Source organism: Enterobacter soli (assembly GCF_964208575.1).
GTDB classification, from domain to species: Bacteria; Pseudomonadota; Gammaproteobacteria; order Enterobacterales; family Enterobacteriaceae; genus Enterobacter; species Enterobacter soli_A.
The window spans coordinates 1-115,343 of record NZ_CAXOFU010000004.1 but is presented as its reverse complement, the minus strand read 5'-3'; the positions used below and the strand labels follow the sequence as shown (position 1 = coordinate 115,343).

Annotated in this window: 96 protein-coding genes, 6 tRNA genes and 1 pseudogene; 43 read left to right on the top strand and 60 right to left on the bottom strand. The window is 57.4% G+C overall.

Features of this window, described 5'->3' with window-relative positions:
- Nucleotides 1-52: 52 nt before the first annotated feature.
- Nucleotides 53-124 (top strand): membrane protein YpdK, encoded by a 72-nt coding sequence (ypdK, locus tag AB6V08_RS05395; protein WP_099458937.1) that lies wholly within the window; start codon nucleotides 53-55, stop codon nucleotides 122-124.
- A 62-nt stretch (nucleotides 125-186) separates the two neighbouring features.
- On the opposite strand, the gene alaC is transcribed toward ypdK, so the two are convergent.
- Complete coding sequence (alaC, locus tag AB6V08_RS05390; protein ID WP_368541716.1) at nucleotides 187-1,410, bottom strand: alanine transaminase; 1,224 nt, start codon at nucleotides 1,408-1,410, stop codon at nucleotides 187-189.
- A gap of 385 nt (nucleotides 1,411-1,795) precedes the next feature.
- Here alaC and AB6V08_RS05385 point away from each other — a divergent pair, with 385 nt between their 5' ends.
- Both AB6V08_RS05385 and AB6V08_RS05380 read left to right on the top strand, forming a co-directional pair.
- A complete protein-coding gene (locus tag AB6V08_RS05385) occupies nucleotides 1,796-3,532 on the top strand; it encodes a LytS/YhcK type 5TM receptor domain-containing protein (RefSeq protein WP_368541715.1) in 1,737 nt (578 codons plus the stop codon).
- Entirely contained in the window at nucleotides 3,507-4,238 is a 732-nt protein-coding gene (locus AB6V08_RS05380) for a LytR/AlgR family response regulator transcription factor (protein ID WP_368541713.1), read from the top strand. Before AB6V08_RS05385 ends, AB6V08_RS05380 begins: the two co-directional genes overlap by 26 nt.
- 37 nt (nucleotides 4,239-4,275) lie before the next feature.
- Here the strand turns inward: AB6V08_RS05380 and glk are convergent, their stop codons facing one another.
- The gene (gene glk, locus AB6V08_RS05375) at nucleotides 4,276-5,241 is read right to left on the bottom strand and encodes a glucokinase (protein ID WP_368541712.1); all 966 of its coding nucleotides are present in this window, start codon (nucleotides 5,239-5,241) and stop codon (nucleotides 4,276-4,278) included.
- Between the two features lie 204 nt (nucleotides 5,242-5,445).
- Here glk and AB6V08_RS05370 point away from each other — a divergent pair, with 204 nt between their 5' ends.
- A complete protein-coding gene (locus AB6V08_RS05370; protein WP_368541711.1) occupies nucleotides 5,446-6,681 on the top strand; it encodes an ion channel protein in 1,236 nt (411 codons plus the stop codon).
- On the opposite strand, the gene ipdC is transcribed toward AB6V08_RS05370, so the two are convergent.
- A complete protein-coding gene (ipdC, locus tag AB6V08_RS05365) occupies nucleotides 6,682-8,340 on the bottom strand; it encodes an indolepyruvate decarboxylase (protein ID WP_368541710.1) in 1,659 nt (552 codons plus the stop codon).
- Nucleotides 8,341-8,524: 184 nt separating this feature from the next.
- Between ipdC and mgrA the strand changes: the two genes are divergently transcribed.
- Both mgrA and AB6V08_RS05355 read left to right on the top strand, forming a co-directional pair.
- On the top strand, nucleotides 8,525-9,523 hold the full coding sequence (mgrA, locus tag AB6V08_RS05360) for an L-glyceraldehyde 3-phosphate reductase (protein ID WP_368541709.1): 999 nt from the start codon (nucleotides 8,525-8,527) through the stop codon (nucleotides 9,521-9,523).
- 126 nt (nucleotides 9,524-9,649) lie between these two features.
- Nucleotides 9,650-10,003, top strand: a complete 354-nt coding sequence (locus AB6V08_RS05355) for a DUF2502 domain-containing protein (RefSeq protein WP_368541708.1) — start codon at nucleotides 9,650-9,652, stop codon at nucleotides 10,001-10,003.
- Nucleotides 10,004-10,036: 33 nt separating this feature from the next.
- On the opposite strand, the gene AB6V08_RS05350 is transcribed toward AB6V08_RS05355, so the two are convergent.
- Nucleotides 10,037-11,275, bottom strand: a complete 1,239-nt coding sequence (locus tag AB6V08_RS05350) for an Nramp family divalent metal transporter (protein ID WP_368541707.1) — start codon at nucleotides 11,273-11,275, stop codon at nucleotides 10,037-10,039.
- Nucleotides 11,276-11,623: 348 nt separating this feature from the next.
- Between AB6V08_RS05350 and AB6V08_RS05345 the strand changes: the two genes are divergently transcribed.
- Complete coding sequence (locus AB6V08_RS05345) at nucleotides 11,624-12,811, top strand: NupC/NupG family nucleoside CNT transporter (protein ID WP_368541706.1); 1,188 nt, start codon at nucleotides 11,624-11,626, stop codon at nucleotides 12,809-12,811.
- 45 nt (nucleotides 12,812-12,856) lie between these two features.
- Here the strand turns inward: AB6V08_RS05345 and AB6V08_RS05340 are convergent, their stop codons facing one another.
- From AB6V08_RS05340 to AB6V08_RS05330, 3 genes are all read right to left on the bottom strand, one after another.
- On the bottom strand, nucleotides 12,857-15,046 hold the full coding sequence (locus tag AB6V08_RS05340; RefSeq protein WP_368541705.1) for a sensor domain-containing phosphodiesterase: 2,190 nt from the start codon (nucleotides 15,044-15,046) through the stop codon (nucleotides 12,857-12,859).
- A gap of 212 nt (nucleotides 15,047-15,258) precedes the next feature.
- Nucleotides 15,259-15,334 (bottom strand) — tRNA-Ala (locus tag AB6V08_RS05335).
- 41 nt (nucleotides 15,335-15,375) lie between these two features.
- Nucleotides 15,376-15,451: transfer RNA gene (locus AB6V08_RS05330), tRNA-Ala, on the bottom strand.
- 217 nt (nucleotides 15,452-15,668) lie between these two features.
- On the opposite strand from AB6V08_RS05330, the gene AB6V08_RS05325 reads away from it, so the two are divergent.
- Together AB6V08_RS05325 and AB6V08_RS05320 are read left to right on the top strand one after the other, a co-directional pair.
- The gene (locus AB6V08_RS05325) at nucleotides 15,669-16,031 is read left to right on the top strand and encodes a YfeC-like transcriptional regulator (protein WP_368541704.1); all 363 of its coding nucleotides are present in this window, start codon (nucleotides 15,669-15,671) and stop codon (nucleotides 16,029-16,031) included.
- A gap of 1 nt (nucleotide 16,032) precedes the next feature.
- Nucleotides 16,033-16,428 (top strand): YfeC-like transcriptional regulator, encoded by a 396-nt coding sequence (locus AB6V08_RS05320; RefSeq protein WP_368541703.1) that lies wholly within the window; start codon nucleotides 16,033-16,035, stop codon nucleotides 16,426-16,428.
- A gap of 45 nt (nucleotides 16,429-16,473) precedes the next feature.
- On the opposite strand, the gene gltX is transcribed toward AB6V08_RS05320, so the two are convergent.
- Entirely contained in the window at nucleotides 16,474-17,889 is a 1,416-nt protein-coding gene (gene gltX, locus AB6V08_RS05315) for a glutamate--tRNA ligase (protein ID WP_368541702.1), read from the bottom strand.
- Nucleotides 17,890-18,147: 258 nt separating this feature from the next.
- On the opposite strand from gltX, the gene AB6V08_RS05310 reads away from it, so the two are divergent.
- The 4 genes from AB6V08_RS05310 to AB6V08_RS05295 all read left to right on the top strand — a co-directional run bounded on the left by AB6V08_RS05310 (nucleotide 18,148) and on the right by AB6V08_RS05295 (nucleotide 18,528).
- A tRNA-Val gene (locus AB6V08_RS05310) sits at nucleotides 18,148-18,223 on the top strand.
- A 43-nt stretch (nucleotides 18,224-18,266) separates the two neighbouring features.
- Nucleotides 18,267-18,342, top strand: a tRNA-Val gene (locus tag AB6V08_RS05305).
- A 30-nt stretch (nucleotides 18,343-18,372) separates the two neighbouring features.
- Nucleotides 18,373-18,448, top strand: a tRNA-Val gene (locus tag AB6V08_RS05300).
- A gap of 4 nt (nucleotides 18,449-18,452) precedes the next feature.
- Nucleotides 18,453-18,528 (top strand) — tRNA-Lys (locus AB6V08_RS05295).
- A 156-nt stretch (nucleotides 18,529-18,684) separates the two neighbouring features.
- Here the strand turns inward: AB6V08_RS05295 and AB6V08_RS05290 are convergent.
- The 3 genes from AB6V08_RS05290 to xapA all read right to left on the bottom strand — a co-directional run bounded on the left by AB6V08_RS05290 (nucleotide 18,685) and on the right by xapA (nucleotide 21,768).
- Nucleotides 18,685-19,572: a LysR family transcriptional regulator gene (locus AB6V08_RS05290; protein ID WP_368541701.1), complete on the bottom strand. Its 888-nt coding sequence runs from the start codon at nucleotides 19,570-19,572 to the stop codon at nucleotides 18,685-18,687.
- A 67-nt stretch (nucleotides 19,573-19,639) separates the two neighbouring features.
- Nucleotides 19,640-20,896, bottom strand: coding sequence for a nucleoside permease (locus AB6V08_RS05285; RefSeq protein ID WP_368541700.1), 1,257 nt, complete (start codon nucleotides 20,894-20,896; stop codon nucleotides 19,640-19,642).
- 47 nt (nucleotides 20,897-20,943) lie between these two features.
- A complete protein-coding gene (xapA, locus tag AB6V08_RS05280) occupies nucleotides 20,944-21,768 on the bottom strand; it encodes a xanthosine phosphorylase (protein WP_368541699.1) in 825 nt (274 codons plus the stop codon).
- A 190-nt stretch (nucleotides 21,769-21,958) separates the two neighbouring features.
- Here xapA and AB6V08_RS05275 point away from each other — a divergent pair, with 190 nt between their 5' ends.
- Complete coding sequence (locus tag AB6V08_RS05275; RefSeq protein WP_368541698.1) at nucleotides 21,959-22,303, top strand: FlxA-like family protein; 345 nt, start codon at nucleotides 21,959-21,961, stop codon at nucleotides 22,301-22,303.
- Here AB6V08_RS05275 and AB6V08_RS05270 read toward each other — a convergent pair.
- A complete protein-coding gene (locus tag AB6V08_RS05270) occupies nucleotides 22,294-23,235 on the bottom strand; it encodes a LysR family transcriptional regulator (protein ID WP_368541697.1) in 942 nt (313 codons plus the stop codon). The genes AB6V08_RS05275 and AB6V08_RS05270 overlap by 10 nt on opposite strands.
- 89 nt (nucleotides 23,236-23,324) lie before the next feature.
- Between AB6V08_RS05270 and AB6V08_RS05265 the strand changes: the two genes are divergently transcribed.
- Entirely contained in the window at nucleotides 23,325-24,320 is a 996-nt protein-coding gene (locus tag AB6V08_RS05265) for a bile acid:sodium symporter family protein (RefSeq protein ID WP_368541696.1), read from the top strand.
- Here the strand turns inward: AB6V08_RS05265 and AB6V08_RS05260 are convergent.
- From AB6V08_RS05260 to zipA, 3 genes are all read right to left on the bottom strand, one after another.
- Nucleotides 24,317-24,532: a DUF3820 family protein gene (locus AB6V08_RS05260; protein WP_003861328.1), complete on the bottom strand. Its 216-nt coding sequence runs from the start codon at nucleotides 24,530-24,532 to the stop codon at nucleotides 24,317-24,319. The genes AB6V08_RS05265 and AB6V08_RS05260 overlap by 4 nt on opposite strands.
- 1 nt (nucleotide 24,533) lies before the next feature.
- Nucleotides 24,534-26,549, bottom strand: coding sequence for an NAD-dependent DNA ligase LigA (gene ligA / locus AB6V08_RS05255; protein ID WP_368541695.1), 2,016 nt, complete (start codon nucleotides 26,547-26,549; stop codon nucleotides 24,534-24,536).
- Between the two features lie 69 nt (nucleotides 26,550-26,618).
- Nucleotides 26,619-27,614: a cell division protein ZipA gene (gene zipA / locus AB6V08_RS05250; RefSeq protein WP_368541694.1), complete on the bottom strand. Its 996-nt coding sequence runs from the start codon at nucleotides 27,612-27,614 to the stop codon at nucleotides 26,619-26,621.
- Nucleotides 27,615-27,844: 230 nt separating this feature from the next.
- Between zipA and cysZ the strand changes: the two genes are divergently transcribed.
- The 5 genes from cysZ (at nucleotide 27,845) to crr (ending at nucleotide 32,639) form a co-directional block, all read left to right on the top strand.
- Complete coding sequence (cysZ, locus tag AB6V08_RS05245; protein ID WP_368541693.1) at nucleotides 27,845-28,606, top strand: sulfate transporter CysZ; 762 nt, start codon at nucleotides 27,845-27,847, stop codon at nucleotides 28,604-28,606.
- 163 nt (nucleotides 28,607-28,769) lie between these two features.
- Nucleotides 28,770-29,741, top strand: a complete 972-nt coding sequence (gene cysK, locus AB6V08_RS05240; RefSeq protein WP_119937378.1) for a cysteine synthase A — start codon at nucleotides 28,770-28,772, stop codon at nucleotides 29,739-29,741.
- Between the two features lie 318 nt (nucleotides 29,742-30,059).
- Entirely contained in the window at nucleotides 30,060-30,317 is a 258-nt protein-coding gene (gene ptsH, locus AB6V08_RS05235; RefSeq protein WP_000487600.1) for a phosphocarrier protein Hpr, read from the top strand.
- 44 nt (nucleotides 30,318-30,361) lie between these two features.
- Nucleotides 30,362-32,089, top strand: coding sequence for a phosphoenolpyruvate-protein phosphotransferase PtsI (gene ptsI, locus AB6V08_RS05230; protein ID WP_368541692.1), 1,728 nt, complete (start codon nucleotides 30,362-30,364; stop codon nucleotides 32,087-32,089).
- A 40-nt stretch (nucleotides 32,090-32,129) separates the two neighbouring features.
- A complete protein-coding gene (gene crr / locus AB6V08_RS05225; protein ID WP_003861316.1) occupies nucleotides 32,130-32,639 on the top strand; it encodes a PTS glucose transporter subunit IIA in 510 nt (169 codons plus the stop codon).
- 44 nt (nucleotides 32,640-32,683) lie between these two features.
- Here the strand turns inward: crr and pdxK are convergent, their stop codons facing one another.
- The 10 genes from pdxK to AB6V08_RS05175 form a co-directional block, all read right to left on the bottom strand.
- Entirely contained in the window at nucleotides 32,684-33,520 is an 837-nt protein-coding gene (gene pdxK / locus AB6V08_RS05220) for a pyridoxine/pyridoxal/pyridoxamine kinase (protein ID WP_368541691.1), read from the bottom strand.
- A 5-nt stretch (nucleotides 33,521-33,525) separates the two neighbouring features.
- On the bottom strand, nucleotides 33,526-34,437 hold the full coding sequence (cysM, locus tag AB6V08_RS05215; RefSeq protein WP_368541689.1) for a cysteine synthase CysM: 912 nt from the start codon (nucleotides 34,435-34,437) through the stop codon (nucleotides 33,526-33,528).
- A gap of 118 nt (nucleotides 34,438-34,555) precedes the next feature.
- The gene (gene cysA / locus AB6V08_RS05210; RefSeq protein ID WP_368541688.1) at nucleotides 34,556-35,650 is read right to left on the bottom strand and encodes a sulfate/thiosulfate ABC transporter ATP-binding protein CysA; all 1,095 of its coding nucleotides are present in this window, start codon (nucleotides 35,648-35,650) and stop codon (nucleotides 34,556-34,558) included.
- Entirely contained in the window at nucleotides 35,640-36,515 is an 876-nt protein-coding gene (gene cysW / locus AB6V08_RS05205; RefSeq protein WP_368541687.1) for a sulfate/thiosulfate ABC transporter permease CysW, read from the bottom strand. Before cysW ends, cysA begins: the two co-directional genes overlap by 11 nt.
- On the bottom strand, nucleotides 36,515-37,348 hold the full coding sequence (gene cysT, locus AB6V08_RS05200; RefSeq protein ID WP_368541686.1) for a sulfate/thiosulfate ABC transporter permease CysT: 834 nt from the start codon (nucleotides 37,346-37,348) through the stop codon (nucleotides 36,515-36,517). The genes cysW and cysT overlap by 1 nt, the downstream gene beginning before the upstream one ends.
- Nucleotides 37,348-38,361, bottom strand: a complete 1,014-nt coding sequence (gene cysP / locus AB6V08_RS05195) for a thiosulfate/sulfate ABC transporter substrate-binding protein CysP (protein WP_368541685.1) — start codon at nucleotides 38,359-38,361, stop codon at nucleotides 37,348-37,350. The genes cysT and cysP overlap by 1 nt, the downstream gene beginning before the upstream one ends.
- 176 nt (nucleotides 38,362-38,537) lie before the next feature.
- A complete protein-coding gene (locus AB6V08_RS05190; protein ID WP_368541684.1) occupies nucleotides 38,538-39,437 on the bottom strand; it encodes a Dyp-type peroxidase in 900 nt (299 codons plus the stop codon).
- A 92-nt stretch (nucleotides 39,438-39,529) separates the two neighbouring features.
- On the bottom strand, nucleotides 39,530-40,105 hold the full coding sequence (locus AB6V08_RS05185) for an RpoE-regulated lipoprotein (protein ID WP_368541683.1): 576 nt from the start codon (nucleotides 40,103-40,105) through the stop codon (nucleotides 39,530-39,532).
- A gap of 63 nt (nucleotides 40,106-40,168) precedes the next feature.
- A complete protein-coding gene (locus AB6V08_RS05180) occupies nucleotides 40,169-40,618 on the bottom strand; it encodes a DUF2919 domain-containing protein (RefSeq protein WP_368541682.1) in 450 nt (149 codons plus the stop codon).
- Nucleotides 40,605-41,030: a GNAT family acetyltransferase gene (locus AB6V08_RS05175; RefSeq protein ID WP_368541680.1), complete on the bottom strand. Its 426-nt coding sequence runs from the start codon at nucleotides 41,028-41,030 to the stop codon at nucleotides 40,605-40,607. The genes AB6V08_RS05180 and AB6V08_RS05175 overlap by 14 nt, the downstream gene beginning before the upstream one ends.
- Before the next feature lie 213 nt (nucleotides 41,031-41,243).
- On the opposite strand from AB6V08_RS05175, the gene amiA reads away from it, so the two are divergent.
- Together amiA and hemF are read left to right on the top strand one after the other, a co-directional pair.
- Nucleotides 41,244-42,119, top strand: coding sequence for an N-acetylmuramoyl-L-alanine amidase AmiA (gene amiA, locus AB6V08_RS05170; RefSeq protein WP_368541679.1), 876 nt, complete (start codon nucleotides 41,244-41,246; stop codon nucleotides 42,117-42,119).
- Entirely contained in the window at nucleotides 42,119-43,018 is a 900-nt protein-coding gene (gene hemF / locus AB6V08_RS05165) for an oxygen-dependent coproporphyrinogen oxidase (protein WP_368541678.1), read from the top strand. Before amiA ends, hemF begins: the two co-directional genes overlap by 1 nt.
- Nucleotides 43,019-43,097: 79 nt before the next feature.
- Here the strand turns inward: hemF and maeB are convergent, their stop codons facing one another.
- Nucleotides 43,098-45,377 (bottom strand): NADP-dependent oxaloacetate-decarboxylating malate dehydrogenase, encoded by a 2,280-nt coding sequence (gene maeB / locus AB6V08_RS05160; protein WP_368541677.1) that lies wholly within the window; start codon nucleotides 45,375-45,377, stop codon nucleotides 43,098-43,100.
- A gap of 294 nt (nucleotides 45,378-45,671) precedes the next feature.
- Here maeB and tal point away from each other — a divergent pair, with 294 nt between their 5' ends.
- Nucleotides 45,672-46,622, top strand: coding sequence for a transaldolase (tal, locus tag AB6V08_RS05155; protein ID WP_368541676.1), 951 nt, complete (start codon nucleotides 45,672-45,674; stop codon nucleotides 46,620-46,622).
- A 19-nt stretch (nucleotides 46,623-46,641) separates the two neighbouring features.
- Nucleotides 46,642-48,630, top strand: coding sequence for a transketolase (tkt, locus tag AB6V08_RS05150; protein WP_368541675.1), 1,989 nt, complete (start codon nucleotides 46,642-46,644; stop codon nucleotides 48,628-48,630).
- A 51-nt stretch (nucleotides 48,631-48,681) separates the two neighbouring features.
- Here tkt and AB6V08_RS05145 read toward each other — a convergent pair whose 3' ends face one another.
- From AB6V08_RS05145 to aegA, 3 genes are all read right to left on the bottom strand, one after another.
- Nucleotides 48,682-49,725, bottom strand: coding sequence for a DUF1176 domain-containing protein (locus AB6V08_RS05145; protein WP_368541674.1), 1,044 nt, complete (start codon nucleotides 49,723-49,725; stop codon nucleotides 48,682-48,684).
- Between the two features lie 109 nt (nucleotides 49,726-49,834).
- Nucleotides 49,835-50,425, bottom strand: a complete 591-nt coding sequence (gene nudK, locus AB6V08_RS05140) for a GDP-mannose pyrophosphatase NudK (protein ID WP_368541673.1) — start codon at nucleotides 50,423-50,425, stop codon at nucleotides 49,835-49,837.
- Nucleotides 50,426-50,492: 67 nt separating this feature from the next.
- The gene (aegA, locus tag AB6V08_RS05135) at nucleotides 50,493-52,469 is read right to left on the bottom strand and encodes a formate-dependent uric acid utilization protein AegA (protein WP_368541672.1); all 1,977 of its coding nucleotides are present in this window, start codon (nucleotides 52,467-52,469) and stop codon (nucleotides 50,493-50,495) included.
- A 194-nt stretch (nucleotides 52,470-52,663) separates the two neighbouring features.
- On the opposite strand from aegA, the gene narQ reads away from it, so the two are divergent.
- Both narQ and acrD read left to right on the top strand, forming a co-directional pair.
- Complete coding sequence (gene narQ, locus AB6V08_RS05130; protein WP_368541670.1) at nucleotides 52,664-54,358, top strand: nitrate/nitrite two-component system sensor histidine kinase NarQ; 1,695 nt, start codon at nucleotides 52,664-52,666, stop codon at nucleotides 54,356-54,358.
- Between the two features lie 201 nt (nucleotides 54,359-54,559).
- Nucleotides 54,560-57,673: a multidrug efflux RND transporter permease AcrD gene (gene acrD, locus AB6V08_RS05125; RefSeq protein WP_368541669.1), complete on the top strand. Its 3,114-nt coding sequence runs from the start codon at nucleotides 54,560-54,562 to the stop codon at nucleotides 57,671-57,673.
- A gap of 108 nt (nucleotides 57,674-57,781) precedes the next feature.
- On the opposite strand, the gene ypfM is transcribed toward acrD, so the two are convergent.
- On the bottom strand, nucleotides 57,782-57,841 hold the full coding sequence (ypfM, locus tag AB6V08_RS05120) for a protein YpfM (RefSeq protein ID WP_100780840.1): 60 nt from the start codon (nucleotides 57,839-57,841) through the stop codon (nucleotides 57,782-57,784).
- A 387-nt stretch (nucleotides 57,842-58,228) separates the two neighbouring features.
- On the opposite strand from ypfM, the gene AB6V08_RS05115 reads away from it, so the two are divergent.
- Genes AB6V08_RS05115 through AB6V08_RS05105 form a run of 3 tightly spaced genes read left to right on the top strand, consistent with a single transcriptional unit; the run spans nucleotide 58,229 to nucleotide 59,939 of the window.
- Nucleotides 58,229-58,585, top strand: a complete 357-nt coding sequence (locus AB6V08_RS05115; RefSeq protein ID WP_368541668.1) for an ArsC family reductase — start codon at nucleotides 58,229-58,231, stop codon at nucleotides 58,583-58,585.
- 3 nt (nucleotides 58,586-58,588) lie between these two features.
- A complete protein-coding gene (dapE, locus tag AB6V08_RS05110; protein ID WP_368541666.1) occupies nucleotides 58,589-59,716 on the top strand; it encodes a succinyl-diaminopimelate desuccinylase in 1,128 nt (375 codons plus the stop codon).
- 25 nt (nucleotides 59,717-59,741) lie between these two features.
- A complete protein-coding gene (locus AB6V08_RS05105) occupies nucleotides 59,742-59,939 on the top strand; it encodes a hypothetical protein (RefSeq protein WP_368541665.1) in 198 nt (65 codons plus the stop codon).
- Nucleotides 59,940-60,043: 104 nt separating this feature from the next.
- Here AB6V08_RS05105 and ypfH read toward each other — a convergent pair whose 3' ends face one another.
- From ypfH to dapA, 6 genes are all read right to left on the bottom strand, one after another.
- Nucleotides 60,044-60,739 (bottom strand): esterase, encoded by a 696-nt coding sequence (gene ypfH / locus AB6V08_RS05100; RefSeq protein WP_368541664.1) that lies wholly within the window; start codon nucleotides 60,737-60,739, stop codon nucleotides 60,044-60,046.
- Between the two features lie 73 nt (nucleotides 60,740-60,812).
- Complete coding sequence (locus tag AB6V08_RS05095; RefSeq protein WP_368541663.1) at nucleotides 60,813-62,798, bottom strand: tRNA(Met) cytidine acetyltransferase TmcA; 1,986 nt, start codon at nucleotides 62,796-62,798, stop codon at nucleotides 60,813-60,815.
- A gap of 3 nt (nucleotides 62,799-62,801) precedes the next feature.
- Nucleotides 62,802-63,671 (bottom strand): KPN_02809 family neutral zinc metallopeptidase, encoded by an 870-nt coding sequence (ypfJ, locus tag AB6V08_RS05090; RefSeq protein ID WP_368541662.1) that lies wholly within the window; start codon nucleotides 63,669-63,671, stop codon nucleotides 62,802-62,804.
- A gap of 120 nt (nucleotides 63,672-63,791) precedes the next feature.
- Nucleotides 63,792-64,505 carry a phosphoribosylaminoimidazolesuccinocarboxamide synthase gene (gene purC / locus AB6V08_RS05085; RefSeq protein WP_042320387.1) on the bottom strand — a complete coding sequence of 238 codons (714 nt, stop codon included), beginning with the start codon at nucleotides 64,503-64,505 and terminating at the stop codon, nucleotides 63,792-63,794.
- A gap of 110 nt (nucleotides 64,506-64,615) precedes the next feature.
- Complete coding sequence (gene bamC, locus AB6V08_RS05080) at nucleotides 64,616-65,650, bottom strand: outer membrane protein assembly factor BamC (RefSeq protein ID WP_368541660.1); 1,035 nt, start codon at nucleotides 65,648-65,650, stop codon at nucleotides 64,616-64,618.
- Nucleotides 65,651-65,666: 16 nt separating this feature from the next.
- The gene (dapA, locus tag AB6V08_RS05075; protein ID WP_368541658.1) at nucleotides 65,667-66,545 is read right to left on the bottom strand and encodes a 4-hydroxy-tetrahydrodipicolinate synthase; all 879 of its coding nucleotides are present in this window, start codon (nucleotides 66,543-66,545) and stop codon (nucleotides 65,667-65,669) included.
- A gap of 145 nt (nucleotides 66,546-66,690) precedes the next feature.
- On the opposite strand from dapA, the gene AB6V08_RS05070 reads away from it, so the two are divergent.
- Complete coding sequence (locus tag AB6V08_RS05070; RefSeq protein WP_368541657.1) at nucleotides 66,691-67,260, top strand: glycine cleavage system transcriptional repressor; 570 nt, start codon at nucleotides 66,691-66,693, stop codon at nucleotides 67,258-67,260.
- The gene (bcp, locus tag AB6V08_RS05065; protein WP_368541655.1) at nucleotides 67,260-67,730 is read left to right on the top strand and encodes a thioredoxin-dependent thiol peroxidase; all 471 of its coding nucleotides are present in this window, start codon (nucleotides 67,260-67,262) and stop codon (nucleotides 67,728-67,730) included. Before AB6V08_RS05070 ends, bcp begins: the two co-directional genes overlap by 1 nt.
- Nucleotides 67,731-67,815: 85 nt before the next feature.
- Here the strand turns inward: bcp and AB6V08_RS05060 are convergent, their stop codons facing one another.
- A complete protein-coding gene (locus AB6V08_RS05060; protein ID WP_368541654.1) occupies nucleotides 67,816-68,880 on the bottom strand; it encodes an AI-2E family transporter in 1,065 nt (354 codons plus the stop codon).
- Between the two features lie 220 nt (nucleotides 68,881-69,100).
- Here AB6V08_RS05060 and bepA point away from each other — a divergent pair, with 220 nt between their 5' ends.
- Together bepA and arsC are read left to right on the top strand one after the other, a co-directional pair.
- Nucleotides 69,101-70,564, top strand: coding sequence for a beta-barrel assembly-enhancing protease (gene bepA / locus AB6V08_RS05055; protein WP_368541653.1), 1,464 nt, complete (start codon nucleotides 69,101-69,103; stop codon nucleotides 70,562-70,564).
- A gap of 15 nt (nucleotides 70,565-70,579) precedes the next feature.
- A complete protein-coding gene (gene arsC / locus AB6V08_RS05050) occupies nucleotides 70,580-70,936 on the top strand; it encodes an arsenate reductase (glutaredoxin) (protein ID WP_368541652.1) in 357 nt (118 codons plus the stop codon).
- A gap of 40 nt (nucleotides 70,937-70,976) precedes the next feature.
- On the opposite strand, the gene AB6V08_RS05045 is transcribed toward arsC, so the two are convergent.
- From AB6V08_RS05045 to AB6V08_RS05030, 4 genes are all read right to left on the bottom strand, one after another.
- A complete protein-coding gene (locus tag AB6V08_RS05045) occupies nucleotides 70,977-71,678 on the bottom strand; it encodes a DnaA inactivator Hda (protein WP_368541857.1) in 702 nt (233 codons plus the stop codon).
- Nucleotides 71,679-71,773: 95 nt separating this feature from the next.
- The gene (gene uraA / locus AB6V08_RS05040; RefSeq protein WP_368541651.1) at nucleotides 71,774-73,063 is read right to left on the bottom strand and encodes a uracil permease; all 1,290 of its coding nucleotides are present in this window, start codon (nucleotides 73,061-73,063) and stop codon (nucleotides 71,774-71,776) included.
- 83 nt (nucleotides 73,064-73,146) lie between these two features.
- Nucleotides 73,147-73,773 (bottom strand): uracil phosphoribosyltransferase, encoded by a 627-nt coding sequence (gene upp / locus AB6V08_RS05035; protein WP_008501641.1) that lies wholly within the window; start codon nucleotides 73,771-73,773, stop codon nucleotides 73,147-73,149.
- Between the two features lie 226 nt (nucleotides 73,774-73,999).
- Nucleotides 74,000-75,430 (bottom strand): 6-phospho-beta-glucosidase, encoded by a 1,431-nt coding sequence (locus AB6V08_RS05030; RefSeq protein WP_368541649.1) that lies wholly within the window; start codon nucleotides 75,428-75,430, stop codon nucleotides 74,000-74,002.
- A gap of 266 nt (nucleotides 75,431-75,696) precedes the next feature.
- Between AB6V08_RS05030 and purM the strand changes: the two genes are divergently transcribed.
- The 4 genes from purM (at nucleotide 75,697) to ppx (ending at nucleotide 81,187) form a co-directional block, all read left to right on the top strand.
- Nucleotides 75,697-76,734 carry a phosphoribosylformylglycinamidine cyclo-ligase gene (gene purM / locus AB6V08_RS05025; protein WP_368541648.1) on the top strand — a complete coding sequence of 346 codons (1,038 nt, stop codon included), beginning with the start codon at nucleotides 75,697-75,699 and terminating at the stop codon, nucleotides 76,732-76,734.
- Entirely contained in the window at nucleotides 76,731-77,372 is a 642-nt protein-coding gene (gene purN, locus AB6V08_RS05020; protein WP_368541647.1) for a phosphoribosylglycinamide formyltransferase, read from the top strand. Before purM ends, purN begins: the two co-directional genes overlap by 4 nt.
- Before the next feature lie 203 nt (nucleotides 77,373-77,575).
- Entirely contained in the window at nucleotides 77,576-79,636 is a 2,061-nt protein-coding gene (gene ppk1, locus AB6V08_RS05015; RefSeq protein WP_368541646.1) for a polyphosphate kinase 1, read from the top strand.
- A 3-nt stretch (nucleotides 79,637-79,639) separates the two neighbouring features.
- Entirely contained in the window at nucleotides 79,640-81,187 is a 1,548-nt protein-coding gene (ppx, locus tag AB6V08_RS05010) for an exopolyphosphatase (protein ID WP_368541644.1), read from the top strand.
- 3 nt (nucleotides 81,188-81,190) lie between these two features.
- Here ppx and AB6V08_RS05005 read toward each other — a convergent pair whose 3' ends face one another.
- The gene (locus tag AB6V08_RS05005) at nucleotides 81,191-83,431 is read right to left on the bottom strand and encodes an EAL domain-containing protein (RefSeq protein ID WP_368541643.1); all 2,241 of its coding nucleotides are present in this window, start codon (nucleotides 83,429-83,431) and stop codon (nucleotides 81,191-81,193) included.
- 353 nt (nucleotides 83,432-83,784) lie between these two features.
- Here AB6V08_RS05005 and AB6V08_RS05000 point away from each other — a divergent pair, with 353 nt between their 5' ends.
- The gene (locus tag AB6V08_RS05000) at nucleotides 83,785-83,973 is read left to right on the top strand and encodes a YfgG family protein (RefSeq protein WP_368541642.1); all 189 of its coding nucleotides are present in this window, start codon (nucleotides 83,785-83,787) and stop codon (nucleotides 83,971-83,973) included.
- 673 nt (nucleotides 83,974-84,646) lie between these two features.
- Here AB6V08_RS05000 and AB6V08_RS04995 read toward each other — a convergent pair.
- Both AB6V08_RS04995 and AB6V08_RS04990 read right to left on the bottom strand, forming a co-directional pair.
- Nucleotides 84,647-84,781 (bottom strand): annotated as a pseudogene (locus AB6V08_RS04995) (IS3 family transposase); the annotation flags it as partial.
- A 116-nt stretch (nucleotides 84,782-84,897) separates the two neighbouring features.
- Complete coding sequence (locus tag AB6V08_RS04990) at nucleotides 84,898-86,052, bottom strand: hypothetical protein (protein WP_368541641.1); 1,155 nt, start codon at nucleotides 86,050-86,052, stop codon at nucleotides 84,898-84,900.
- 345 nt (nucleotides 86,053-86,397) lie between these two features.
- Here AB6V08_RS04990 and AB6V08_RS04985 point away from each other — a divergent pair, with 345 nt between their 5' ends.
- Nucleotides 86,398-87,570: a hypothetical protein gene (locus tag AB6V08_RS04985; protein ID WP_368541640.1), complete on the top strand. Its 1,173-nt coding sequence runs from the start codon at nucleotides 86,398-86,400 to the stop codon at nucleotides 87,568-87,570.
- A gap of 196 nt (nucleotides 87,571-87,766) precedes the next feature.
- On the opposite strand, the gene guaA is transcribed toward AB6V08_RS04985, so the two are convergent.
- Complete coding sequence (gene guaA / locus AB6V08_RS04980) at nucleotides 87,767-89,344, bottom strand: glutamine-hydrolyzing GMP synthase (RefSeq protein WP_368541639.1); 1,578 nt, start codon at nucleotides 89,342-89,344, stop codon at nucleotides 87,767-87,769.
- A gap of 67 nt (nucleotides 89,345-89,411) precedes the next feature.
- The gene (gene guaB, locus AB6V08_RS04975) at nucleotides 89,412-90,878 is read right to left on the bottom strand and encodes an IMP dehydrogenase (protein ID WP_368541638.1); all 1,467 of its coding nucleotides are present in this window, start codon (nucleotides 90,876-90,878) and stop codon (nucleotides 89,412-89,414) included.
- A gap of 159 nt (nucleotides 90,879-91,037) precedes the next feature.
- On the opposite strand from guaB, the gene xseA reads away from it, so the two are divergent.
- The 3 genes from xseA (at nucleotide 91,038) to AB6V08_RS04960 (ending at nucleotide 93,854) form a co-directional block, all read left to right on the top strand.
- Nucleotides 91,038-92,411 carry an exodeoxyribonuclease VII large subunit gene (gene xseA / locus AB6V08_RS04970; protein WP_368541637.1) on the top strand — a complete coding sequence of 458 codons (1,374 nt, stop codon included), beginning with the start codon at nucleotides 91,038-91,040 and terminating at the stop codon, nucleotides 92,409-92,411.
- Nucleotides 92,412-92,483: 72 nt separating this feature from the next.
- Nucleotides 92,484-93,503, top strand: coding sequence for a M4 family metallopeptidase (locus tag AB6V08_RS04965; protein ID WP_368541636.1), 1,020 nt, complete (start codon nucleotides 92,484-92,486; stop codon nucleotides 93,501-93,503).
- Nucleotides 93,504-93,854, top strand: a complete 351-nt coding sequence (locus AB6V08_RS04960; protein WP_368541635.1) for a protealysin inhibitor emfourin — start codon at nucleotides 93,504-93,506, stop codon at nucleotides 93,852-93,854.
- Here the strand turns inward: AB6V08_RS04960 and AB6V08_RS04955 are convergent.
- The 13 genes from AB6V08_RS04955 to AB6V08_RS04895 form a co-directional block, all read right to left on the bottom strand.
- The gene (locus tag AB6V08_RS04955; protein ID WP_368541634.1) at nucleotides 93,851-94,072 is read right to left on the bottom strand and encodes a zinc ribbon domain-containing protein; all 222 of its coding nucleotides are present in this window, start codon (nucleotides 94,070-94,072) and stop codon (nucleotides 93,851-93,853) included. The two genes, AB6V08_RS04960 and AB6V08_RS04955, sit on opposite strands and share 4 nt — an antisense overlap.
- Nucleotides 94,073-94,117: 45 nt before the next feature.
- On the bottom strand, nucleotides 94,118-95,158 hold the full coding sequence (locus tag AB6V08_RS04950; protein ID WP_368541632.1) for a Gfo/Idh/MocA family oxidoreductase: 1,041 nt from the start codon (nucleotides 95,156-95,158) through the stop codon (nucleotides 94,118-94,120).
- A 63-nt stretch (nucleotides 95,159-95,221) separates the two neighbouring features.
- Entirely contained in the window at nucleotides 95,222-96,763 is a 1,542-nt protein-coding gene (locus tag AB6V08_RS04945; RefSeq protein ID WP_368541631.1) for a peptide MFS transporter, read from the bottom strand.
- 290 nt (nucleotides 96,764-97,053) lie between these two features.
- On the bottom strand, nucleotides 97,054-98,529 hold the full coding sequence (gene der / locus AB6V08_RS04940; protein WP_368541630.1) for a ribosome biogenesis GTPase Der: 1,476 nt from the start codon (nucleotides 98,527-98,529) through the stop codon (nucleotides 97,054-97,056).
- 112 nt (nucleotides 98,530-98,641) lie between these two features.
- The gene (gene bamB / locus AB6V08_RS04935; protein ID WP_368541629.1) at nucleotides 98,642-99,820 is read right to left on the bottom strand and encodes an outer membrane protein assembly factor BamB; all 1,179 of its coding nucleotides are present in this window, start codon (nucleotides 99,818-99,820) and stop codon (nucleotides 98,642-98,644) included.
- 10 nt (nucleotides 99,821-99,830) lie between these two features.
- A complete protein-coding gene (locus tag AB6V08_RS04930; RefSeq protein ID WP_368541628.1) occupies nucleotides 99,831-100,451 on the bottom strand; it encodes a YfgM family protein in 621 nt (206 codons plus the stop codon).
- 13 nt (nucleotides 100,452-100,464) lie between these two features.
- Nucleotides 100,465-101,739 carry a histidine--tRNA ligase gene (gene hisS / locus AB6V08_RS04925; RefSeq protein ID WP_368541626.1) on the bottom strand — a complete coding sequence of 425 codons (1,275 nt, stop codon included), beginning with the start codon at nucleotides 101,737-101,739 and terminating at the stop codon, nucleotides 100,465-100,467.
- 80 nt (nucleotides 101,740-101,819) lie between these two features.
- Nucleotides 101,820-102,938 carry a flavodoxin-dependent (E)-4-hydroxy-3-methylbut-2-enyl-diphosphate synthase gene (gene ispG, locus AB6V08_RS04920; RefSeq protein ID WP_003860619.1) on the bottom strand — a complete coding sequence of 373 codons (1,119 nt, stop codon included), beginning with the start codon at nucleotides 102,936-102,938 and terminating at the stop codon, nucleotides 101,820-101,822.
- Nucleotides 102,939-102,964: 26 nt separating this feature from the next.
- Nucleotides 102,965-103,978: a cytoskeleton protein RodZ gene (gene rodZ / locus AB6V08_RS04915; RefSeq protein ID WP_368541625.1), complete on the bottom strand. Its 1,014-nt coding sequence runs from the start codon at nucleotides 103,976-103,978 to the stop codon at nucleotides 102,965-102,967.
- A gap of 293 nt (nucleotides 103,979-104,271) precedes the next feature.
- Nucleotides 104,272-105,438, bottom strand: coding sequence for a bifunctional tRNA (adenosine(37)-C2)-methyltransferase TrmG/ribosomal RNA large subunit methyltransferase RlmN (locus tag AB6V08_RS04910; protein WP_006176669.1), 1,167 nt, complete (start codon nucleotides 105,436-105,438; stop codon nucleotides 104,272-104,274).
- A gap of 147 nt (nucleotides 105,439-105,585) precedes the next feature.
- Complete coding sequence (gene ndk, locus AB6V08_RS04905; protein ID WP_368541623.1) at nucleotides 105,586-106,017, bottom strand: nucleoside-diphosphate kinase; 432 nt, start codon at nucleotides 106,015-106,017, stop codon at nucleotides 105,586-105,588.
- Between the two features lie 157 nt (nucleotides 106,018-106,174).
- The gene (gene pbpC / locus AB6V08_RS04900; protein ID WP_368541621.1) at nucleotides 106,175-108,499 is read right to left on the bottom strand and encodes a peptidoglycan glycosyltransferase PbpC; all 2,325 of its coding nucleotides are present in this window, start codon (nucleotides 108,497-108,499) and stop codon (nucleotides 106,175-106,177) included.
- A gap of 1 nt (nucleotide 108,500) precedes the next feature.
- Nucleotides 108,501-113,462: an alpha-2-macroglobulin gene (locus tag AB6V08_RS04895; RefSeq protein ID WP_368541620.1), complete on the bottom strand. Its 4,962-nt coding sequence runs from the start codon at nucleotides 113,460-113,462 to the stop codon at nucleotides 108,501-108,503.
- Nucleotides 113,463-113,663: 201 nt separating this feature from the next.
- On the opposite strand from AB6V08_RS04895, the gene sseA reads away from it, so the two are divergent.
- Nucleotides 113,664-114,515 carry a 3-mercaptopyruvate sulfurtransferase gene (gene sseA / locus AB6V08_RS04890; protein WP_368541619.1) on the top strand — a complete coding sequence of 284 codons (852 nt, stop codon included), beginning with the start codon at nucleotides 113,664-113,666 and terminating at the stop codon, nucleotides 114,513-114,515.
- A gap of 39 nt (nucleotides 114,516-114,554) precedes the next feature.
- Here the strand turns inward: sseA and sseB are convergent, their stop codons facing one another.
- Nucleotides 114,555-115,331 (bottom strand): enhanced serine sensitivity protein SseB, encoded by a 777-nt coding sequence (sseB, locus tag AB6V08_RS04885; RefSeq protein WP_368541856.1) that lies wholly within the window; start codon nucleotides 115,329-115,331, stop codon nucleotides 114,555-114,557.
- Nucleotides 115,332-115,343: the final 12 nt, after the last annotated feature.

Here is a 115,343-nt window from a genome sequence, read left to right as displayed (position 1 = left end):
AGGTGGACTCTGTTATTCAATGCGTACCACAAGATACGCGGAGCGATGAAACGTGAAATATTTCTTTATGGGCATTTCGGTGATTGTTTTAGTCTGGGCCGGAACCTTTGCTCTCATGATTTAGTTGAGTAAATGCAGTCAAAAAAAAGGAGCCAAAGGCTCCTTTTTTTACGTCTGAAAACCGCGTTATTCCGGCGCGCCCTTTGAGGCAAGCAGCCCGTCGGCGCGGAACATGCTCTTAATGCCCCTCACCGCCTGGCGGATACGATCGCTGTTTTCGATAAGCGCAAAGCGCACGTGGGTATCGCCATACTCGCCGAAACCGACGCCCGGCGACACGCAGACCTTAGCGTCCTGCAGCAGCTTTTTGGCAAACTCCAGCGACCCCATGTGGGCGTACTGTTCCGGGATTTTCGCCCAGACGTACATCGACGCCTTCGGCATGTCTACCATCCAGCCCGCTTCGTGCAGGCCTTTCACCAGCACGTCGCGACGGCGCTTGTACTGCGCGGCGATATCCTTTACGCACTGCTGGTCGCCTTCCAGCGCCGCAATGGCCGCGACCTGTAGCGGCGTAAAGGTGCCGTAGTCGTGGTAGCTCTTGATACGCGCCAGGGCGCTCACCAGCGTTTTATTGCCGACCATAAAGCCAATGCGCCACCCGGCCATGTTGTAGCTTTTCGAGAGCGTGAAGAACTCTACCGCCACATCGCGCGCGCCGGGCACCTGCATGATCGACGGCGCTTTCCAGCCGTCATAGACGATGTCGGCATAGGCCAGATCGTGAATCACCAGCACGTCGTAACGCCTGGCGAGGGCAACGACTTTTTCAAAGAAGTCGAGTTCGACGCACTGCGCCGTCGGGTTAGACGGGAAGCCGAGGATCATCATCTTCGGTTTTGGATAGCTTTCGCGGATGGCGCGCTCCAGCTCGTTAAAGAAATCAACGCCTTCCACCAGCGGAACGGAGCGAACCTGCGCCCCGGCAATCACCGCCCCGTAAATGTGAATCGGGTAGCTCGGGTTTGGCACCAGCACGGTATCACCGTGATCCAGCGTCGCCAGCATCAGGTGCGCCAGCCCCTCTTTCGACCCGATAGTCACAATGGCTTCGCTTTCAGGATCGATATCGACCTGATAGCGCTCCTGATACCAGCGAGAAATGGCACGACGTAAACGAGGAATGCCGCGAGAGGTCGAGTAGCCGTGCGTATCCGGACGCTGGGCAACGGTACATAATTTCTCAACGATGTGCGGCGGCGTAGGGCCGTCAGGGTTACCCATGCTGAAATCGATAATGTCTTCGCCGCGCCGACGCGCAGCCATTTTCAGTTCAGCAGTGATATTAAAAACATAAGGGGGTAAGCGATCGATACGCGTAAAACGGCGTTCAGGACTGGAGTCAGCCATAGGTTCCTCAGATTCACGTTAGCGCCCGGACCGTCCGAGCGACGCTGCCACGGCTGTGGCGTGCTTAATAAATAACCTGAAAAAAATCATGCTGTCGAGAGGGAAATTAAAAAAAATCTTACGCCTAAAACGGGAATGCGGGTTTTTCTAAAAGCGGAACGAGAAAACCGGGAAAGGCATTTTTGCTACACGCTGTTTAACACACTGATATCAAGATGATTACCTGTTGCGGTATACAGGCGAAAAACCCCGCGTGATTCAGCAACACGCTTATAATCCCCTTTGGAAATTATGGTTTATCCTCATTTCATTTAGCTGATGGATAGCTAGCCATCAGGCGTCAGGTTTTTTATCATAGTTTTTTCCCGATTTCCCAGGTTCCCCCGTGCACGAAATATTCGACATGCTCCTGGCGGTGTTTGACCGCGCGGCGCTGATGCTGATCTGCCTTTTTTTCCTGATCCGCATCCGCCTGTTTCGCGAGCTTTTACATAAATCCGCCCACTCCCCCAAAGAGCTGCTGGCCGTAACGGCTATCTTCTCCATGTTTGCGCTGTTCAGCACCTGGTCCGGCGTTCCGGTAGAGGGCTCGCTGGTCAACGTGCGCATTATCGCGGTGATGTCCGGCGGGATCTTATTCGGCCCGTGGGTGGGGATTATCACCGGCATCATTGCGGGCACGCACCGCTACCTGATTGATATCGGCGGCGTTACCGCCATTCCGTGCTTTATCACCAGCATCGTGGCGGGCGTGCTCTCCGGCGTGATTAATCGTAAGTTCCCGAAACAGCAGCACTGGCGGGCGGGGATCGTCGCCGGGATGGTGTGCGAAACGCTGACCATGATCCTGGTCGTGGTCTGGGCGCCAACCACCGCACTCGGTCTGGATATTGTCTCGAAAATCGGGATTCCGATGATCCTCGGCAGCGTCTGCATCGGCTTTATCGTTCTGCTGGTGCAGAGCGTGGAGGGCGAAAAAGAGGCCAGCGCCGCGCGCCAGGCCAAGCTTGCGCTGGATATTGCCAACAAAACGCTGCCGCTGTTTCGCCAGGTGAACGCCGAATCCCTGCGTCAGGTCTGCGACATTATCCGCCGCGACATCCACGCCGACGCCGTGGCGATCACCAATATCGACCACGTGCTGGCCTACGTCGGCGTAGGTGAACATAACTATCGCGACAACGACGACACCATCAGCCCGACGACGCGCCAGGCGATCAACTACGGCAAAATCATCATCAAAAACAATGATGAAGCCCACCGCACGCCGGAAATTCACTCGATGCTGGTGATCCCGCTGTGGGAAAAGGGCGTGGTGACCGGGACGCTGAAAATCTACTACTGCCACGCGCACCAGATAACCTCCTCCCTGCAGGAGATGGCGATCGGCCTGTCGCAGATTATCTCCACCCAGCTGGAGGTGTCCCGGGCGGAGCAGCTGCGTGAGATGGCAAATAAGGCAGAGCTGCGCGCGCTGCAAAGCAAAATTAATCCCCATTTTCTGTTTAACGCGCTGAACGCCATTTCGTCCTCTATTCGCCTGAATCCGGACACCGCGCGCCAGCTGATCTTCAATCTCTCGCGCTATCTGCGCTACAACATCGAGCTGAAAGACGACGAGCAGATCGACATCAAAAAAGAGCTGTATCAGATCAAAGACTACATCGCCATTGAGCAGGCACGCTTTGGCGACAAGCTGACGGTCATCTACGATATCGATGAAGAGGTCAACTGCGTGATCCCAAGCCTGCTGATCCAGCCGCTGGTGGAAAACGCGATTGTGCACGGCATTCAGCCGTGTAAAGGCAAGGGCGTGGTGACGATTAGCGTGACCGAAAGCGGCAACCGCGTGCGCATTGCGGTGCGCGACACCGGGCACGGTATCGATCCAAAAGTGATTGAGCGCGTGGAGTCCAACGAAATGCCGGGCAATAAGATTGGTTTGCTGAACGTCCATCACCGGGTGAAGCTGCTGTTTGGCGAGGGGCTGCACATTCGCCGCCTGGAGCCGGGCACCGAAATTGCCTTTTACGTCCCGCATGAGCGTGCCCCCGTTCAGGCACCGATTTCCCTGCTGCCCTACGCCGGAGTAACCGATGAAAGTAATCATCGTAGAAGATGAGTTTCTGGCTCAACAAGAGCTGAGCTGGCTGATTAAAACGCACAGCCAGATGGAGATTGTGGGCACCTTTGAGGATGGCCTGGACGTGCTGAAGTTTTTACAGCACAACCGGGTTGACGCCATTTTTCTGGATATCAACATCCCGTCGCTGGACGGCGTACTGCTGGCGCAAAACATCAACCAGTTTGCCCACAAGCCGTTTATCGTGTTTGTCACCGCCTGGAAAGAGCACGCGGTCGAGGCCTTCGAGCTGGAAGCTTTCGACTATATTCTGAAGCCTTACCAGGAGTCGCGCATCGTCAGCATGCTGCAAAAGCTGGAGGCCGCCTGGCAGCAGCAGGCCGCGCCGGTGAACGCCAGCCCGGTTACGCGTGAGAATGACACCATCAATCTGGTGAAAGACGAGCGCATTATCGTCACGCCCATCGACGATATTTATTACGCCGAAGCCCATGAAAAGATGACGTTTGTCTACACCCGGCGCGAGTCCTACGTGATGGCGATGAACATTACCGAGTTTTGCAGCAAGCTGCCCGCGGCGCACTTCTTCCGCTGCCACCGCTCGTTTTGCGTCAACTTAAACAAGATCCGTGAGATCGAACCCTGGTTTAACAACACCTACATTTTGCGCTTAAAGGATCTGGATTTTCAGGTGCCGGTGAGCCGCAGCAAGGTGAAAGAGTTTCGCCAGCTGATGCACCTGTGAGGGCGTCCCCCTCTCCCGCCGGAGAGGGGGTTGCGGCTTAGAGGATCTGACCTAACACCTGGCGCAGGTGCGCGCCGGAGCCCAGCAGGCCTGGGTTATCATGCACGATCAGGTAGACCGGAATGTCCTGCACGTAGCTTCTGAAACGGCCTTTGTCTTCGAACCCGCCGCGGAAGCCGGATGCGGTGAAGAAGTCGAGGAAGCGCGGCACAATCCCGCCTGCGATATACACGCCGCCGAAGGTGCCGAGGTTCAGCGCCAGGTTGCCGCCAAAGCGTCCCATGATCACGCAGAACAGCGACAGCGCGCGGCGGCAGTCGATGCAGGAATCCGCCAGCGCACGCTCGGTCACGTCTTTCGGCTGCAGGTTTTCCGGTAAACGCCCGTCGGATTTCACAATCGCACGATACAGGTTCACCAGGCCCGGGCCGGACAGCACGCGCTCGGCGGAGACGTGGCCGATTTCCGCGCGCAGCTCTTCAAGGATAATCCCCTCTTCTTCGCTGTTTGGCGCGAAATCAACGTGACCGCCTTCGCCCGGCAGGCTTACCCAGCGCTTATCGACGTGCACCAGATGCGACACACCCAGCCCGGTCCCCGCGCCGTAGACGGCAATCGGTTTACCTTCAACCGGCGCCGCGCCGCCAAACTGGATCAGGTGTTCCGGCTTTAACATCGGGATAGCCATCGAAACCGCGGTGAAGTCGTTGATGATTTCAAGATGCGCGAAGCCAAGGTTCTTTTTCATCTCAGCGATAGAGAATGCCCAGGTATGGTTGGTCATCGCCACCCAGTCGCCGGTAATCGGACAGGCGATAGCGATACACCCGTCCTCAACGCTTATCTTGTGCTCTTCCAGATAGACCCGAACCACGGCTTCCAGGCTCGGGTAATCAAGCCCTGAATAGGTTTTCGCCTGAGAGATTTCACCGCTGTTCACATCACATAGCGCAAGGCGTGCGTTTGTGCCGCCCACGTCACCTACCAAAGCATACTTTGTCATTCTTCTACTGCTCCGCTAAAGTCAAAATAAATCTTTGGGACACTGTAATTTCAAGGCTGGATAACAACAACGACCAGAACTCAGTCGCCCCAGGATAATCGATCTTCGTCACAGAATAACTTTACCGTTTCAGCATCTTTTGCACTATTGCCGCAAGGTTGAAAGTGCAAAGTCATGAAAATTGTTTTGTACAAGGAAATCATCATGCTCCATCCGCGAGCCAGAACCATGCTGTTATTGGCAATCCCGGCGCTCATCATCGGTATTGCCTCGAGCCTTGTGCTCATCGTGGTAATGAAAGTCGCCTCGGTACTGCAAACGATGTTATGGACCGCGCTTCCGCAAAATCTCGGCGTGAGCATCGACTCCCCCGCGTGGATAATCATGATGCTGACCTTAACCGGCGTGGCGGTCGGGCTGGTGATTCGTTTTAGCCCTGGACACGCGGGGCCGGACCCGGCGCTGGAGCCGCTGATTAGCGCCCCGGTTAACCCGTCTGCGCTGCCGGGTCTTATCATCGCGCTGATTGTTGGCCTGGCGGGCGGCGTGAGCCTCGGGCCGGAGCATCCCATTATGGCGGTGAATATCGCGCTGGCGGTTTTCCTCGGCTCGCGCATTTTCCCGCGCGTGGGCGCGCTAGACTGGACGATCCTGGCCTCGGCGGGCACCATCGGCGCGCTCTTTGGCACCCCCGTCGCCGCGGCGCTTATTTTCTCGCAAACCCTCAGCGGCAATAGCGACGTGCCGCTCTGGGACAGGCTCTTTGCACCGCTGATGGCCGCCGCCGCGGGGGCGCTGACCACCAGCCTGTTCTTCCATCCGCACTTTTCGCTTTCCCTCCCCCACTACGGCCAGATGCAGATCGCCGATATCTTCAGCGGCGCCGTGGTCGTGGCTATCGCCATTGCGCTGGGCATGGTGGCGGTGTGGTGCCTTCCGCGCCTGCACCGCCTGATGCACAGGCTCAAACACCCGGTGCTGATCCTCGGCGTGGGCGGGTTTATTCTGGGGATCCTGGGCGCGATTGGCGGCCGGGTGACGCTGTTCAAAGGGCTGGATGAGATGCAGCAGCTGGCCTTCAGCCAGGTGTTTAGCGTGTCCGATTATTTGCTGTTTGCGCTGATTAAGCTCGGCGCGCTGGTGGTTGCCACCGCCTGCGGCTTTCGCGGCGGGCGTATCTTCCCGGCGGTATTTATCGGCGTGGCGCTGGGGCTGATGCTGCACGAACACGTGGATGCCGTTCCGGCGTCGATCACCGTGGCCTGTTCGATTCTGGGGCTGGTTCTGGTGGTGACGCGCGACGCGTGGCTGAGCCTGTTTATGGCAGCCGTTGTGGTGCCGGATACGACGCTGATTCCGCTCCTGTGCATCGTGATGTTGCCCGCCTGGCTCCTGCTGGCGGGCAAACCGATGATGATGGCCTGGCGTAACGACAAATAGTCAGGCGCTGTTTCGCGCCTCCAGCGCTTTGGTAATGGCGCCGAGCAGAGGAGGGATATCCGCTTTGGGCAGCATCACCTCGATCAGCGACAGCCGTTCGTGATGCGCCACTTTCTCCAGCACCTCCGCCAGCTCTTCGGCTTCGCTCACTCGCCAGCACTCGGCCTGAGGATTCAGGCTGAGCGCCTGCGGGATCTGCGTCCAGTTCCACAGCGCGATATCGTTGTAGCGCTGCTCCGGCCCGTGTATAGCCCGCTCCACCGTATAGCCTTCGTTATTCAGCACCAGAATAATAGGCCGCTGTTTATCACGCAGCATTGAGCCCATCTCCTGAATGGTGAGCTGCGCCGCGCCGTCGCCCGTCAGCACGATGACCCGCCGCTGCGGGCACGCCGTTTGCGCACCGAACGCCGCCGCCAGGGTGTAGCCTATCGAGCCCCACAGCGGCTGGACGATAAAGTTCACGTCCGCCGGCAACCGCAGCGCGAACGCGCCAAAGGCAGACGTGCCCTGATCGGCCAGAATGATGTCGCCCGGGCGGATAAAGGTTTGCAGCGTGCTCCAGAAGCTCTCCTGGGTCAGCTCTCCCTGCGGCACCTCGTGGGTAAACGGACGATGGGCGGCAGGCGCTGACGAGGCCGCCATCTGCTGTTTGCACAGCTCGGTCAGAACCTCTATCGCCTGAATCATCGGAATGCCGGTAAACCAGACGTCTCCGACCCGCGACGCGTGGGGCTGCACCTCGATGGTTTGCGCGGCGGTGAGCTGGTGGGTAAAGCCGGCGGTCAGGGTATCGGTAAACCGCGTGCCGACGCACAGCACCGTATCGGCACCTTCAATGGCCTCTCTGACCGCATCGCTGCTGGCCGAGCCGCCGTAGGTGCCATAAAAGCCGGGCTGGCGCTCGTCAAAAATCCCTTTGCCCATCAGCATGGTGGCGTGCGCCATCGGAGCCTCTTTCACCCACTTCTGCATGGCGTGTTTTAAGCCGTGGCGAAGCACCAGGAAATCGGCCAAAAGCGCGGTGCGCTTGCCCGCCGCCAGCCGGTTTTTTGCCGCCTCGCGAAACGCGCTGAGGCAGCCACTGTCCGCATGAGCGGGCTTATAAGTGAGAGCGCTTACAGGCGGGGTGGCCGCTTTTTTTGCCACGTCGGCAGGCAGCATCAGATAGCCGGGACGACGCTCGCGCAGCATGGTGGTGAGCACCCGGTCAATTTCATAGCAGGCATTTTGTTCGGTAAGAATGGCCTGCGCGACGGTAACCGGCTCACTCATATGATAAAAATGACGGAATTCGCCGTCCCCCAGCGTGTGGTGCAACAGCTCACCCCGCTGCTGGGCAGCCGTTCCCGGCGCGCCGACGATATGCAGCACCGGAACATACTCCGCGAAGCTGCCCGCGATGCCGTTCATGGCACTTAATTCCCCAACGCCAAATGTCGTCAGCAGTGCGGCAAAGCCCTTACATCGGGCGTAGCCGTCAGCGGCATAGGACGCGTTAAGCTCGTTTGCACAGCCCACCCAGCAAATATCGGGGCTATCAATCACGTGGTCGAGAAACTGCAGGTTATAGTCGCCAGGCACGCCAAACAGATGATCGGCACCACAATCTGTAAGGCGGTCAAGCAGGTAATCGGCGACGCAGTACGGGGTTCGCATAACAGGTGTCCTTCTGACGTTGACCTCACTTTGAGTATTAAAGAAGCGTGATGGCTGTCCAGAATCGGCGGAAAGAAGGCTGTGGAACGAATGCTTTACAAAAAAAGGTGCGCTATTCTCATTTTCTTCGCATTCGTGTAAACGTATACACGGATTTTTCACTCCCACGCCAGAGGTCACGAGAATGGGCTATCAGCCGGATAAAAACCGTTATCAGACAATGCAGTACCGCCGCTGCGGGCAGAGCGGCCTGAAATTGCCCGCCGTTTCTCTTGGGCTTTGGCACAATTTCGGCGACGCCACGCTGGTTGAAAACAGCCGTCAACTTTTACAGCGCGCCTTCGATTTGGGCATTACGCATTTCGACCTTGCCAATAATTACGGCCCACCGCCGGGCTCTGCGGAGCGTAACTTTGGCCGTATTTTGCAGGAGGATTTTCTGCCGTGGCGCGACGAGCTGATTATCTCCACGAAAGCGGGATACACCATGTGGGACGGCCCCTACGGCGACTGGGGTTCCAGAAAATACCTGATTTCCAGCCTCGACCAGAGCCTGAAACGCATGGGGCTGGAGTATGTCGACATCTTCTATCACCACCGTCCAGACCCGGAAACGCCGCTGGCGGAAACCATGAAAGCGCTTGACCATCTGGTGCGCCAGGGAAAAGCGTTATACGTTGGGCTGTCAAACTACCCGGCGGAGCTGGCGCGTCGGGCGATTGAGATTCTCAACGATCTCGGCACGCCGTGTCTTATCCACCAGCCAAAATACTCCATGTTCGAGCGCGCGCCGGAAGCGGGGCTGCTGGATGTCTTAGGGGAAAACGGCGTGGGGTGCATCCCCTTCTCTCCTCTGGCGGGCGGCCAACTGACCAACCGCTATCTGAACGGCATTCCGCAGGATTCCCGCGCCGCCAGCGGCAGCAAGTTTCTCAATCCGGACCAGCTTACCGACGAGAAGCTGGCAAAAGTGCGTCAGCTAAACGCGCTGGCCGAACAGCGTGGGCAAAAGCTCTCCCAGATGGCGCTGGCGTGGGTATTACGCCACGATGCGGTGACGTCGGTTCTGATTGGTGCCAGTAAAACGGCGCAAATTGACGATGCGGTGGGTATGCTCGAGAACCGCCACTTCACGGCCGGGGAGCTGGCGGCGATTGACGCGATTCTGAACGGTACGAAATAAAAGCACTTTTAGCAAAAAGTGCTCTCCCCCATGAATTAGGAGTTGAGGCGATTAAACGGGTATTTACCAAATCGTAAAATTGCATTAACAGGTCGCAACGCGGCCCCGATCGTGAAGGAGAAGAGTATGTTCAGGTCACTGATTCTTGCAGCGGTACTGCTGGCTTCAGCTCCGCTGGTCGCCACAGCCGGCGAAATCACCCTGTTGCCATCAATAAAATTACAAATTGGCGATCGCGACAATTACGGTAACTACTGGGACGGCGGCGGCTGGCGCGACCGCGACTACTGGCATCGTCATTATGAATGGCGCAAAGACCGCTGGTGGAAACATGATAATGGTCGCCACCGCGGCTGGGATAACCGCAAAGCCTACGAGCGCGGCTACCGTGAAGGCTGGAACGACCGTGACGATCGTCGCGGCGGCTGGGGTCACGGGCCTGGTCGAGGCCACGGTCACGGCGGCGGTCATCGCCACTAACAATAAAAAGGAGCCATTGGCTCCTTTTCTTTTTTACAATCCTAACGCGGTGCCTATCAGCAGCCACAGGTTTAGCGCCACGACAATCACCACGATGACCCACCCCGCCCGCTTCACCAGCGTGGTATTCACTAAATCCCCCATCAGCGATTTGTTGCTGGTAAAGACCAGCAGCGGCACCAGCGCAAGGGCGATACCGAAGCTCAGCAGCACCTGGCTCATCACCAGAATTCGGGTAGGATCGAGGCCCATCAGGATCACAATAAACGACGGCAGCATGGTCACCGAGCGGCGCACCCACAGCGGAATGTGGAAGCGCACGAACCCCTGCATCACCACCTGCCCCGCCAGCGTGCCCACCACCGTTGACGACAGGCCGGCAGCCACCAGGCTCAGACCAAAGATCGTGGCCGCGGCGTGGCTGAGCAGCGGTTCGAGGGTCAGGTACGCCTGATCCAGATCCGCAATCCCGGTGTGGCCGTTGAAGTGGAAAGCCGCAGCCGCCGTCGCCATCATTGCCAGGTTAACAAAACCGGCAATCGTCATCGCAATCGCCACGTCCCACTTGGTCGCCGAGTAGCGCTCCTGGCGAGTGCCGCCGTGCATATGCTGAGTCAATGACGAGTGGAGATAAATGACGTGCGGCATGATGGTTGCGCCGAGCACCCCGGCCGCCAGGAAGACCGCTTCGGAGGTTGGCAGTGAAGGAATCACCATCCCTTTACCGAGCTGCACCATGTTCGGTTGAGAGAAAATCAGCTCGACGATATAGGCCGCCGCCACGAACAGCAGCAAACCGCCGATGACTTTTTCAAGCGGCTTTTGCCCGCGGCGCTGCAGCATCAGTATAAGGAAGGTGGCAATCCCGGTGAGCACAGCCCCCTGCAGCAGCGACACGCCGAGGATCAGCTTGAAGCCAATCGCCGCGCCGATAAATTCGGCCAGATCGGTCGCCATGGCGATAATTTCGGCCTGCACCCAGTACAGCCACACCGCCGGACGCGGGTAGTGATCGCGGATCTGCTCCGCCAGGTTTTTGCCGGTTGCGATACCGAGCTTCGCGGAGAGCATCTGGATCAGCATCGCCATCAGGTTTGCCCAGACCACGACCCACAGCAGCTTATAGCCGAAGCTGGCCCCGGCCTGAATATTGGTCGCAAAGTTACCCGGATCGATGTAGCCAATGGCAGCAATGAATGCAGGTCCCATTAATGCGAACCGCAGCTTGCGCGCTGCTCGTCCACTGCTACCCTCTACGCGACTGTTTGTCATCTCTGCCTCTGAAATATAGCCTTTGCTATGTTTAATGCTATCAAAATGAGAATGATTATCAAGATCATTTAAAACGTTTGTATTGATTTCTCTGATAGCGTTGAACGATAGATTGGCGGGAAAGCTGGCCGACCTCACAGAATGTGAAATCGTGCAGTCATTTGTGAAGCGTAGCACACAAACTTAACTTTTCACTCATTTACCTAACATAACAAAAATGTATTGTTGATCACTATTTTTGAGACTCGTCACAGGATGTGACTATAGTGTGGCTTTGATCTCGTTTTCTTTATGCTTGTTACATAGAATGTGCACGGAAATTAAACCTGCCTCAAATTTGGAGCAAATATGGACCGCGTCCTTCACTTTGTACTGGCACTTGTTGTCGTTACGGCGCTTGCGTTGCTGGTCAGCCATGACCGCAAAAAGATCCGCATTCGCTATGTTGTTCAGCTTCTCATTATTGAAGTTTTGCTCGCGTGGTTCTTCCTGAACTCCAACGTGGGGCTCGGCTTCGTGAAAGGCTTCTCCGAAATGTTCGAAAAACTGCTCGGATTCGCCAACGAAGGTACCAACTTTGTCTTCGGTAAAATGAACGACGAAGGCCTGGCGTTCTTCTTCCTGAAAGTCCTGTGCCCTATCGTCTTCATCTCCGCGCTGATCGGTATCCTGCAACACATCCGCGTTCTGCCTGTCGTTATTCGCGCCATCGGTACCGTGCTGTCGAAAGTTAACGGCATGGGCAAACTGGAATCTTTCAACGCCGTGAGCTCGCTGATCCTGGGTCAGTCCGAGAACTTCATCGCCTATAAAGACATTCTGGGCAAAATGTCCCGCAACCGCATGTACACCATGGCAGCGACGGCGATGTCTACCGTTTCCATGTCTATCGTGGGCGCGTACATGACCATGCTGGAACCTAAATACGTCGTCGCGGCGCTGGTTCTGAACATGTTCAGCACCTTTATCGTTCTGTCACTGATCAACCCATACCGCGTTGAAGAAGGCGAAGAGAACCTGCAGATGGCAAATCTGCACGAAGGTCAGAGCTTCTTCGAAATGCTGGGTGAATACATTCTGGCTGGTTTCAAGGTTGCGATTATCGTTGCCGCGATGCTGATCGGCTTTATCGCTCTGATTTCTGCACTGAACGCCCTGTTCGCCGCGGTTCTGGGTATCTCTTTCCAGGGCATTCTGGGCTACATCTTCTACCCGGTTGCATGGGTGATGGGTGTTCCGGCAAGCGAAGCGCTGCAGGTTGGCAGTATCATGGCGACCAAACTGGTTTCTAACGAATTCGTTGCAATGATGGATCTGCAGAAAATTGCCGGCACGCTCTCTCCGCGCGCGGAAGGCATTCTGTCCGTGTTCCTGGTGTCCTTCGCCAACTTCTCGTCTATCGGTATCATCGCCGGTGCGATTAAAGGCCTGAACGAAGAGCAAGGCAACGTGGTTTCTCGCTTCGGTCTGAAGCTGGTTTACGGCTCTACCCTGGTGAGCGTACTGTCTGCGTCTATCGCAGCGCTGGTACTGTAATCCATACTGCTTAAACAAAACCGGGAGCCTTCGCTCCCGGTTTTTTTATGCCTGCAGTTCGCCGAGCGGCGTGGGTTTACCCAGCAGATAGCCCTGCAAATAATCCACGCCGAAGCGCAGCAGCATGTCGCGCTGCTCCGGCGTTTCTACAAACTCCGCCACCACGCACAGGGATTTGGTTTTCGCCAGATTGCAGATCGACTGGACGATCATCGCATCCATGCTGTCAGTACAGATATCTTTCACGAAGCAACCGTCAATCTTGATGATATCGGCCTCCAGGCGCTTCAGCCGCTCGTAGTTGGCGTATCCTGTCCCAAAATCATCGATAGCAATGCGGAAGCCGTAATCGCGCAGCTGCTGAATGTTGTTGATGCTGATTTCAGAATTCGAAAACGCCTGTTCCTCGGTTATCTCAATGACTACCGCGTCCGGCGTAACGGAATACGTTTCGAAAAGAACGATCAGCTCGGTCGCCACCTCTTTTTGCATCAGGGTCAGCGGCATGAGGTTGACGGAGAAGCGCGTGTCATTGTGCGACACCGGATGCGCCTTCAGCCACGCCAGCAGCCGTTCAACCACGTTCAGGTCAAAACGGTGGCTCAGGTTGAACTGGGCAATCAGCGGAATAAAACGATCCGGCGTGATGATCTCGCCATCGCTTTCGAGGCGGGTAAGGATTTCGTGATATCCCTTCCCCTGCGCATCCACGATGGGCTGGGCGTAAAGGCGAATACCGCCCGCGTCGAGCGCGCGCTTGATTCGCCCCAGCATCAGCACCCGGTCGGTGGTTTGCCCCGACACGGTTTCCACGCTGTTCGTCAGGGCCAGCACGTTATGCGCGGCGCAGGACTGCTCGGACAGCCAGCTCAGCTGCCCCAGGGTGTGGTGCAGGTTTTCACCATCGGCGACTTCACCCCACGACGCACCAAACTCGATATCCAGCCCGGTGTTGTTCCAGAAAATTTTGCGGCTGTTCAGCTGGTCGATCATATGCTGCAAGCGCTGAGCCGTTTCCGGCCCCAGCAGCACCAGCACCAGCTCGCTTCCCGGCAGCTGGAAAAGCTGCTCGTCTTTTTGCAGAAAAGGCTGCAGCGAGGCGGTGACGGCCCGCTTGCAGTGGACCCGCATGAGAATGCCGTAATGGCGGCTCAAAAACTCCAGATTATCCATGCGCAGGCAGCAAATTTTGGCGTCGGGATGCCCCTGCAAAAAGACCTCCAGCGCGCGGATGTTCGGCAGCCCGGTCAGCGGATCGGTCAATGCCCTGTCCTGCCAGCCGCGCTTCATCCATTCGCTGCGTCGATAAATCCGCGACATGTAGAGCATACAAATGGCGAAAGAGATCAGCACTGAGAGGATAAACGAGAGGGAATACCCGGACTCTACCCCGTTGAGAAAGTTGTAGTTGTAGGTTAACAAAACCAGCGCCGTGACGGACCAGATGAGAGAGATAAGGGCATAGCTCAGACGGCTAATTCCGAGCGTAAAGAGAATAAATATCAGCGGCATTAAATAGCCCGCAATTATTTGTGACTCAATGGGAGCGCACAAAATTGCGACAATAAACACCAGAAGCATTAGCCAAATTACTATAAAAATGGGCTGCTTATGAGAAAGTAAAGGCTTAAGGCTCTGCTGCCAGAATGCCCTCGCATAGCGAGGATTAATTATCATTCTTAATGGGTAATAGAACATCATTGTAAATATCAGCGATGCGCATATCAGGCTTTGAATATCGACAACGTTATAAATTGCGGAACCTTCACCAAAGAAAGTCGAGATGGTCACCGGGAAATCAAATAAATAGCCGGCCAGATACATCGAAATTTTAATACCTATGGGTACGATAAAACCCAGCCAGAAAATACGGAGCCCGACGTATTTATTCGGCATGCTGTGGCGCCAGCGCTTGCCGAGCACCAGTCGGATCGCGCCGCAGGCGGCAAAGACGGAGAAGGTCTGGCAAAACAGCAACACGACATGTTGTAGCGGTGCTAAATTAAGGTTGTGTATATTAGTGACAGTTAATGTCAGCAGAATGGGAATAACGCCGCGGCGGCCAAACAATAAAATAACCGCCAGCATTACGCTTAATGGTAACCACGCTAAATAGACATCGTGCCCGTTAACAATCGCCCGCGGCGAAATATAACGAGAAAGCGGAACCGCTATCAGACATAGCAGCAACGCAATCATAAATATCTTTACATTATTGACGTGTTTGATTTTCATTAAGGTAAATGAACTATTATTCCATCATTACATTGACTGAGCGGATAGTATGTTTATTAATTGTGCGAAGCAAGTTTAAGTCTAGAATTAGACCGCTTTATTGACCTGGATTGAGGCGAGGTATAAAAAACAGGCATTTTCGCAACAAAAATGGGGTGAGGATGTTACAAAGGCATAAAAAAACCCCCGTCTGTCGACGAGGGTTCAAATTTTGGTGGAGCTAAGCGGGATCGAACCGCTGACCTCTTGCATGCCATGCAAGCGCTCTCCCAGCTGAGCTATAGCCCCACATGTTACTTTACACACCGCACTCTGTTGGGTTCAGAGTTTGGTGGAGCTAAGCGGGATCGAACCGCTGACCTCCTGCATGCCATGCAGGCGCTCTCCCAGCTGAGCTATAGCCCCATCGTAAAGCTGTCATGTTGACGGGCGGCATAATATGAATTCCGCCGCAGAGTGTCAACGGCAAAATGAACTCTGCCCTTTCAACCGTCGAAAAATCAGGCAAATGAATCACTTTGCGAGCCGACTCGCAGTCAGGAGTTAAGCCTGTCACGTTTTCACGTAAAACAGTGCTATAAAATGAACCACTAATTAACCCCATGAACACTCAGGAAATTGCATGATCAAGGAACGAATGACGCCTGAAGAGTTAGCCCTGCTCACTGGCTATAGCCGACAGACCATCAATAAATGGGTACGCAAAGAGGGTTGGATTACATCGCCAAAACCAGGAGTTCAGGGTGGTAAGGCGCGGCTGGTCCATGTTAATGAAAAGGTCAGGGAATTTATCCGCAGCGCACGCAGGGCATCAGATACGCCTGATTTACCAGAAAACGCTTACCAGGACGGTACGCTACATACCTTACTTCTGACGCTGGCAAACGAAATGACGCCGGATGAGCAAAAGCAGCTGACATCATTGTTGCTGCGGGAAGGGATTACCGGATTATTGCAACGCTTAGGGATACGCGATCAGAACTGATATGAAAAGATTACGCAGTAAAATGACCACAGAAGAGCTGGCGGACAGTTTAGGCGTCGCCAGACAAACCGTGAACCGCTGGATACGCCAGCAGGGCTGGAAAACAGAAGGTATTAATGGCGTCAAAGGTGGACGGGCACGCTTAATCCATATCGACGCCCGCGTGCGTGAGCACATCATGAGCATTCCAGCCATCCGCAAACGTCAGGCAGTCTACCAGCTGGCAGAAGCGCCCTCTTTCTACGGGGAGCCTAAATCGTCGGGCCTGCTTCCTCAAATTATCGACTCTCTGGAAAACTTAACGCTGGTTGAGCAGGAGCGTCTTCACGTTCTGCTTGCGCGGGAAGGCATTCACGGGTTTCTGAACCGCCTCGGTATTGCCGAACTGCAGGCATAAAAAAACGGCAGGTTTCCCCTGCCGTTTTTCTTCACTTAAGCGCAATTACTGCTGGCTTTCACGCACAGCGATAAAGCCCAGGGCTTTGTTGATACGCGCTACGCTGCGCGTTTTGCCGATGGCGTGCACGGTGACGTCGAGAGCCGGAGACTGGCCCGCGCCGGTAACCGCAACGCGCAGCGGCATACCGACTTTACCCATGCCCACTTCCAGCTCATCAGCGGTCGCCTGGATCGCGTGATGGACATTTTCAGCAGTCCAGTCAGTAATGGCTTCCAGCTTGTCGCGAACCACTTCCAGCGGCTGACGCGCAACCGGGCGCAGGTGTTTCTTCGCCGCATCCGCATCAAACTCGTCGAACTCTTCATAGAAGTAGCGGCAGCTCTCGGCGATCTCTTTCAGCGTCTTGCAACGTTCGCCAAGCAGTTTCACCAGATCCGCCAGCTCAGGGCCGGTGCGGGTATCGATGTTAGCCTGCTCGATGTGCCACTGCAGATAGGTCGCCACGTACTCGGGCTGCATGGTGTTGATGTAGTGATGGTTCAGCCACAGCAGCTTATCGGTATTGAACGCGCTGGCGGATTTGCTCACCGAGTTTAGGGAGAACAGGTTGATCATCTCTTCGCGGCTGAAGATCTCCTGGTCACCGCTGGCCCAGCCCAGACGCACCAGGTAGTTCAGCAGCGCTTCCGGCAGATAGCCGTCATCACGATACTGCATCACGCTGACCGCGCCGTGACGTTTGGACAGCTTTTTACCGTCGTCACCGTTGATCATCGACACGTGCGCGTAAACCGGCACCGGCGCATTCAGCGCTTTCAGGATGTTGATCTGGCGCGGAGTGTTGTTGATATGGTCTTCACCACGGATAACGTGGGTGATTTCCATATCCCAGTCGTCCACCACAACGCAGAAGTTATAGGTAGGAGAGCCATCGGTACGACGAATGATCAGGTCGTCCAGCTCCTGGTTGCTGAATTCGATTGGGCCACGGATCTGGTCGTCGAAGATAACGGAACCGTCCTGCGGGTTGGCGAAACGCACAACGCACGGCTCATCGGCGGCATGTTCGCTATGATCGTGACGGCAACGGCCGTCATAGCGTGGTTTTTCACCGTTTGCCATCTGCTCTTCACGCAGCGCATCCAGACGCTCTTTCGAGCAGTAGCATTTATACGCCGTGCCCGCGACCAGCATGTCATCGATTACCGCGTTGTAGCGGTCAAAACGTTTGGTCTGGAAATACGGGCCTTCATCCCACTCCAGGTTCAGCCAGTTCATACCATCCATGATGGCTTCGATTGCTTCCGGCGTTGAGCGCTCAAGATCGGTATCTTCAATACGCAGCACGAACTCGCCCTTGTTATGGCGTGCAAACAGCCAGGAATAGAGAGCAGTACGTGCGCCACCGACGTGCAGGTAGCCTGTCGGGCTTGGCGCGAAGCGAGTTTTGATTTTCATGAAATGGCCTTACGTTATAAAGGTGCCGCGAATCGGCAAATCCTGGGGAAAAAACGATGGGCAATATTCTATCACTGTGCGCCGAATCCTCAATGTTGATCCCTGTATCGACGTCGAGATTGCTATTTTTGTTTAGAAATCATGCGCAATAGCCCATTTCGCGATCGTTTTGTTTAATTTTACGACGAACGAATAAAAACTTTAGAAAATGCGTTGACTCATTTTCAACTCTCCCTATAATGCGACTCCACACAGCGGGGGTGATTAGCTCAGTTGGTAGAGCATCTCCTTTACACGGAGGGGGTCGGCGGTTCGAGCCCGTCATCACCCACCATCTACTTTAACGTAGACTCGCAGTGTAGATAAGAATTGAGATTGGGCGATTAGCTCAGTTGGTAGAGCATCTCCTTTACACGGAGGGGGTCGGCGGTTCGAGCCCGTCATCGCCCACCATTCTCACCTTATCGATAGCAGTTCCGAAATGGGCGATTAGCTCAGTTGGTAGAGCATCTCCTTTACACGGAGGGGGTCGGCGGTTCGAGCCCGTCATCGCCCACCATTTCGGGTCGTTAGCTCAGTTGGTAGAGCAGTTGACTTTTAATCAATTGGTCGCAGGTTCGAATCCTGCACGACCCACCAATGTAAAAAAGCGCCCTAAAGGCGCTTTTTTACTATCTGCGACTCCTGAGTCTTAAGCTCAATGCCTGATGACGCTGCGCTTATCAGGCCTACGAAAAGAGCAGACGACCTCACTTTGTAGGTCGGGTAAGGCGAAGCCGCCACCCGACAAGAACATCACCCTGCCCTCAACGCCGCAACCAGCTTTTTCACCGCTGGCGTCGCCTGCGCATCGTCATACACCACAAACAAGTCCGCCGGAATACGCGCATTGAGCGGACGGAACACCACGCCGGGCCACTGCATTTGCGCATAGCTGTCTGCCGCAAGCGTGATCCCCATGCCCATGCTGATCATTGCCAGCACCGTCTGCGGTTCAACCGCCTCGCGGACAATCATCGGGGAAAACCCGGCCTGCTGGCACACGCGCTGAAGAAAAGCCCAGTCCGAATGGGCCGACGGCATGGTGACAAAATACTCATTTTGCAGCTCAGAGAGTGAAATCGCCTCCCTGTCCACCAGCCGATGATCTTCCGGCATCGCCACCAGGAAGGCGGCGTCACGCAGGCGAATGCTGGTAAAGCCCGCCGCGGGCTCCGTTGCCATACGCCAGATCCCCACATCCAGCTCGCGCCGCTCGAGGAGCGCCATCTGCATCACCGGCGATTTCTCACGAAATACGACGTCCACATTGGGATGCTCTTTCAGGAACGTTCGCATTACCGAGCGCACCTCGCTCCACATAGCCGTGCCCACGATGCCCAGCTCAATGCGCCCTGCTTCGCCACGCCCAATTTGCTCCACTCTGGCAAGCGCCTGATTCGCGCTGGTCAGCAGCCGACGGGACTCTTCCATCAACACTTTCCCGGCGTGGGTGAGCGCAACGCTTCGCGAGTGACGGATAAAAAGCAGCGTACCGAGCTGGCTTTCGAGCTCCTTAATGTGCAGGCTCAACGGCGGCTGCGACATGTTCAGGCGAGCCGCAGCCCGCCCAAAATGCAGCTCCTCGGCCACGGCGAGGAAATAGCGCAAAAGTTTAAGGTCGGTTCGGTAGACGCGTTCCATCAAAACAAATCCCGGAGAAAGCACTGAATACCCCACCTTAAAACGTTTCACATACGGAAGAACAACATTAATGCGTAACTGTGCGCATCTCGCTGTTTTTACTGGCGTGTCGATAGTTAAAGCTCAGGAAAAACACCGCCGCGAGGATCAGCGCGTAGGCCGCGAACACCAGCCAGATGGTCTGCCAGTCCTTCACGCCATCCACGGAAAAATAGTCCACCGCCATGCCGCTCAGAAGAGAGCCCACGTACGCCCCCACGCCGTTAACTATCGTCATGAAGAGCCCCTGAGCGCTGGCGCGGATATCGGAGCTGACCTCCTGCTCAACAAATACCGAACCGGAAATGTTGAAGAAATCGAAGGCGCAGCCGTAGACAATCATCGACATCATCAGCAGGACAAACCCAGCCGCGGACGGATCGCCAAACGCGAACAGGCCAAAGCGCAGCATCCAGGCCACCATGCTCATCAGCATGACCGTTTTAATGCCAAACCGTTTAAGGAAGTACGGGATGGTCAGAATGAAGAACACTTCTGACATTTGCGAGACTGAGAGCAAAATCGACGGATACTTCACGATAAAGCTGTCGGCGTACTCCGGGTTACGGGCAAAATCATGCAGGAACGGGCTGCCGAAGGTATTGGTGATTTGCAGCACCGCGCCGAGCAGCATCGCGAAGAGGAAAAAGACCGCCATTCGCGGCTGTCTGAACAGGACAAAGGCATTCAGGCCCAACTTGCTCGCCAGCGTCTGGCCGGAGGGGCTTTTTGCCACCGGGATGCCCGGCAGCGTCAGGGAATAAAGCGCCAGCACCAGGGAGGCACCTGCGGCGATATAAAGCTGAACGTTGCTCAGCTCTACGCCCATCAGGCTGATGGCCCACATCGCTACGATAAACCCCACGGTGCCGTAAACGCGCACGGGTGGAAAATGGCTCACGGTATCCAGCCCGGCCTGCTCCAGGCAGGAGTAGGAAATGGTGTTCGAGAGCGCGATTGTCGGCATAAAGGCCATCGCGTTGACCAGCATGACCCAGAACATCAGGCCAGGCTCGTTGACCTGCGCGGCATAGCACAGCGCGGCGGCGCACACGAGGTGGCAAATCATGTAGGCCCGGTCTGCCCGCAGCCATTTATCGGCAATGATGCCCACCAGCGACGGCATGATAATCGCCGCGAGGCCTTTTGAGCTGTAGACCAGCCCCACGTCTGAACCGGTAAAATCCAGGGTATTGATCATGTAAGAGCCGAGCGTAACCAGCCAGCTCCCCCAGATAAAATATTGCATAAAGGACATCATCTTTAAGCGGGTCGTGATGTTCATAACATGTTCCTTTTCGCAGGGTGTGGCCCCGAAGGGCCACGTATTTATCAGGCTATTTTGCGCAGGAAGCCGCAGATGAGATTGATGAAGTTCTGTCGGGAAAGCTCTGCCGCCGCCAGCGTCTGCTCATGCGAGAGCTTCACGTCCCCCAGCCCTTCCGCCAGGTTGGTGATGGCCGATACGGCAACGACTTTCAGGTCGCAGTGGCGCGCGGAGATCACTTCCGGAACAACCGACATCCCCACCACGTCGCCGCCGATTATCTGCATCATGCGGATCTCCGCCGGGGTTTCGAAATTCGGCCCCGGATACGAAACGAAAACCCCTTCGCTCAGCGGGAAGCCCTCTTCGGCGGCAACGGCTTGCAGCACGGCGCGGTACTCCGCGTCGTAGGCGTTCGCCAGGGTGAAAAAACGCTCGCCGAAGCGCTCGTCGTTTAGCCCCACCATCGGCGTGCCGGGCATGGTATTGATGTGGTCGCGAAGGGAAACCAGGCTGCCCGGTCCCACTTCCGGGCGCAGAGAGCCCGCCGCATTGGTGCAAAACAGCAGTTCACAGCCCAGCAGCCTGAAGGTGCGGATAGCGTCCGTCATGACGGTCATGCCGCGGCCTTCGTAGAAGTGACCGCGGCCTTTCATGCACGCGACCGGGACGCCCGCCAGGTGACCTAACACCAGCTCTCCCGCGTGGCCGTGAACGGTGCTGACCGGAAAGCCCGGCAATTTTTCATAGGAAATAGCCACGGCGTCTTCAATCTGGCCCGCCAGCGCCCCCAGGCCAGAGCCGAGGATAAAGGCGACGCGCGGCGTGAAATTCGGTTTGTGGGCGCGAATGATATCGGCGCTGTACCAGGGATTATCGGAATGGGTCATAGAGGCTCCTTGAGAAAAAAAGCGATATCAGCGATCGCATGACCTTTTTCTTATACGTGGAGCGCGGGGGGTATCACCAATACACTTTTAAGGGGTAATCGATACCGTTTTGCTATCAATATCAGTTAACTGCCTCAAGCTATCGCGCCCGGTGCCGATATCCCTTATTTATGGCGAAAAGGAACTCAAAATGACCACTCTCAAGGCAGTTTCGCTGTCAGCGATGGAAATCGGCAGTACGGACAGCAGCTCCGGTGGAAACGATCTCGCATCGCAGATCGCCCGTCTGAGCAAACAGATAGTCAAAGTCACCCAGCAGCTCAAAGAGGTGGCGTTAAGTGAAGGCAGCGCAGAAGAAAAACAGAAGCAGCAGGAGATGCTGGAGTCACAGCTGGCCATGCTGCAGGCCCAGCTGGCGCAGCTTCAACGCCAGCAGGCGGAGGAATCTGCTCCTCAGCAAGGCCCGGTGCAGCAGGCGGTTGAAGAAGGCGTGAACAAACCCTCGGCAAACCACCAGATTGATATCTATATCTGATCCTCAGCCGGGTTAAACAGTGGATCGCGTATACGGGCTTCGGTCAGCTTCTGCGCCTGCATACGCACCACTTCCCAGATGGCGAGCGCCGCCCCGGAAATCGAGCGTTTTTTCCGCCTGACCAGCATCAGCTTGCGCTCGACCGGCGGCGTAAACCTTTTCACGGTGAGATGGCTCCCCTGGGGCAGCGGCAGCGCCAGCGCGGGCAACACGCTGATGCCAATCCCCGCCTCAACCATCGGAAACAGCGTGGCCGGATGCCCTATTTCCTGAACTATCGTCGCGTTAACCCCCTGCGCGGCCAGCGCCGCGTCAATCAGCGGGCGGCTGCCGGATGCGTAATCCTGTAAAACCAGGTTCGCTCCGTCCAGCGACTGCCAGGTCACTTCCCCCAGCGCTGCCAGCGGCGAATCCTCCCGGCACAGCAGCAGGAAAGGCTCTGATAACACCACTTCGCTTTCCAGATCGCTCACCGGACCGGGATCGATAACAATGCCAAAATCCACCTCGCCCTGACGAATGCTCTCCAGCACCCACTGCTGCGGCCTGTCGTGAAGCACAAAATCGATATCCGGGTAGCGGCGGTTACTTTCGGCAATGCACTGGGGGATCAGGTGCGCGGAGATAGTCTGGCTCGCCGCCACCCTGACGGTGCCGGAAAGCTGCTGTCCGAGCCGACCGACGTCCCGCAGCGTGCTGTTCAGCTCATCCAGTAACCTCTCCAGCCGCGAGGCGAGCTGCTGCCCCGCCTCGGTGAGCACCACTTCCCGGGTGGTGCGGTCGAGCAGGCGCACGCCGGTCTGGATTTCCAGCTCTTTAACGCTGTGGCTGACCGCCGACTGGCTGAGGCCGATGATCTCCCCTGCCCGGCTGAAGCTCCGGGCATGGGCTACGGTTACGAAGACCCGAAGCTGACGCAGTGAATAATTCATCGTTTCTATTCATGAATGGATGCAATAAATCAATTTTATTTCTCAAATGGAAAAAAGCAAAATAGCGCTATCTGATTTCAGGAGTCACTATGAAACTATTTCGTATCCTCGACCCGTTCACGCTTACGCTGATTGTTACCGTCCTGCTGGCCTCCTTTTTCCCGGCGCGCGGCGGCTTCGTTCCTTTCTTTGAAGGTTTAACCACCGCCGCCATCGCGCTGCTGTTCTTTATGCACGGCGCCAAGCTCTCACGCGAAGCGATTATCGCGGGCGGCAGCCACTGGCGGCTTCACCTCTGGGTGATGTGCAGCACCTTTATTCTGTTCCCGATCCTCGGCGTGCTGTTTGCCTGGTGGGCGCCGGTGAACGTCGATCCTGCGCTTTATACCGGCTTCCTTTATCTGTGCATTCTGCCTGCCACCGTGCAGTCGGCGATTGCGTTTACTTCGCTGGCCGGCGGCAACGTCGCGGCCGCCGTGTGCTCCGCGTCAGCGTCCAGCCTGCTGGGGATTTTTGTCTCGCCGCTGCTGGTCGGGCTGTTGATGAACATGCACGGCGCGGAAGGCAACCTGGAGCAGGTCGGTAAAATCTGCCTGCAGCTGCTGCTGCCGTTTGTGCTGGGGCACCTTTCTCGCCCGTGGACGGGAGCCTTCGTGGCGAAACACAAGAAATGGATCTCGAAAACGGACCAGACCTCGATCCTGCTGGTGGTCTATTCCGCCTTCAGCGAAGCCGTGGTGAACGGCATCTGGCATAAGGTTGGCGTGGGTTCGCTGCTGTTTATCGTGGTGGTCAGCATCGTGCTGCTGGCGATTGTGATTGCGGTGAACGTGTTTGTGGCGCGGAAATGCGGCTTTAACAAGGCGGATGAAATTACCATCGTCTTCTGCGGGTCGAAGAAGAGCCTGGCAAACGGGATCCCGATGGCCAACATTCTGTTCCCGACCTCGGTGATTGGGATGATGGTGCTGCCGCTGATGATTTTCCACCAGATCCAGCTGATGGTGTGCGCGGTGCTGGCGCGTCGTTACAAGGCCCAGACCGAAAAGCTGGCGCAGGAAGAGACCCGCACCGCGAAGGCTTAAGGACGTTTCAGGGGCTGAACCAGCTGGGTCAGCCCCTCTGTTTTAATCAGTAGCGTGATAGCCATCAGCTCGCCGAGCCGCCCGGCAGGAAATTCATCCTTGCGGGCGAACCACAATAAATACTCTTCCGGCAGATCGATCAGCCTGCGACCCTTGTACTTACCAAACGGCATCTCCGTGTTGGCGATCTCAACGAGCTGTTCTTTTTCCACGCTACTCTCCTAACAGGCGCATCATTTCCGCTTCGTCGATGACCTCGATACCCAGCTCCTGCGCTTTAGCAAGCTTGGAGCCCGCCGCTTCGCCGGCGATCACCAGATCCGTTTTCTTCGATACGCTGCCCGCCACTTTTGCCCCCAGCGCCACCAGACGCGCTTTTGCATCGTCGCGGGAAAGCTGGCTGAGGCTGCCGGTCAGCACTACGGTTTTACCGGCAAACGGGCTGTCGATCTCTTCGGCATTGATAACCACTGGCGCAGGCCAGTGAATACCCACTTCCAGCAGCTTGCCGATGACCTCGCGGTTGCTCTCTTCGGCGAAGAAGTTAAAGACGTGGGTTGCGACCACGATGCCGACGTCCGGCACTTTTTGCAGCTCGTCGAGAGTGGCTTTCTCCAGCGCGTCAAGGGTGCCAAAGTATGCCGCGAGCCCTGCCGCTGTCGCTTCGCCCACTTCGCGGATCCCGAGCGCATAAAGGAAGCGGGCAAAGGTGGTTTCTTTCGCTTTTTCCAGCGCGTTCACCACGTTTTGCGCCGACTTTGGCCCCATGCGGTCAAGCCCGGTCAGCTTTCCGGGACTCAGTGTAAACAGGTCAGCGGGAGTGTGCACATACTCTTTCTCAACCAGCTGGTCGATAATCTTGTCGCCCATGCCGTCGACGTCCATCGCCCGGCGGGACACGAAGTGCTTGAGCGACTCCTTGCGCTGGGCACCGCAGATTAGCCCGCCCGTACAGCGCGCAACGGCTTCGCCCTCCACGCGCTCCACGTCTGAACCGCAAACCGGGCAGTGGGTCGGGAATTCGATTTCACGGGTGTCGTCCGGACGCTCTGACTCGACCACGTTCACCACCTGCGGAATAACATCCCCCGCACGACGGATCACCACTTTATCGCCAATGCGCAGGCCGAGACGGGCGATCTCGTCGGCGTTATGCAGCGTGGCGTTGCTGACCAGCACGCCCGCGACCTGAACCGGCTCGAGACGCGCAACGGGGGTAATCGCCCCGGTACGCCCCACCTGAAACTCTACGTCGCGGACAAAGGTCATCTGCTCCTGAGCCGGGAACTTGAATGCCACGGCCCAGCGCGGCGCGCGGGCGACAAACCCGAGCTGCTCCTGCAGGGCAAGCGAGTTGACCTTGATCACCACGCCGTCGATATCAAAGCCGAGCGTCGGGCGGTCTTCTTCAACCTTGCGGTAAAACTCCAGCACCGCTTCCGGCGAATCGCAAAGCTGAACGCGGTTGCTGACCGGCAGCCCCCAGGCTTTAAACTGCAGCAGACGTCCCAGGTGGGTATCCGGCAGTTCTCCGCCTTCAAGGATGCCCACGCCGTAACAGAAGAAAGTAAGCGGTCGCTTCGCGGTAATGCGCGGGTCGAGCTGGCGCAAAGAGCCTGCCGCCGCGTTACGCGGGTTAGCAAACACTTTGCCGCCGGTGCGACGCGCTTCTTCGTTGATTTTTTCAAAGCCCGCCTGCGGCAGGAACACTTCACCACGCACTTCGAGGCGGGCAGGAATGTTGTCGCCATGAAGCCTGAGCGGGATCGCGCGGATCGTGCGCACGTTGGTGGTGATGTCCTCGCCCGTGGTGCCATCGCCGCGCGTTGCGGCACGCACCAGCACGCCGTTCTCATAGAGAATACTGACCGCCAGACCGTCGAGCTTCAGCTCACAGCACCAGCTCAGGGCATCGCTGCTTTTCAGCCTGTCCTGCACGCGCTTGTTGAACGCCAGGAAACTCTCTTCATCAAAGACGTTATCCAGAGACAGCATCGGCACTTCATGACGAACCTGGCTGAACGCGCCCAGAGGCTCTGCGCCGACGCGCTGGGTGGGGGAATCCGGCGTGATAAGCTCCGGGTGCTGCGTTTCCAGCTCGCGCAGCTCGCGCATCAGGCGGTCATACTCCGCATCCGGCACTTCCGGCGCGTCCATGACGTGATACAGGTATTCATGATGGCGAAGCGTGGTTCGCAGTTCAGTGATTTTTTGTTCGAGTGAGTCCATATCGCACCATCAATGAGAAAAAACCCCCGACAGGCGGGGGTTCAGGAGGAGTTGAAGTAAACGCGACGATTACGCGTTAGCTTCCTTTACTTCGCGGATGCGGTCCTGATATTCGCGCAGTTTCTGCGGCGTCATCATTCGACGCTGGTCGTCGAGCACCACACCGCCCACTTCGTCGGCGATGTGCTGAGCAGACTGGAGCATCAGCTTAAAGTTTTGCAGCTCGTCACCGTAAGACGGCACCTGCATAAAGATGGTCACGCCTGGAGTCACGAAATCACCGGTCATTTCCGGGTCAAACGTGCCTGGGTTGACCATGTTCGCCAGGCTGAACAGCGCCGGGCCGCTACCGTCCGGGCTGAGGTGACGATGGAAAATATTCATATCACCAAACTTGAAGCCGGCCTGTTGAATGCTGTTAAGCAGAACATCGCCGTTCAGATGGCTGCCGTGATGGGCGGCCACGTTCATGATGATTACCGCTTCTTTACGCTGCGGTTTTTCAACCACGGGCGCTTCCTCTACGACCGGTTCAGGCTCAACGTGAGCCGCCGGAGCAGGCTGAGGCGCGGGCTGTGGCTGAGCCGGCTGTGCGGGTTGTACCGGCTGCTGCTGTACAGGTTGATGCACAGGCTGCGGCGCAGGTTGCTGTACCGGCTGTTGAACCGGCGCTTGCACAACTGGCTGCTGATGTACGGGTTGCTGCGGCTGGCGAACGGGCTCTTCAACCGGCTGAGGTGCAGGCTGCTGGCGCGGCTGCGCAGAGGCATACGGCGGTTGATACTGGTGCTGAGGAGGCTGGCGAGGTGCGTCATGCTCCACATGGCCTGCGCCGGGCGCAGTATTGACCCGATGAACACGCACTTCCCCCACGCCGTCGTCTTCGCTACCGTCGATGTCGTAGTCACCGTCATCGTCTTCACGACTGGACTTCATGCGCTTCAGTGGGCGATCGCGAAACATAGAAGAGCGCTCTTTACGGCTGGTCCAGAAACCATGTACCAGTAAAGCGATTATGGCGATCGCGCCAACAATGATTAATATCAGACGCAAATCCTGCATCATTATATTCTCTGTTGTTCTAACACCTTGCCACCACGGCAAACATTTACTCACTAAGAGTATTTGCCGTTTAACTCAAGTGCAAGTGTGTCCGGGGCATTCACAGCATAAAGATGAGCTAAATCGTGCTTTTTGCTGTTTTTTCGAACATTTCCGAACTGGTCATTAGTCCGTAACTGGATAATATAGTCGGGCAATTCCACTGGTTGTGAAAAAAGGAGTACAGCCTGGTCATGGTTTCATCATCGACTTCCGCCCCTCGCAGCGGCGTTTACTATTTTTCTCAGGGATGGAAACTCGTTTCGCTTCCGGGGATCCGTCGCTTTGTTATTTTCCCACTGCTGATCAACATCTTATTGATGGGTGGCGCATTCTGGTGGCTATTCACGAAGCTGGAAAGCTGGGTGCCGGCCATCATGAGCCACGTGCCGGACTGGCTGCAGTGGCTGAGCTATCTGCTGTGGCCGATTGTGGTTATCTCGGTGCTGCTGGTCTTCGGCTACTTTTTCTCGACGATTGCCAACTGGATAGCCGCGCCGTTTAACGGCCTGCTTGCCGAGCAGCTGGAAGCGCGCCTTACCGGTGCCACCCCGCCCGATACCGGAGTGCTGGGAATCATGAAAGATATCCCGCGCATCATGAAGCGCGAATGGCAGAAGTTTGCCTGGTATCTGCCGCGCGCCATCGTGCTGCTTATCCTTTATTTCGTTCCCGGCATCGGCCAGACCGTCGCACCGGTGCTGTGGTTCCTGTTCAGCGCCTGGATGCTGGCTATCCAGTACTGCGATTATCCGTTCGATAACCACAAGGTGCCGTTTAAAGAGATGCGCAGCGCCCTGCGCACGCAGAAGGTGGCCAACATGCAGTTTGGCGCGCTCACCAGCCTGTTCAACATGATCCCGTTCCTTAATCTGTTCATCATGCCGGTGGCCGTATGCGGCGCCACGGCGATGTGGGTCGACTGCTATCGTGCTAAGCACGCGTTATGGAAATAATGCAAATATGTGTAAACCCGGGGTGGCTTATGCCGCCCCTTATTCCATACTGATCCCCATTATTTCCTTGCAGTATATAGATATGCGAATTCCTTACTTCCCCCCACCCTCTCAACAGGTATGCTGAGTCGGTATCCCAATTTCATACAGTTAAGGACAGGCCATGAGTAAGATTTATGAAGACAACTCGCTGACTATCGGTCATACGCCCCTGGTTCGACTGAACCGTATCGGTAATGGACGCATTCTGGCGAAGGTCGAATCACGTAACCCAAGCTTCAGCGTAAAATGCCGTATCGGTGCAAACATGATTTGGGATGCTGAAAAACGTGGCGTGCTGAAACCGGGCGTGGAGCTGGTTGAACCGACCAGCGGCAACACCGGTATCGCGCTGGCCTACGTCGCCGCCGCGCGTGGCTACAAGCTGACGCTGACCATGCCTGAAACCATGAGCATCGAACGCCGCAAGCTGCTGAAAGCGCTGGGCGCGAATCTGGTCCTGACCGAAGGCGCGAAAGGCATGAAGGGCGCAATCCAGAAGGCGGAAGAAATTGTCGCCAGCGATCCAGCCAAATACCTGCTGCTGCAGCAGTTCAGCAACCCGGCCAACCCGGAAATTCACGAGAAAACCACCGGCCCGGAAATCTGGGAAGATACCGACGGTCAGGTTGACGTGTTTATCTCAGGCGTGGGCACCGGCGGTACGCTGACCGGCGTGAGCCGCTATATTAAAGGCACCAAGGGCAAAAAAGAGCTGATTACCGTTGCCGTTGAGCCAACCGACTCCCCGGTTATTGCTCAGGCGCTGGCGGGCGAAGAGCTCAAGCCAGGCCCACACAAAATTCAGGGTATCGGCGCCGGCTTTATTCCGGGCAACCTGGATCTGAAACTGATTGATAAGGTCGTGGCTATCACCAACGAAGAAGCGATCTCTACCGCCCGTCGTCTGATGGACGAAGAAGGTATTCTGGCCGGTATCTCCTCCGGCGCCGCCGTGGCCGCTGCGCTGAAACTGCAGGAAGATGAAACCTTTACCAATAAGAATATTGTGGTTATCCTACCGTCTTCGGGTGAGCGTTACTTGAGCACGGCGCTGTTCGCAGATCTCTTTACCGAGAAAGAACTGCAACAGTAATGCCAGCATGTTAAAAACGCGTAAAAAAGCACCCTTTTGGGTGCTTTTTTGTGGCCTGCTTCAAAGTTTTACCCCTCCTGCCATTGATTCACCCCGTTGGGTCTGGTATTTAAACCAGCAATTATTTTGATGCGCGAAATTAATCAGTGAACGAAATAGCGTTGCTGAATCGATTTTATGATTTGGTTCAAGTCTTGCTTTCACTGCATAATGTTTAATGACGATCCGAAACGTCAGCGCTAACAATACAGGCTAAAGTTCAGTCGCCAGGCTAGACTTTAGTTCCACAACACTAAACCTATAAGTTGGGGAAATACAATGTTCCAGCAAGAAGTTACCATTACCGCTCCGAACGGTCTGCACACCCGCCCTGCTGCTCAGTTTGTTAAAGAAGCGAAAGGCTTCACTTCTGAAATCACTGTGACTTCCAACGGCAAAAGCGCTAGCGCAAAAAGCCTGTTCAAACTGCAGACTCTGGGCCTGACTCAGGGCACCGTAGTCACCATCTCTGCGGAAGGTGAAGACGAGCAGAAAGCAGTTGAGCATCTGGTTAAACTGATGGCTGAGCTCGAGTAAGTTTCCGGGTTCTTTTAAATATCAGTCACAAGTAAGGTAGGGTTATGATTTCAGGCATTTTAGCATCCCCGGGTATCGCTTTCGGCAAAGCACTTCTGCTGAAAGAAGACGAGATCGTCATTGACCGGAAAAAAATTTCTGCCGACAAGGTTGATCAGGAAGTTGAACGTTTTCTGAGCGGTCGTGCCAAGGCATCAGCGCAGCTGGAAACGATCAAAACTAAAGCTGGCGAAACTTTCGGTGAAGAAAAAGAAGCCATCTTCGAAGGGCACATCATGTTGCTCGAAGATGAGGAGCTGGAGCAGGAAATCATAGCCCTGATTAAAGATAAAGGCATGACGGCCGACGCGGCTGCGCATGAAGTTATCGAAGGTCAGGCAACTGCCCTGGAAGAACTGGATGATGAATACCTGAAAGAACGTGCGGCTGACGTGCGTGACATCGGTAAGCGCCTGCTGCGCAACATCCTGGGTCTGGCCATTATCGACCTGAGCGCGATTCAGGACGAAGTTATCCTGGTTGCCGCAGACCTGACCCCGTCTGAAACCGCACAGCTGAACCTGAACAAGGTGCTGGGTTTCATCACTGACGCAGGTGGACGTACCTCCCACACCTCTATCATGGCGCGTTCTCTGGAACTGCCAGCCATCGTGGGCACCGGTAGCGTCACCTCTCAGGTGAAAAACGACGACTATCTGATTCTGGATGCCGTGAACAACGTGGTTTACGTCAATCCATCAAACGAAGAGATCGAGCAGCTGCGTGCCGTTCAGGAGCAGGTTGCCACCGAGAAAGCGGAACTCGCTAAACTGAAAGATCTGCCAGCTATCACGCTGGACGGCCATCAGGTTGAAGTGTGCGCGAACATCGGTACCGTCCGTGACGTTGATGGCGCTGAGCGCAACGGTGCGGAAGGTGTAGGTCTGTATCGTACTGAATTCCTGTTCATGGATCGCGACGCGCTGCCAACTGAAGAAGAACAGTTTGCTGCGTACAAAGCCGTTGCTGAAGCCTGTGGCTCTCAGGCGGTCATCGTGCGTACCATGGATATCGGTGGCGACAAAGAGCTGCCGTACATGAACTTCCCGAAAGAAGAGAACCCGTTCCTGGGCTGGCGTGCAGTGCGTATCGCAATGGATCGCAAAGAGATCCTGCGCGACCAGGTACGCGCTATTCTCCGTGCTTCCGCTTTCGGTAAACTGCGCATCATGTTCCCGATGATCATCTCTGTTGAAGAAGTGCGTGCACTGAAAAAAGAGATCGAAATCTACAAACAGGAACTGCGCGACGAAGGTAAAGCGTTTGACGAATCAATCGAAGTGGGTGTGATGGTGGAAACGCCAGCCGCCGCGACAATTGCGCGTCATTTAGCCAAAGAAGTTGATTTCTTTAGTATCGGCACCAATGATTTAACGCAGTACACCCTGGCAGTTGACCGTGGTAATGATATGATTTCACATCTCTACCAGCCAATGTCACCGTCCGTACTGACGCTAATTAAGCAAGTTATTGATGCTTCTCATGCAGAAGGTAAATGGACTGGCATGTGTGGTGAGCTTGCAGGCGACGAACGTGCTACACTTCTGTTGCTGGGTATGGGTCTGGACGAATTCTCTATGAGCGCCATTTCCATTCCACGCATTAAGAAGATTATCCGTAACACGAACTTCGAAGATGCGAAGGTGTTAGCAGAGCAGGCTCTTGCTCAACCGACAACGGACGAGTTAATGACGCTGGTTAACAAGTTCATTGAAGAAAAAACAATCTGCTAATCCACGAGATGCGGCCCAATTTACTGCTTAGGAGAAGATCATGGGTTTGTTCGATAAACTGAAATCTCTGGTTTCTGATGATAAGAAAGACTCCGGAACTATTGAGATTGTTGCTCCGCTCTCCGGCGAGATCGTCAACATCGAAGACGTGCCGGATGTAGTGTTTGCTGAGAAAATCGTTGGTGATGGCATTGCTATCAAACCGACTGGCAACAAAATGGTTGCTCCAGTTGACGGCACCATCGGTAAAATTTTTGAAACCAACCATGCGTTCTCTATCGAATCTGATAGCGGTATCGAACTGTTCGTTCACTTCGGTATTGATACCGTTGAACTGAAAGGCGAAGGCTTCAAACGTATCGCGGAAGAAGGCCAGCGCGTTAAAGTTGGCGACCCGGTCATTGAATTCGATCTGCCACTGCTGGAAGAAAAAGCCAAGTCTACCCTGACTCCGGTTGTTATCTCCAACATGGACGAAATCAAAGAACTGATCAAACTGTCTGGCAGCGTCACCGTGGGCGAAACCCCGGTTATCCGCATCAAGAAGTAATTCTTGCCGTACAGAAAAATGGCGCCTTCGGGCGCCATTTTTGTTTATGCCGGCAGGATAAGCTCGTCGTATCCTTTCGACTGCGTCCAGGCCATCACTTCCGTGACGCGATCGCCGGCGCAGCGTATCGCTTCCGCCACCGCTTTTCCCTCAACGATCCCGCTGACCAGCTCCGAGCAGAACAGATCGCCCGTGCCTTTAAGATCGGTCGCGACGCGCGGGTGCGCGGTGGTGGTTACGCCCTCTTTCGTCACCAGTACAACGTGGATATGTTCCGGGTCGTCAGCAACCGGCGCGCTGGTGATAGCCACCCATTTCAGCGTATCCGAAAGCAGCCCGCGGGCGGCCTCAATGGCGCTTTCCGGCGAGCGGCAGGATTGACCGCTTAACATCTCAAGCTCGAACACGTTCGGCGTGATGCCCTGCGCCAGCGGCAGCAAATGCTGACGATAGGCTTCCGGGATATCCGGCTTCACGTACATACCGCTGTCGATATCCCCGATAACCGGGTCGACCAGCACCAGTAAATCAGGATGCTGCACTTTGATGGCCTGCAGCCAGCGGGACAGAAGCGCGATCTGGCTGGCGCTGCCCATATACCCGGTGGTCACCGCCTTCAGCTCGCGCAAAATATCGCGCTCTTCCAGCGCTTTCAGATAGCCACTGAACCACTCGTCCGGGATCACCCCGCCGTAGAAGGTGTCGTAGTGCGGCGTGTTGCTGAAAAGCACCGTCGGAACGGCCGTGACGTTCAGCTGATGGGTTCTGATGTTTGGCACCGCGATGCTGTTGCCCACGCTGCCGTAAACGACCTGAGACTGCACCGCGACGATGTCCGTCTGCTGCGCCCGGGTTTTATCCCGGAATAAAATCATTTCCATGACGCTTAAATCCCCGCCCCCTGCGAATAACTCTCTTCACCAAAGACGCCGGTAGACAGATAGCGATCGCCGCGATCGCAAATTATCGCCACGATCACCGCGCCGGGGTTTGCCTGCGCAACCCGAATGGCCCCTGCTACCGCACCACCCGAACTGACGCCGCAGAAGATACCTTCGCGCACGGCCAGCTCGCGCATCGTATTCTCCGCCTCGCGCTGATGAATATCCAGCACGCTGTCCACCAGCTGGGCGTTAAAAATGCCCGGCATGTACTCCGCAGGCCAGCGGCGAATACCGGGAATACTGCTCCCCTCTTCCGGCTGCAGGCCAACAATGGTGACGGCTTTATCCTGCTCGCGCAGAAAACGCGACACGCCGGTAATGGTGCCCGTGGTGCCCATGCTCGAGACAAAATGGCTGATGCGCCCGTCGGTTTGCTGCCAGATTTCCGGCCCGGTGGTGGTGTAGTGGGCGTGGGGGTTATCCGGGTTGTTGAACTGATCGAGGAGTTTGCCTTCGCCGCGCTCGGCCATCTCCAGCGCTAAATCGCGCGCGCCTTCCATGCCCTGCTCTTTGGTCACCAGAATCAGCTCTGCGCCGTAGGCGCGCATCGCGGCGCGTCGCTCCTGGCTCATGTTGTCCGGCATCAGCAGCTTCATGCGATAGCCTTTCAGCGCCGCAATCATCGCCAGCGCGATGCCGGTGTTACCGCTGGTGGCTTCAATCAGCACGTCGCCGGGCTTAATTTCGCCGCGCTTTTCGGCCTGCACAATCATCGACAGCGCAGCCCTGTCCTTCACGGAGCCCGCCGGGTTATTGCCTTCGAGTTTGACCCAGATTTCGCTGCCGTTGTCAGGCCCCATGCGCTGAAGTTTGACCAGAGGGGTATTGCCGATGGTGTGTTCGAGTGTATTCACGATTTTTACTCAATAAAAAAGCCGGGTATCGCTTCGCTTACCCGGCCTACAAGACGCAGTGATAACTGTAGGCCCGGCAAGCGCAGCGCCACCGGGCGATAAACATACTAATAACCTATCAGGCTGACTCCGCCAGAGCAACATCCTCGCGACTCTCGATGCGCTCGTTGCCGTCATAAATCCGCGCATGCTGCAAACCGACAAACAGGCGCTCGCCGCGGTACGGCGGCGCTTCATCGCGCATAACCACCGTCAGCGGTTCGGTGTACCAGCCCAGCGGCTGCACCACCAGCTGGGTGTAGTGCCCTTTAGGGCTGGCTTCCAGCACCTGTACCGGCAGCGGGGAATCCAGGCTGGTGCGGCGGCTCACGTCCACTTCCCACGGACGCAGGAACAGATCGACAGGCCCCTGATGCGCCGGGGTATAGCCGAGCGGCCAGCGGTGCGCGCCGACGTGGAACTGCCCGCCGCGAATGGTGCCCTGCAGGCGGTTCACTTCGCCCATAAACTCCAGCACAAAGCGGGTGGCCGGTTCGCGCCAGAGGTGATCCGGCTCGTCAACCTGCTCGATATTCCCCTGGCTCATCACCACCACGCGGTCGGCAACTTCCATCGCCTCTTCCTGATCGTGGGTCACGAAGACGCTGGTAAATTTCAGCTCCTCGTGCAGCTGACGCAGCCAGCGGCGCAGCTCCTTACGCACCTGCGCGTCCAGCGCGCCGAAGGGTTCATCCAGCAGCAGGATTTGCGGCTCAACGGCCAACGCGCGCGCGAGCGCCACGCGCTGCTTCTGCCCGCCGGAAAGCTGCGCCGGGAAACGATCCGCCAGATGGGCAAGCTGGACCATCTCCAGCAGTTTGGTCACTTTCGCCTTGATCGCGGCCGCATTCGGACGCTCGCGACGCGGCAGCACGGTCAGGCCGAACGCGATGTTGTCGAACACGGTCATGTGGCGGAACAGCGCGTAGTGCTGGAACACAAAGCCCACCTTACGGTCGCGCGCGTGCAGGCGGCTGACGTCGGTGCCGTGGAAGCGAATGTGTCCGCTGGTCTGATGCTCAAGCCCGGCGATAATGCGCAGCAACGTGGTTTTCCCGGAGCCGGACGGCCCCAGCAGCGCCACCATTTGTCCGGAAGGGATATCCAGCGAGATATCATTCAGCACCTGGGTGCGACCAAAAGACTTCTTAATATTGGCAATCTCAATGCTCATGATTTCCCTCCTGATGCTGACGTTTTTCCTGATTCTCTAAACGCCACTGCACCACACTCTTCAAAAACAGGGTCAAAATCGCCATCAGCGTCAGCAGCGCTGCGGCAGTAAAGGAACCGACGGTGTTGTAGTCCTGTTCCAGTAGTTCAATCTGTAACGGAAGCGACAGGGTTTCGCCGCGAATCGAGCCGGACACCACCGACACCGCGCCAAACTCGCCGATCGCGCGGGCGTTGGTCAGCACCACGCCGTAAAGCAGCGCCCAGCGGATGTTCGGTAACGTCACGCGACGGAACATCTGCCAGCCGGACGCGCCCAGCAGCACCGCCGCTTCGTCTTCGTTGCTGCCCTGGCTTAGCATCACCGGCACCAGCTCGCGCACCACAAACGGACAGGTTACAAATACCGTCACCAGCACCATGCCCGGCCAGGCGAACATGATTTGCAGGTTATGCTCATCCAGCCAGCCGCCAAGCGGGCCGTTGGAGCCGTAAAAGAGCAGATAAATCAGACCGGCCACCACCGGAGAAACCGCAAACGGAATATCCAGCAGGGTCAGCAGCATCTGGCGGCCCGGGAAGTTAAAACGCGTCACCAGCCAGGCCAGCAGCGTGCCGAACACCAGGTTAACCGGCACGGTGATCAGCGCAATCAGCACCGTCAGCCAGATGGCGTGCAGCATGTCCGGGTTCGCCAGGTTTTCCAGCGCGGGCATCAGCCCCTGGCTGAACGCCTTAACGAAGATGTACACCATGGGCACAACGAGAATAAAGGCCGAAACCAGCACCCCGGTACCAATCAGAAACCATTTAGCCCAGTTGATACGGGGCGCATCGTAACGCTTCAATTGAGTAACTTCCGCCATCAGTGACCTACCACGCGTCGACCAAAGCGACTTTGCAGAGTGTTGATTGAGTAGAGCAACAGCAGCGATGCGGCAAGAATGACCGACGCAATCGCGCTCGCCGCCGGGTAGTCAAACTCCTGCAAACGAACAAAAATCATCAGCGAGGTCACTTCCGTTTTCCACGCGATGTTTCCGGCGATAAAAATAACCGCGCCGAACTCGCCGAGGCTGCGGGTAAACGACAGCGCGACGCCCGCCAGCAGCGCCGGAGAAAGCTCCGGTAACACCACTTTGCGAAAACTCTGCCAGCGCGTTGCGCCTAAGGTTTCGGCGGCCTCTTCATATTCCGGGCCTAAATCTTCCAGCACCGGCTGCACGGTACGCACCACAAACGGGATGCTGGTAAAGGCCATCGCCACGGCGATACCGATCCAGGTGTAGGTCACTTTGATGTCCAGCTTCGCCAGCCACTCGCCGTAAAAACCGTTGACGGAGAAGAGCGATGCCAGCGTTAAGCCGGCGACCGCCGTCGGCAGCGCAAACGGCAGATCCATGAGCGCGTCGAGCAGCGTGCGCCCCGGGAAGCGGTAGCGGGTTAAGATCCACGCCATCAGCAGGCCAAACACGCCGTTGAAAATCGAGGCCACAAACGCCGACAGCAGCGTCACTTTATAGGCTGCGACCACCTGCGGGTTGGTGATCACCTCCCAGTACTGCGCCCAGCTCATCTGAGCAAGCTGCATCACCAGCGCGCTCAGCGGTAATAACAAAATCAGGCAGACGTACAGCAGGCTGGTTCCGAGGCTCAGGGTAAAGCCCGGCAGCACGCGTTTTGTCGATACTGCAAACATTACTTACGCCCCGCCGCCAGCAGTTTGTCCAGCTCACCGCCGCTGGCGAAATGCGTTTTCATGACCTCAGGCCAGGAGCCAAAATGGTCTTCCACGCGGAACAGCTCGGTCTGCGGGAATTTGTCCTTCAGCTTGTTCATCACGTCCGGGTTATTGACGCGATAGTAGTAATCGGTGATCACGGTCTGCGCCTGCGGGCTGTACAGGTAGTTGAGATAGGCTTTCGCCGCTTTCTCGGTGCCGTTGGCCTGCACGTTTTTATCTACCCACGCCACCGGGAACTCGGCCAGGATGTTGGTTTTCGGGATCACAACCTCAAAGCCCTGCGCTTCGTACTGCTTGCGGATGTTGTTCACTTCGGATTCGAAGCTGATCAGCACATCGCCCAGACCGCGCTCGGCGAAGGTGGTTGTCGCCCCGCGGCCGCCGGTATCGAACACCTCGACGTTTTTCAGGAACTGGGTCATGAACTGCTCGGTTTTCGCTTTGTCGTTACCGTAAGCTTTGTCCGCCGCGCCCCACGCCGCCAGATAGGTATAGCGGGCGTTGCCGGAGGTTTTCGGGTTCGGGAAGATCAGCTTGACGTCAGAACGCACCAGGTCGTTCCAGTCGTGGATATTCTTTGGATTGCCCTTGCGCACCAGGAAACCCATGGTGGAGTAGAACGGAGAGCTGTTGTTCGGCAAACGGCTCTGCCAGTCCGCCGCAATCAGCTTGCCTTTGTCGTGCAGGATCTGCACGTCCGTCACCTGGTTGTAGGTCACCACATCCGCTTTCAGCCCTTGCAGGATCGCCAGCGCCTGTTTCGACGAACCGGCGTGGGACTGCTTGATGGTCAGCTTGTCGCCGCCGTTGTCTTTGGCCCACTGCTGCTCAAACGGCGGGTTAAGGGCGGCAAACAGTTCGCGCGATACGTCATAGGAACTGTTCAACAGCTCAGTTGCCTGCGCCTGCGCCACCAGCAGTAAACCTGCCAGCGCCAGAGATCCTTTTTTCAGTACAGTAACGGCCATTGGGCACCCTTATAAATGTGATGACTATCTTATGGTCATAATATTTATAACGAGTATGAAAGCAGTAACGGTTTTATATACCGTTTGGTGATTTGCAAGCAGAAAAGGGAATAAGGCTGCGGGTAAAATTGCCGGGTGGCGCTAACGCTTACCCGGCCTACGTATGGAAAGCAGTTTTACAATGCCAGCAGACGCTCGACGGACGGGGCAAAGTAGTAGCCGCCGGTCACCGGTTTGGTGAAGCGCAGCATGGCGTCGCGCTTGCCGTCGGTGTCGCCGAACATGCTCAGCAGCTGCTGCTCGATGTTGTACAGGCGCGCGCAGTAGGCGCAGAAGTACAGGCCGTGCGTTCCGCTGGCGGTGCCGTAAGGCAGGCTCTGGCGAACGATCTTCAGCCCTTTGCCGTCTTCTTTAAGATCGACGCGGGTCAGGTGAGAGGTGACCGGGCGGTCGTCGCCGTCGATCTCTTCATTGGCCTCTTTGGTGCGGCCAATCATCATCTCCTGATCGTGCACGCTCATGCGGTTCAGCTGCTTGAGGTTATGCTCCCAGCGCTGGACGAACACGTAGCTGCCGCCCGCGTCCACGCCGTCTTTGATCACCGCCACGTCGCGGCGCGTTTCTTCACCCGCCGGGTTTTCGGTGCCGTCGACGAAGCCGCTCAGGTCGCGCTCTTCAACCCAGCGGAAGCCGTGAACTTCTTCCTGTACCTCAATGCAGTCGCCAAAGGCTTCCATCGCCGCCTGGGCAACGGAGAAATTCACGTCGTGACGCAGAGAAAGGATATGGATCAGCACGTCAAACTGCGTTGCCGGGGCCAGGCCTTTGCCGTAAGGGATGAAGTCTTTCAGCTCTTCAGCGCCAACGCCGCCGCTTAGCTGAAGCCAGACGTTATTGCCGAACGCCACCACCGCGCCCAGATGAGCCTCGGGGAATTTGGCCTCGAAGGTAGCCAGTTTATCAATGAAAACCTTGCTGGCCGCACGCAGGGCATCCACATCCCCTTTAAGATTGGCTTCAATCCAAATCGCCGCGCGGCAATGTTCTGGCAAAATGCCACTCTGAACCTGAGACATCGCTCCTCCTGAAAAAGAAATGCCACGACAGCGTGGCATTGATGGCGGCCATTATACCCGGATTTCAGCCAGACGGTTTGTTCCGGCGCAAATTACTGCTGCCAGATAATCTTGCTGACCTTCCAGTTTTTCAGGGTGTCGTCAGACGGCATTAACCCCTCCGGGCCACTCCATTCGCCGGTGAAAAGGTAGCTGATATGCTGGCTGCCCTCGGCTTTACATGCCACCGCCACGCGGTCGTCGGACGGCGCGCTGGTGCAGTTGCCAAAGGCCTGCTTGTAGAGGTCGCTGAATGGGGTTCCCACTTTGACGCCGCTGGCGGTAGGGATCGCGTCATCCAGCACCTCGATGTGGTTCACCGTGCCTTTATCGCCGTTAATGACCAGCGCCAGCCTGTCGCCCTTCAGGGCTTCGAAGTAGTGCACGATGGTGCCATTTTCCGTTTTCATGCCGCTACGCAGGCGGTAGTCGCTGCCGAGGCCAGACTCAATCGCCTCCTGATCCAGCGCCGTCGCGGCCGTGATTTTCCCTACGCCCTGCTCGGTCACTTCCGTTGAAGAGCCAAACCAATTCCACGGATACGCTGCCGACCAGTTGATCGAGGAGAGCGTTGAACAGCCGGTTAAGGCCAGCGGGAGAGCGCATAAAAGTAAACGCAGCGATTTCATTGAAACGTCCTTTCTTGTTAATTCAACGCTTGTTGGAGTGCGGCATCGGCAAAAAGTGCCGCGTTAATCTTTCTCAGGCGTAAAACAGGCGTGAAGGCGGGGATTGGTGAGCAGCCAGAACAGCGCCACAACGTCCGCCACCACCAGCGATACGCCCACGCCGGTTAACGGCTCGCCGTTAAGCCACAGCACCGGCTGCCAGACCAGAAGCGCAACCTGCGCGAGGATCAGCAGCCAGCGAAGCGATTGCCAGAAGCGCGGGATGGTCTGCCGACGTCCGCTGCACAAAAAAGCCAGCACGGCGGGAACGCCGGGCAACAGCCCCAGCCAGAAGGCATCGTGGTCGGGATAAAACAGCGTGAGCAGGGTATCGCCCTGCCCGCGCGAGGCGGCGGCCATCACAAACAGCACCCAGGTGCGCGCCTGCAGCAGCAGAACCGCCCAAAATAAAAAAGGCAGCCTGACGCGCCCCTGCGCATCATAGTCTGCCGGATGGATCTCAGTACTCTTCATCTTCAATCAGGCGCTTACCTAAATTCAGCACGTCAGAATGCTCGTAGCCCAGGCGTTCATACATGCCCAGCACCACGTCGTTATCCTCGCGCACCATGATCTGAATTTTCGGGCAGCCGCGGGCAATCAGCTTCTTCTCCAGACGATTCAGCAGCGCATTGGCGATGCCGCGTCCGCGAAACTCCGGATGCACGCCCAGATAATAGGCCGAGCCGCGATGGCCGTCGTAGCCGCCCATCACCGTGCCGACCACTTCGCCGTTGACCTCGGCCACCAGGAAAAGACTGACGTCGTGATGAACCTTACGCTCGATGTCCATTTCCGGATCGTTCCACGGACGTAGCAGATCGCAGCGCTCCCAAAGGGTGATCACCTCTTCGAAGTCTGCCTGGCGAAAAACGCGTATCTCCATGGTATTAACCGCCTTTTCAGGTTTAAAAACAGTGATTATGGCGCGAACGCCGCCATTAGCCAATAACCGGCGAAAATCCCACTAAAATTTGGCATAATATTGCTTTGTCACGTATTGAAATGAAAAGTAAAACAATTCTCAACAAGGACTGTCGTCACGCTAAACGCGATACGATATAACACCAGGACACCAATTTTTTACAATTCAGGCCGCATGAGCACATTCAAACCATTAAAAGCACTCACATCGCGTCGTCAGGTTCTCAAAGCGGGGCTGGCGGCCTTAACGTTATCGGGCATCGCATCCCAGGCGCAGGCAAAAGATGATTCTGCGCTGAAAACCAGTAACGGACACAGTAAACCCAAGGCCAAAAAAGCGGGCTCAAAACGCCTCGTCATGCTCGACCCGGGTCACGGCGGCATCGATACCGGCGCCATCGGAAAAAACGGCTCTAAAGAAAAGCATGTCGTGCTGGCGATTGCAAAAAATGTGCGCGCAATTTTACGCAGCAACGGTATTGACGCCCGCCTGACGCGCTCCGGCGACACCTTTATTCCCCTGTACGACCGCGTGGAGATCGCCCACCAGCACGGTGCGGATCTGTTCATGTCGATCCACGCAGACGGCTTCACCAACCCGAGCGCGGCGGGCGCATCGGTGTTTGCGCTGTCCAACCGCGGCGCGAGTAGCGCGATGGCGAAATACCTTTCCGATCGCGAAAACCGCGCGGACGAGGTCGCCGGGAAAAAGGCCACCGACAAAGATCACCTCCTCCAGCAGGTGCTGTTCGACCTGGTGCAGACGGACACCATCAAAAACAGCCTGACCCTTGGCTCGCATATTCTGAAAAAGATTAAGCCGGTGCATCGCCTGCACAGCAAAGGCACGGAGCAGGCGGCGTTCGTGGTGCTGAAATCCCCGTCGATCCCCTCCGTGCTGGTCGAAACCTCCTTTATCACCAACCCGGAAGAAGAGCGCCTGCTCGGCACAACCGCGTTTCGCCAGAAGATTGCCAACGCGATTGCCTCCGGGATCATCAGCTATTTCAACTGGTTCGATAACCAAAAAGCGCACTCCAGGAAACGTTAATGAAACCCAATGCAGAGCTGGTGAAAGCCTTTCTGATGCAGTTGCAGGATGAGATCTGCCAGAAGCTGGCTGCCGTTGACGGCGGTGAATTTCAGGAAGATACCTGGCAGCGCGACGCGGGCGGCGGCGGGCGGAGCCGCGTGCTGCGTAACGGCGGCATTTTCGAACAGGCGGGCGTGAATTTCTCCCACGTTCACGGCGACGCGATGCCGGCCTCAGCGACCGCGCATCGCCCTGAGCTGGCCGGGCGCAGCTTTGAGGCAATGGGCGTGTCCCTTGTGGTGCATCCGCTCAATCCGTTTGTGCCTACCAGCCACGCTAACGTGCGCTTTTTCATCGCCGAAAAGCCGGGCGCCGATCCGGTGTGGTGGTTTGGCGGCGGGTTCGACCTCACGCCCTTCTACGGTTTTGAAGAGGACGCCGTCCACTGGCACACCACCGCGCGGGAGATTTGCGCGCCGTTTGGCGAAGAGGTCTACCCGAAATACAAAAAGTGGTGCGATGACTACTTCTACCTGAAGCACCGCGACGAGCAGCGCGGCATCGGCGGGCTGTTCTTTGACGATCTGAACGCGCCGGATTTTGATACCGCGTTCAGCTTTATGCAGGCGGTAGGCCAGGGCTATACCGACGCCTATCTGCCGATTGTCGAACGTCGTAAAAATACCGACTACGGCGTGCGCGAGCGCGAGTTCCAGCTTTACCGCCGCGGGCGCTACGTGGAGTTCAACCTGGTGTGGGATCGCGGCACGCTGTTCGGCCTGCAAACCGGCGGACGCACGGAGTCGATTTTAATGTCGATGCCGCCGCTGGTGCGCTGGGAGTACAGCTACGAGCCAAAAGAAGGCAGCCCGGAGGCTGCCTTGAGGGAGTTTATTCAGGTTCGGGACTGGGTGTAACTGCCGGATGACGCTGCGCTTATCCGGCCTACTCTACCCGTAGGTCGGGTAAGCGAATGCGCCACCCGACTTACAGCACTTAAAGAGGCTGCGTCTGCGCCTCAACCACCGCCAGCGCCACCATGTTCACGATACGGCGCACGGAGGCAATCGGCGTCAGCACGTGCACCGGTTTCGCCACGCCCATCAGTACCGGCCCCACGGTCACCCCTTCAGAGCTTGATACGCGCAGCAGGTTGTAGCTGATACGCGCCGCCTCGACGTTTGGCATAATCAGCACGTTCGCCGAGCCTTTGAGCGGGCTGTCCGGCATACGCTCGTTGCGAATGCTCTCCACCAGCGCGGCATCGCCGTGCATCTCACCGTCAATCATCAGTTCCGGCGCGCGCTCGCGCACCAGGTCCAGGGTTTCGCGCATCTTGCAGGCCGCGGCCGACTTCGATGAGCCAAAGTTCGAGTGCGACAGCAGGGCCACCTTCGGCTCAATCCCGAAGCGGCGCACGGTTTCCGCCGCCATCACGGTGATCTCCGCCAGCTGTTCCGGGGTCGGGTCGTCGTTGACGTAGGTGTCGGCGATAAAGGTGTTGCCGCTTGGCAGCAGCAGCGCGTTCATCGCCCCGGCGGTATGCACCCCGTCGCGATAGCCGAAGATCTCCTGCACCACGCTGAAGTGCTCGTGGTAATCGCCCACGGTGCCGCAGATCAGCGCATCCGCTTCGCCGCGATGCACCATGATCGCGCCGATCACCGTGGTGTTGCTGATGACCGCTTTCTGCGCCTGCTCCTGGGTAATACCGCGGCGTTTCATGATCGCGTAGTACTCGCTCCAGTACTCCTTAAAGCGCGGATCCGATTCGTTGTTGACGATCTCAAAATCCACGCCCGGTTTGATCTGCAAGCCCAGCTTCTGGATGCGCATTTCGATAACGCTCGGGCGACCGATCAGAACCGGCTTCGCCAGTCCGAGAGAGACCAGCTCCTGCGTGGCGTGCAGGACGCGCGCCTCCTCCCCTTCCGCCAGCACCACGCGCTTCGCGTCGGCGCGCGCCTGGGAGAAGATAGGCTTCATAAACAGGTTGGTTTTGTAGACAAACTCGGTGAGCTTGTCGATATAGGCGTCGAAATCCTGAATCGGACGCGTCGCCACGCCGGAGTCCATCGCCGCTTTCGCCACCGCCGGCGCGATCTTCACGATCAGGCGCGGGTCGAACGGTTTAGGAATGATGTAGTCCGGGCCGAAGCTCAGATCCTGATCGCCATAGGCCGAGGCCACCACTTCGCTCTGCTCCGCGTGGGCCAGCTCCGCAATCGCGTGAACCGCCGCCAGCTTCATCTCTTCGTTGATCGCCGTTGCGCCCACGTCCAGCGCCCCGCGGAAGATGAACGGGAAGCACAGCACGTTGTTGACCTGGTTCGGATAGTCCGAGCGTCCGGTGCAGATGATCGCGTCTTCGCGCACCGCTTTCGCCAGCGGCGGCAGAATTTCCGGCTCAGGGTTCGCCAGCGCCAGAATCATCGGCGCGCGGGCCATCTTCTGCACCATCTCCTGCGTCAGCACTTTCGGGCCGGAGCAGCCGAGGAAGATATCCGCGCCCTCAATCACGTCATCCAGGGTGCGTTTACCGTCGTCGTCCACCGCGTAGGCCGCTTTGGTTTCCGCCATGTTCGGCTCGCGGTCTTTGTAGATAACGCCCTTCGAGTCGCAGACCACGATGTTGTGTTTCTGCATCCCGAGCGCCACCAGCAGGTTCATACAGGCAATTGCCGCCGCGCCCGCGCCGGACACCACCATGCGCACGTCTGAAAGATTTTTCTCTACCACCCGCAGGCCGTTGAGGATAGCCGCGGTGCTGATGATCGCCGTACCGTGCTGGTCATCATGGAACACGGGAATGTTCATACGCTCGCGCAGCTTCTGCTCGATATAGAAACATTCCGGCGCTTTGATGTCTTCCAGGTTGATGCCGCCAAAGGTCGGCTCCAGCGCGGCGACCACGTTGATGAACTTATCGGGATCCAGCTCGTCGACTTCAATATCAAACACGTCAATACCGGCGAACTTCTTGAACAGAACGCCCTTCCCTTCCATCACCGGCTTACCGGCCAGCGCGCCGATATTGCCTAACCCCAGCACCGCCGTACCGTTAGAGATCACCGCGACCAGGTTGCCGCGGGCGGTGTATTTGTAGGCTGCCAGCGGGTCTTTCTCGATTTCGAGACACGGCGCGGCAACGCCCGGCGAATAGGCCAGCGCCAGATCGCGCTGCGTCGCCAGGGGCTTGGTCGGGGAAACCTGGATTTTGCCCGGAACAGGAAATTCATGAAAATCGAGGGCACTCTGCTTTAACTGATCGTCCATCTTATCGTTCCTTTCACGTATCGTTCAAAAAGGGTGGCGTATTGACTCTCCTGATGCTCACCCAGGAATGCCGGCTAGTATCGCCAATGCACAGAGTTCAAACTTTGAAGGCAGCCAAACTCTCAGTATCAGAAGACAAAATTTGTTATCAATTTATAACAATCATGTTACCCGCCTCAGAAAGCAATGCCTCCCCCGTCTGCTATGCTTTTTTGTTAAGTACCTCTCGTATTTCGCAGAAGTGTGAACTAACGCACTCATCTAACGCTTTTATTCCAAAGGGGTAATTTTTGTATGAACCAGTTAGACGGCATCAAACAATTCACCACCGTGGTTGCAGACAGCGGTGATATCGAATCCATTCGCCACTATCAGCCTGAAGATGCAACCACCAACCCCTCGCTGCTGCTGAAGGCCGCCGGGCTTGCCCACTTCAGCCACCTGATTGACGACGCCATCGCCTACGGCAAGCAGCGCGGGAAAACCCAGGAGCAGCAGGTTGCCGAGGCCAGCGACAAGCTGGCGGTCAATATTGGTGCGGAAATTCTGAAAAGCATTCCGGGTCGCGTCTCGACCGAAGTCGACGCCCGCCTCTCCTTCGACCAGGAAAAAAGCATCGCCAAAGCGCGCAGGCTGGTGGAGCTGTATCAGGATCAGGGCATCGACAAGTCGCGCATTCTGATCAAGCTGGCCTCCACCTGGGAGGGGATCCGCGCCGCGGAGGTGCTGGAAAAAGAGGGTATCCACTGCAACCTGACGCTGCTGTTCTCGTTCGCCCAGGCCCGCGCCTGCGCCGAGGCCGGCGTCTTTCTGGTGTCGCCCTTCGTCGGGCGCATCTACGACTGGTATCAGGCCAAAGAGCCGATGGACCCGTACGTGGTTGAGGAAGATCCGGGCGTGAAGTCCGTGCGCAACATCTACGACTATTACAAACAGCACCGCTACGACACCATCGTGATGGGCGCCAGCTTCCGCCGCACCGAGCAGATCCTCGCCCTGGCGGGCTGCGACCGCCTGACCATCTCCCCGTCGTTACTCAAAGAACTTCAGGAAAAAGAGGAGCCGGTCATCCGCAAGCTGGTGCCGACCTCCACCGTATTACCGAAACCAAAAGCAATGACGGAAGCGGAGTTCCGCTGGGAGCACAATCAGGACGCAATGGCCGTCGACAAGCTGGCGGAAGGCATCCGCCTGTTCGCCGTTGACCAGCGCAAACTTGAAGACCTGCTCGCCGCCAAACTTTAACCTTGCCATGGAGTGAACTATGTCCCGTAAAGAGCTCGCCAATGCCATTCGCGCCCTCAGCATGGATGCCGTGCAGAAAGCCAATTCCGGCCACCCTGGCGCCCCGATGGGCATGGCAGATATTGCCGAAGTGCTGTGGAACGACTTCCTGAAACATAACCCGAACGACCCAACCTGGTTCGATCGCGACCGCTTTATTCTCTCTAACGGTCACGCGTCCATGCTGCTCTACAGCCTGCTGCACCTTTCCGGCTACGATCTGCCGCTTGAAGAGCTGAAAAACTTCCGCCAGCTGCACTCAAAAACCCCGGGCCACCCGGAGCTGGGCTATACGCCGGGCGTAGAAACCACCACCGGACCGCTCGGTCAGGGTCTGGCGAACGCGGTCGGGCTGGCGATTGCCGAGCGCACCCTGGGCGCGCAGTTTAACCAGCCGGATCACGAGATTGTCGACCACTACACCTACGTGTTTATGGGCGACGGCTGTCTGATGGAGGGGATTTCCCACGAGGCCTGCTCGCTGGCGGGCACGCTGGGGCTCGGCAAGCTGATCGGCTTTTACGATCACAACGGCATCTCCATTGACGGGGAAACCGACGGCTGGTTTACCGACGACACCGCAAAACGCTTCGAGGCCTACCACTGGCACGTCGTGCACGAAATCGACGGCCACGATCCTGAAGCCCTGAAAAAAGCGATTCAGGAAGCGCAAAGCGTGAAGGATAAACCGTCGCTGATTATCTGCCGCACGGTGATTGGCTTCGGCTCGCCGAACAAGGCGGGTAAAGAAGAGGCGCACGGCGCGGCGCTGGGCGAAGAGGAAGTGGCGTTGACCCGCCAGAAATTGGGCTGGAAATACCCGCCGTTTGAGATCCCAAAAGAGATCTACAAAGCCTGGGACGCCCGTGAAAGCGGCGAGAAAGCGCAGCACGCCTGGAACGACAAATTTGCCGCCTATAAAAAGGCCTACCCGGAGCTGGCCGCCGAGTTCTCGCGCCGCATGAACGGCGGGCTGCCGGAGGACTGGGAGGAGAAAACCCAGGCACTGATTGAAAATCTGCAGGCGAATCCGGCGAAAATCGCCACCCGTAAGGCGTCGCAAAACACCCTGAACGTGATTGGCCCTATCCTGCCCGAGCTGCTCGGCGGCTCGGCGGATCTGGCGCCAAGCAACCTGACCATCTGGTCCGGCTCGACATCGCTGAAAGAGGACATCGCCGGAAACTATATCCACTACGGCGTGCGCGAGTTCGGGATGACTGCCATTGCCAACGGTATCGCCCACCACGGCGGCTTTGTGCCCTACACCGCCACCTTCCTGATGTTTGTGGAGTACGCCCGAAACGCCGCGCGCATGGCGGCGCTGATGAAGGCGCGACAGATCATGGTCTATACCCACGACTCCATCGGCCTCGGGGAAGACGGGCCAACGCACCAGGCGGTCGAGCAGCTGGCGAGCCTGCGCCTGACGCCAAACTTCAGCACCTGGCGTCCGTGCGACCAGGTTGAGGCCGCCGTGGGCTGGAAGCTTGCGGTGGAGCGCCACAACGGGCCAACCGCGCTGATCCTGTCCCGACAAAATCTGCTGCAAATTGAGCGCACGCCGGAGCAGGTGAAAAATATCGCCCGGGGCGGGTACATCCTGAAGGACAGCGGCGGCAAGCCGGACGTGATTCTGATTGCCACCGGGTCAGAGGTGGAAATCACGGTGAAAGCCGCCGAGAGGCTCACCGCCGAAGGCCATGCGGTGCGCGTGGTTTCGCTGCCTTCAACCGATATCTTTGACGCCCAGGACGAGGCGTACCGTGAATCGGTGCTGCCGTCGAACGTGGCGGCGCGCGTGGCGGTGGAGGCGGGTATCGCCGACTACTGGTACAAGTACGTGGGGCTCAAAGGCGCCATTGTCGGGATGACGGGCTACGGCGAATCGGCGCCCGCCGAGAAGCTGTTCCCGTACTTTGGCTTTACCGTAGAAAACGTGGTGGAGAAGGCGCTGAGCGTACTGTAGCGCCTTGTTGCCGGGTGGCGGCTCTGCCTCACCCGGCAATAAGGCTGCCTGCTATCGCGTGATCCACAGCGTCGGCCACGCATCCGGCCCGTGCCAGCCGTCACAGCTTGGCTCTTCGGCATAACGCACCAGACGGAACCGCTGGCCGTCAAAACGCCAGCGGGTCTGTACCCCGCAATCCCCCAATCCGCGCCCTAAGGCCAGCGTACTCAGCTCGCGGGTTTTCTCGTCAAAGCTGGCGTTCATCAGCTCCATTTCGGCGCTCTCGCTTGAGGGCGTAAACGGCAGCCGCAGGCGAACGCTTCGGGCGGCAAACGGCTTTTTGCGCGACACCAGCCACGCCAGATCCACCGTGTTGTAGGCCCCGGCTTCGCAGCTGATGATCAGCAGCGCTTTATCATCGGTGAGCGCCGTTACCCGCACCTCCCGACGATTCGGATCCAGCGAGCACTGGCTGTTGTTCATCCGCCAGGTGCCGTAATCCAGCAGATCGTTCAGCTCGTCGTGGGACAGCGGCGTGGGCGTTGGGTTGACGACCGCCACCTCTTTTAAGGCCGGCGCGGGCGGCACGCTGAGCGGCGGCTGGCCGCCTTTTTTGATCCACGCCGTTTCACTGCCCACGCGCTTTTGCTGGGCGTCGATAAACAGCAGCGCGGCCTTCAGGCCATCCAGGGAAATCACCTGTTTTCCGCCCTGCAGACCGAGCGCGCGGCCTTCCTGAATGCTCTTCAAAAACGCGGTGACCGTGGCGGCATCATCGGTCATGAGGTGCCACGGCGTGAGCTGCCAGCGCGGAGGGGCGAGCTTCAGCGGGACGTTATCCAGCAGCAGGCGCGGGGCAATGGCGGGCTCGCCCACCGGCGGAGCGTCAAGGCCGCCCAGATCGATGCGCAGCGCGGCGTCCGTTCTGGCGCCCGCGCTGCGGCTGAGGGTCATAACCAGCCCGCGGTGCTCGCCGGTATTGCGCGCCACGCAAAAGTTTTGGTTATTGCAGGTGACCTGCCAGTCAGCGAAGGACTGCTGCGCGGGGGCGGCCTCCGCCAGAGGGGCGCGCAGCAGGCAAAAGAAGGAGAAAATTAAAACGCAGTAGCGCATGGAAGGCACAGTCCCGGAAACGAAAACGCATATCTGGGCGGTATCTTCGTGTCACAACCCTGCTCGCTCAATCGGATTTATCGGATAGATTTATCCGAAATACGGCACACTACCGTTCGAAAGCGCCGTTCATCAGCCCGCTGGCCTGCAAATACTGGAGTAAGATCACCGCCTTACCGTCCCTGATCTCCCCGGACCTGACCATCGACAGCGCCAGGGAAAAAGGCATTTCCAGCACGTCGATATCTTCGTCTTCAACCCCGCCGCCGCGGTTCACGCGCTGGGCGTCGCTGTACTCGGCAATAAAGAAATGGACAATTTCCGTCACGCCGCCCGGCGACATGTACAGCTCAAAGACCTTTTGCACCTCGCCTACGTCGAAGCCCGTTTCTTCGATAGCCTCTTTGCGGATGCACACTTCCGGCTCGTCGTCGTCCAGCAGCCCGGCGCAGGTTTCAATCAAGCGCCCGTCCGCGTTGCCGTTCACCCAGGTCGCCACGCGGAACTGGCGAACCAGCACCACGCTCTGCTTTTCGCGGTTATACAGCAGGATGGTGGCGCCGTTGCCGCGATCGTAAACCTCGCGCTTGTGGCGGATCACGTCGCCATTTTTGCGGGTCAGATCGTAGGTGATGTTACGCAGGACGAAGTAGTTTTCAGAAAGGATTTTGTCTTTGATAACGTCAATTTTCAGGGTCATACGGGCTCCACGGCGCAATGAGTGTTCCTATATTACGCCGCGAAGCCCGCCTTGTCGCCCGTCGATATCAGTGCGTTTTGGGCGCGTCTACCCCAAGCCAGTCGAGCATTCCCTGCGCCGCATGACGCCCTTCCGCCATGGCGGTGACCACCAGATCCGCACCGCGCACCGCATCCCCGCCGGCGAAGATCTGCGGGTTGCTGGTCTGGTAGCGGTAAGGGCCGTCAACGGAGGCCACGATGCGCCCCCAGTCGTCGGTATTGACGCCCTGCGCCTGCAGCCACGGCATGGCGTGCGGGTTAAATCCAAACGCCATGATCACCGCGTCGGCGGGCATCACGAACTCGCTGCCCGCCACCGGAACCGGACGCCGCCGCCCCTGCGCGTCCGGCTCGCCCAGGGCGGTGCGCAGCATGCGAATGCCGTTAACGCGCCCGTTTTTATCCAGCGCCAGCTCCACGGGCTGAACGTTGAATTCGAATTCTGCCCCCTCTTCCTTCGCGTTTTTCACCTCTTTTTTCGAGCCCGGCATGTTGGCCTCATCGCGACGATAGGCGCAGGTGACTTTGGCCGCCCCGTGGCGCAGCGCGGTGCGAACGCAGTCCATCGCCGTATCGCCCCCGCCCAGCACCACCACGTTCAGCCCTTGGGTGTCGATAAACGGCTCGGCCTCGGTGGGCGCCAGCCCCATTACGTTTCGGGTGTTCGCCACTAAAAACGGCAGCGCGTCGTACACGCCCGGTGCATCTTCGTGGGGAATGCCCGCCTTCATCGAGCGGTAGGTGCCCACGCCGATAAACAGCGCGTCGTACTCGCTTAACAGCTGCGAGATCTGCACGTCTTTGCCCACCTCACAGTTCAGCTCGAAGTGAATGCCCATCGCGGTAAATATCTCTCTGCGCCGCGCCAGCAGGGATTTGTCGAGCTTGAAGGCCGGGATGCCGAAGGTGAGCAGCCCGCCGATTTCCGGGTGTCTGTCGTAGACGGTGACGCTCACGCCGCGGCGCACCAGCACGTCCGCGCAGGCCAGCCCGGCGGGACCGGCACCGATGATGGCGATGCGTTTATCCACCGGAGAGACGCCCGTCATGTCCGGCTTCCAGCCCATCGCCAGCGCCTGGTCGGAGATATAGCGTTCGATGTTGCCTATCGTCACCGCGCCGGCATCATCGCGAACCGTGCAGGCCCCCTCGCATAATCTGTCCTGCGGACAGACGCGGCCCGTAATTTCAGGTAAACAGTTGGTCTGGTGAGAAAGCTCGACGGCTCCGGCGATGTCCCCGGCTTTTACGCGCTCGATCCACTGCGGAATGTGGTTATGCAGCGGGCAGGTCCATTCGCAGATGCTGTGTTCGCCGCATTTCAGGCAGCGGGAGGCCTCACGCTGCGCCTGTTCAGGACGAAACGGCAGGTAGATTTCGTTAAAGTGGCGGGCGCGCGCCTCGGGGCTAAGCTTATCCGGCTCGCCGCGGGGAGCCAGCGCCTGCATCTGCTGCAGCTTCGTGTGCGCGGGCTGGCTTTGCGCCGCCTCGCTGTGCCAGGGCTGCGCTTCGAGTCGGGCGGTGCGCTGGCGGCGCGATTTCGCCAAGTTATTCAGCACGCCGGGCGTGGCGAGCGTGAGCACATCCGCCGGGCAGTTCTCAATGCAGGCCGGCCCCTGCGGGCGGATGGCGCAGAGATCGCATTTGTGCGCCGCGGCTTTCGCCCCGCCGCTTTCCAGCGGGGTGACGATGATCTCCATCGTGCCAAACGGACACGCGACCACGCAGGCTTTGCAGCCAATGCACTTCTGCTGGTTCACCTGAACGCTGTCATCGCGCATGGCAATCGCGCCGTTAGGGCAGCTTTGCGCGCAGGGGGCGTTTTCACAGTGGTGGCAGGTCACCGGGGTTTTGCGGCTGCCGGACCTGAGTACCGTAATGCGGGGATGAAAATGGCGCTCGCTCAGAACGTGCTGTTCGTCGTTGTGCGCCATAACACAGGCGACTTCGCACGCACGACATCCAATACATTGCTGGCTGTTGGCCATAATAAAACGATTCATAACAACACCTGTTTTTGTTTTTTGGTTCAATAACCTTATTCTTTATGGTATTTACCCACGACGGTGCTGTCAGGCAATGTTCAAATGCCCAGGAAGACGAACTATTTACAGGGAACCTGTGGCAGATCAATTTACTTAAGGCGCAGATGAAACCCGGTTTTATCTGACGACTGCTCTTTTCAGGAAGCTGTTTTGTGACCGTAAAACGACCTGTATCCCGAAGCCTGGCGCGGGCTTTCTTTTCCATCGTGCTGCTGTCGGTGCTGACCAGCGCCATTGCGCTGCTGACCCTTGCCAGCAGCCAGCGCGACGCCGAAGCCATTAACATTGCGGGCTCCCTGCGCATGCAAAGCTACCGTCTGGGCTACGAGATGCAGCGCGCCAGCCCGGATCTGAACACCCACCGTCAGGCCTGGCAGCAAACCCTGAGCGCCCCCGCCCTGCAAAGCCTCGACCGCTGGTATGTGCCGGACGACGTTAAGCAGCGCTATCAGCAGCTGCACCTTGCCTGGCAGGAGATGGACGCGCAGATCGCCAAGGGCGACGGCGCATGGTATCAGGCGCATATTCAGGGCTTTGTTGGCCGTATTGACGCCTTCGTGCTCGCGCTGCAGCACTATACGGAACACAAAATCCGCCTGGTTATTCTGATTTCGCTTATCGGTGGGCTGGGGATTTTGCTGCTTTCCCTCTACACCCTGCGCCGCATTCGCCGGGAGGTGGTGGCTCCGCTAAACCACCTGGTCGCCGCCAGCGAGCGCATCGAGCAGGGGATTTTCGATACTCCGGCCCCCAATACCGACCTGCCGAACGAGCTGGGGAATTTATCCCGCGCGTTCAACCATATGTCGGGCGAGCTGCACACGCTCTACCGTTCGCTGGAGCAGTCGGTGGCGGAAAAAACCCGGCACCTGAACGAGGCCCACCAGCAGCTCGAAATGCTGTTCAAGTGCTCTCAGGCGCTTAATACCGGGCAGATAGACAGCCACTGTTTCCGCCACATTTTGCAGATTGTGCATGAGTACACGCAGATGAACTATCTGGCGCTGCGCACCAGCGACGACTGGCAGCTTTTCGAGGGGGCCGAGTCCCCGGACATGCCGATGCAAAACCTGCCGGTGGTGATGCAGGAGACCCTGTACGGCGAGCTGCGCTGGCAGAGCGACGCCGGCGCCGCCCTGACCCCGCTGATGAAAAGCGTGGCGACCATGCTCGGACGCGGGCTCTACTTCAACCAGGCGCAAAAGCACTATCAGCAGCTGCTGCTGATGGAGGAGCGCGCCACTATCGCCCGGGAGCTGCACGACTCCCTCGCCCAGGTGCTCTCGTACCTGCGCATCCAGCTCACGCTGCTTAAACACGCGGTGCCGGAAGAGAACGCCTCAGCCCACGGCATCATCAGCGACTTTTCCCGCGAGCTGAACAACGCCTGGCGCCAGCTTCGCGAGCTGCTGACCACCTTCCGCCTGACGCTCAACCACGCCAACCTGCCCGGCGCCCTGCAGGAGTCCCTCGACAGCCTGCAAAGCCAGACCCGGGCGAAGCTCGTCCTCGACTGCCGCCTCTCCTCGCTGGCGCTGGACGCGCAGAAGCAGGTGCATCTGTTGCAGATCGTGCGTGAAGCGGTGCTGAACGCCATCAAACACGCCGAGGCGAGCGAAATTACCGTTAGCTGCGTGACCGCCCCCGACGGGACGCACAGCGTCAGCGTTCGCGATAACGGCATTGGCATCGGCGAGGCGAGCGAGCCGCCGGGGCACTACGGGCTAAATATCATGCGCGAGCGCGCCGACAGGCTGGGCGGCACGCTGCACTTTTCCCAGCCGCCAAATGGCGGGACGCAGGTCACGGTCACATTCAGTACGCCAATGCCTGCAGCGGGTAAATAACGGTAAATAAACGGCTATCGTCACCGTCACGCTCGCGCCATGCGTGATACTTGCCGGGCAGACCGCGTGAAGAAAGGCCGTAAAAGGGCATGATAATTTACAATATCTCCTTTATTTCTCCACGTTTGTCCCAGGTCTAACCGCTAAAGTTATGCGGGCAATAAACAATAACTATGTGCTGTAAAATGAGGTCATATTTACATGGCGAATTTCTTCATCGATCGCCCCATTTTTGCCTGGGTGCTTGCAATCCTTTTGTGTCTGACGGGCGTCCTGGCCATTACTTCTCTTCCCGTTGAGCAATATCCCGATTTGGCGCCCCCTAACGTGCGCATCACGGCTAACTATCCGGGCGCGTCGGCGCAAACGCTGGAAAATACCGTCACCCAGGTCATCGAGCAGAACATGACCGGGCTCGATAACCTGATGTACATGTCGTCCCAGAGCAGCGCCACCGGTCAAGCCACGGTGACCCTGAGCTTTACGGCGGGAACAGACCCGGACGAAGCCGTTCAGCAGGTACAAAACCAGCTGCAGTCGGCAATGCGCAAGCTGCCCCAGGCGGTGCAGAACCAGGGTGTGACCGTGCGTAAAACCGGCGACACCAACATTCTGACCATCGCCTTTGTCTCCACCGATGGCTCAATGGATAAACAGGATATTGCGGACTACGTGGCCAGTAATATCCAGGATCCGATCAGCCGTATTAACGGCGTGGGCGATATCGACGCCTACGGCTCGCAGTACTCGATGCGCATCTGGCTCGACCCGAACAAGCTGAACAGCTTCCAGATGACCGCCACCGACGTCACGGACGCCATTAAATCCCAGAACGCCCAAATCGCCGTCGGCCAGCTGGGGGGAACGCCGTCCGTGGATAAGCAGGCGCTTAACGCCACCATCAACTCCCAGTCGCTGCTCCAGACCCCGGATCAGTTCCGCAATATCACGCTGCGCGTTAATCAGGACGGCTCGGAGGTTAAGCTGGGCGACGTCGCCACGGTGGAGATGGGCGCGGAAAAATACGACTACCTCAGCCGCTTCAACGGCAATCAGGCCTCCGGTCTGGGGGTGAAGCTGGCCTCCGGCGCGAACGAAATGGCGACCGCGAAGCTGGTGTTAGACCGCCTCGACGAGCTGTCGCAGTATTTCCCCCACGGGCTGGAGTATAAAGTCGCCTACGAAACCACCTCGTTCGTGAAGGCGTCCATTGAGGACGTGGTGAAAACCCTGCTCGAAGCGATCGCGCTGGTATTCCTGGTGATGTATCTGTTCCTGCAAAACTTCCGCGCGACGCTTATCCCCACCATCGCCGTTCCGGTGGTGCTGCTCGGCACCTTCGCCGTGCTGTACGCCTTTGGCTACAGCATCAACACCTTAACCATGTTTGCGATGGTGCTGGCGATAGGCCTGCTGGTGGACGACGCCATCGTGGTGGTCGAGAACGTCGAGCGAATCATGAGCGAGGAAGGCCTCTCGCCGCGCGCCGCCACGCGTAAATCAATGGGGCAAATTCAGGGGGCGCTGGTCGGGATCGCGATGGTGCTTTCGGCGGTCTTTATCCCCATGGCCTTCTTCGGCGGCACCACCGGTGCGATTTACCGCCAGTTCTCCATCACCATCGTGTCGGCGATGGTGCTCTCGGTGCTGGTGGCGATGATCCTCACCCCTGCCCTCTGCTCCACCATCCTGAAACCGCTGCACAAGGGCGAGCATCACGGCCAGAAAGGCTTCTTCGGCTGGTTTAACCGCACGTTCAACCGCAGCGCCGCCCGCTATGAGGCGGGTGTCGGACGCGTGCTGCACCGCAGCCTGCGCTGGATGGTTATCTACATCCTGCTGCTGGGCGGCATGGTGTTCCTGTTCCTGCGCCTGCCGACCTCGTTCCTGCCGATGGAAGACCGCGGCATGTTTACCACCTCGGTACAGCTTCCGAGCGGCGCCACCCAGCAGCAGACGCTGAAAGTGGTCGAGAAGGTGGAGCAGTATTTCCATACCCAGGAGAAAGACAACGTGGTGTCGGTGTTCTCCACCGTCGGCTCAGGTCCGGGCGGGAACGGGCAGAACGTGGCGCGTATGTTTGTGCGCCTGAAAGACTGGGACGACCGCGACCCGACAACCGGCTCGTCGTTTGCCATTATCGAACGGGCAACCAAAGCCTTCAGCCGCATTAAAGAAGCACGCGTGTTTGCCAGCAGCCCGCCGGCCATCAGCGGCCTCGGCAGCTCAGCCGGGTTTGACATGGAGCTTCAGGATCACGCCGGAGCCGGACACACGGCGCTGATGGCGGCGCGCGACAAGCTGCTGGAGCTGGCGGGTAAAGATCCGACCCTCACCCGCGTGCGCCACAACGGCCTGGACGATAGCCCGCAGCTGCAGGTGGATATTGACCAGCGCAAAGCGCAGGCGCTGGGGGTGTCTATCGATGACATCAACGACACGCTGCAAACAGCGTGGGGCTCAAGCTACGTGAATGACTTTATGGACAGGGGGCGCGTGAAGAAGGTTTACGTCCAGTCTGCCGCGCCGTTCCGTATGCTGCCGGATGACATTAACCGCTGGTACGTGCGTAACAACGCCGGAGGCATGGTGCCGTTCTCCGCCTTCGCCAGCTCGCACTGGGAGAGCGGCTCGCCGCGCCTGGAGCGATACAACGGCTATTCGGCGGTTGAGATTGTCGGCGAAGCCGCCCCCGGCGTGAGTACCGGTACGGCGATGGAGACCATGGAACAGCTGGTGCGCCAGCTTCCAACCGGCTTTGGCCTGGAATGGACGGCGATGTCTTACCAGGAGCGCCTCTCCGGGGCGCAGGCGCCTGCGCTGTATGCCCTGTCGCTGTTGGTGGTCTTCCTGTGCCTGGCAGCGCTGTATGAGAGCTGGTCGGTGCCGTTCTCGGTGATGCTGGTTGTGCCGCTGGGGGTGATTGGTGCGCTGCTGGCGACCTGGATGCGCGGTCTGGAAAACGACGTCTATTTCCAGGTGGGGCTGCTGACCGTAATCGGCCTGTCGGCGAAGAACGCCATTCTGATCGTGGAGTTTGCAAACGAGATGAACGCGAAGGGCCACGATCTGCTGGAGGCCACGCTGCACGCCTGCCGCCAGCGCCTGCGTCCGATCCTGATGACCTCGCTGGCGTTTGTCTTTGGCGTGCTGCCCATGGCAACCAGCTCCGGCGCAGGCTCCAGCAGCCAGCACGCGGTGGGAACGGGCGTGATGGGCGGGATGATCTCGGCGACCATCCTGGCAATCTATTTTGTTCCGCTGTTCTTTGTGCTGGTGCGTCGCCGCTTCCCGCTGAAGGAACGGCCTGAATAATTTCAACAAATAAAAAAGGCGGCTCTCTCAGCCGCCTTTTTATTGTGTGATTAATTCACACTATGGTTATTTTACTTATTTTAGTGCTCTTGCAATTCTTGCTGGATGTCATTTACGAAGCATGTCTTCGATAAAGTCTTTCCAGTTCCCCAGTTCACGTTCAATCATAACTGCCTCTCTTATTATTATGCGCATTCTACGAAAACCTATCATCATTGTGAAGACAATTTAACCGATTGCTGCGATTCCTCCCCGCCTCCGCGCTGGATTTACGCTAAATATGGGCCCGGCACCTTAAATTTTATGTGACCGATAGCAATATTCTGAAATAACCCGCCGGACGGGTGAGTTTTATTTTAAACGCTGAGTTTATTGAGAATTTAAACGCGGTGGACATCTATGCTTAAATGATGAAAGAATATTCAGCGTACAGGTGTGAGTTGAATTAGGCAGAATTGTAAATTAAGCGATATCCCGAATGTGTTATATTCCACTTAAGGATATATCTTCGAAATAACTGAACATTTAATCATCATAAGAACAAAAGGATTCAACATGGTTGTGATGTACGGCATTAAAAATTGCGACACCATTAAAAAAGCCCGCCGCTGGCTGGAGGCGAACGGCGTCGAGTATCGCTTTCACGACTACCGCGCCGACGGGCTTGATGCAGAATTTCTGCATACCGCCATTAAGGAGCTCGGCTGGGAAGCGCTGCTGAACACCCGCGGCACCACCTGGCGCAAGCTGGACGAATCCGTGCGTGCGGGCATCAAGAATGCAGACAGCGCGGCAAAGCTGATGCTCGACATGCCGGCAATTATCAAACGCCCATTGCTCTGCGCGCCCGGTCAGCCTATGCTGCTGGGCTTTAGCGATTCTCTTTATCAGACTTTTTTTGTTGAGGTGTAGTCTATGTCATGCCCGGTCATTGAGCTGACTCAGCAGCTTATTCGCCGCCCCTCCCTCAGCCCGGACGACGCAGGTTGTCAGGCACTCATGATCGAACGCCTGCGGGCGATTGGTTTTACCGTCGAGCACATGGATTTTGGCGATACCCAGAACTTCTGGGCATGGCGCGGTCAGGGCGAAACGCTGGCCTTTGCCGGACATACGGACGTGGTGCCCGCCGGGGACGCCGACCGCTGGATCAACCCGCCGTTTGAACCGACGATCCGCGACGGCATGCTGTTTGGTCGCGGTGCGGCGGACATGAAGGGCTCGCTGGCGGCGATGGTCGTGGCAGCCGAGCGCTTCGTGGCCCAGCATCCTAACCATAAAAACCGCCTCGCGTTTCTGATCACCTCAGATGAAGAAGCCAGCGCCCATAACGGCACCGTTAAGGTGGTGGAGGCGCTGATGGCGCGCAACGAGCGCCTGGATTACTGCCTGGTGGGTGAACCGTCGAGCACCGAAGTGGTGGGCGACGTGGTGAAAAACGGCCGTCGCGGCTCCATGACCTGCAACCTGACCATTCACGGGGTGCAGGGCCACGTTGCCTATCCGCATCTGGCCGATAACCCGGTTCACCGCGCGGCGCCGATGCTGAACGAGCTGGTGGCTATCGAGTGGGATAAAGGCAACGAATTCTTCCCGCCGACCAGCATGCAGATTGCCAACGTGCAGGCCGGCACGGGCAGCAACAACGTCATCCCGGGTGATTTCTTTGTTCAGTTCAACTTCCGCTTCAGCACCGAGCTGACGGACGAGATGATCAAAGCCCGCGTTATCGCCCTGCTGGAAAAATACGAACTGCGCTACACCGTTGACTGGTGGGTTTCCGGCCAGCCGTTCCTGACCCAGCGCGGCAAGCTGGTGGATGCGGTGGTGAACGCTATCTCGCACTATAATGAAATTAAGCCACAACTGCTGACGACCGGCGGCACATCAGACGGTCGTTTTATTGCCCGCATGGGGGCACAAGTTGTCGAACTGGGCCCGGTGAACGCCACCATTCATAAAATCAATGAATGTGTTAACGCGGCAGATCTCCAGCTGCTGGCCCGTATGTATCAACGTATTATGGAGCAACTCGTCGCCTGACGAACGCTCTGACAAGGAATAGCAAATGGATTGGCTGGCAAAATATTGGTGGATTCTGGTGCTGGTGTTTCTGGTAGGCGTGCTGCTTAACGTGATTAAAGATCTCAAGCGCATTGACCCGAAAAAATACCTCGCCAACAAGCCCGATCTCCCGCCGCACCGTGATTTTAACGACAAGTGGGACGATGACGACGACTGGCCGAACAAAGACCAGAAGAAGTAATCGTCATCTTCACCCCTCACCCCGGCCCTCTCCCCAAAGGGGCGAGGGTGAAAAGCTGTCCCCTCTCCCCTTTGGGGAGAGGGTTAGGGTGAGGGGGGAAAACCTCACAGAAACTCTACGATATCATCGTCATTTGGCTTACCGCCGCTCAGCGCTTCATCAAAGTAGTGCTTCGGTACGGTGTAGCGCAGATGGTCGAGCGCAAACTGCATACTGCGGTCGTCAATGGCATGGCCCAGCTCATCAACAATATCCAGCGTCACGTCACCGCCTGCGGCAATCAGCGCTTCCTGTGCGGCAACCGCATGCGAAAGCTCAATCACCCGGTCTTCACCCCCGTGGATCAGGTGAACGGTGGTCTGGGTGGTCGCCGTCTGCGGCAGGGTGGCAAACCGGCCGTTGAAGGCAATCACGCGGGACGCCAGCCCCGGCTGCGCTTTGACGCTTTCAAGCGACATAATTGAGCCCTGCGAGAAGCCGATCAGCGCCGTGGCGTCTGCGCCAACCCCGCTGTGCTTCTGCCAGTAGCGCACCGTTTCAATGAATGTGGGCATAATCGCATCAATACGCGCCTGACGGTTCTCTTCCGTCACGCCCTGCACGGAAAACCACTGGCGACCGTTCGGGCCGCACGGCTCTACGCCGCCGATGCTGACAATGAGCGCGTCCGGGAAGACAGGGGCAAACCAGCTGCCAATCTGTCCCATATTGACGGCGTTATCGCCCACGCCATGAAACAGCAGCAGTAACTGTTTAGCCGGTTTGTCAGGGCTTTGAACAACAAAATGGTCATGTTTCATGGCGGTCTCCTTAATGGGTGACCTGGATTCTACGCCTCTCGGGGGTAATGACCATGCCACTTTACTGAAGAAGTCATTGAAAAAATTGCCATTGCAATACGGTGTCTTTCAGCTGCCGGCAGCGGGGACGATCGAGCGCTTCAAGCACCTGCGCCGTTTCGCGACGCAGCGCGACCAGCAGCCCCTTTCGCCCGGAGAGCCCCAGCTCAACGCCGAGCGCGGCATCCTCTTTCTGCCCTTCAATTTTTCCGCGCAGCGCCGGTACGGGCGCATCGGCCGCCTGCAGCAGGCGGGTTAACGCGGCAACGGAGGTTGAAAACGGGCGATGGGCAAAGGCAAACCCCGCCAGCTCCAGCCAGTCGTCATCATTAAGGGTAGCCTCCCAGCGGGCGTCTACCGGGATCTTTTCCCCGTTCCACGCTGAAAGTACCTGCGCATCCCGGCAGAGCCGCGCGTGCTCCTGGCGGCACAGCGCCTGCCCCGCCTCGCTCAGCGGCAACAGCGCCATTGCGGTATAACAGCCGCTGCTCGCCTCGCGGTGGCTGCCCATGCGCACCAGCACAAAGCCGCACCGCTGCCAGAAGCGCCAAAGCTCGTCGGTATAGCCGAAGCTGACGGACAGGTAATCCAGCCGGGCGTGCCGCTGGGCGTTGTGAATCAGCGCCCGCCCGATGCCCTCCCGCTGGCGAGCGGGGTGAACGGCCACGCGGGTGATGCGCTGTCCCCGGAGGGTCGCCGCCAGCGGAGAGCCGCCGTGCGCGGCCAGAGACTGCGCCACCAGATTACCGCGCGGGCGACGAAAGCCCGCCCACACCGCACGGCTCAGCCCTTCGCTCAACCCGCCCTCGTCCACCCGCCACAGCGCGCCCGCGAGCTCAGAGCCGGCGGCAGCCACCGAGAAATGCTGGCCCGGCGCGTCCATCAGGCGGCGCAGGTCGAGCGGCGAGGTGCGGTAGTGCGCCGCGCTGAGCAGCTCGTACAGGCGCGCGGTATACGCGTCGCCGGGAACCGAGGGATGGATTTGCACTTCCCCCTTGGGAAGGCGGTCGATAAGCGTATCGTCAAACAGCAGCGCATCAGCGATAACCCGCTCCAGCGGGCAGCCTGCCGCCCAGCGGATGGGGGCGGAGAGCGTAAAGCGCTGCAACCCTGCAAACCGGGCGCAGAACTTCAGCAAAAAGCCCCGCCCGGTGCCCTCGTAGCCCTGCACCGTGGTGGTGAGCAGCACGCGCGGAAAACGTCGCGCCAGCTTTTCCAGCAGCGGGCCGGGAATGGCCGCCGCCTCGTCGACAATCAGCCAGTCCGCCTGCACCGGGGAGGCCAGCAGCGCGTCCGGCGCCATAAAGCGGTAGCTGTCCCCGGCAAAGCGGGCAATCACCTCCGCGGCGGCTTTCGCTGGCGCGGTCACCACCGCGCTGCCGCTGATGTTGTTCAACAGCATGCCGGCCAGGGCAGATTTACCCCGCCCGCGCGGTGCGGTTACGGCGACAATGCCCGTCTTTACGTCAAGGAGCGCCGCCAGAATTTGGGCCTGCTCGCGCTGCGGCTCGCCGTTTGCGGGCTGCCAGTCGGGTAAGGCAGGAAGCGGCGGGAGATGCAGCGGCTCATGCTGCTGCCACAGAATCACGTCCGGGTCGGCGGCCAGCGCGCGGCAAAAATGGTGAACAAAGTTCGGCGTGGCGATGGGCTCCGGAGCGTCGCTCCAGCGCAGCGAATCGGCGTCCGGCTGCTTTGCCCAGGCGGAGAGCGGCGGCACCATCAGCACCAGCAGGCTTCCGGCGCGCAGCGTGCCGCTCACGGCGGCAAACGCCGAGACGTCAAAGCCGCGGCGGGCATCAAAAATAGCGTGCAAAAACTCGCGGCCGAGCAGATTGCTCAACGCCTTTGGGGCGGCGCTTGGCTCAACGGGCGCATCATCGCCCGTCCAAAGCCAGTCGCCCCGAAGCTGCTCGCGCAGGGCCAGCGCCTGCTCCTGCGCCCAGTGCGGCTCGCCGCTTAGCACCACCAGCCGACGGTGCCCTTTGCGCCGCAGCTCGCTTATGAGGCGTTCAAACGGCATTGCTTAGAGCGCTTTACCAAACGTATTGCACTGCGCCGGGTCGCCGCTGGCGAAGCCGCGCTTAAACCAGCTGTAGCGCTGCTCGGAGGTGCCGTGGGTGAAGCTGTCCGGCACCACGCGGCCCTGGCTTTGCTGCTGGAGACGATCGTCACCGATGGCCTGCGCCGCGTTAAGCGCCTCTTCGAGATCCCCCGCTTCCAGCACGCCCTGCTGCTGCATGCTGTGGCCCCAGACGCCCGCGAAGCAGTCCGCCTGCAGCTCCATACGCACCGACAGACGGTTCACTTCGGTCTGGGAGGCATTCTGCTGAAGCTGGCGCACTTTCGGCTCGATACCGAGCAGCTTCTGGACGTGATGCCCGACCTCATGGGCGATCACGTAGCCCTGGGCGAAATCGCCGTCGGCGCCAAGCTTGCGCTTCATGTCATCGTAGAAGGAGAGATCGATATAGACGGTGCTGTCGGCAGGACAATAGAACGGCCCCATCACCGACTGGCCGGTGCCGCACCCGGTGCGGGTTGCGCCGCGGTACATCACCAGTTTTGGCTGTTGGTAGGTGCGCCCCATCTTCTCGAAAAGCTGACCCCAGGTATCTTCCGTGGTCGCGAGGATCACCGAGGTGAACTTCGCCGCTTCGTCTTCGTTCGGGCTGATAGAACGCGGGGATTGTTGCTGCTGTTGCAGCGGTTGTCCGGTCATCAGACCGGTGAGATCGACACCGTAGTAGCCCGCCACCAGCACCACAATCAGCAGAATAATACCGCCTTTTCCGCTGGGTAACCGGAAGCCGGGGCCCCCCATTGAAGGCCCGCCGCCGCCACTGCTGCGCCTGTCTTCTACATTGTCACTTTCACGACGCCCTTGCCAGCGCATAACCACCTCGAACTATTCCATTTATAATAGCTATGATCGTAGGCGGTTAACGGCAAGATTACCATAGGAAACAAAGGTAAGACGCCAAAGGATGCGAACATCCTTTGGCAACTGAGGGGGTTAGTCGAGCTTAACGCCTAAACGATGAGCAACCGCTTCGTAGGCTTCAATCAGGCCACCGAGGCTCTGACGGAAACGGTCTTTGTCCATTTTATCCAGGGTTTCTTTATCCCACAGACGGCTGCCGTCCGGAGAGAACTCATCGCCCAGCACCACTTCGCCTTTGAACAGGCCGAACTCCAGCTTGAAGTCGACCAGGATCAGGCCCGCGTCATCAAACAGTTTTTTCAGCACGTCGTTCGCTTTGTAGGTCAGCTCCTGCATGCGCGCCAGGTTCTCTTTGCTCACCCAGCCGAAGGTTTCGCAGTAAGATTCGTTGACCATCGGGTCGTGCATGGCATCGTTTTTCAGGAACAGATCGAACAGCGGCGGGTTCAGCTCGATACCTTCTTCAATACCCAGACGCTTCACCAGGGAGCCCGCAGCGCGGTTACGCACGACGCATTCAACCGGCACCATATCCAGCTTTTTCACCAGACATTCGGTATCGGACAGCAACGCTTCCATCTGGGTCGGAATGCCCGCTTCGGCGAGTTTGGTCATAATGAAGTGGTTGAACTTGTTGTTCACCATGCCTTTACGATCGAACTGCTCAATGCGCGCGCCGTCCCCTGCTGACGTATCATTGCGGAATTCGAGCACCAACAGATCCGGGTTTTCCGTGCTGTATACGGTTTTCGCTTTGCCACGATACAACTCAGCTTGCTTCTGCATCTTCATTACTCCTGGTGTGATGATTTGTGTTCAAAACTGGGCATATTATGCCACGCACACGTTTGCGTAGCACGAAAATAAAAAGGGCTGGATTAACCAGCCCTGTTTTTTTATTTGCTGAATGCAGCCTGGAAGACCGCCACCAGCGCATCGTTCTGCGACTGGGTCAGCGTGTGACCTTTCGGATCGATGAACTGCAGACTACTGCGGTTATCGAGGTCACCTACCTGAATTTTATAATCGCCAGCCGTCAGGCCCGGATCGCGTGCGCCCAGGTCCTGCCATGCGCTGTCGGACAGCGGCTTGTAGGTGGCGGTCATGCTGCCCGTAGAACGGGTGCTGTCGGTCACCTTCATGCCCACTTTTTCAAGCGTGGCTGGCAGACGCTGCCAGGTCTGGTTAAACGGCGCGCGCACCACCAGCATTGGCAGACCGGTATCATCCGCGGCGCTCTGTACGTCGAAGGTCACACCGTTGCGGCTCTGCGCAGCGTTAGCCGCGTCGGTCGCGTTTTTATCCAGCCCTGCGGCAATCACGTTCAGCATTTCAGTGCTGTAGCGCTGCATTGAGGAGGCGTCAGCAACCGGTTTACCCGCCTGCTCCAGGTTCAGCAGCTTAACGGTAACCGCCTGCTGGTAACCCTGTGGCTTAACGGAGACTTGATAACGACCACGGTACTGCTGATCTTCATCCAGACGGTTCCACTCAACCCAGTCGGTTGTTAAGGTCTGGCCGGCGTCATCACGCTTGGTAATGGTGTAGTTTTTCGCCTGAATAACGCTGACAACCTGCGGCCACAGCGTGTTGTTACGCGCGCTTTCTACCATCAGAGAGGCGGTATCACCGGTGAACTGAGTACGCGCTCCGCTCACCAGCGCCAGAGGCTGTGCCGGTGGACGAATATCAAGCGCTTTACCAACCTGACCGCTACCGTTGGTCACGGGGATATTGTAATCGCCATTCTGGATCGGCAGGATCATGCCGGCAGGTGCGTGAAGTTCAGCAAGCGGTGTCGCATCCAGATAGGATTCATCACCGCTCACCTGGCGCTTGTAGCGCGAGTCTGAACTACAGGCAGCGAGCAGCATAACAAGCGAAACACTCGCAACCTTCGCCAGGCGCGACTTCTGTACTGAATAAGCCATCAAATCTCCCTAAACTTTACAGCAAACCGGCATGTTTCAGCGCGCCAGCGACGATTTCACGACCGCTGTCGGTAATCGGTGTCATTGGCAGACGCAACGTGTCGGTTGCTACAAGTCCCAATTCCTTACACGCCCATTTCACTGGGATCGGATTGGGTTCGACAAATAATTTATTGTGCAACGGCATCAGACGCTGATTAATCACGCGAGCTTCATCGAAATGCCCGGCCGCAGCCAGTTTGCACATTTCAGCCATATCGCGCGCCGCAACGTTAGAGGTGACGGAAATCACGCCATGACCACCAAGCTGCATGAAGTCCAGTGCGGTGGCATCGTCGCCGCTCAGCAGGATAAAGTCGTCTGAAACCAGCTCTTTGATCTGGTGAACACGACTTAAGTTCCCGGTGGCTTCTTTAATCCCGATAATATTTTTTACTTTCGAGAGGCGACCCACTGTTTCCGGCAGCATATCGCAGCCGGTACGGGACGGCACATTATACAGAATTTGTGGCAAGTCAGTATGTTCAGCGATGGCTTTGAAATGCTGGAACAGACCTTCCTGAGTTGGACGGTTGTAATAAGGGGTGACCGTCAGACAGCCGACAATGCCGCTGTCGTTAAAACGTTTGGTCAGGCTGATAGCTTCTGCGGTGGCGTTGGCCCCCGTTCCTGCGATGACCGGGATACGCCCGTCGGCCAGCTCCAGGGTCAGCATAACCACATCGCCGTGCTCTTCGTGGCTCAGCGTTGCAGATTCACCGGTAGTCCCTACCGAAACGATCGCCGAGGTACCATTGGCGACATGATAATCAATCAGCTTTTTCATGCTGGACCGGCAGACATTACCTTTTTCATCCATCGGTGTAACAAGCGCGACAATACTTCCCGTGAACATGGGCCATCCTCTGTGCGAACAAGAGCCTCAATGTTACGTTTGGAACTGTAATAAAAGCAAGCGACCTGAGGCTCTCAGGCGGTTGTATGCATGTTTTTTTTATGCTTTCCTTAGGAAGACTTAACCACGCAAAGGAAGAACAGGTTTGACAACCTCATCACAACATTACCTGGTTATCACTGCGCTGGGTGCTGACAGGCCGGGTATCGTGAATACCATCACCCGCCACGTGAGCAGCTGCGGCTGTAATATCGAAGACAGCCGCCTGGCTATGCTGGGTGAAGAGTTCACATTTATTATGCTGCTTTCCGGGTCATGGAATGCGATTACGCTTATCGAATCGACCCTGCCGCTGAAAGGCGCGGAGCTGGATTTGCTGATCGTGATGAAACGCACCACCGCTCGCCCTCGTCCGGCGATGCCTGCGACCGTCTGGGTACAGGTAGAAGTTCCTGATTCTCCGCATCTGATTGAACGCTTTACCGCGCTTTTTGACAGCCATCAGATGAACATTGCCGAACTGGTTTCCCGCACCCAACCCGGGGACGGGAGCACGCTTCCCACGCTGTTTATCCAGATTACCGCGCACAGTCCTGCCTCGCAGGATGCATCAAATATCGAGCAAGCGTTTAAAGCCCTCTGTACAGAATTAAACGCGCAGGGCAGTATAAGCGTCGTCAATTATTCGCAGCATGAACAAGATGGAGTTGATTAATGAATCCACTGAAAGCCGGTGACATCGCACCGAAATTTAGCCTGCCCGATCAAGACGGCGAGCAAGTAAATTTGACCGACTTCCAGGGACAGCGTGTTCTGGTCTATTTCTACCCGAAAGCCATGACCCCGGGCTGTACCGTACAGGCCTGTGGCTTACGCGACAACATGGACGAGTTGAAAAAGGCCGGCGTCGAAGTGCTGGGCATCAGCACCGACAAACCCGAAAAGCTGTCACGTTTTGCTGAAAAAGAGGTGCTGAATTTTACGCTCCTTTCTGACGAAGACCATCAGGTCTGCGAGCAGTTCGGCGTCTGGGGTGAGAAGTCATTTATGGGCAAAACCTACGACGGTATCCACCGCATCAGCTTCCTGGTTGACGCTGACGGTAAAGTTGAGCACGTGTTTGATGATTTCAAAACCAGCAACCACCACGACGTGGTGTTGAACTGGCTGAAAGAGAACGCCTGAGACGTTTGTGCCGGGTGGCGTTGCGCTTACCCGGCCTGCATTTCGCGTGTCGGTCGGGTAAGGCGAAGCCGCCCCCCGACAAAAACTACTTCTCTTCCACCGCCGGCACGTCCGGCCATGCGTGAACCACCGCTTTAATCAGCGTGGCCAGCGGAATGGCAAAGAACACGCCCCAGAATCCCCACAGTCCGCCGAAAATCACCACCGACAGAATGATCACCAGCGGATGCAGGTTAACCGCCTCTGAGAACAGCACCGGCACCAGCAGGTTGCCGTCCAGCCCCTGAATGATCAGATACACCGCGAAGCAGCTCCAGAACTCGGTGCCCAGACCAAACTGGAACAGCGCCACGCCCACCACCGGGATAGTCACGACAAACGCCCCGATGTACGGGATCAGCACCGAAAGCCCCACCAGCACCGCCAGCAGCAGCGAGTAGTTCAGGCCGAAGATTAAGAAGCCAATCCAGGTCGCCACGCCCACGACAATCATCTCCAGCACCTTGCCGCGAATGTAGTTGGTGATCTGCTGGTTCATCTCTTCCCACACCTGCCCGGCCAGGCCGCGATTGCGCGGCAGGATGCGCCGCACGGCGTTGAGCATCTGCTCTTTATCTTTGACCAGGAAGAAGACCATGAGCGGAACCAGTACCAGATAGACCGCCAGCGTCAGCAGGCCGACAAGGGACGCGAGGGAATATTTCACCACCGAATCGCCCATCGTCATGATGCGGGCGCGCATGTTTTCGGCCATCGCATCGATAATGCCCGCGTCCATCAGCGCCGGATAGCGTCGCGGCAGGGTGGCGGCAAAGTCGGAAAGCTTGTTTAACATGCCCGGCATATCGCGGATCAGGTAAATCCCCTGCTGCCAGGCTACCGGCATCACCACGAAGGACATCAGCAGCAGAATGCCGACAAACAGCACCAGCACGATGCTGGTCGCCCAGCGGCGGGAGCAGCCGATCCGCTCAAGACGCACCGTGGGCCACTCCAGCAGGTACGCCAGCACAATCGCCACCAGCAGCGGCGCAAGCAGGCCGCTGAAGAAGAACAGAATACCGAATCCGGCAACCAGAATAACCAGCAAAGCAATGGCTTCCGGATCGCTAAAACGGCGCCGGTACCACTGCATTAACATTTCGAGCATACAACCCTTCCCTGAATCTGACGGCTGGACTGAAACGGGAATTGTATCGAACTGTCATAAAAAAGACTTTCGCTTTTTGTATCAGCGTCACGATCCGCAAAACCCTGATGAATGGGATTTTCTTCATGCTTCAACACGGCTACACTCGCAGGGCAGTCGGGATGAACGATATACGGGTTCGTCGGTCAAATTAGCACATCCAAAATACAGGACAGTGGTTATGTTCAGGCAGTTGAAAAAAACACTGGTTGCGACACTTATCGCCGCGCTGACGGTTGGTCAGGTTATGCCTGCTTTTGCTGACTCTTCCGATAACTTGCCGGATATGGGCACCTCAGCAGGAAGCACGCTCTCCATTGGCCAGGAGATGCAGATGGGGGACTTTTACGTGCGCCAGCTGCGCGGCAGTGCGCCACTCATCAATGACCCGCTGCTGGTGCAATACATTAACGGCCTCGGGATGCGCCTGGTCGCTCACGCCAACTCGGTAAAGACCCCGTTCCACTTCTATTTAATCAATAACGACGAAATCAACGCCTTCGCCTTCTTCGGCGGCAACGTGGTGCTGCATTCGGCGTTATTCCGCTACTCCGATAACGAAAGCCAGCTCGCGTCGGTGATGGCCCACGAAATTTCCCACGTGACCCAGCGCCATCTGGCGCGCGCGATGGAAGACCAGAAGCGTAACGCCCCGCTGACCTGGGTGGGTGCGCTCGGCTCTATTCTTCTGGCCATGGCAAGCCCGCAGGCGGGCATGGCGGCGCTCACCGGTACGCTGGCGGGCACGCGTCAGGGAATGATCAGCTTTACCCAGCAGAACGAACAGGAAGCCGATCGTATCGGCATTCAGGTGTTGCAGCGTTCGGGCTTTGACCCGCAGGCAATGCCAAGCTTCCTGGAAAAACTGCTGGATCAGGCGCGTTACTCCACGCGTCCGCCGGAAATCTTACTGACTCACCCGCTGCCGGAAAGCCGCCTGTCCGACGCGCGTAACCGCGCCAACCAGATGCGTCCGGTGGTGGTGCAGTCGTCGCAGGATTTCTACATGGCGAAGGTCAGAACGCTCGGCATGTACAACTCCGGACGTAACCAGCTCACCAGCGACCTGCTCGACGCGCTGGCGAAGGGCAACGTGCGCGAAAAGAACGCCGCGCAATACGGTCAGGCGCTCCAGGCGATGGAGGCCAGCCGATACGACGACGCGCGCAAAGCGCTGCAGCCGCTGCTGGCCGCCGAGCCGAATAATCCGTGGTATCTCGACCTGTCTACCGACATCGATCTGGGGCAGAAAAAGCCCACCGATGCCATTAACCGTCTGAAAAACGCGAAGGACGTGCGCACTAACCCGGTGCTGCAGCTGAACCTGGCGAACGCCTACCTGCAGGGCGGCCAGGCGAACGAAGCGGCAAACATCCTGAACCGCTACACGTTTAACAATAAAGACGATCAAAACGGCTGGGATCTGCTGGCCCAGGCGGAAGCGCAGCTCGGCAACCGCGATCAGGAACTGGCCGCGCGCGCCGAAGGTTTCGCCCTGGTGGGTCGCCTCGATCAGGCCATTTCGATGCTGAGCAGCGCCAGCGCGCAGGTGAAGCTCGGCAGCCTGCAGCAGGCCCGCTATGACGCCCGTATCGATCAGCTGCGCGGACTGCAGCAGCGCTTCAAGCCGTACGAGAAGATGTAATTAAGGAGAGAAGTCATGACAGACGCGGTAAAAATCTACCACAACCCACGCTGCTCGAAGAGCCGCGACACGCTGAGCCTGCTGAAGTCTAACGGCGTCGAGCCGGAAGTGGTGCTGTATCTGGACACCCCGCCTGATGCCCAAACGATCAAAGCGCTGCTGCACATGCTGGGAATGGGTAGCGCGCGGGAGCTAATGCGTCGCAAAGAAGATCTTTATAAATCGCTGAACCTGGACGATGCGCACCTGAGCGAAGACCAGCTGATTCAGGCGATGGTCGAGAATCCAAAGCTTATTGAACGCCCTATTGTGGTGGCAAACGGTCAGGCGCGTATTGGTCGCCCGCCGGAAGATGTGCTCGAGATCCTCTAACCGCTTTGCCCGGTGGCGGTTTCAGCCGCACCGGGCGCAATCACAGCTTCAGAATATCTTTCACAAACGGAATGGTCAGCTTGCGCTGGGCGGTGATGGACGCGCGATCGAGCTGATCGAGCGTATCAAACAGCGTGCGCATTTCGCGATCCAGACGCTTGAGCAGAAAACGCCCCACGTCTTCCGGCAGTTCAAACCCGCGCAGCCGCGCGCGCAGCTGTAGCGCCTGGAGCTTGTCTTCATCCGACAGCGGCTGCAGCTTGTAGATTTGCCCCCAGTCCAGACGCGATGCCAGATCCGGCAGCCCCAGATTGAGCTGGCGCGGCGGGCGGTCGCCGGTGATCAGCAGCCGGGTTTTGCCCGACTCCAGAATGCGGTTGTAGAGATTAAACATCGCCATTTCCCACGGCTCATCTCCCGCGACGCATTCGATATTGTCGATGCAAACCAAAGAGAGGTGTTCCATTCCGTCGAGCACTTCCGGGACAAACCAGGTGCGTTTATCCAGAGGCACATAGCCTACCGCATCGCCGCGCGCCGAGAGCTCCGCGCAGGCCGCGTGCAGCAGGTGGCTGCGTCCCGCGCCTTCGCGTGACCAGATATAGATGTATCCGCTGTGCTCCTGGCGCAGCACGTTTTGCAGTGCAGCCAGTAAAGAGGGGTTATCGCCCGGCCAGAAACTCGCGAAAGTTTCGTCGTCAGGTAGATAAAGTGGCAGAGAGAGCTGTGCCGGTCCGTTCAGAAATACCTCAACCAGATCTTACATAAAATCGAAACGGAGTTTATCACGGAACCTGCAAGGTGAGAACCGGGCGGATCGCCCGCCCGGTTTTAGGATCAGTGTGACGCTTTTTCGCTGTCCTCTGCGTCCAGCACCACTTCTTCCGGGCGCAGAACGGAGATGAGCTTGAAGATCAGGCTCAGGGCCACGCCCACGATGGTTGCCAGCGCCATGCCTTTCAGCTCGGCGGCGCCGATGTGTACCTTCGCGCCGCTCACGCCGATGATCAGGATAACGGAGGTCAGGATCAGGTTTTGCGCTTTGCTGTAGTCCACTTTGGATTCAATCAGCACACGAATACCGGAGGCACCAATCACCCCGTACAGCAGCAGAGAGACGCCGCCCATCACCGGAACCGGGATGATCTGGATTGCCGCCGCCAGTTTGCCCACGCAGGAGAGCAGAATCGCGATGATCGCCGCCCCGCCGATGACCCAGGTGCTGTACACGCGGGTGATCGCCATGACGCCGATGTTCTCGCCGTAGGTGGTGTTTGGCGTGGAGCCGAAGAAACCGGAGATGATGGTAGACAGACCGTTCGCAAACATGGAGCGGTGCAGACCCGGGTCGCGGATCAGGTCGCGCTTCACGATGTTCGCCGTCACCACCAGGTGCCCGACGTGCTCGGCGATCACCACCAGCGCGGCAGGCAGAATGGTGAAGATGGCAAACCATTCAAAACGCGGGGTGTAGAATGTTGGCAGCGCGAACCAGTGCGCCTGGGCAATTGGCGTGGTATCCACAACGCCCATCGCGAAGGAGAGCGCATAGCCCGCCAGCACGCCGATCAGGATCGGGATAATCGCCATAAAGCCGCGGAACAGCACGGAGCCGAATACCGTCACGCCCAGGGTCACCAGGGAGATAATGATGGTTTTGGAATCCGCGGATTGACCGTCCGCCGGCAGCAGACCCGCCATATTCGCCGCGACGCCCGCCAGCTCAAGACCGATGACGGCAACGATTGCGCCCATCGCCGCAGGGGGGAACATCACGTCCAGCCAGCCGGTACCCGCTTTCTTCACGATGAAGGAAACCAGGCAGAACAGCACGCCGCACATAATAAAGCCGCCCAGCGCCACTTCATACCCTAGCGGCAGGAGCAGCAGAACCGGCGAGATAAAGGCAAAGCTTGAGCCCAGATACGCCGGGATTTTGCCCTTACAGATGAAGAGGTACAGCAGCGTGCCGACACCGTTGAACAGCAGCACGGTAGCCGGATTGATGTGAAACAGGATTGGCACCAGCACGGTTGCGCCAAACATCGCGAACAGGTGCTGCAAACTAAGCGGGATCGTCTGTAAAAGCGGCGGTCTTTCACTCACCCCGATAGCACGGCGCGTCATAGTGTTTTCCTCTAAGTATTGTTGTTGGTGTTTTATTCAAAAAAAAGCCGACTATCAAAGTCGGCTTTTTTATCGTTATTCGATTATTTAGTACCAAAAATCTTATCGCCGGCATCGCCAAGCCCCGGGATGATGTACCCGTGCTCGTTCAGCCCCTGGTCGATAGAAGCGGTATACAGCTCAACGTCCGGGTGCGCTTTTTCCAGCGCGGCAATGCCTTCCGGGGCAGCAACCAGAACCAGCACTTTGATGCTGCTGCAGCCCGCTTTTTTCAGCAGGTCGATGGTTGCAATCATCGAACCACCGGTCGCCAGCATTGGGTCAACCACCAGCGCCATACGCTCGTCGATGTTGGACACCAGCTTCTGGAAATACGGCACCGGCTCCAGCGTTTCTTCGTTACGGTAGATACCCACCACGCTGATGCGCGCGCTTGGTACATGCTCCAGCACGCCTTCCATCATGCCCAGACCCGCGCGCAGGATTGGCACAACGGTAATTTTCTTACCCTTGATCTGCTCAACCTGTACCGGGCCGTTCCAGCCTTCGATGGTTACTTTTTCGGTTTCGAGGTCAGAGGTCGCTTCATAAGTCAGCAGACTCCCGACTTCAGAGGCCAGTTCGCGAAAACGCTTAGTGCTGATGTCATGCTCACGCATCAGGCCCAGCTTGTGTTTAACGAGTGGGTGTTTCACTTCAACAATCTTCATTCTCATTCTCCTCTGAGGTGGCAACCGCAAAAAAATCGCGGGATTATACCGCTTTTTTCGGATTACGCCATACCCAACTTGCTTGACGTATATCAAGCAAAATGGTTTAGGCGTAAAAAAACCGGAGGCGAAACTCCGGCTTGGGTGCGGGGTTCTGCCGGGCGGCGCTAACGCTTACCCGGCCTACACGTCCCGTAGGCCCGGTCAGCGCAGCGCCACCGGGCAATTATAACTGCTCGCCGTTGCTCGCAATCACCTTCTGATACCACTCGAACGACTTCTTCTTGCTGCGGTTGAGCGTGCCGTTGCCTTCGTTATCCTTATCCACAAAGATAAAGCCGTAGCGTTTTTTCATTTCGCCCGTTCCGGCAGAAACCAGGTCGATGCAGCCCCACGGGGTGTAGCCCATCAGATCCACGCCGTCCTCCACCACCGCTTTTTTCATCTCGCGGATGTGCGCGGCAAGATAATCAATGCGGTACTGGTCGTTCACCGTGCCGTCGCTCTCCTGCACGTCGATGGCGCCAAAGCCATTCTCCACGATAAACAGCGGCAGCTGATAGTGATCCCAGAACCAGTTCAGGGAGTAGCGCAGGCCCACCGGGTCAATCTGCCAGCCCCAGTCGGACTTCTGCACGTACGGGTTGGAGACCAGGCTTTTGCTCTCGTCGTAATCCAGCTCCGGGTTGTCCGGCGTAGCTTTGGTGGCGAAGGACATGTAATAGCTGAAGCCGATGTAATCCACGCAGCCCTGCTTCAGCGCGGCTTTGTCCTCTTCGGTGATGTCCAGCTCGAATCCGCGGCGCGCGAAGTAGTTCAGCAGGTGCTGCGGATAGCTGCCGCGCACGTGAACGTCGGTGAACCAGTAGCGGCGGTGCATGGCGTTCATCGCCATCATCATGTCGTCCGGCGCGCAGGTCAGCGGGTAGATTGGGCACATGGCGATCATGCAGCCAATCTGCAGCGACGGGTTGATCTCGCGTCCGGCCTTCACCGCCAGGGCGCTGGCCACCAGCTCATAGTGCGCGGCCTGGAACATCACCGGCTCGCGATCTTCATCCGGCGCGTATTTCAGCCCGGAGTTGGTGAACGGCGCGAAATCCTCGTGGAAGTTGGCCTGGTTGTTGATCTCGTTGAAGGTCATCCAGTACTTCACCTTGTGCTGGTAGCGGGTGAAGACCACCTGCGCGAAACGCACGAAGAAATCGATCAGCTTGCGGTTGCGCCAGCCGCCGTATTCGGTGACCAGATGGAACGGCATCTCGAAATGGGAAAGCGTGATCACCGGCTCGATGCCGTACTTCAGGCACTCGTCGAACAGGTCGTCGTAGAATTTCAGGCCCGCTTCGTTTGGCTGCTGCTCATCCCCTTTCGGGAAAATCCGCGTCCAGGCGATAGAGGTTCGGAAGCATTTGAAACCCATCTCGGCAAACAGGCGGATGTCTTCTTTATAGCGATGGTAGAAGTCGATGGCGTCGTGGTTCGGGTAATTTTTCCCCTGCAGCACGCCGTTGGTGATTTCACGCGGCACGCCGTGCGCGCCTGCGGTCATCACGTCGGCGACGCTGACGCCCTTACCGCCCTCTTTCCAGCCGCCTTCCAGCTGATGCGCCGCCACCGCGCCGCCCCACAGAAAACCTTCTTTGAATCCTGACATTCTCTTTCCCTCATTCTGCGTTATTTTCTGCAAAAACAATTACAGAAACCGGTTTCATGGCGATGATGTGCAAAGGGATTATGGGTTGCAAGCAGAACACCGAAACCGGTTTCATTTTCGTGAACGCAGTCAAGTTTGGCCGCATTATCCGGCCACGCGGAAAAAAAGATCCCCACGCCGAGAATAGGCTCGCAAACGTTTGCCTTGGCTGTTAGAATTGCGCCGATTTTTCTTACTAGCTATGCAATCGCGTGGGGACTTGAGCCGTGACCAACAAAACTTCTCTCAGCTACAAAGATGCCGGTGTTGATATTGACGCAGGTAATGCGCTGGTTGACCGAATCAAAGGTGTGGTGAAAAAAACCCGCCGCCCGGAAGTGATGGGTGGTCTGGGTGGATTCGGCGCACTGTGCGCGCTGCCGCAAAAATATCGTGAACCTGTTCTGGTCTCGGGTACTGACGGTGTGGGTACAAAACTGCGCCTGGCGATGGATCTTAAGCGTCACGACACGATCGGTATCGATCTGGTCGCGATGTGTGTGAACGACCTGGTGGTTCAGGGCGCCGAGCCGCTGTTCTTCCTCGACTACTACGCGACCGGCAAGCTGGACGTGGACACCGCAGCCAGCGTCATCAGCGGCATCGCCGAAGGTTGCCTGCAGTCAGGCTGCGCGCTGGTCGGGGGTGAAACCGCCGAGATGCCGGGCATGTATCACGGCGAAGATTATGACGTCGCAGGCTTCTGCGTCGGCGTGGTAGAAAAATCAGAAATTATCGACGGCAGCAAAGTGGCTGACGGCGATGTGCTGGTTGCCCTGGCCTCCAGCGGCCCGCACTCTAACGGCTATTCTCTGGTGCGTAAAATCCTCGAAGTGAGCGGCTGCGACCCGCTGACCACCGAGCTTGACGGCAAGCCACTGGCGGATCACCTGCTGGCGCCAACCCGCATCTACGTGAAAAACGTGCTGGAACTGATTGCGAACGTTGACGTTCACGCTATCGCCCACCTGACCGGCGGCGGCTTCTGGGAAAACATTCCGCGCGTCCTGCCGGACAACACCCAGGCGGTGATCGACGAGTCCTCCTGGCAGTGGCCGTCCGTGTTTAACTGGCTGCAGACGGCGGGCAACGTGAGTTCTCACGAAATGTACCGCACCTTCAACTGCGGCGTGGGCATGGTTATCGCCCTGCCGGCCAGCGAAGCGGATAAAGCCATTGCGCTGCTCAATGAGAAAGGTGAAAACGCGTGGAAAATCGGTACGATTAAAGCTTCCGATTCCGAACAGCGTGTGGTCATTGAATGAAAAACATCGTGGTGCTCATTTCCGGTAACGGAAGCAACTTGCAGGCCATTATAGAGGCCTGCGAACAGAAGCGGATTGGTGGCACCCTTCGCGCAGTTTTCAGCAACAAGGCCGACGCGTTCGGCCTTGAGCGCGCCCGCAGCGCCAATATTCCGGCGCACGCGCTGGAGGCCAGCCAGTTCTCCGGCCGCGAGGCCTTTGACCGCGAGCTGATGCAGGAAATTGACGCCTACGCACCGGATGTGGTGGTGCTGGCGGGATACATGCGTATCCTCAGTCCGGCGTTTGTCGCCCACTATTCCGGGCGCCTGCTGAATATCCACCCTTCCCTTCTGCCAAAATATCCCGGCCTGCATACCCATCGTCAGGTGCTGGAGAACGGCGACGAGGAGCACGGCACCTCGGTGCATTTTGTCACGGACGAGCTGGACGGCGGCCCGGTCATTTTACAGGCGAAAGTGCCCGTCTTTGACGGCGACACCGAAGACGACGTGACCGAGCGCGTGCAGGCTCAGGAACATGCCATTTACCCGCTGGTGGTGAGCTGGTTTGTCGACGGGCGTCTGGAGATGCGTAACGGCAAAGCCTGGCTGGACGGCGCAGCGCTTCCGCCGGAAGGCTATGCGGCGGACGAGTAACCTGTAATGTCGGGTGGCGCTGCGCTTACCCGACCTTTTCCCTGCATCATCCGACATTCCCTCCCCCAAGCCTCTAAAATCCCCCAGAAAAAAAATAACTGTCATACTTTTCTGGCACTGTTGGACATATCGTGGAAATGCTCGCCATAATAAGGACGAGAAGGATTACCACGTCCTGTGATTGAACTGGAGTGTGAGCTGTAATGGGTCAGGAAAAGTTATATATCGAGAAAGAGCTAAGCTGGTTAGCGTTTAACGAGCGTGTCCTTCAGGAAGCGGCAGACAAAAGTAACCCGCTGATTGAGCGTATGCGTTTTTTGGGTATTTATTCCAATAACCTGGATGAATTCTATAAAGTGCGCTTCGCCGAGCTGAAGCGTCGAATCATCATCAGCGAAGAGCAAGGCCTGAATTCGCACTCGCGGCATCTGCTTGGCAAAATCCAGGCCCGCGTGCTGAAAGCCGATCAGGAGTTTGACGGACTGTACAACGAGCTGCTGCTGGAAATGGCGCGCAACCAAATCTTCCTGATCAACGAACGCCAGCTCTCCGTGAACCAGCAAAGCTGGCTGCGCCACTACTTCAAACATTACCTGCGCCAGCACATCACCCCGATCCTCATCAACCGCGAAACGGACCTGGTGCAGTTCCTGAAGGACGATTACACCTATCTGGCGGTCGAAATTATTCGCGGCGAATCCATTCGCTACGCGCTGCTGGAAATCCCGTCCGACAAGGTTCCGCGCTTTGTGAACCTGCCGCCGGAAACCCCGCGCCGCCGCAAGCCGATGATCCTGCTCGACAACATCCTGCGCTACTGCCTGGACGACATTTTCAAAGGCTTCTTCGACTACGACGCGCTCAACGCCTATTCCATGAAAATGACCCGTGACGCCGAGTATGACCTGGTGCACGAGATGGAATCGAGCCTGATGGAGCTGATGTCCTCCAGCCTGAAACAACGTCTGACCGCAGAGCCGGTGCGCTTCGTGTATCAGCGCGACATGCCGGACGCGATGGTCGAAATGCTGCGCGAAAAGCTGACCATTTCCCGCTACGACTCCATCGTTCCCGGCGGTCGTTACCACAACTTTAAGGACTTTATTGGCTTCCCGAACGTCGGCAAAGCCAATCTGGTGAACAAGCCGCTGCCGCGCCTGCGCCATATCTGGTTTGATAAGTTCCGCAACGGCTTCGACGCCATTCGCGAGCGCGATGTCCTGCTCTACTATCCGTACCACACCTTTGAACACGTGCTGGAACTGCTGCGCCAGGCCTCGTTCGACCCTAACGTGCTGGCGATCAAGATCAACATCTACCGCGTGGCGAAAGACTCGCGCATTATCGACGCGATGATCCACGCCGCGCACAACGGCAAGAAAGTGACCGTGGTGGTCGAGCTGCAGGCGCGCTTCGACGAAGAAGCCAACATTCACTGGGCGCGTCGCCTCACCGAAGCGGGCGTACACGTTATCTTCTCCGCCCCTGGCCTGAAAATTCACGCCAAGCTGTTCCTTATCTCGCGTAAGGAAGGCGAAGACGTGGTGCGCTATGCCCATATCGGCACCGGGAACTTTAACGAGAAAACCGCGCGTATTTACACCGACTACTCGCTGCTGACCGCCGATGCGCGCATCACCAACGAGGTGCGCCGGGTGTTTAACTTCATCGAGAACCCGTATCGCCCGGTGAGTTTCGACTATCTGCTGGTGTCGCCGCAAAACTCGCGTCGTCTGCTGTACGAGATGATCGACAAAGAGATCGCCAACGCGCAGAACGGCCTTTCATCCGGCATCACGCTGAAGCTCAACAACCTGGTAGACAAGGGGCTGGTGGACAGGCTGTACGCCGCGTCCAGCTCGGGCGTGCCGGTCAATCTGCTGATCCGCGGCATGTGCTCCCTTATTCCGGAGCTGGAAGGCATCAGCGAGAATATTCGCGTCATCAGCATCGTTGACCGCTATCTGGAACACGATCGGGTCTATATTTTTGATAATGCGGGCGATAAGCAGGTTTATCTCTCCTCTGCGGACTGGATGACGCGCAACATCGACTACCGAATTGAGGTGGCCACGCCGCTGCTGGACCCGCGTCTGAAGCAGCGGATCCTCGACATTATCGAGCTTTTGTTTAGCGATACGGTGAAAGCGCGCCATATCGACAAAGAACTCAGTAACCGCTACGTGTCGCGCGGCAACCGCCGCAAAGTGCGCTCACAGCTGGCGATTTACGACTATATCAAATCACTCGAGCAACCTGATTAACCTATGCCGATAAACGATAAGACCCCACGCCCGCAGGAATTTGCCGCGGTCGATCTAGGCTCAAACAGTTTCCACATGGTCATCGCCCGCGAGGTGGATGGCGCGATGCAGATCATCGGTCGTCTGAAGCAGCGGGTGCATCTGGCCGACGGGCTGGATGAGAAAAGTATGCTCAGCGAAGAGGCGATGGAGCGCGGCCTGAACTGCCTGTCTCTGTTCGCTGAACGTCTGCAAGGTTTTCTACCGTCCAGCGTCTGCATCGTCGGCACGCACACCCTGCGCCAGGCGCTGAACGCGTCGGAATTTCTCAAGCGCGCCGAAAAAGTGATCCCCTACCCGATTGAGATCATCTCGGGTAATGAAGAAGCGCGTCTGATCTTTATGGGCGTGGAGCACACGCAGCCGGAAAAAGGCCGCAAGCTGGTGATTGATATCGGCGGCGGCTCGACGGAGCTGGTCATCGGTGAAGACTTCGAGCCACGCCTGGTGGAAAGCCGCCGGATGGGCTGCGTCAGCTTCGCCCAGATGTACTTCCCGGGCGGCACCATCACCCGTGAAAACTTCCAGCGCGCGCGCATGGCCGCCGTGCAAAAGCTGGAATCGCTCGCCTGGCAGTATCGTATTCAGGGCTGGAACGTGGCGCTTGGCGCGTCCGGCACCATTAAAGCGGCGCACGAAGTGCTGCTGGCGATGGGCGAAAAAGACGGGTTTATCACCCCGGAACGCCTGACCATGCTCGCCGAAGAGGTGATCAAACATAAAAGCTTTGACGCGCTGAGCCTGCCGGGCCTGTCCGATGAGCGCAAAGCGGTGTTTGTGCCGGGACTGGCGATCCTTTGCGGCGTGTTTGACGCGCTGGCAATCAAAGAGCTGCGCCTGTCCGACGGCGCCCTGCGCGAAGGCGTGCTGTATGAAATGGAAGGCCGCTTCCGTCATCAGGACATCCGCAGCCGCACGGCGCAGAGCCTGGCGAACCAGTACAACATTGACCGCGAGCAGGCCAAGCGCGTGCTGGACACCACCACCCAGATGTACGAGCAGTGGCAGGAGCAGAATCCGAAGCTCGATCACCCGCAACTTGCCGCCCTGCTGAAATGGGCTGCCATGCTGCACGAAGTAGGTCTGAATATTAACCACAGCGGGATGCATCGCCATTCGGCCTATATCCTGCAAAACAGCGATCTGCCGGGCTTTAACCAGGAGCAGCAGACCATGATGGCGACGCTGGTTCGCTACCACCGTAAAGCGATTAAGCTTGACGATCTGCCGCGCTTTACCCTGTTCAAGAAGAAGCAGTTCCTGCCGCTAATCCAGCTGCTGCGTCTTGGCGTGCTGCTCAACAACCAGCGTCAGGCGACCACTACGCCGCCCACGCTGAAGCTGAAAACGGACGATCACCACTGGACGCTGAGCTTCCCGCACGACTGGTTCAGCCAGAACGCGCTGGTGCTGCTGGATCTGGAGCGCGAGCAGCAGTACTGGGAAGCGGTGACCGGCTGGATGCTGAAGATTGAAGAAGAGAGCTCCCCCGACGCCGACGTTGCGGCGTAAGGCTCAGGCGCTCTCCTGCGGCGCCTCGTCTTCAATCAAGGTTTCAAGCGGCACCGGCCTGCCAATCAGATATCCCTGCACATAATCGATACCTAGCGCGTGTACCGCGCTACGTATCTCTTCGTTTTCAACGTACTCCGCCACCACCAGCATTTTCTTCATCCGCGCCAGATGGCAAATGGACGCCACAATCTGATAGTCCAGGCTGTTGCTGACGATGTTGCGGATAAAGCTGCCGTCTATTTTGAGGATGTCGGCATCCACGCTTTTCAGCCGCGCATAGCTCGCGTAGCCCGTGCCGAAGTCGTCAATCGCAATGCGCACGCCCATCTGCTGCAGCTGTCTGAGGGTTTGTGCCGCCGTCGCGGAATTGCCAAAACTGCTGCTTTCGGTGATTTCAAACACCAGCTGCCAGGCCTCAACGGCGTACTTCGCCAGCAGGCGGCTAACCTCGAGCGGAAGCTGTGCCCGGCACACCGTCGACGGCGCGAGGTTAATGGCAAAGCGCTGCGCCGGAAGACGGTCGCGGTGCTCAGCCAAAAAGCGCAGCGTGCGCTCGAGCACCCACAGGTCGAGGCGCGACGACAGGCCAAACTCCTGCGCCACCGGGAGGAAATCGTCGGGCGAGATCAGCTCGCCCTGCTCGTCCGGCATGCGCAGCAATACTTCGTGGTAATGATCGCCGCGGATCCCGCGCACGGGCTGAACCATCAGGGAGAACCTGTCGTGCTCCAGCGCGTTTTGCAGGCGATTCATCATCGCCACCTTATCTTTCAAACTCCGCTGTAAATGCACCGCACCGCGCTGCTGGAGATTCTCCGGGTGGTTAGTGGACAGCGACAGGTCAGCGATAACCCCAAGCTCGCCCAGCACCAGATAAAGGTGCGTCACCGGCGAGCGCACAAAGCAGTAGCTCACGCCCACCTGCGGCTGGAGCGGCATCCCGTCCCAGACGAAGCGGAACTGCTTGATGTGCTCGTCCAGGGTATCGATGCGCAGCTGATGCGACTCGGTGTTCAGCCGCACGGCCAGATCGCAGCCGGTCAGGTGGTAGACCCTCTCATTAGGCTGGAGCGTGCCGTTGATCCATTCCGCCAGCTTCTGCTTGTACTGAATGCGCAGCAGCACGCCATAGTTGCGCCCCAGCACTTCCAGTTCAGGAATGCGCAGCAGACAGAGCGCCGACCATGGGGACTTGGCCAGCTCGCGCGTCAGGGCGCGCAGGTTTGGCATATGCACCACCGGGTCGAGCAGCGCCAGCCTGCGGGAACGGATATTCACCGCGCGCTGGCGCGTTGCCAGCATCGACATGTAGATCACCACAAACGAGAAGACCAGATAGCTGGATGAGGTGATGGCCAGCTGAATGTCATAGCCGGGCTGCTGCGGGATGTAGCGGAAATAGTAATGAATCGTCACCAGCAGCACCGGCGTCCAGATAATCGACATCAGCTTGTAGCCGAAGCGCATAGCCGCCCAGAGCATTACCGGCATCAGCAGCGACAGGGTGTAGTTGGTGCTGAAGATGGAGCTGTTTTCGTTCATCGGGGCCAGCAGCAGCGACAGCAGGCTGCCAAGCGCAATCGCCCAGATGACCAGCTCCGCCGAGGAGACTTTTTTATCAATCTGCCCGCGGATCTGCGAAATCAAACTCCGCAGGTAGAGCGGGTTGCGGATCAGGCGTATCAGCAGGTAGCTCAGCGGAACGCCCGTCAGCCCGCTGACCAGCAGCGCCTGGTAGTTGATCAGCGTGCGGATATTCATCGGGTTCAGCCCCGCCAGGCTCTGGCGGCTCTCGTACACGCCCAGATAGACCGCGAACTGGAACAGTACCAGAAACAGCGTTGCAGGGCAGAAAACCTGCCAGAAGATGCGCTGGCCCATCAAACGCACGTCGCCGTAGGCGGTCAGGTTGCGTCTTGGGCTAAACACGCGGTAGCCGCCCCAGCTCAGGACGATGGGAACGATAAAATGCAGGATCCCCGCACCGGCTTCAAACAGCCCGACCGACGGGTAATAGCGGAAAAAAAGCGCCAGAATTATGCCGGGCACGGCCCCAAAGCCCCAAAAAAGCATGGTGGCAAGCAGGAAAAAGAGCGGCAGATAATAGAGCGCGACAAGACCGTCGCCCAGCTGTGTGAAGGTGTTTACCTGACTGAGCAGCGGCAGCAGCAGGACGGGCAGAATGAGCGGTAGCGCCCACCAGCGATCTTTATTGTTTTTCAGAAAGTGTACGAGTTTCATAGATGCCCGGTTAAAAACCCCATTCGATCCAGAGGGGAAATGAAGACAGGCATCCAACCTGACGTACATGCCCTGCAGTTAACGCCCGCGCGAGCAATTGGAGGAAGGATTTTAGTTATCACCGTCGGGAAACCGTTGACTTAAATCAAACTATTTTATTTGAATATTATTTTCTTACGATTTTTCCGGTTAAATTTACTCAATTTATCAATGCTGTAAATGCATTATTTCTAATCAATAACAATAATTAATGTATACATTGACGGATTTTTACATATCCCGGAATTGACCCCCTCTTCCCGCTGTGCCTTAATACCCTAATCGCCCAGTCGGGTATGCCCAGGAAAAACACAGTGAGTCAGGCCACGCGTATGCACAAACGACATCGATTTAACACTCGGATGACCCGCATCATACTGCTTATCAGCTTCCTCTTTTTCTTTGGCCGCTTTGTTTATTCTTCCATTGGCGCCTGGTATCACCACCAGGACAAGATGCAATCCCAGCAGTCCAGTCTTTCCGTCGAAGCGTCTGAACGCTAATCCCGGCTGTGCGGCGTCCGCGCGATAGCCGCTCTTGCCTTGCTCAGGTTTTATCCCGCCGCATCAGGGGCGCAAAGTAATGCTGAGAATGTTTAAAACTTTCGCTTTATCACGCGCGGAATAATTACGCGGGATACGTTCTACGCATTTCATCGATTTATTATGAAATTACCCGCGATAATTAACGCGATCGCGTGATGAACTTTCTGCGCTATTTATCCCTCGCCCAATCATTCTTGATGTTTTAAACGGCGCATAAAAAAACCCTCGGCCAGAGCAGAGGGTTTTTATTTATTGACTACGGGTGAGGATTATCTCCACTCAATCATATACACACACATAAAATCATTATAAAACAACATATTGAAAATCAAATACACTACAATGCCATGAAAAATACCATGGCATGAATATGCGCATGGGAGCAAGGCTGAATCACAACGGACCGTGGCCCACCTTATGGTCGGCAGATAATCTCATAATTCCGCCAACAGCGCGGCGCGCAACAAGGTACAAAGTCCAGACTAGGCGAGGAGTAGAGAAGTTCGTTACCAGTGACAGGAATGGCAGACCAGCAGGAGCGGTCGTTCCGGTTCGAACGTCCGGTTGCGAGCCAGAAGCGACTACTCACGTTTTGGGTGAATGGCCCAGTCTGTAGTGGCCAACTACAAACGGCCACCGCTATAGAGTTTTTCCTGTATCGGTTTTCCGATTCGTTTAGTGGTAACCCACCGTTATATTCATGCGGTCTGAGCGAGCTGAAATACCCAGCTATATAGTCTGTTATCGCATGAGCTGCTTCGCCAAAGTATATATCTTGGACATTAGGTGACTGTTTGTAACTGTTAGACACCTTTTGGAATCGGCTCCAATCGGCCATTATCAGCCGTTCGAACAAGGACCTTTAGCGCTGGCAACTTACGTTTAATAATTATTTAAGCTTACAGGTATGAACATTGACAAGGGCCCAACAATTGTGCCGTCTCGCAACATGCTTATTCCGCTATAAATCTCCCTAATGGGCTCGACCTCCGGTAGGCCATCCAACAGACGTGCATCACCTCGAGCAACTTTTACCAGATGCTCGAAGACCGAAAGCTCAACACCCACGAACGTCCCCGAGTGCACACCTAACCTGAAGGGATCCCGGCTGCGGTGTGTGGCCTGCCCATTTTCTAAGTCAATTAACGGCTCGTTGGTATCATTTGCGTAATAGCCCCCAACGAAGTGTCGCTGTTGGTCTTCAAAAGCTAACTTCCAGAGGATTACTGGAATTCTGCTTTGCGACTCCAAACGCCTTGATCTTCTAATGGCGAGAGCCAAAAGAGGTTGGTCGATTTTCATCAGCGCATTACTGTAATGGCTGCAGATTATTTGTCCGGAGAGGCTGCGTGCAGTTTCTCCTGATAACGGCTCCCGGCCCTCTGTGATTGGGTCTTCTGCAAACAACTTGGTCTGAACCTTGGGTTTGGATTCGGTAGCAAAGCGAGTGGCCACGATATGACCTTTTACCCAAACAGCCTCGCCTTTGCTGTCCAATACCCGAACCCGCGTGAACTGTTTCCGCCAATCTCCAAACTCTTTCGTGTTGAATCCCACCGAAGTATAGCGTCCCTTGGCCTCAGCAAGTACGACGGAGCCTGCCCCGTCACTGCACAGGTAGTCAGGCATATCGCCTGGCGCGGTACGCTGTAAAGTAAATCCATGCAAATTCTCGCTTGTGTCATCGATCAAACGATCCAAATGTGCGAAGTATTTAATTCCCAAATGCTCATGCAGGAACCAGCGACAGAACGCCTGCCCCATCTCGCTGGATTTGGCTCGCCTGGCATTGGTTGAAGCGCCCACCCCTTCACCTTGAAATCGAAGCTCATCGTCAGGCACTAGGAATCTCATGTGCTCAAACTGGGCAGGATCCGGATTCGGGGGCTGAGTGCCGTAGGTGTCCAAGTAAAAGTGGTGATAGAGAGCGGCAAGGTCCAGATCAATAATCGTTTTCGGACTATCTTCGCTCTCCCCCTGAAGTTTAGGAGGGATCTGCTTGTACTTATTGAGTGCCAATTGCAGCTTTTTCTTCATGAAATTCTTTTGACTCCTTTTATGATTTGGCCGCATTTTGTTGGAAGATGGGGCCAACAGCCCACACAACCCTCGCGTTTTCAAAAAAACGTCCGTCTCGCCAAGATGATCTTTCAAGATTCGAAACGCAGTCTAATAGAACTCTTGATTGTCATAGTATACCGAGCACGAAATCCGAGCCACATTCATCAGCATAATACGTTGAAGTAAATACGTTTCCTAATCTATAGCTAGACTAACCCACTTGGGTGAGGTTAGTCTAATAACTATAATTTTCAGTAATGCTAAAATACCCATTCCAAATATCATTCCATTCTTTAACGATAAGGTTTGAGGACTTTACCTGTGAGAATTCGTTACATTGTCCCGTTCAAACGCAAAATCATCATTGACGATCATTGGGAAATCCCAATGCAAGGTGGGAAGCTCCGCATCATTGAAGAGAGTGGTTACGCCAAAGCTGTTGAACTTATTTTCGAAAAACAGCCTCTGGAATACGCACCGAGCTTTCAGAAACGATCCCCTTATGAGGCTATGACAAAGATAACCGGACACGATGAACGTATAGCGTTCGTGAAGCGTCAACTAGATAATGCGGCTACATTTCTAGAATGCTTCCATGATATTGAACTCATTACAGAGGAAATTGAGGCCCAATATGAGGGAGAAACCCCGGAAGAAGAAACGCAACTATCCATAAAGAGTATATCAATGAGCAGACATGATTCTGCATTGCCTCTCAGTTTCGATATGTTTACGCGGGCGCTTATGGCTGCTGAGAAATATGATGGGCCGAGATTTGAAGTTGCATTTGTAAAAAACGCTCGCAAGATGCTGAAAAATCAGGAATTCATAAATTCCTTCCGCTACTCATTCCTGTTGATCGAATCCCTGTATGGGAATGGTCAATTTAAAACACCAAGCTTGCAAGCTGCGCTAAAATCAAACCAAGAATTTCGCAATATTGTTGAGCTTGCCATCAAAGATATTATTCCAGCAAAAAACGATCGGAACTCGGATACGGCGAAGCTCATTTTGACGAATCCAAAAGCAGATGACATTATCAATCATCTAGTCGAAAAACGGGGTTTCTATTTTCACGGGAACGTCAAACGGAAAGACGCCTGGAAACCCGATCAACAAGATGCGGCAGAATCTCTGGCGCTTCTTGCAATAGGTATTATCACAACAATTACTATGAAGGCGGCAGAGCCGATGTTCGTCGCAGAACTAGAGAAACGCCACTTTGAAGATGCAATGTATGTAGGAGCCAAAATCGTGTTTGAAATAAAATTCAGATTCCGTGAACCTGAAGAAAATTTCGATAGGCAACAACAATTCAACATCACTATGCCAGGAACCAAGGTCACCCCTCGAACAGCTTTCGCTGTCGCTCAGCATTTTCTATATGTATTCCAGCATAATCAGCCTGTATCGGCTCTATGTGAAGCTGAATGCAAAATACAGGAAACTGGGGAAAAGGTATTTAACCTCACATTTCATGCCAAAGAAGATTGAACTGAAAAGTTTGCGCTAAAATATAACCGCGAAGGCTTTGAACAACGCCATATCAAAAACATATAAAAATTATTTTTCCGGAAATAACATCATCTTTTCCCATCATATGCTTTCACCTGCCCCAAAATGCCATTAATGATGAAGACATCATTAATGGCATAATTTTATCAAATAAAATCAAGTTTTTATAAAAAAACTATTCCCACTCAATCGTCGCCGGTGGCTTACCGCTGATGTCATACACCACGCGGGAAATGCCGTTAACTTCGTTGATGATGCGGTTAGACACGCGGCCCAAGAAGTCGTAAGGCAGGTGCGCCCAGTGCGCGGTCATGAAGTCGATGGTTTCTACCGCACGCAGGGAGACAACCCAGTCGTATTTACGGCCATCGCCCATCACGCCAACGGAGCGAACCGGCAGGAACACGGTGAACGCCTGGCTTACCTTGTTGTACAGGTCGGCTTTGTGCAGTTCTTCGATGAAGATAGCGTCCGCACGACGCAGCAGATCGCAGTACTCTTTCTTCACTTCGCCCAGCACGCGCACGCCCAGACCTGGCCCCGGGAACGGGTGACGGTAGAGCATATCGTACGGCAGGCCCAGCTCCAGACCAATCTTGCGCACTTCGTCTTTGAACAGCTCACGCAGCGGTTCAACCAGACCCATCTTCATCTCTTTCGGCAGGCCGCCCACGTTGTGGTGAGATTTGATGACGTGCGCTTTGCCGGTGGCGGAAGCCGCAGACTCGATCACGTCAGGGTAGATGGTGCCCTGCGCCAGCCATTTCACGTCTTCCAGCTTCAGCGCTTCTTCGTCGAACACTTCAACGAACACGCGACCGATGATCTTACGCTTCGCTTCCGGATCGTTTTCGCCAGCCAGCGCGTCGAGGAAGCGCTTCTCGCCCTCAACGTGAACGATGTTCAGACCGAAGTGGTCGCCGAACATGTCCATCACCTGCTGGGCTTCGTTCAGACGCAGCAGACCGTTGTCCACGAAGACGCACGTCAGGTTTTTGCCGATGGCGCGGTGCAGCAGCATCGCGGTCACAGAGGAGTCAACGCCGCCGGACAGGCCGAGGATCACTTTGTCATCGCCAACCTGCTGTCGGATACGCTCAACGGCGTCGTCGATGATTTTTGCTGGCGTCCACAGGGCTTCACACTGGCAGATGTCGCGCACGAAGCGCTCCAGCATACGCATCCCCTGACGGGTGTGGGTCACTTCCGGGTGGAACTGCACGCCGTAGAAGCGTTTTTCTTCGTTCGCCATAATCGCAAACGGGCAGCTTTCGGTGCTGGCCACGGTCACGAAGTCGGACGGGATAGCGGTGACTTTGTCGCCGTGGCTCATCCACACGTCCAGCAGCGGCTTGCCGTCTGCGGTCAGGGAGTCTTCGATACCGCGCACCAGCGCGCTGTCGGTGACGACTTCTACCTGCGCGTAGCCGAATTCGCGCTCGTTAGAGCCTTCAACGTGGCCGCCCAGCTGCATTGCCATGGTCTGCATACCGTAGCAAACGCCGAATACCGGCACGCCAGCTTCGAACACGTACTGCGGTGCGCGCGGGCTGTTTTCTTCGGTGGTGCTTTCCGGGCCGCCGGACAGGATGATGCCGCTTGGATTGAATTCGCGAATCTGTGCTTCCGTGACATCCCACGCCCACAGCTCACAGTAAACGCCCAGTTCACGTACGCGACGCGCCACCAGCTGAGTGTACTGAGAACCGAAGTCCAGGATGAGAATGCGATGTTTATGAATGTTTTCCGTCATTGACGCTAATTCCGAGGCAAGTGAAACAAAAACAGAGCGCCCGGCAGAAGCCGGGCGCGGAAACTTATCAGGAGCCCAGACGGTAGTTCGGGGACTCTTTGGTGATGGTCACGTCGTGAACGTGGCTTTCCTGAATACCCGCACCGCTGATACGTACGAATTCAGCTTTAGTACGCAGCAGGTCGATGGTACCACAGCCGGTCAGACCCATACAGGAGCGCAGGCCGCCCATCTGCTGGTGAATGATCTCTTTCAGGCGGCCTTTATAGGCAACGCGGCCTTCGATACCTTCCGGCACCAGTTTGTCTGCGGCGTTATCGGTCTGGAAGTAACGGTCAGAAGAGCCTTTGGACATCGCGCCCAGGGAGCCCATACCGCGGTAGGATTTGTAAGAACGGCCCTGGTAGAGTTCGATTTCACCCGGGGATTCTTCGGTACCAGCCAGCATGGAGCCGACCATTACGGCTGCCGCGCCTGCGGCGATGGCTTTGGCGATGTCGCCAGAGAAGCGGATACCGCCGTCAGCGATTACCGGAACGCCGGTGCCTTCCAGCGCTTCTACCGCGTCAGAAACGGCGGTGATCTGCGGAACGCCCACGCCGGTGACGATACGGGTGGTACAGATAGAACCAGGACCGATACCCACTTTCACCGCGCTGCAGCCGGCATCAGCCAGCGCGCGAGCGCCTGCGCCAGTCGCCACGTTACCGCCGATGATTTGCAGGTCAGGGTATTTAGCGCGGGTATCGCGAATACGTTGCAGAACGCCTTCGGAGTGACCGTGAGAGGAGTCAATCAGGAGCACGTCAACGCCCGCCGCAACCAGCGCGTCAACGCGCTCTTCGTTGCCCGCGCCCGCGCCAACCGCTGCGCCTACGCGCAGACGGCCATGCTCGTCTTTACAGGCATTTGGCTTACGTTCTGCTTTCTGGAAATCTTTAACGGTGATCATGCCGCGCAGGTGGAAGCTGCTGTCGACAACCAGCGCTTTCTCAACGCGTTTTTCGTGCATTTTTGCCAGCACCACGTCGCGGGTTTCACCTTCGCGAACGGTCACCAGGCGCTCTTTCGGCGTCATGTAAACGCTGACGGGCTGGTTCAGATCGGTCACGAAACGCACGTCACGGCCGGTGATGATGCCGACCAGTTCGTTTTCTTCGGTCACAACCGGGTAACCGGCAAAGCCGTTACGCTCGGTCAGGGCCTTTACTTCGTGCAGGGTGGTGGTTGGCAGGACGGTCTGCGGGTCAGACACGATGCCGGATTCATGTTTCTTCACGCGGCGAACTTCTTCCGCCTGACGCTCGATAGACATGTTTTTGTGAATAAAGCCGATGCCACCTTCCTGTGCCAGGGCGATAGCCAGGCGCGCTTCAGTCACGGTGTCCATTGCCGCAGAGAGCATAGGAATGTTCAAACGAATGGTTTTGGTTAACTGCGTGCTGAGGTCGGCAGTATTCGGCAGAACGGTGGAATGAGCGGGAAGGAGGAGGACGTCGTCAAACGTCAGTGCTTCTTTAGCGATACGTAGCATGGGCAATATCTCTGACCTGGGTGGTTAAATATTGCCGTGGCATTATACAGAGCGTAACCGATTGCATCCACACTTTTTTATAAAAAAACCTTGCGATCCCCTCCGGGCAGGTTACTATCGACTGAATAACTTGCTGATTTAGAATTTGATCCCGCTCACATGTTATCCTCTCAACCCCCCTCAATTTTTACCGTAAGCCGCCTCAATCAGACGGTTCGTTTGCTGCTTGAGCAGGAAATGGGACAAGTTTGGATCAGCGGAGAAATTTCTAACTTCACGCAGCCGTCGTCCGGCCACTGGTACTTCACGCTGAAGGACGACACCGCGCAGGTGCGCTGTGCGATGTTCCGCAACAGCAACCGTCGCGTCACGTTTCGCCCTCAGCACGGCCAGCAGGTTCTGGTTCGCGCCAATATCACCCTGTACGAGCCGCGCGGCGATTACCAGATTATCGTCGAAAGTATGCAGCCCGCGGGTGAAGGCCTGCTGCAGCAGAAATACGAACAGCTAAAAGCAAAGCTCTCCGAAGAGGGGCTGTTCGATCAGCAGTTCAAAAAGCCCCTTCCCTCGCCCGCGCACTGCGTGGGGGTGATCACCTCGAAAACCGGTGCCGCGCTGCATGACATTTTGCACGTGCTTAAGCGTCGCGACCCCTCCTTGCCCGTGATCATCTATCCTACGGCGGTTCAGGGCGACGATGCGCCCGGGCAGATCGTGCGCGCCATTGCGCTGGCAAACGCGCGCCAGGAGTGCGACGTTCTGATCGTCGGGCGCGGCGGCGGCTCTTTGGAAGATCTCTGGAGCTTTAATGACGAGCGCGTGGCGCGGGCAATTTTCGCCAGCCAGATCCCCGTCGTGAGCGCCGTGGGGCACGAAACGGACGTCACCATCGCCGATTTTGTTGCCGATCTGCGCGCGCCTACGCCTTCTGCGGCCGCAGAAGTGGTGAGCCGCAACCAGCTGGAGCTGCTGCGTCAGATTCAGAGCGGTCAGCAGCGTCTTGAGATGGCGATGGACTATTTCCTCGCCAACCGCACCCGCCGCTTCACTCAGCTTCATCACCGCCTGCAGCAGCAGCATCCGCAGCTGCGCCTGGCGCGTCAGCAGACGGTGCTGGAACGCCTGCGCCAGCGGATGAACGTCGCGCTGGACAGTCAGCTCAAGCGCGCGGCGTCGCGCCAGCAGCGCGTCACTCAGCGCCTGAACCAGCAAAACCCGCAGCCGAAGATCTACCGGGCGCAGACCCGCATTCAACAGCTTGAGTATCGACTGGCGGAGAACCTGCGCGCGCGCCTGAGCAGCACCCGCGAGCGCTTCGGCAACGCCGTCACCCATCTCGAAGCCGTAAGCCCGCTCTCCACGCTGGCGCGCGGCTATAGCGTGACCACCGCCACCGACGGCAAAGTGCTGAAGCAGACTAAGCAGGTGCAGGCCGGCGATGTGCTCACCACGCGCCTGTCAGACGGCTGGGTAGAAAGTGAAGTGAAGTCAATAAAACCGGTGAAAAAGACCCGTCAGCGAAAAACCGGATAATTCTTCGTCGGTTAGAAACTATACTGCTGCTATTCCCTTTTATTCGGCCTTGCCAGAACTAAGGAGAGCAGCATGTCCCATCTTCACAGCGTTATTCCGCCCTACATCCTGCGTCGTATTATTGAAACGGGCTCTGAGCCGCAGCAGCGCTGCGCCCGCCAGACCTTAACCCACGTGCAAACGCTGATGGCGCATATGCCGGGCAAGCCCGCGGCGCCGCACGTCAATAAAGCCGGCCAGCTGGAGCGCGATATTTACGATGCGAAACAGACTCAGGAGTTGCCCGGCACCCAGGTGCGATATGAAGGCCAGCCGTCCAACGGCGACGTGGCCGTGGATGAGGCCTATGAATATTTAGGGATCACCCATGATTTTTTCTGGAAAAACTACCGGCGTGATTCCCTCGATAATAAAGGCCTTATTTTGACCGGCACCGTGCACTATGGCCGGGAATATCAAAACGCCTTCTGGAACGGTCAGCAGATGGTATTTGGCGACGGCGACGGGGAGATATTTAACCGCTTTACCATTGCCATTGACGTTGTGGCCCATGAGCTGAGCCACGGCGTGACGGAAACCGAAGCCGGGCTGATTTACTTTGAACAGTCGGGGGCGCTCAACGAGTCGCTGTCAGACGTGTTTGGCTCGCTGGTCAAACAGTACCAACTCAAGCAAACCGCCGATAAGGCGGACTGGCTGATTGGCGAAGGACTTCTGGCGGACGGGATTAACGGCAAAGGGCTACGATCTATGTCTGCGCCCGGCACCGCCTACGATGACCCGCTGCTGGGGAAAGATCCGCAGCCCGCGCACATGAAGGACTTCATCAAAACCCGCGAGGACAACGGCGGCGTGCATCTTAACTCCGGCATCCCTAACCGCGCGTTTTACCTTGCGGCAACCGCCATTGGCGGCTATGCCTGGGAAAAAGCGGGCTATGCCTGGTACGACACGGTTTGCGATCGCCAGCTGACGCAAGATGCGGATTTTGACGCCTTTGCGAAACTGACCGTCGCCCACGGGGAGAAACGCTCCGGTAGCGACGTTGGCGCGGCGATTAAGCAGGCCTGGGAACAGGTGGGAGTACTTTAAATGCAGGTTCCTGAACTGACAGACGATGCGGTCGTTGAGCTGGCGCGGGAGGGTGGCATTGCCTTTATCCCGAAGCTGAGCGGCCTGCGCCGTATCAGCCTCTCATCGCTGGATGCCGCACAGCGTCAGCGCGTGGTGAACATACTGGAGCAGGCTTTCCCCCGCGGGATGCCGCCCGGCCAGGCGTCGTCGCCGGGCAGCGGCGATCAGCGCTATTTCCGCATCCAGATTATCTGGACCCGGCACAATCAGGCGCAGTACACCGACATGATTGTGCTGGTGCCCGAGCAGGAAGCGCCGGAATCGCTGGTGGAACTCTGGCAGAAGGGCGAAGGCTGCGTGTGCGACTAGCCTTCGGCTCTGACAAACTCCACGCGCTTTTTCGAGATCAGCCCGTGGCCGTTCTGGCAGAAATAGTCCACCGCGCCGCAGGCCTTCAGCACCTGAAGTGGCTTATGGCACTCCGGGCAGCGCGCCTCCAGCGCAACGTCTTTATTGCAGGTCTCGCAGTGCGCCACGCCGTTTTGCGGCTCAAGCGCGGCATGACAATCCGGGCAAACTATCGACATGGTGACTCCTTTTTGAGATTCATAATCTGTGTTGATGTTACCACGCTACGCCTGGTGCGGGCCACGTAGCTGCTGCTGCAAGGTCAGCAGCAGTTCGACCTCTTCCAGCCTGCGCCGCGTGGTGCGCGGGACTTCCTCAGGATCGCGCGTGAACAGGCTTTGCGCCCCCAGGATGCGTTCCGCCAGACAGCGCGCATAGATTGTCCCAGGTACATGCCAGCGTTGACGGTCATCGCCAGCAATACGCTCCAGCACGTCCTCTGCCCCACGGCGATCGTGGCTGATAATGCGCCCGTCGCGCAGGTAAACCCGCAGGCCTTTCTGCCCACCCGACGGCCCCGCGTATTTGTTCAGCCAGATATCCACCGGCACGCCGCTCACCTGCCCCTGGAGATGGGCCTGCCCCTCTGCGGTGGTGAAATCCCCGGCTGCGATATCGCGGCCCAGGCGATTTCTGGCGTTAACCACCCGCAGGGCCATGGTGCTATTGCCCCCCAGATAGCGCACCGTTTCGCGCAGCATCGCCAGCACGTGGGTGCCGATATCCAGAATCACGCCGTCGGGGTGGCGCAGCGTGCGGGTATCCGGCTCGCCGGTGGCGAAGTTCAGCGCAATGGGCTCACCCGCCGCGTTAAGTCCGCTCGGCTCCTGGAGAAACCCTTCGATTTTGACGATATCTGCAAGGCTCTCCACCAGCCCCAAAGTGACCATATCAAGGCGCGCCATCCAGTGATCGAGCGCCAGCACGCGGGCAGCCGCATCCGGCGATGCCAGCAGCGCCCTGAGTCTTTCGATTTGGGAAAGCGTGGCGACGATGGGCTTTTCAACCACGATCCGCGGAATGGATGAGGCGAGCGCCCGCTCGAGCACGTCAAGATGATGCAAAGAGGCGGTGGTGATAAACAGAGTATCGAGCGGCTGGCTTAGAAGCTCGGCGAGTGACGCGCATCGGGTCACGCCGTGAGGCCGTTTGTCCGGCAGAATGTCAAAGCCCGTACAGCGAAGCGAATCGCCAAAGAGGGTGCGTAGCGCGGGTAAATAGGCCGTTTCGACGACAGCCCCCAGCCCAACAAATCCTGACAGCATGTGCTTACCTCGTTGATAAAATTGCCGGGGCATAACCCCTGCCCCGGCAGTATCGAGGTGTTATCAGGCGTTTGCGGCCGGTTTAGTCTGCGCATTTTCCAGCATACGGCGCACCGGAACAATGAGGACAATCAGTACCGCGGCACAAATCAGCAGAGCCACGGAGCAGCGGGCAAAGAGATCCGGCAGCATATCCAGCTGGTCGGCCTTCACGTGACCGCCAATCAGGCCCGCCGCCAGGTTACCCAGCGCGCTGGCGCAGAACCACAGGCCCATCATCTGCCCGCGCATTCTTTCCGGCGCCAGCAGGGTCATGGTCGCCAGACCAATCGGGCTAAGGCACAGCTCACCCAGCGTCAGCATTAAAATACTGCCGACCAGCCAGAACGGAGAAACGCCCGCCCCGCCGCTTGCCAGCACGTTCTGCGCCGCCAGCATCATCAGGCCAAAGCCCCCGGCGGCACACAGAATACCGATCACAAACTTGGTGATGCTGCTCGGGCGAATGTTCATGCCTGCCAGCTTCGGCCACGCCCAGCTGAAGACCGGCGCCAGCAGGATGATAAACAGGGCGTTGATTGACTGGAACCACACGGCGGGGATTTCGAAATCGCCAATCATGCGGTTAGTGTAGTCGTTCGCGAACAGGTTGAACGAGGTCGGCTTTTGCTCAAACGCCGACCAGAAGAACGCGGCGGAAACCAGCAGGATAAAGCAAACCAGCAGCCTGGCGCGCTCTTTACGGTTCAGACCCGCAAAGACAAACAGGTAGATGAAATAGAGCGCTACGGACGCGGCAATCACGTACACCAGCATACTGGCAACCGCGACCGGGTTAATCACAATCACGCCCTGGGAGATCAGCGTCACCACGACCGCCACGCCCACGGCCAGCGCCAGCAGCCAGGCACCGACGCCTTTGCGCTTCACGACCGGGCTGTTCCAGGTAGAATCCAGACCCACTTCGCTGTCGTAGCGTTTCATCGACGGCACGGCAAATACGCGGAAGATGACCAGCGCCACCAGCATCCCGATACCGCCGATGCCAAAGCCCCAGTGCCAGCCGTGGGTTTTAATCAGCCAGCCGGAGATCAGCGGCGCGATAAACGAACCCATGTTGATGCCCATATAGAACAGCGAGAAACCGCCGTCGCGGCGCGCATCGCCTTTTTTATACAGCGTGCCCACCATCACCGAGATACAGGTTTTGAACAGGCCAGAGCCGAGCACAATGAACATCAGGCCGATAAAGAACAGGTCGTTGCCCATAATGGCAGAGAGCGCAATCGACAGGTGGCCGAGCGCAATCAGAATCGACCCGTACCAGACGGCCTTCTGCTGCCCGAGCCAGTTGTCCGCCAGCCAGCCGCCCGGCAGCGCCGCCAGATACATCGCCCCGGCAAAAATCCCCACAATGGCCGACGCGTTCTCGCGCGCCAGGCCCATACCGCCGTCGTACACGGTCGCAGCCATAAACAGGATCAATAATGGGCGGATGCCGTAAAACGAGAAACGCTCCCACATTTCGGTAAAGAACAGGGAACCGAGCGGATAAGGATGGCCGAAGAACGTTCGGCTCTCTTTTTGATTAACAGAGGATTGCATATTTCTCCCGAAAAGGTATGTCGTCGTGCTTGTAAGCACCGCAAACACGCCGACCAGTTACGTATCTGGCCGATTTTTTGCCTGCGGCGAAGAGTTATTTAACCATTTGATAACCTGGTGTCAGTTTTGTCTAGTACCAACCGCAGGTGTTTAAGATGAAAGTTCGACAATCGTCTACTTTCTCAGATTTAAAATTGGCTAATAACGAATAGTGATTGACATCACACAGAGAAACATACGACAGGTAAAGGCGAAAAAAAACCCGCGGATAAACGCGGGTTTTAAAAGAGTTATTTGCTTTTCTTAATGTGCTTGATCAGACGCTTACGCTTGCGCATCTGGTTCGGCGTCAGGGTGTTGCGCTTGTTGGCAAACGGGTTATCCCCTTCCTTGAACTGGATGCGGATCGGCGTACCCATCACGTCCAATGATTTACGGAAGTAATTCATCAGATAGCGTTTGTAGGAATCTGGCAGGTCTTTCACCTGGTTACCGTGAATAACCACGATAGGCGGGTTGTAACCACCGGCGTGGGCATATTTCAGCTTCACGCGGCGACCGCGCACCAGCGGCGGCTGATGGTCTTCGGATGCCATGTTCATGATGCGGGTCAGCATCGCGGTGCTCTGACGACGGGTTGAGCTGTCGTAAGCTTCGCGTACTGATTCGAACAGGTTACCCACGCCGCTGCCGTGCAGGGCGGAGATGAAGTGCACGCGCGCGAAGTCGATAAAACCCAGACGGAAGTCGAGGGTCTCTTTAACCTGCTCACGCACTTCATTGCTCAGGCCATCCCACTTGTTGACCACGATAACCAGTGAGCGCCCACTATTGAGGATAAAGCCGAGCAGCGAGAGATCCTGATCGGAAATCCCTTCGCGCGCATCAATAACCAGCAGCACGACGTTGGCATCTTCAATGGCCTGCAGGGTTTTGATAACGGAGAATTTCTCCACCACGTCGGTGATTTTCCCGCGCTTACGCACGCCCGCGGTGTCGATGAGTACGTACTCACGTTCGTCGCGCTGCATAGGGATGTAGATACTGTCGCGGGTGGTGCCCGGCATGTCGTAAACAACCACGCGCTCTTCACCCAGAATACGGTTAGTAAGCGTAGACTTACCTACGTTTGGACGCCCCACGATCGCCAGCTTGATAGGCAAATCCTGCGGGTTGAAATCGTCTTCCGGCTCGTCTTCTTCGCCTTCAACGCCCTCTTCGAACTGCGCCCAGTATTCGGCGTCTTCGTCCACTTCTTCCGGCGGATTAACTTCATCAACCCACGGCAGCAGAACGGTTTCGAGCAGGCTGGTGACGCCGCGACCGTGAGAAGCAGCGATAGGGTAAATTTCGCCCAGACCTAAAGACCAGAAATCCGCGACGGCCTGATCGGCATCGATGCCGTCAGTTTTGTTCGCCACCAGGAAAGTCGGTTTTTCACGCGAGCGCAGATGTTTAGCGATGGCGGAATCCGCTGGCATCAGCCCTGCACGGGCATCAACCATGAACAGAACCACGTCTGCTTCTTCGATTGCCAGCAGAGACTGTTCCGCCATGCGGGTTTCTACGCCGTCTTCTGTGCCATCAATACCGCCGGTATCGATACAGATAAACTCGCGACCTTCCACTTCTGCACGACCGTACTTACGGTCACGCGTCAGCCCCGGGAAATCCGCAACCAGCGCATCACGGGTGCGTGTTAAACGGTTAAAAAGAGTGGATTTTCCAACGTTCGGGCGCCCGACAAGCGCGACCACAGGTACCATGTTTGAAGCCTCATAAAATTCAAAATAACGTCGCGTTTGCGGCGTTTTTAAAAATGTCAAAACGGCTCCTGAGTGAACAGGAGCCGTTTAGTATACTACAACCGCCGTGTAATTAACGCGTGATCGCGTACAGCGTGCCGTCTTTTGCCTGGATCAGCAGTTTACCGTCAGCCACCACCGGTTCGGTCAGGAAGCCAGAGCTGTCAACTTTTTGCTGCGCGGTGAAGCGACCCGTTTCTGGATCCACCCAGTGCATGTAACCTTCGCTGTCCCCGACGACCAGGCTGCCGTTATACAGCGCAGGAGCCGTCAGCAGGCGGTGCAGCAGATCGCTTTGCGTCCACAGCGTAACGCCACCATCGGTGTTCAGCGCCAGCAGACGGTCATTCTGATCGACCATATAGATACGGTTGCCATCAACAATGAAATCATTCACTGAGCCCAGCTCACGTTTCCACATGATCTGGCCGCTGCGCAGATCCAGCGCGGTCAGGTTGCCGTTGTACGCCAGCGCATAAACCACGCCGTTAACGATGACCGGCGTCGTGTCTACGTCGCTCAGACGGTCGATTTCAGTTGAGCCGGTCGCCTGGGAGATACGCTGCTGCCAGATCATCTGGCCTTGCTGCATCAGCACCGCGCTCACGCGACCGTTGTCGCCGCCCACGATGGCAGCACCAAACGCCGTTGCCGGAGCGGATTCACCGCGCAGGGACAGGGAAGGCATGTCGAGGTTAACGGTCCATTTTACCAGGCCGTCAGCTTCGTTCAGCGCCTGCAGCTGGCCGTTACTGGTGTGGATCAGCACCATGCCGTCGCTCACCACCGGACGAGACAGGGATTCACCCGCCACTGCGGTTTGCCACGCAACAGAACCGTCGCTGGTGTTCAGGGCGTAAACCTGGGCTTTTTCGCTGCCCACGTACACGTGACCGCCAGCTACCGTCAGGCCACCGGAGAGCAGTGCAGGTTTACGGGAGAACCAGCCGTCTTTTTCCGCCAGGTTTACAGACCATACTTCCTTGCCGTCATCCGCGTTCAGCGCTTTTACGGTGCCTTTGCGGTCAGCGGCATAGACAACGCTGTCAGCGAATGCCGGATGCAGGTTGGAATAGAAATCACCAATACCGTCACCGACGGAGGTGCTCCACGCGGTAGACGGGGTGAACTGGTTTTCAACCGTCGGCAGCGGGGACATTTTTACAACATCTTCTTCGCCACTGAACAGTGAACAACCACTCAATAACGTAACAGAAAGCAGTCCTGGCAGAAGTAATTTACGCAATTGCATCGGGTCCCTCTCAGACGGACAAATTATTTATTTTCATCTGCATCATTTCGCTCAGCGCAGGGGAAGCATTGCTCTCTACGCCAGCTTGCCACGCTTTACGCGCGCCCTCTTTGTCACCTTTGCTCAGCAGTGCTTCACCGCGCAGGTCAGCGACAATGGCAGCGAAACCTTCACCTTTGATGGTATCAAGCGTTTTCAGCGCATCATCGGCTTTTTTCTGCTGAACCTGAATACGCGCAAGACGCATATTGATGACCGCTTTCAGATTCTCATCTTTTGCAGCGGCAAGCCCCTGCGAAAGCTGTGCAGCCGCTTTATCTAGCTCGTTTTTATCAACGAACTGCTGAGCGACTTCCAGCGCAGCCAGTGCGCCGTAGGTATTTTTGTTGTCAGCGGCAAATTTCTCTGCGGCTGCCAGCGTTTGTGGCTGATCGGCACGAATAGCGCTGACGGTATTTTCATACGCCAGAGAGGCGCCGCGCGCGGAGTCAGCCTGATGGCTGTTCCAGAAACGCCAGCCCGCTAATGCACCAATACCTAAAATGACCCCAACTGCCAGGGCTTTGCCATTTTCAGCAAAGAAGCGCTTGATGGCGTCAACCTGGTCGTGTTCGTTCTCGTAAATTTCCACGCAGTCCTTCTCCTTAGCCCAATAAAGTGCGCAAGTGCGCCGCAACGCCGTCCTGCGTTACCGTAGTTTGCTCACCAGAGCGCAGGTCTTTGACAACCACTTCGCCGTTAGCCACTTCGGACTCACCCAGCACCAGTGCAATACTTGCGCCCCACTTATCGGCACGAGCAAACTGTTTTTTGAAGTTGCCGCCGCCGTGGTTGGTCATCAGCTTAACGTCCGGCAGTTCATCACGAACGCGTTCGGCAAGCTGCATTGCCGCAGACTGCGTTTCCGCGCCTGAGGCCACCAGGTATATATCGACAACGGAATCTGCTTTAAATTCCGGATTAACTGCCTGAACCAGCAAAACAAGTCGTTCAAGGCCCATCGCGAAGCCAACCCCAGGCGCCGCACGGCCGCCAAGCTGTTCTACCAGGCCGTCATAACGCCCACCCGCACACACGGTGCCCTGTGAGCCCAGACTGGTAGTCACCCACTCGAACACGGTACGGTTGTAGTAGTCCAGACCACGCACCAGACGCTGGTTAACGGTATAGGCAATACCCGCCGCTTCCAGCAGTTTGCACAGGCCCGCGAAGTGTTCGCGAGAGTCTTCGTCCAGATAGTCGCCCAGCGCAGGCGCGTCGTTCAGCAGTGCCTGAACCTCAGGGTTCTTGGAATCCAGAACGCGCAGCGGGTTGCTGTACATGCGACGTTTGCAGTCTTCGTCGAGCTTATCTTTATGCTGTTCCAGGAACGCAACCAGCGCATCGCGGTAGTTGGCGCGCGCTTCCAGAGAACCGATAGAGTTCAGTTCCAGAGAAACGTGTTCAGCAATACCCAGCGCACGCCACCAGCGCGCGGTCAGCATAATCAGCTCGGCGTCGATATCCGGCCCTTGCAGGCCAAAGACTTCCACACCCAGCTGGTTGAACTGGCGATAACGACCTTTCTGCGGACGTTCGTGGCGGAACATCGGGCCGATATACCACAGGCGCTGCTCCTGATTGTACAGGAGACCATGTTCGATGCCGGCGCGAACACAGCCCGCCGTACCTTCCGGACGCAGAGTCAGGCTGTCGCCGTTGCGGTCCTCGAAGGTATACATCTCTTTTTCAACCACGTCGGTCACTTCGCCGATCGCGCGCTTGAATAACGGGGTCTGCTCTACAATCGGCAAACGGATTTCGCTGTAACCGTAGCTGCCGAGCACCTGCTTCAGTGTGCCTTCAATGCGCTGCCAGATGGCGGTTTCGCCAGGCAGATAATCGTTCATGCCGCGGATGGCTTGAATGTTTTTTGCCACGTTTATTCTCTTTCTATATACAAAAAAAACCCAAAGAATGGGTTCAATCATACATGGGAAGCGTCACGCTTCCCATCACGTTATTTTTCAACCTGCTGGACGCTGATGCGCTGCGCTTCATCCATCATCGTGGCTTTTGCACGAATGCGGGCCTCAAGCTGGTCGATCATGTCGCTATTATCCAGACGATCTTTGCGAACGCCATCTTCATAGAGACCACTTTTCTTGTTCCCGCCCGTTACGCCAAGCGTGGACACCAGCGCTTCACCCGGGCCGTTCACCACGCAGCCGATAATAGAAACATCCATTGGCGTGATGATGTCCTCCAGACGCTGCTCGAGGGCGTTCACCGTACCGATCACGTCAAACTCCTGACGCGAACAGGTTGGGCAGGCAATGAAGTTGATCCCGCGCGCGCGAATGCGCAGCGACTTGAGGATATCGAAACCGACTTTGATCTCTTCAACCGGATCCGCCGCCAGAGAGACGCGCAGCGTGTCGCCGATGCCTTCAGAGAGCAGCAGGCCGAGACCGATCGCTGATTTCACGGAGCCGCTGCGCAGCCCGCCCGCTTCGGTGATCCCCAGGTGCAGAGGCTGATCGATCTGCTTCGCCAGCAGACGATAAGATTCAACCGCCAGGAACACGTCGGACGCTTTTACGCTGACTTTGAACTGATCGAAGTTGAGACGATCCAGATGATCCACGTGACGCATCGCTGATTCAAGCAGCGCCTGCGGCGTAGGTTCGCCGTATTTCTCCTGGAGATCTTTTTCCAGAGAACCGGCGTTAACGCCGATACGGATTGGAATATTTTTGTCGCGCGCGCAGTCCACAACCATGCGAATACGCTCTTCGTTACCGATGTTGCCCGGGTTAATACGCAGGCAGTCAACGCCATATTCGGCGACTTTCAGCGCGATGCGGTAGTCGAAGTGGATGTCTGCAACCAGCGGAACGCTGACCTGCTGTTTGATCAGCTTAAACGCCTCAGCGGCATCCATGGTTGGCACGGAAACGCGGACAATGTCCGCGCCGACGCGTTCTAATGCTTTGATTTGATTGACCGTTGCTTCCACATCCGTGGTGCGCGTGTTGGTCATCGACTGGACGGCGATAGGTGCCCCATCGCCAATCGGCACATTCCCAACGTAAATCCGTTTCGATTTTCTACGTTGAATCGGAGCCTGGTTATGCATGAAAAATCTCCCGCGGTGCCCGCCTGTTACTGTGCTGCTGATTGTTCGGCATTAACGGTAAGACGCGCAACCTGGTTAGTTCTGATAAAGCGGCTCAGATCGACAGGTTTTCCTTGATACTGGATCTGTACCGCTGCCGGCGCGCCGATTTTAAGCTTGTAAGGAGCCTGGCCCGTTAGATTTAACGTGCCATCTTTACGCTGTAAACCACTGAAAAGCTTTTTGCCCGTCGCGTCGCTCACTTCCAGCCAGCAATCAGCCGTGAAGTTCATCACCAGCGCGTTCGGGTCAGCGGCGGTATTCGCAACGCCAGCCTGATCGGTTGGCAACGGCTGCGCGCTGTTATCTGCAGGCGTGGTCGCGGCAGGGGCGTTCGCCGCGGTGTCTACATTCGCCTGAGAAGGTGCAACCACGGCATTGTTCTGCTGTGCCGCAGCGTCAGCGGCAGGCGTTTGAGTCTGAGCGGTGTCCGTCGCTGGCGCATCGGTGGCAGCCGGCTGCGGATCGCTTGATGCGGTTGCGCTATCGGTGTTCAACGGCACGCTCTGGGCGTTGTCGTTACCCGCGCTGGCGCTGTTCAGCTCAGCGGAGGATTGATCGGCCATGGTGGTGATCTCTTCCTGCTGCGCTTTGTGGTTTTGCCACCACCACGCGCCCGTCAGGCCGATAACCACAAACAGTACCAGCCAGGTGAAGCTCATCAGCCAGCCGTCGCGTTTTTTACGACGTTTCCCCAGGGAGAAGGTCTGCATCGGCGCAACTTTTGCTGCGCGGACCGGTGCCTGCTTCTCCATCATCGGCAGTAATTCGTTTTCGGGGATATGCACCAGTTTTGCGTAAGAGCGGATATAACCGCGCAGAAATGTTGAAGCCAGATCGGCAGGCGCCTTATCTTCTTCAATATCGCGAACCGTGGAAACCTTCAGGCACAAGCGTTCTGCAACGGCTTGCTGGCTGAGTCCGAGTTGTTCACGGGCGTTGCGAAGACGAACGCCAGTGGAGAGTGCTTCATTTTGGTCGTGAGTGGCTTCAGTATTCATTCGCTACAACTACTGGTACGTGAAAAATAAGGGTTCAGGTGCCGGTGAGTCACAATGCCACCCGCACCGCGAAACTTCTGGTCAGTTAACCAGGAACAGAGAGTATAAGACTGTCAGCCCGGAGATGACAGTGCCGCCCTGCCCACACAGCTAAACTGTTGTTACGTCGTTACATACTGCCCGAAAGTCGTATGAAACGCACCGTAATTATTAAGCAATCATCCTGAATATGACTGATTATTCAGTAAGATTATGCGTCACGGCGCAAGAAATGCACCGTGACTGCATAATAATCAGACAGCTTTTACCGCAATAGTCTCGCCCTGCATACGCTTACGCAGCGTGCGCTTGGTACGGTCAATCACGTCACCCGCCAGCTGACCACACGCGGCATCGATATCATCACCGCGGGTTTTACGCACGATAGTGGTGAAACCGTACTCCATCAGCACTTTAGAGAAGCGATCGATACGGCTGTTCGAGCTGCGGCCATACGGCGCGCCCGGGAACGGGTTCCATGGGATCAGGTTAATCTTGCATGGCGTATCTTTCAGCAGCTCGGCCAGCTCATGGGCGTGTTCGGTGCCGTCGTTTACGTGATCGAGCATCACGTACTCAATGGTCACGCGGCCCTGGTTGGCATTGGATTTCTCCAGGTAGCGACGCACGCCCGCGAGGAAGGTTTCGATATTGTACTTTTTGTTGATCGGTACAATTTCGTCGCGGATGGCATCGTTTGGCGCGTGCAGGGAGATAGCCAGCGCAACGTCAATCATGTCGCCGAGCTTGTCCAGCGCAGGAACAACGCCAGAGGTAGACAGGGTCACGCGGCGTTTAGACAGGCCAAAACCGAAGTCGTCCAGCATGATTTCCATCGCCGGAACGACGTTGGTCAGGTTGAGCAGCGGTTCACCCATGCCCATCATCACCACGTTGGTGATTGGGCGAGTCCCCGTCACTTTTGCCGCACCAACGATTTTCGCGGCGCGCCACACCTGGCCGATGATTTCGGACACGCGCAGGTTGCGGTTAAAGCCCTGCTGCGCGGTAGAACAGAATTTGCACTCCAGCGCACAGCCAACCTGAGAGGAAACGCACAGCGTGGCGCGGTCGTCTTCAGGGATATAAACAGTTTCAACGCGCTGATCGCCTACGGCAATCGCCCATTTGATGGTGCCGTCGGACGAGCGTTGTTCTTCGACCACTTCCGGCGCACGGATTTCAGCCACTTCCTTGAGCTTATTGCGCAGCACCTTGTTGATGTCGGTCATGTCATCAAAGTTGTCGCTGCAATAGTGGTACATCCATTTCATGACCTGATCGGCACGAAACGGCTTCTCGCCCATCTCTTTAAAGAATTCGCGCATCTGCTGACGGTTCAGATCCAGCAGGTTGATTTTTCCATTTTTATTGGGAACCGCAGGAATGGCGACTTCGGAGGTGTTAACTAGTTCAGACATAATATTTTCCGGCCTCGTTGTTACACGTTATGGCCCGTGGAGGGTTGAAAAGAAACGCCCCAGAAAGCGGTCTGCTCGTCCGGGGCGTTGCATTGTACAAAGTCTGGCGCAGGGATGCCACGTTTGCACGCGGCATTTACGAAAATATTAGCGAGTGCGAGCGCACACTTCGCCTTCTGCGAAGAAGAAAGCGATTTCGCGTGCTGCAGATTCCAGAGAGTCTGAACCGTGGGTGCCGTTCTCGGTGAAGCTGTCAGCGTAGTCTGCGCGCAGCGTACCGGCCAGAGCGTTGTCCGGGTTGGTTGCACCCAGCAGATCGCGGTGACGCTGAACGGCGTTTTCGCCTTCCAGTACGGATACCACGATCGGGCCAGACGTCATGAACTCAACCAGGCCGTCAAAGAATGGGCGACCTTCGTGTTCAGCGTAGAAGCCACGAGCCTGCTCAACGGTCAGGTGCAGCATTTTGGTGCCAACGATTTTGAACCCTGCTGATTCAAAGCGAGCGAAGATGCTGCCAATAACGTTTTTTGCCACCGCGTTTGGCTTGATGATGGAAAAAGTACGTTCAATAGCCATGATTACCTCTGTGATCTGTTCTGTTGTTATGCATACCTGAGTATGGTGTGGCGCGGATTATAAAGAGCAATAGCGCCATTGCCTACGGATCTAAGTAACATTTTTTTAAAATAAGACGAGTTTTAGCAACAGGTCACGCCGCATCGCGAAAATTAGGCTACTGGAGCGTAAAGTTCACCGTGGCGACCTGACCCGCGTCGTCCATTACCAGTAACTGATAATCACCAGATTTATCAAGCTGTAAAGTGTAACTCCTTCCCTTCACCTCCAGCGGTTCGCCGTTTAAAAACCACCAGCGTTCCCCGCTGCTGCCGCCCGCCTGCAAGGGTAACGACACCCGTGATTCCCCCGGCAGACGTTTAATCACCGCCCCGTCGCGCACACCTGAGAGAATAAGCGGCGCGGGGGCATCCTGCGCCATTGGCGGACAGGTTTTTGACGAGGCAGGAAGCCTTGCCGCACGCCGTTCCGCCGCGGGCAGCCAAGGCTCGAGCGGCAGCGGCCAGACGTCGATGATTTTTTCCGCTGCGTCAGGGCAGTCAGCCGCCACGCGTTTGCCCTCTTTATCCACCCACACCGGGAAACGAATACCGCGGATGCCCTCCTGCTCCGGCAGCAGCAGCGTTGGCGGCTGGCTGCCGTCCAGCAGCCAGGTTGCCAGGCGGCGCCGACAGTTATCGCTGCCCTCGGGCTGCGACTGACCGCCCGGCCAGCAGATCGCGCCGCGTCCGACCGACGCCGGGCGCGGGTCGCGCGGCAGGCGGGCTTCATCCACCGTAGTGCGCGACTGGAGCATGTTGTTGACCTGATTGAGGAGCGGAACCGCGCTGGCAAACCCAAACTGCCCCGCCACCGGCGTGCCGTCCGGCCGCCCGGTCCAGATGCCAATGAGATAGCGGGCATTCAGCCCTATAGCCCAGGCGTCGCGGTAGCCGTAGCTGGTCCCGGTTTTCCACGCCAGCGGCGCGATTTGCGGCAGCGCCCCGTCCGGCAGGGGCTGCGCTTCGTTCGCCAGGATCCTGCGGATAATCCACGCCGCCCCCGGCGACAGCAGCGGTCGCTCCACGAGCGGATCGCCGGGCTGAACGCGCAGCTTCGCCGCTTTGCCGTGGCGGGCAAACGCGCTGTAGGCCGCCGTGATATCCGCCAGCCGCGCTCCTGCCCCGCCGAGGATCAGCGAGAGGTTGGGCTGGGCGCCCGCGGGCAGGATCAGCGGTAACCCGGCATTGCTGAGCATTCCCGCAAAGCGTTTTGGCCCGTAGGCTTCCAGCACCTGCACCGCCGGGAGGTTCAGCGAGCGCACCAGCGCTTCGCTCATGCTCACCGGCCCGTGGAAGCCGCTGTCGAAGTTCCCGGGGCGATAGTCCCCCGTTCTGCGCGGCACGTCCTGGAGCAGCGAGGCGGGATGGATCAGCCCGTCGTCGAGCGCCATGCCGTAGACAAAGGGCTTCAGCACCGATCCCGGGGATCGCACCGCGTTGACCATGTCCACGTGGCTGAACCGGGTGTCGTCGTTGAAATCCACCGAGCCGACCCAGCCGCGCACCTTCATATCGGTATGATCGACCACGATCATCGCCAGCGAACTGCGGTCAGGCAGGCGCGATTTCCAGTTGAGGGCCAGTTCTTCAAGCTGACGCTGGAGCGAGGCGTCCAGCGTGGTGACGATTTTATTGTCGCGGCTTTTGCCGAGCATCATGCGTGCAAAGAGCGGAGCCAGCTGCGGCATTTGCCGGGGCGCGAGCCATACCGCCTCTTCGCGGGACTCTTTGACCTGCTGCGGCGACCAGACGCCCTGAGTCACCATCCGGTCGAGGACTTTATTACGCGCGGCTTCGGCGCGCTCCGGCCACCTGTCCGGACGCAGCCGGCTGGGTGCCTGAGGCAGCACCGCCAGCAGCGCGGCTTCGGAATAGCTGAGCTGCGAAGGCGGTTTGCCGAGATAGGTCCAGCTTGCCGCCCCGACCCCCTGCAGCGTGCCGCCAAAGGGCGCGCGGTTGAGGTACAGGGTGAGGATGTCGCGCTTGGAGAGATGCCACTCCAGCTGCACCGCCCGCCAGAGCTGGCGAATTTTGCCGCCGAAGGTGCGCGGATGCGGATCGAGCAGACGCGCCACCTGCATGGTGAGCGTGCTCCCGCCGGAGACCACTTTGCCAGAACTGAGATCCTGCCAGGCCGCGCGCAAAACGGAGAACGGGTTGACGCCGGGGTGCTTCCAGAACCAGCGGTCTTCATACTGGATCAGGGCTTCCAGATAGCGCGGTGAAACCTCTTCGATGGTAACCGGGTAGCGCCAGATCCCGTCGCTGTCGGCAAAGCGCCACAGCGGCGTGCCCTGCTCGTCCACCACCACGCGCGCGGGGTTCACCTCTTTTAACGGTAACGGCCACAGGCGATCGGCGGCGATAACCAGCCCCCATAAAACGAGAAGCGCTCCCGCCAGCCAGAGCCAGCGGGAGCGTGTCAGACGTGCTAATCGCATATTACGGAACAACAATCAGCGGGCCGGTTGCCGCACCTGTTGCCCGCCACTGCGGAACGTACATGGACTCCACCATTGGAGCCGGAACCTGATAGGTGCCCGGGGTCACGGCGCGCGCCAGGTAAACCAGTGTCACCGGCTGGCCTTCGTTGACCGGAACCGCCGCCACAAAGCGATCGTCACGGAACTCCATATGCTGAATGTCCGCCTGCTGCATCTGGTTCAGCAGGTTCTGCACTTCGCTGCCGCTGTCCTGCAGGCTGGCGCTGCTGCTGGCCAGATTCTGGTTTTCCAGCTCCAGACCGGCCGGAAGCAGGTCGACCACCAGCGCGTCCGGGACGTTCTGGCTGGCTTTCACCTCAAGCCAGACCAGCACCAGCTCACCGCTTTTCAGAGACGAGAGCGATTTGCTGCTGCCGTCGGTCGCCAGAATGTGGCGCTCAATCTGCAACACGTTAGACGATGGCTCCGGCGCGTATTCCGGGTAGCCGGTGCTGTCGAGGCGCACCCACAGCGGTGCAGTACCGGTGTTGGTCACCTGCAATGCGCCAAGCTTGTCGCCATCGACGTTTTGCACCTGGGCGGTATCCCCGCTGAGCGGCTGTTCGGACAGCGTGGTTGTCGCCTGCCATGCGCCGGAGGCGTTCTGCAGCGAACGTCCGGCCAGGAACAGCGCGTTGCTCTCCTGAGTCGACAGCCAGCGCTGGCTGAACGCCTGTTCAGACAGAGTATTGAGCAGCGTATTCTGCGCGTCCGGCAGCAGCTTGTACTCTTCCAGCAGGGAGAGCATCAGCGCGTTGTCGCGCAGCGCGCTGCCGTAATCCGCCATCCAGTTCCGTGAGTCGTTGCGCGGCGTCTTGATGGCTAAATCCAGCGCCTGCTGGCTGCGAGGGGCATCGCCCATCAGCTTCAACGCCATACCGAGCTGCATCAGCGGCAGGCCGGAGGCCGCCTGTGAATGGCGATCCCAGATTTCACGCAGCGCGCCCAGCGGTGCTTTTTGCTGACGCGCCAGCACCAGCGCGGCGTAGGCCTGCACCGCAAATTTGCTGGCCTGCGTATCATCGCTGTAGCGGATGGACATCATGCCCGGATCCTGCAGGTAGCGCAGGAGACGGTTGTTGGCGTTATTGATGGCATCCGCAGGCACGCTGTAGCCCTGCTCCCCTGCGCGCACCAGGAAATCGGTCACGTAGGCGGTGAGCCAGTACTCTTCCGCGCCGTTTTTATCCCACAGCGCAAAGCCGCCGTTATCGCGCTGCATCTGCAGCAGACGCGAAATGCCGACGTCGATCGCGCCACGGCGTTTGTCGTCGCTGTCGCCCTTAATGCCGAGCGCCGTCAGCTGCGCGGCGTTGGTATACAGCGACGGGAACAGGCCGCTGGTGGTTTGCTCCAGACAGCCGTACGGATAGGCCTGCAGCTCGCGGATGTAACGCGCCAGGTTCAGCGGCGCTTTACCGCTCAGAAGCAGCTGGCCCTGCAGCGTAGCCGGTGAGAAGCCGCTGTGATGCTGCTCCGGTGCCGTCCAGGACTCGCCCGGGTTCAGCATCGTACCGGTATTCACCGTCTGCGCCGGGAATGCCGGACGCACGCCGATTTTCCAGCTTTTGTGCTGCGGCGCGAAGGTTTCGCCCGGCAGCTCAAGGCCGGTGACCTCGGCGGTCACTTCGCCGTCACCGTAGCCGTCAAGCGCGCGCACCGGAATGAACATGGTGCTGCGTGCGCCCGGCGGCAGCTTAACCGGCTGCGGCTGCGCGCCTTCCAGCGACAGATGGCCGGAGGCGGTAACCGCCACGTTCAGAGTCTGCGGCTGGTCGGTCAGGTTGGTCACGTCCAGCGTGAGGCGTGAAGTATCACCGCTGGCGAGGAAGCGCGGGGTGTTCAGCTCGGCGATGACCGGCGCGGCAACTACCACTTTGCTCTCGCTGCTGCCGAAGTCTTCGTCGGTCCAGGCCTGCGCCATCAGACGCAGTTCGCCGTTGAAATCGCCGATGGGCAGAGCGATGGTGCCTTCGCCGTTGGCGTCAAGCTCCACCGGCTGCGCCTGCTGGGCAATAATGGTGACGTGGTTCACCGGCGGCTTGCCGCCGCGTTTCAGCTCGTCGCCGTCGCCGCCAAAGCGCAGCGCCGCCAGACGGCCCTGACCTTCAATCACCTGGCCGTAGATATCATAGATATCCGCGCCGTAGCGTTTCTGCCCGAAGAACGCCTGCCACGGATCCGGCGTGACGTAATCGGTGATGTTCAGCACGCCGCTATCAACGGCAGACACCAGCACGTTTACCTTCTGCGGCACCGCGCCCTCTTTCACGCTGGCTTTCACCTTCACGGAGAGCGTCTGGTTTGGACGCATCTTCTGCGGGGTGTCCAGCGCGATGTTCAGACGGCGGTTTTCATCGCCCATAGGCAGATGCAGCAGACCGACCGCGCGTTTTGGCGTGGCCGATTTTGACTTATCGCCCGGACGCACCACCAGGGTGCTGAGGTACAGGTCGTGACGCTTCCAGCTTTTATCCACCGGGATCGCCACGTCGAGGCCGCTGGCCGGAACGTCGATCTCTTTCCACCACAGCGGGCCTTCGCTGGATTCAATCATCGCGTAGCCTTTACCTGCGGCAGGGGCGGCAATGTGCAGATTGATGGTGTCGCCCGGCTGATAAGCGGGTTTATCAAGCTTGAGGGTAACGCGATCCGGGCGCGCCGCGCCGGTTCCGTCGCTGTTATCCTGCCAGCTGTATCCGGCCCAGAAGCGCACGCTGCTGACGGTGTCGTCAGGCGCTTTCACCTCCAGACGGTATGAGCCCCACTCCACCGGGAAGGTCACTTTGCCGGTTTGATCGGCGGTTAAATCGAGGGACTGCTCGCCTTCCACCAGATCTTTTTGATCGAACTGGGATTTCCAGCCGTCGCTTTCTGACCAGTTCCAGAAGTAGTCGCGACGTTCGCGGATCAGGCGAACCTGCAACCCGGAGACGGCTTTCTTCGCGCCGCTGGCATCGGCATAGACAATGTCGAAGCTGGCGTTGCTGTCTTCATCGACAATCGGCTGATTGACGGTGGTGTCGGTACGGTAGTCATACACCGCCTTGCTGGCAAACTGCGGGCGAATGCCCGGCAGCACCTGCGCTGGCCAGATGGCCTGCTCTGCGCGACGCGTCACCGGACGTCCGCCGGACTCCAGCAGGCTGGCCTGCAAAATGACCTGCAGCGGCGAGTGGGTTTCTTTCCACTGGCTTTCCGCTGACACCGCACCGCGGCCCTGTTCGTCCAGCGTGAGCTGAACTTCATCCAGGCTGCGGGTCAGGTTCTCTTCGGCGATATCGCCAAACTGGAAGCCCGGCAGTGACGCAACGGCCTCGCGCAGCGGACGCAGGAAAAGCTGGCCTTGCAGACTGTTGCCGTTGGCTGGCGCGCCGTACAGGTAATAGCCCGCCACGTTAAAGGTAACCTCATCGCTCGGTGAGATCGGCGTTTTTTGCCCGCTCAGGTTGAGCGCCATACGTTCCGGCATAAAGTCTTCGACGTGGAAATCCCACAGGCGCTGCTGGTTGTCGCCGGTATTGGCGCGGATGTGCCACATGCCGGTTTGCGCCCCGCTGTCCAGCGGATAGGTAAAGCGATAGAGGCCATTTTCCGGCTGAACCACCAGCGTGCGCGCAACCTGTCCGTCCGGGCGCAGCACGTCAAGCTTCACCGGCTGCGCGGGCAGGGTTTTGCCGTCGCTGTCGCGCAGCAGGCCGTTGAGGATCACCGTTTCGCCAGGGCGATAGAGATCGCGCGGGCCGAACATAAAGAACTGCTTGCTGTAGCCCGGCGCCCCGGCGATATCGAACTCGGCCAGATCCAGCGCCGGGAGTTTGAGATCGAGCAGCGTGGTTTGACCGTCTTTGCGGGCGAGGATCAGCGCGGCTTCTTTATCGGTTTCCAGCTTCGCGTGACCGTCCGCGTCGCTGGTGCCCTGGGCGAGGGTCTGCCCTTTGTCATTGAGCAATGAGACCTCAATGCCGGGCTGCGCCGCGCCGTTTTCCAGGCTCTGAGTGAAGATGTCGAGGCGATTATGATAGCGGTGAGCGGACAGGCCAATGTCGCTCAGGGTGAACAGGGTGGCGGCATTGCTGTAGTTGTAGTGCCCCGCCTGATTCATCACCGCGATATAAACGCCGGACTGCTGCAGCGGCTTAATATCGCTCAGCGGCAGCAGCAGTTTTTCCCGCGTGTTGCGGGCAGGATTAAGATCGAAGCGACCGGTATAGACCAGATCCGCCATTTTGAGCAGATTGTCGGACTCCCAGTTGGTGAGGGAGTTACGGTACTCCCACTGGCTGACAAATGACGCCAGCGACTCGGGCTTCACGCGGTAGAAGTTCACATCCACATTGTTAACGTTGAGCGCCATCACCGGCAGCCCTTCGACCACCTTGCCCGGCAGCAGCGAGCCGCGGCTGGCGAACCCGACCGTCGGTTCAACGTCGCGAGTGGTTATCGCTTTCTCGTAGTCAATGCCAAACGTGGCTTTGTTCAGCGCGACCAGATCGCGATCGACGCTCACAACCAGATTACGGTTCGGCTCTAAATGGCGTAAACGCAGCTCTTTCAGATTAGGGGCAAGTTCCCACGCGCCATCCACTTTGCCGCTTTTCTTGTCCACCACGTGCACGGTCTTTGCGAAATCCTGATCGGGATTGAGCGGGACGGAGAAGGTCAGCACCATCGTCGCTGCGCCATCGAGCTGGACTTCAGAGGCATCCAGCAGCGTCAGCGGCTTGCCGGCGGTGGCGGCTGCCAGCTTCTCAAGCTGCGCGCTATCGGGTTTTGCCGGGGTGCTCTTTTCAGGGGCAGTAGCGGTTGAAGCTGGTGCAGGAGAGGTTGCCTGCGGTTTTTCGTCGCTGTTATCACAGCCAACGAGCGTAAATGCGGTAAGTAGCGCGAGAGAAATCGCAGCTAAGCGAAACGGTTTCATCCTTTGTCCCTGGCCTGTAGAGCCTGTTGGTCGTCTTCCGGATAAGTATTATCCGCAAGTTTTATTAATTCAAAAAGTCCAAAGTGAGAAAATCAGAATCTGATAAAAAATAAGGCCTTGTTCGCGAGTTGAACGCGGTTTGCTTGTCGATGTCAGAAAAAACATCGACAATTCTTTTTTATGAAAAAGATGGAGGCAACGATGTCCACCTCATATTTTGTTTCAGCCGACTGGCTGATCGAGCATCACGACGACCCGGAAGTGCAAATTCTCGACGCGCGCATGGCGCCACCGGGGCAAGAGCATCGCGATGTCCCTGCGGAGTACCGCGCCGGGCATCTGCCGGAAGCGGTCTTTTTTGATATCGAAGCGTTGTCCGATCACACCTCTCCCCTGCCGCACATGATGCCGCGCCCGGAAGCCTTTGCCGTGGCGATGCGCGAGCTGGGCGTCAGCCGTGATAAGCATCTGGTGGTCTACGACGAGGGCAATCTGTTCTCCGCGCCGCGCGCGTGGTGGATGCTGAAAACCTTCGGCGTGGAAAACGTCTCCATTCTGGCGGGCGGCCTGGCGGGCTGGAAGCGCGATGGACTGCCGCTGCAGGAAGGCGATGTGGCTCTGCCGGAGGGGGATTTTGACGTCAGCTTTAACGCCGACGCGGTTAAGCGCCTGACCGACGTGCTGCTGGCAAGCCACGAAAAAACGGCGCAGATTGTGGATGCGCGCCCGGCTCCGCGCTTTAACGCCGACGCTGACGAGCCGCGCCCCGGGCTGAAGCGCGGCCATATCCCCGGCGCGCGTAATGTGCCGTGGGGCGATTTGGTGTTTGAAGGCGAGCTGAAAACCACCGATGAACTGCAGGCGATTTTTGCGCGTCAGGGGGTCGACCTGCATCAGCCGATTATCGCCAGCTGCGGCTCGGGCGTTACGGCGGCGGTGGTGGTGTTGGCGCTTGCCACGCTCGGCGTGAAGAACGTGACGCTGTACGACGGGGCGTGGAGCGAATGGGGCGCGCGTGACGATCTGCCCGTTGAGCCGTCGGCTCAGAAGTAACGCGAAAGCTATCGGGGTGAAGGCTCACCCCGATAAGCGTTAAATGATGCGGTTGGTTTTTAAATCGCGCAGGAAACCACCCCAGCGGCGTTCATAGAACGGGGTGATGTGCTCGGTAATAAAGTGGCTAATGCCCTTCTCACCTTTTACCACCCGGCAAATATCAATCGGCTCGTCGCCCGGCAGAGTGTCGGTTGCCACGCTTCCCGCCGCCTGAATGATGTCGTCGATATCGCCGTCCGCCTCAATTCCAATCAGCAGCACCGGCTGTTCGTCCGCCCGCTCTTTGATGGAGCAGAGGAACGCGCGTTTCACCGGCTTGATGGTTTTGAACAGCGTGGTCAGCGAGTCAATCATCTGCGCAGGCGGTTCCGCCACCTCTGACAGCAGCAGCGTTTCGCCCCCTTCCAGCACTTCCTGCGTGCTGAGCGGGTTGCCCTCTTCGCCGATCAGATGGCTGATTTCGCGCGGGGTGAACTCTTTCCCGGTCGGCAGCTTCGCATTCAAAAACAGGGTTTCGCCGAGGGTCATTTCGAACAGGGTACGAACGGGCATGACCACGAACGCCTGCTCGTCTTCAACGGCCTGCTGCAGGGCGTTGAGCGAGGTGAAGAACGGGATGACCGACGTGCCGTCGTCTTTTTCCCAGTGCAGCAGATCCAGCGCGCTGTCTTCGACGACCTGCTCATCCTCCGCCGCGGTTCCCGGCACCCATACGGTCGATTCCAGCAGCGTGCGGAAAAATGCCGGGCGGTGGGCGGGCTCGGTCGCCGCCTGTTCCAGCAGGGTTTCTAATTCGTTTTTGGTTTCGGACATAGTTTGGCTACT

Excerpts from the sequence above, each read along its gene's own strand:
- AB6V08_RS04945 (WP_368541631.1), bottom strand. The coding sequence starts at position 96,763 with ATGCAATCCTCTGTTAATCAAAAAGAGAGCCGAACGTTCTTCGGCCAT.
- AB6V08_RS04910 (WP_006176669.1), bottom strand. The coding sequence starts at position 105,438 with ATGTCTGAACTAGTTAACACCTCCGAAGTCGCCATTCCTGCGGTTCCC.
- bamC (WP_368541660.1), bottom strand. The coding sequence starts at position 65,650 with ATGGCTTATTCAGTACAGAAGTCGCGCCTGGCGAAGGTTGCGAGTGTT.
- AB6V08_RS04895 (WP_368541620.1), bottom strand. The coding sequence starts at position 113,462 with ATGAAACCGTTTCGCTTAGCTGCGATTTCTCTCGCGCTACTTACCGCA.
- AB6V08_RS05290 (WP_368541701.1), bottom strand. The coding sequence starts at position 19,572 with ATGGAACGCGTCTACCGAACCGACCTTAAACTTTTGCGCTATTTCCTC.
- ligA (WP_368541695.1), bottom strand. The coding sequence starts at position 26,549 with ATGGACTCACTCGAACAAAAAATCACTGAACTGCGAACCACGCTTCGC.
- ppx (WP_368541644.1), top strand. The coding sequence starts at position 79,640 with ATGCCGATAAACGATAAGACCCCACGCCCGCAGGAATTTGCCGCGGTC.
- ypfJ (WP_368541662.1), bottom strand. The coding sequence starts at position 63,671 with ATGCGCTGGCAAGGGCGTCGTGAAAGTGACAATGTAGAAGACAGGCGC.
- AB6V08_RS05320 (WP_368541703.1), top strand. The coding sequence starts at position 16,033 with ATGAAAAGATTACGCAGTAAAATGACCACAGAAGAGCTGGCGGACAGT.
- AB6V08_RS05185 (WP_368541683.1), bottom strand. The coding sequence starts at position 40,105 with ATGAAATCGCTGCGTTTACTTTTATGCGCTCTCCCGCTGGCCTTAACC.
- pbpC (WP_368541621.1), bottom strand. The coding sequence starts at position 108,499 with ATGCGATTAGCACGTCTGACACGCTCCCGCTGGCTCTGGCTGGCGGGA.
- AB6V08_RS05345 (WP_368541706.1), top strand. The coding sequence starts at position 11,624 with ATGGACCGCGTCCTTCACTTTGTACTGGCACTTGTTGTCGTTACGGCG.
- crr (WP_003861316.1), top strand. The coding sequence starts at position 32,130 with ATGGGTTTGTTCGATAAACTGAAATCTCTGGTTTCTGATGATAAGAAA.
- bcp (WP_368541655.1), top strand. The coding sequence starts at position 67,260 with ATGAATCCACTGAAAGCCGGTGACATCGCACCGAAATTTAGCCTGCCC.
- bepA (WP_368541653.1), top strand. The coding sequence starts at position 69,101 with ATGTTCAGGCAGTTGAAAAAAACACTGGTTGCGACACTTATCGCCGCG.
- AB6V08_RS05180 (WP_368541682.1), bottom strand. The coding sequence starts at position 40,618 with ATGAAGAGTACTGAGATCCATCCGGCAGACTATGATGCGCAGGGGCGC.
- alaC (WP_368541716.1), bottom strand. The coding sequence starts at position 1,410 with ATGGCTGACTCCAGTCCTGAACGCCGTTTTACGCGTATCGATCGCTTA.
- guaB (WP_368541638.1), bottom strand. The coding sequence starts at position 90,878 with ATGCTACGTATCGCTAAAGAAGCACTGACGTTTGACGACGTCCTCCTC.
- AB6V08_RS05005 (WP_368541643.1), bottom strand. The coding sequence starts at position 83,431 with ATGAAACTCGTACACTTTCTGAAAAACAATAAAGATCGCTGGTGGGCG.
- dapE (WP_368541666.1), top strand. The coding sequence starts at position 58,589 with ATGTCATGCCCGGTCATTGAGCTGACTCAGCAGCTTATTCGCCGCCCC.
- upp (WP_008501641.1), bottom strand. The coding sequence starts at position 73,773 with ATGAAGATTGTTGAAGTGAAACACCCACTCGTTAAACACAAGCTGGGC.
- dapA (WP_368541658.1), bottom strand. The coding sequence starts at position 66,545 with ATGTTCACGGGAAGTATTGTCGCGCTTGTTACACCGATGGATGAAAAA.
- AB6V08_RS05145 (WP_368541674.1), bottom strand. The coding sequence starts at position 49,725 with ATGCGCTACTGCGTTTTAATTTTCTCCTTCTTTTGCCTGCTGCGCGCC.
- AB6V08_RS05190 (WP_368541684.1), bottom strand. The coding sequence starts at position 39,437 with ATGTCTCAGGTTCAGAGTGGCATTTTGCCAGAACATTGCCGCGCGGCG.
- cysP (WP_368541685.1), bottom strand. The coding sequence starts at position 38,361 with ATGGCCGTTACTGTACTGAAAAAAGGATCTCTGGCGCTGGCAGGTTTA.
- AB6V08_RS04960 (WP_368541635.1), top strand. The coding sequence starts at position 93,504 with ATGCAGGTTCCTGAACTGACAGACGATGCGGTCGTTGAGCTGGCGCGG.
- AB6V08_RS05175 (WP_368541680.1), bottom strand. The coding sequence starts at position 41,030 with ATGGAGATACGCGTTTTTCGCCAGGCAGACTTCGAAGAGGTGATCACC.
- arsC (WP_368541652.1), top strand. The coding sequence starts at position 70,580 with ATGACAGACGCGGTAAAAATCTACCACAACCCACGCTGCTCGAAGAGC.
- ispG (WP_003860619.1), bottom strand. The coding sequence starts at position 102,938 with ATGCATAACCAGGCTCCGATTCAACGTAGAAAATCGAAACGGATTTAC.
- AB6V08_RS05270 (WP_368541697.1), bottom strand. The coding sequence starts at position 23,235 with ATGAATTATTCACTGCGTCAGCTTCGGGTCTTCGTAACCGTAGCCCAT.
- AB6V08_RS05340 (WP_368541705.1), bottom strand. The coding sequence starts at position 15,046 with ATGAAAATCAAACACGTCAATAATGTAAAGATATTTATGATTGCGTTG.
- AB6V08_RS05095 (WP_368541663.1), bottom strand. The coding sequence starts at position 62,798 with ATGCCGTTTGAACGCCTCATAAGCGAGCTGCGGCGCAAAGGGCACCGT.
- ypfH (WP_368541664.1), bottom strand. The coding sequence starts at position 60,739 with ATGAAACATGACCATTTTGTTGTTCAAAGCCCTGACAAACCGGCTAAA.
- tkt (WP_368541675.1), top strand. The coding sequence starts at position 46,642 with ATGTCCCGTAAAGAGCTCGCCAATGCCATTCGCGCCCTCAGCATGGAT.
- AB6V08_RS04955 (WP_368541634.1), bottom strand. The coding sequence starts at position 94,072 with ATGTCGATAGTTTGCCCGGATTGTCATGCCGCGCTTGAGCCGCAAAAC.
- AB6V08_RS05275 (WP_368541698.1), top strand. The coding sequence starts at position 21,959 with ATGACCACTCTCAAGGCAGTTTCGCTGTCAGCGATGGAAATCGGCAGT.
- rodZ (WP_368541625.1), bottom strand. The coding sequence starts at position 103,978 with ATGAATACTGAAGCCACTCACGACCAAAATGAAGCACTCTCCACTGGC.
- AB6V08_RS05350 (WP_368541707.1), bottom strand. The coding sequence starts at position 11,275 with ATGACAAACAGTCGCGTAGAGGGTAGCAGTGGACGAGCAGCGCGCAAG.
- guaA (WP_368541639.1), bottom strand. The coding sequence starts at position 89,344 with ATGACGGAAAACATTCATAAACATCGCATTCTCATCCTGGACTTCGGT.
- xseA (WP_368541637.1), top strand. The coding sequence starts at position 91,038 with ATGTTATCCTCTCAACCCCCCTCAATTTTTACCGTAAGCCGCCTCAAT.
- sseA (WP_368541619.1), top strand. The coding sequence starts at position 113,664 with ATGTCCACCTCATATTTTGTTTCAGCCGACTGGCTGATCGAGCATCAC.
- AB6V08_RS05030 (WP_368541649.1), bottom strand. The coding sequence starts at position 75,430 with ATGTCAGGATTCAAAGAAGGTTTTCTGTGGGGCGGCGCGGTGGCGGCG.
- AB6V08_RS05060 (WP_368541654.1), bottom strand. The coding sequence starts at position 68,880 with ATGCTCGAAATGTTAATGCAGTGGTACCGGCGCCGTTTTAGCGATCCG.
- AB6V08_RS04950 (WP_368541632.1), bottom strand. The coding sequence starts at position 95,158 with ATGCTGTCAGGATTTGTTGGGCTGGGGGCTGTCGTCGAAACGGCCTAT.
- cysW (WP_368541687.1), bottom strand. The coding sequence starts at position 36,515 with ATGGCGGAAGTTACTCAATTGAAGCGTTACGATGCGCCCCGTATCAAC.
- hemF (WP_368541678.1), top strand. The coding sequence starts at position 42,119 with ATGAAACCCAATGCAGAGCTGGTGAAAGCCTTTCTGATGCAGTTGCAG.
- bamB (WP_368541629.1), bottom strand. The coding sequence starts at position 99,820 with ATGCAATTGCGTAAATTACTTCTGCCAGGACTGCTTTCTGTTACGTTA.
- ptsH (WP_000487600.1), top strand. The coding sequence starts at position 30,060 with ATGTTCCAGCAAGAAGTTACCATTACCGCTCCGAACGGTCTGCACACC.
- mgrA (WP_368541709.1), top strand. The coding sequence starts at position 8,525 with ATGGGCTATCAGCCGGATAAAAACCGTTATCAGACAATGCAGTACCGC.
- ppk1 (WP_368541646.1), top strand. The coding sequence starts at position 77,576 with ATGGGTCAGGAAAAGTTATATATCGAGAAAGAGCTAAGCTGGTTAGCG.
- ndk (WP_368541623.1), bottom strand. The coding sequence starts at position 106,017 with ATGGCTATTGAACGTACTTTTTCCATCATCAAGCCAAACGCGGTGGCA.
- amiA (WP_368541679.1), top strand. The coding sequence starts at position 41,244 with ATGAGCACATTCAAACCATTAAAAGCACTCACATCGCGTCGTCAGGTT.
- AB6V08_RS05325 (WP_368541704.1), top strand. The coding sequence starts at position 15,669 with ATGATCAAGGAACGAATGACGCCTGAAGAGTTAGCCCTGCTCACTGGC.
- der (WP_368541630.1), bottom strand. The coding sequence starts at position 98,529 with ATGGTACCTGTGGTCGCGCTTGTCGGGCGCCCGAACGTTGGAAAATCC.
- ptsI (WP_368541692.1), top strand. The coding sequence starts at position 30,362 with ATGATTTCAGGCATTTTAGCATCCCCGGGTATCGCTTTCGGCAAAGCA.
- purN (WP_368541647.1), top strand. The coding sequence starts at position 76,731 with ATGAAAAACATCGTGGTGCTCATTTCCGGTAACGGAAGCAACTTGCAG.
- AB6V08_RS05115 (WP_368541668.1), top strand. The coding sequence starts at position 58,229 with ATGGTTGTGATGTACGGCATTAAAAATTGCGACACCATTAAAAAAGCC.
- AB6V08_RS05355 (WP_368541708.1), top strand. The coding sequence starts at position 9,650 with ATGTTCAGGTCACTGATTCTTGCAGCGGTACTGCTGGCTTCAGCTCCG.
- ipdC (WP_368541710.1), bottom strand. The coding sequence starts at position 8,340 with ATGCGAACCCCGTACTGCGTCGCCGATTACCTGCTTGACCGCCTTACA.
- maeB (WP_368541677.1), bottom strand. The coding sequence starts at position 45,377 with ATGGACGATCAGTTAAAGCAGAGTGCCCTCGATTTTCATGAATTTCCT.
- tal (WP_368541676.1), top strand. The coding sequence starts at position 45,672 with ATGAACCAGTTAGACGGCATCAAACAATTCACCACCGTGGTTGCAGAC.
- cysA (WP_368541688.1), bottom strand. The coding sequence starts at position 35,650 with ATGAGCATTGAGATTGCCAATATTAAGAAGTCTTTTGGTCGCACCCAG.
- pdxK (WP_368541691.1), bottom strand. The coding sequence starts at position 33,520 with ATGGAAATGATTTTATTCCGGGATAAAACCCGGGCGCAGCAGACGGAC.
- aegA (WP_368541672.1), bottom strand. The coding sequence starts at position 52,469 with ATGAATCGTTTTATTATGGCCAACAGCCAGCAATGTATTGGATGTCGT.
- cysT (WP_368541686.1), bottom strand. The coding sequence starts at position 37,348 with ATGTTTGCAGTATCGACAAAACGCGTGCTGCCGGGCTTTACCCTGAGC.
- AB6V08_RS05105 (WP_368541665.1), top strand. The coding sequence starts at position 59,742 with ATGGATTGGCTGGCAAAATATTGGTGGATTCTGGTGCTGGTGTTTCTG.
- AB6V08_RS05265 (WP_368541696.1), top strand. The coding sequence starts at position 23,325 with ATGAAACTATTTCGTATCCTCGACCCGTTCACGCTTACGCTGATTGTT.
- nudK (WP_368541673.1), bottom strand. The coding sequence starts at position 50,425 with ATGACCCTGAAAATTGACGTTATCAAAGACAAAATCCTTTCTGAAAAC.
- purC (WP_042320387.1), bottom strand. The coding sequence starts at position 64,505 with ATGCAGAAGCAAGCTGAGTTGTATCGTGGCAAAGCGAAAACCGTATAC.
- AB6V08_RS04965 (WP_368541636.1), top strand. The coding sequence starts at position 92,484 with ATGTCCCATCTTCACAGCGTTATTCCGCCCTACATCCTGCGTCGTATT.
- acrD (WP_368541669.1), top strand. The coding sequence starts at position 54,560 with ATGGCGAATTTCTTCATCGATCGCCCCATTTTTGCCTGGGTGCTTGCA.
- AB6V08_RS05380 (WP_368541713.1), top strand. The coding sequence starts at position 3,507 with ATGAAAGTAATCATCGTAGAAGATGAGTTTCTGGCTCAACAAGAGCTG.
- gltX (WP_368541702.1), bottom strand. The coding sequence starts at position 17,889 with ATGAAAATCAAAACTCGCTTCGCGCCAAGCCCGACAGGCTACCTGCAC.
- glk (WP_368541712.1), bottom strand. The coding sequence starts at position 5,241 with ATGACAAAGTATGCTTTGGTAGGTGACGTGGGCGGCACAAACGCACGC.
- xapA (WP_368541699.1), bottom strand. The coding sequence starts at position 21,768 with ATGACCCATTCCGATAATCCCTGGTACAGCGCCGATATCATTCGCGCC.
- AB6V08_RS05285 (WP_368541700.1), bottom strand. The coding sequence starts at position 20,896 with ATGAACATCACGACCCGCTTAAAGATGATGTCCTTTATGCAATATTTT.
- zipA (WP_368541694.1), bottom strand. The coding sequence starts at position 27,614 with ATGATGCAGGATTTGCGTCTGATATTAATCATTGTTGGCGCGATCGCC.
- uraA (WP_368541651.1), bottom strand. The coding sequence starts at position 73,063 with ATGACGCGCCGTGCTATCGGGGTGAGTGAAAGACCGCCGCTTTTACAG.
- cysZ (WP_368541693.1), top strand. The coding sequence starts at position 27,845 with ATGGTTTCATCATCGACTTCCGCCCCTCGCAGCGGCGTTTACTATTTT.
- sseB (WP_368541856.1), bottom strand. The coding sequence starts at position 115,331 with ATGTCCGAAACCAAAAACGAATTAGAAACCCTGCTGGAACAGGCGGCG.
- AB6V08_RS04990 (WP_368541641.1), bottom strand. The coding sequence starts at position 86,052 with ATGAAGAAAAAGCTGCAATTGGCACTCAATAAGTACAAGCAGATCCCT.
- cysK (WP_119937378.1), top strand. The coding sequence starts at position 28,770 with ATGAGTAAGATTTATGAAGACAACTCGCTGACTATCGGTCATACGCCC.
- AB6V08_RS05370 (WP_368541711.1), top strand. The coding sequence starts at position 5,446 with ATGCTCCATCCGCGAGCCAGAACCATGCTGTTATTGGCAATCCCGGCG.